Origin of the sequence: Mycobacterium sp. OTB74 (assembly GCF_029892685.1) — a bacterium.
Classification (GTDB): domain Bacteria; phylum Actinomycetota; class Actinomycetes; order Mycobacteriales; family Mycobacteriaceae; genus Mycobacterium.
In genome coordinates, this window is sequence record NZ_JARXVD010000002.1 from 168,604 (window position 1) to 283,946 (window position 115,343).

Below are 115,343 nucleotides of genomic sequence, written 5' to 3' on the forward strand. Positions count from 1 at the left end.
GCTGGAACATCGGCCCCAAGGAAGACGTGATGTGCATCGGCAAGGCCGAGATTCGCGACATCGCCTTGGGACTGGAGATGGAAGGCCTGGAAGGCTGGAAGTACCCGTACCAGAAGGTGATCATCGACGACAAGCAGGGCGAGGTCGTCGGCTTCTGGAAGCAGGTCGTCACCGACCCCGATGACGCCAGCGCACCCGAGCAGGAAATCTACGGTATCGGCGGCAGCTGGTTCCGGCTGGCGGATGTCGACGGGGAACCGAAGATCGCCTGGCAGCGGGACTTCTTCGACTTCGGTCACGTGCAGAAGCTCTACCTGGACCTGATGACCAACGGAAAGCTGTCCAAAGGCATGCAGGCGCGCATCGAGCGCAGCCTGGCCGGCGAGAAACTGCCGGGTTACTACCCGCTGGGCCAGGCACCGGTACCCATCTGGTGACTCGGACCCCAAGATGGTTCATTATGTGAGCTAGGTAACTTAGGTACCGACCTTCCATCCAAGCTAAGGATTCAACGATGAAGACAAAGGGCGCCCTGATCTGGGAGTTCAACCAGCCGTGGTCGATCGAGGAGATCGAGATCGGCGACCCCGTCAAGGACGAGGTCAAAATCCAGATGGAAGCCTCCGGTATGTGCCACTCCGATCACCACCTGGTGACCGGCGACATCCCGATGGCGGGCTTCCCGGTACTCGGTGGCCACGAGGGCGCCGGCATCGTCACCGAGGTCGGCCCCGGCGTCGACCACATCAAGCCCGGCGACCACGTGGTGCTGTCGTTCATCCCGTCCTGCGGTGAATGTCCGGCGTGTCAGGAGGGCCTGCGTAACCTGTGCGACCTGGGTGCGGGCCTACTCGGCGGCACCGCGGTGTCCGACGGCAGCTACCGCGTGCACGCCGTCAAGAACGGCCAGCCGGTCATCCCGATGACCCTGCTCGGCACCTTCAGCCCGTACATGGTGGTGCACAAGAGCTCGGTTGTGAAGATCGACCCGTCGATCCCGTTCGAGGTGGCCTGCCTCGTGGGTTGCGGTGTCACCACCGGCTACGGTTCGGCGGTTCGCAGCGCCGATGTGCGCCCCGGTGACGACGTCGTCATCGTGGGTGTCGGCGGTGTCGGCACCGGCGCGCTGCAGGGCGCGCTGAACGCCGGAGCCCGCAACGTCTTCGCGGTGGATCCCGTTGAGTTCAAACGCGACAACGCGCTCAAGTTCGGCGCCACGCACGCCTACCCCGACATCTTCAGCGCGATGGCCGGTGTCGCCGAGGTCACCCAGGGCCGGATGGCACACAAGACCATCGTCACCGTGGGCGAGCTCAAGGGCGAGGACATCGACCACTACATGAACATCACCGCCAAGGGCGGCACCGTGGTGGCCACCGCGGTCGCCAACATGGCCAGCAACGATGTCAAACTGAACCTGTCGATGCTGACGCTGCTGCAGAAGCGCCTGCAGGGCACCATCTTCGGTGGCGGCAACCCGCACCACGACATCCCGCAGCTGCTGTCGATGTACAAGGCCGGCCGGCTCAACCTGGACGACATGGTGACCCGGCAGTACAAGCTGGAGCAGATCAACGACGGCTACAAGGACATGCTGGAAGGACGCAACATCCGCGGCGTAATCCGCTACACCGACGCCGACCGCTAACCACTTGCCCGCGAAACGGTATTCCAGCAGGAAAAGGTCGAGTAACCACCTGCTGGAATACCGTTTCGGCGTATAGGAGAGGAAAACCCTTGTCCGACAATCCCGTTGTCATCGCATCGCAGACCTCGTGGCGCTGTGTGCAGACCCACGACCGCGAGGGCTGGCTGGCCCTGATGGCCGACGACATCGTCGTCGAGGACCCGATCGGCGAAGCCGTCACCAACCCCGACGGCACCGGTGTCAAAGGCAAAGAGGCACTGGCGGCCTTCTACGACAGCAACATTGGGCCCAACCAGCTGACGGTCACCTGTGAGGAGACCTTCCCGTCCAGCTCGCCCGACGAGATCGCCTACATCCTGGTGCTGTGCACCAAGTTCCCGAACGGGTTCACCGCCACGGTGCGCGGCGTGTTCACCTACAAGGTCAACGACGCCGGCCTGATCACCAACCTGCGCGGGTACTGGAACCTGGAGGCCATGAAGTTCGAAGAGGCCACAAATTAGCAGGTTGCTGTCCGGCCGCGGGGCCGTCGTTGTCGGCGGTTCCCGCGGCGTGGGCCTGGCAGTGGCCGAGTTGCTCGCCGCCCACGGCGCGGGAGTGGTGGTCAACGGACGCGATTCCGACGCGGTAAGTCAAGCCGCACAAGGAATTTCGAAGGCTGTCGGGTTCACCGGATCACCCGCCGACCCGGCCGTTGCCGATGCCTTGATCGATGCCTGCGTCACCGAGTTCGGGCAGATCGACATCCTGATCAACTGCGCGGGCACCGCCGAACCGCTCGGCTCATCGATCCTGAACGTGACCAGCGCACAGTTTCACGACTTGCTCGACGCGCACCTGAACACCACATTCGAGACCTGCCGCGCCGCGGCACCGAAGATGGTGGCCCAAGGTGGCGGATCCATCATCAACACAAGCTCTTTCGCGTTCCTCGGCGACTACGGCGGCACCGGATATCCCGCTGGCAAGGGCGCGGTCAACGGCCTCACCCTGGCCATCGCGGCCGAACTGAAAGAACACGGCGTGCGGGCCAACGTGGTGTGTCCGGGCGCCAAAACCCGGCTGTCGACGGGACCTGACTATGAGGCGCAGATCGCCGAGCTCAACCACCGTGGCCTGCTCGATGACGTCAGCATGGCCGGCGCGCTGGATGCCGCTCCCGCGGAGTATGTGGCACCGACCTACACCTACCTGGCCAGCTCACTGGCGTCCGACGTGACCGGCCGGATTTTCATCGCCGCGGGTGGGTTTGTCGGTGAATTCGCCAGGCAGACACCGGGATTCATCACCTACCGGGACCACAACCCGTCACCGCCGTGGACCGTCGAAGAACTGGCCGGACTGATCAAATAGATCGGCGCGAGTGCGCTTGGTGACATACAAGCGCAGTCTCGACGGGGCTACAAAGATTCCCTGTGCCGGTGCGCCCCGAAGACCCGGCGCAGCGCGACAAATCGGACCAGCGTGGCAACCAGGTTGGCCACCACCAGCACCGAGAGTTCGACGACGCGGTCCTTGGTCAGCCCGAAGTGGTGCAGCACCAGCAGCGATCCACTCGTGATGGCCAGGCCGAAGAAGAACACCACCAGACCTTGGATTTGATGCCGGGCCACGCCGCGTCTTCCCCGCACCCCGAAGGTGAACGCCCGGTTGGCCGTGGTGTTGGCGACCGCCGTCAGCAGCAGTGCCGACAGGTTCGCGGTCTGCGCACCCATCAGCGGGTGAAGCAGCAGGAACAGCAGCGCGTACGAGACGGTGCTGAGCACACCGACAATGGTGAACCGGACCATCTGGCCGACCATCCCGATCGGCACGCCCGGCACCAACGGTTCCCGGCCGAGGCTGGCCTGCAACTCGCGCACCGGCAACTCGCCGGTGGCCAGCGCCCGGCCCACCCGCCAGCAGCCCTTGAGATCGTCGACTGCGGTCTTGATGATGTCCACGCGGGAATCGGGATCGTCGACCCAGTCGACCGGCACCTCGTGGATGCGCAGACCGGCTCGCTCGGCGATCACCAGCAGTTCGGTGTCGAAAAACCAACCGGTATCGGCGACCAGCGGAAGCAGTCGGCGGGCAACTTCGGTACGCACCGCCTTGAACCCGCACTGAGCGTCGGAGAACTGCGCACCCATCAGCGTGCGGAGCATCAAATTGTATGAGCGCGAGATGAATTCGCGCTTCGGGCCACGCACCACCCGGGATGATGCGGCCAGCCTGGAGCCGATCGCGATGTCCGAGTGTCCGGAGATCAGCGGCGCCACCAATGGCATCAATGCGGCCAGGTCGGTGGACAGGTCGACATCCATGTAGGCCACCACTTCAGCCTGCGATGCCATCCATGCGGCGTACAACGCCCCGCCGCGGCCCTTGCGGTCCAGGTGCAGCACCTCGACGTTGTCGAATTCGGCCGCAACCTGCCGGGCTACCTCGAGGGTGCTGTCGATACTGGCGTTGTCGGCCACCGTGATTCGCGCCGGGTACGGCACTTCCGCGGCCAGGAAATCATGCAAGCGGCGAATGCAGCCAGGCAGCGCACGTTCCTCGTTGTACACGGGGATGACGATGTCGAGGACATATCCGGCGGTCAGACTCCCACCGGCTTCCGAAGTGCAATCGCGTGCAGCTACCCCTGCCGTACCAGCATCGGCGAGGTCGGTCACATCAACCACGGTGTCCGAGCAAGCTGCCACTGCTCTGCTGCGCGACTGGGAAGTTCCTGGGCGCCCTGACAGCGCACTGAGCGTGCAGCGGGCGTGGCATGCTCTTGCTCATGCCGTCCGTGTTTTCCATGATCATCAATCGAGAATTGCCGGGCCGATTCGTCTACGAGGACGACGACATTGTTGCCTTCTTGACCATCGAGCCTATGACACAGGGACATACGCTCGTCGTTCCGCGTGCCGAGGTCGACAACTGGCAGGACCTCGAACCAGAGCTCTTCAACAAGGTCATGGCGGTGTCCCAGCGCATCGGCCGAGCCGTCTGCACGGCCTTCGACGCGCCTCGGGCCGGGGTGATCATCGCCGGGCTGGAGGTGCCGCACTTGCACGTGCACGTGTTCCCGGCCCGCAATCTGTCCGACTTCGGGTTCATGCATGTCGACCGCAATCCGTCACCGGAATCACTCGACGAGGCTCAGGCCAAGATCATCGCTGCCCTCGGCTGATCCCGAGCCGCCGTCGATGATGCGCGGCAGCCTGACGGTGAACCGGCACCCGTCACCGGGTGCCGTCGTCACGGTGACGGTGCCACCGTGGGCACGCACCAGGGAGGCCACGATGGACAAGCCCAGGCCGCTGCCACCGCTGGTGCGGGCGCGAGACGAATCGGCGCGGTAGAACCGCTCGAAGATTCGCTGCGCATCTTCGCTCGACATGCCTGGCCCCTCGTCGGCCACCTCCAGCACGGCGTTGTTGCCTTCAGTGCCGACCCGCAAGGTAATGCCTGTGGCTTCTGGGGTGTGCTGCAGGGCGTTGGCCATGAGGTTGCTCAGCACCTGACGCAATCGGGCTTCGTCGCCGATGACCTCTGGGATGCCCGGCCCGTCGAACACCGTCATCGCGACTGTGCGCCGCGGCGCGATGGCCTGGGCGTCGTGGACCGCGTCGCTGGCCAGGGTCAGTAGATCGACCCGGCGCCGTTCCAGTGGCCGCTGCTGATCCATGCGGGCCAGCAGCAGCAGGTCCTCGACCAACAGGCCCATCCGACGGGCCTCGCTCTCGATCCGGCTCATCAGCATCTCGACGTCGCGTGCAGCTCCCTGCCGGTACAGCTCGGCGAACCCACGAATGGTGGTCAGCGGGGTTCGCAATTCATGGCTCGCGTCGGTGATGAAACGGCGCATCCGGTCTTCGGAGGTGCGCGCGGTGTCCGCCGACTGCTCCGAGGACGCCACCGCGTCCTGAATCTGCGCCAGCATTCCGTTGAGCGCCGACGACAATCGGCCCACCTCGGTGCGCGGGTCCCGTTCCGGAACACGACGATCGAGTTGGCCCGAGGCGATCGCCGCCGCGGTTTCCTCCACCTCTACCAGTGGACGCAGGCTCCGATGAACAACGAGATAGCCGGCGATGCCCAGCACCAGCAGCACTGCCGCTCCGATGCCGACCTGCGACCAGGCCAGCGCCCGCACGGTCGAGGACACATCCGAAAGGTCGATCGCGACGGTGGTCAGGTCGCCGCCCGGCCCGTAAACCGTCATGGCGCGCCACTTGACGTCGGAATTGTGAATGGAACCGACCGTGACCGGAACCGGTCCCACGTCGTTGCTGTCGGGCAGGGCGGGCTCGGCGTCCCGGTCGTTGACCGCCATCCAGACCCGGCCGTCAGGGTCGATGCCGCGGACGTAGAAATTCGAGGGCGGACGGGCGGGGTTCGGTCCCTCGATCGGGGCAACCGGCACCCGACGCGGGGCCTGCGCCCAACTACGCGAGGCGTCCAGCAGCGTCTGATCGACCCTGTTGATCAGGCTGTGCAGCATGATGGAGGTGACAGCAACGCCGGAAGCGAGCAGGCCACATGCGGCCAGCAGCAGCGTCGCTGCGACCAGACCCACCCGCAACGGGATGCCGCGGCTTCGCAGGCTTGTCATACCCCCATTGTTGGCGATGGTGTCCCGGATATGTCAGCTGACTCGTCTGCTCTTCGCGCAAGCGCTCAGCTCACGCTTGACTGTTCTTCGCGCAAGCGCTCAGCTCACGCTTGACTGTTCTTCGCGCAAGCGCTCATCACCGCGGCTCGCGCAGCACGTACCCGACGCCACGCAAGGTGTGCAGCAGCCGCTTCTCGCCGGTGTCGATCTTGCGACGCAGGTAGGACACGTAGGACTCGACAACGTTCACGTCACCGCCGAAGTCGTAGCGCCACACGTGGTCGAGAATCTTCGGCTTCGACAACACGGTGCCGGCATTGATGATGAAGTACCGCAGCAAGGTGAACTCGGTCGGCGAAAGGGAGACCGGTTCGCCGGCCTTCCATACCTCATGGGTGTCCTCGTCCAGTTCGATGTCGGCGAAGGTCAGTCGCGCGCTGCGCGGCTCCTCGACACCGCGCCCGGAACGCCGAAGGATGACACGCAGCCGGGCCACGACCTCTTCGAGGCTGAATGGCTTGGTGACGTAGTCGTCGCCGCCGAGTGTCAGCCCAGCAACCTTGTCCTGCAAGCTATCTCGTGCAGTGAGGAACAGGGCTGGGGCATCCACCCCGTCGGCACGCATACGGCGCAGCACGCCGAACCCGTCCATGCCGGGCATCATCACGTCCAGAATCACCGCATCGGGTTTGATCTCGCGTGCCTTGTCCAGCGCCGCCGGACCGTTGGACGCGGTGTGCACCTCGAAGCCCTGGAACTTCAGGCTCACCGAGAGCAGTTCGACGATGTTCGCCTCGTCATCAACAACCAGGACCCGCGCCTCGGGGGTCGCCTCAGGAATTGCAGCCATGGCCATATTCACATAGTCAGGGAAGGCCTTAAATTATCCCTGCCCAACCACTGTGAACATGCTGTGAGTCATTCAGCTACCTTCCAGCTTCGATTTTCCAGCGCCCGGCAGTTGATCAACGCACCATCTGAGACCGGCCATATAGGGCTGTCCACCGCCATAGACTGCTTCCATGAATCTCGGCAAAACCCTCAGCGACCTCGCTGCCGCGCCGGTCCGGATCGGAATGGCGGTCGCTGATATCGGGCTGAGCATTGCCGGTGACACCCTCAGCGCCATGGAGAAGGGCCTGGGCGGGGCCAGCTCGATGGGCGGTGGCAACTCCATGGCCCGCGCGCTCGGGATCGACGACGCCGTGGACCGGCTGAACCGACTGGTCCACCTGATCGACGACGACGCTCCCCTCGGCCGCGCCATCGCACCCGACGGCCCACTCAACCGGCTGCTGCAGCCCGGCGGGGTCGTCGACCAGCTGATGGCGGAAGGTGGCTTGCTGGACCGCCTGACCACCGAGAACGGACCGGTCACCCGGGCCCTGAAACCCGGCGGAATCATCGACAAGCTGAGCGCCGAGGGCGGTCTGCTGGACCGATTGACTTCCGAGACCGGACCCATCACCCAGGCCCTCAAACCGGGCGGGCTGGTCGATCAGGTGATTGCCGAAGACGGTCTGATCGACCGGATGACCGATGAGGACGGCGCGCTGTCGCGGGTTGTCGCACCGGGCGGACTCGTCGATCAGCTGCTCGCCGAGAACGGGCTGCTGGATGTCCTGGCCTCCGAGACCAGCCCGTTGCTCAAGCTCGCCGATGTCGCCGACACGCTCGCTTCGCTGGCGCCAACCGTCGATGCGTTGCACGACGCAGTGTTGGTGCTCAGCGATACGGTCAACCCGCTGAGCAACATCGCCGGCCGCATCCCACTGGGACGGCAACGGGCGCGGAGGACATCGCGCGTCGTCAGCTCCCAGCGGGTGATCGACGAGAACGGCCAGCCGAGCTGAGCCGGGGCCGGGAGGTCGGCACCGGCAGGTTAGGCTTTATGCGGTTTCACACCGCTTGAAACCCGCAGCGCCTCCCTAGCTCAGTGGTAGAGCACCGCTCTTGTAAAGCGAAGGTCGTCGGTTCAATCCCGACGGGGGGCTCGCTATGCGGCCTCGGATCCAGAGCTGGATTCGAGGCCGCTGCCGTCTTCGCCCGGCTTAACGACCGCGACGATTCAATCGGCGGGGCTTGCCACGCCGACTCACGCATAACTGATCAGTTCAGCGACTACTTGCCCGCGCCGGTGTGCGAAGTCGTTCCATTGGCCGTACGGGTGGCCTGTGAGTTGTTGGGTGTCAGCGCAGTCGACAGGCCCGTCATCGGGTTCGGCAACGCGACCTGTATCGGCGTGCCTACGTTGCCGCCGGTGCTGTTGGTATTGGTGGACACCCTGGTGCATGAGATGTCGTATTGCGAAACACCGTTGTTGTTGGCCTGCGCTGCGCTGTAAGCCGCGCCGCCCTTACCGCCACCGACGCTGTTGATGCCGGGTTCGTTGTGGACCGAACCAGGTGACGTGGCGGAATTGCCTGGACTGGCAGCACTGGCCTGACAGCTAGCGCCGTGGGAGTTGGGGTCGGCGAATGCGGGCGCCGCGCCCGTCAGTGCGATGGCAACCATGCAGCTTGCCGAAATCAGTTTGTGCCTCATTTTCGTTTCCTCCGTTTCCGGGCGCGCGGCACTGCGCGCCCACGACAAGTACACGATGCGGACGGGCCACCCGGTTCAATGCCACGTCGGATTCTTTGTACGGAGCTAAAGCAGCCGAATATTGTTGTGCAAAACTAACTTTCAGCGGCCCGACAGGTTTCCATGTGCGAGCCGCTTACCGATGCACTGGCGGGTCAGTACTGCCAAATACGGCCAGAGTCGCGTAAACATGGCACATGGGCAAAACCGCGATGCTCGTGGCTTATGCGTTGACGATGATCGCGCTCATCGTCAGTCTCGACGTCCTGCTGTTCCGTCACCAGTTCTGGCCGCGACTGCTGCTCAACGTCGGGATCGTGCTGGTTTTCGGAGCGTTCTATCTGCGATTCATGAACCGAACTTAAGCCGACAGTTCCGGCCGAGACGACACTCAACGCGATCCGGCGGCGACGCCCGAAAGCGCCGCCGCCGGATTGCACCACGTCAGAAGAGGGGCACCCACAGCCCGAAGAACCAGTAACCCCAACCCCCGTACTCCCAGTTGAAGACTGGAACGACGGTGAAGGTGTTGTACTGGAACGGGCCGAAGTCCTGGCGTCCATGGTCGATATCGCGGTCAGGCGGGCCCTCCCACCTGCGGTTCCAGCCCCCGGGAGGCGGCGGGCCGTCCCAGCCACCGGACGGCGGCGGACCTTCCCAGTGCGGCGGCGGTCCACCTGGCGCCGGGCCGTCACCCCAGCCGTACATGTGCTCGCGCGGTGGCGGCGGTGCACCCTTGCCGACGATCTCGAATCCACCCGAGAGGTCGGTCGGGCCACCAATCTGCGCATTGCCCCGTTCGACGATCTCGACTCTCGGTGGCATGTACGGCGGGTGCGGCGGCTGGCTGTCCCTCGCCCGCTCCTCGGTTAGGCGTCGGTCGTTGACGGCCGGGTTCGCCGGCGCCGTGGTCTTCGGACCGTTCGACTCGTGACCCTGATGGCTGTCCCCGCCAGGCTCAGTGCTCGGCGCAGGATTGTTCGGTGCGGATTCCGATGGAGCTCCGGGATGCGAACCCTGCGTCTCACCCGGATGCTCACCGCGCGTTGGCGAACCGCCCGGCTCTCCCGAAGGACCACCCTGCGGGCCTTCCGACGGCTGAGACTTGGGTGCCTCGCTGTGCTCGGGTGCCTGTGAGGCGGGCGGCTGCGATGCAGGGGCCTGGGTCTCCGGTGCCTGAGACTTCGGCGCCTGGGTCTCGGGAGCTTGTGTCTGCGGAGCTTGTGTCTGCGGAGCTTGCGTCTCAGGAGCTTGCGACTTAGGCGCTGGCGCTTCAGATTTGGGCGCCTCGGAATTCCCGCCGCCACCGCCGGAGCCACCTTGGCTACCGGAGCCACCCTGGCCACCGGATCCGCCGGGTCCCCCGGGACAGGTCTGGCCCGGCGGGCAGGGCGGCGGCGCGAGTGGGAAGGCGTTGGCCACCCCGCCGTTGAGCGTCAATGCCGAGATACCCACGTTGGCGATTACCGCCGCAGCGACACGTTTCATGGACATAGGTGTTGATTCCCTTCCGGGCGGCCGCCGACGGCAGCAGTGTTTGTCAGGGGCACGTCACGTCCACTTCGAATGGCTTGGTCACCGGCTGCGGCGCCTGCGGGTTGCTCATATCGGTGCCGCTGGCGGTGCCCTTGATCGTGTACGACTTGCTGCTCACCGCAGCACCGGCGTTGCTCGCCTGGTCGGGCGCGGCGTCTGAAAAGCCCAGTGCGACACCATTGACGGTGCCCAGGCCCACCGCGTGAACGATCGGCGGGTCATCCGTACTCACCACCGCGCCCAAGCCGTTGGCCGCGTCACCGATACCGATGGTGACGGTGTTGTCAACAGTCTTGCAGGTGACAGCGCCGGTGACGTTCTGTTGTTGACCGTCGACAGTTACCTGCGGGCCAGGCGGGGCCGGGGCCGCACTCGGCGAACTCGTAGTCGTGCTGGATTTATTGCTCGAACAGCCGGCGACTCCCGCCAGCACCATGGCTGCGGCCGCGACACCGACCACAACGCCACTCTTGACCACCGTTCTCCTCCTTAGCTGCGGGAACCGGAATCCAACGGGTACCCGAAACTTGGGATCACAAACCGTCGGACGCCCTGACAGTACAGGCCCACTAGTGGCCCCGGGTTCCGCTTTCCGACTTCGACAGGAGTCCGGATTGAAAGGGCTGGTCTGATGGCGGCCTTCGGTTCCAACGCCACAAACGGGCTCGCGAAGTGCTCACCCCGCGCCTCGAAATCTCCGATCGAACAACCGGCGCCGTTGGCCGAGAGGTGGCGATTTACGATTTTCCCGTCACGCCGTTACGGGCACTGAACGGTTGAACTGGCAACGTGGACAACACAATCCGAAGCAGCACCAGCTCCGAAGCAGGATTTGGGTCGCCACCGAGTTCGGCTGATCCTGCTGCGCCACAACCGAGATTCGACCTGACCCCCGGAAACCATGACACACCTCAGTCCTCACACGGCACGCCAGATCAGCCACTGACGTTCGAGGTACTCCTCAGCGCATATTCGCCAGAGCCCGGCGGCTACTGCGTATGGGCGCGGAGTCACAGACCGACGGTCCGGACAGGCCGCTTCACACAAACCACCGCTCCGGCCCGCGGGATGCGAGCCGGGCGGCAGTTTCGTGCTATTTAGGGACGCCTAGGCGCAGGCGGTGACGTAACCGAACGGACCGGTGACGCAAGGCGGGGTGATGTAGACGCTCGGGCCCCAACCGCCGCCCCAACCGCCGCCGTGCCAGCCGCCCCCGTGCCAGCCGCCGTGCCCGTGGCCATCCCAGTCGTCCCCGCCGCCCCAACCGTGATCCATCGAAATCATTCCCGGATCGATCGCCGGAGCGGCACTCGCAACACCTGAACCAAGACCGAAGACAGCGGCCCCCAGACCAACTGCCATTGCGGCTGTCGATGCAATCTTCTTCAACGTGGCCATGACCAACCTCCACAAGAACACAAAAATACAAATAACAACGCTAACGTTGCCCACTATACGACGCTGTCAGCCGGCTGGATATTCCCTGTCCGGCAAGTCAATTTGACTCGCGGCGCCAGCAACTTTCACTCTCGCGAGGCGTGGGTACCAAAGTCGACGTGAGCACTGACGGTGGCCGCGACGGTGCCCGAATCAGTAGTGACAGCGAACACTGTGAGGTGGCGCGCAACACGCCGCCTGATCAACTCGCTCGTCCGCCTCGACGCCGCGTCCCAGCCGCCTGACAGGAGACGCGCCGCCGTCAAGTCAAAGCCCGAATAGTGCAACCGCCTATGGTGCTCGCCATGGCACCGACGCTCCAGGCGGCAGCAACGGCGGTGGGGCTGTTCGCCGGCACCAATGTCGACGACATCGTGGTGTTGAGCGTGCTGAACGTATCCCGCGCCGCCGAGAACCGTCCACGGCACCGGGACATCTGGATCGGCCAGTACCTGGGCATCACGGTGCTGGTGCTGATCGCTCTGGCCGCATCGCGGGGCCTGAGTCTGATCCGACCCGGCTTGGTGGGGTTGTTGGGCATCATCCCACTGACGCTGGGCCTATACCGGCTGGCCATGGCGATCAGAGATCGGGACCGCGACGATCGGACGTCGACCCCGGTTGCGGCCGGCCTAGCTGGGGTGGTTGGCATCACCGTGGCCAACGGCGGCGACAACGTCGCCGCCTACACACCAGTTTTCGCCACCCAGTCGGCAGCTGAAATCGCACTAACAGTAATGGTTTTCGCATTGTGCGTGGCGGTGTGGTGCCTGGCAGGAGCGCTCCTGGTCACCCATGGGCGCGTGGTCGCGGCCATTCAGGCAGGCGGTCACTGGTTGGTGCCGCCGGTCTACATCACCATCGGACTGTGGGTGCTGTCCAAGACCGGCCAACTCGGATTGGTCTGATTACCAACGGTTCAGCGCTTGGCTTTCAGGTAAGCCATTGACATGTCGGTGATTTCGGTGGACCACTGCTCCCACGTCAAGCCGTCAGGCCACATCTGCAGCGATGCCGCCCGGTGCGCGCCATAGGAAATCGCATTGCGGAACACCACGAGCAGTGCGGTCTGCGGCTCAGGATGACGAATCTGCTTGGCGTACGGTGCCGCCGCTGCCACGAACCTCGCCTGCAGGAGACCGACCGTGCGCAGGCCCTGCACGGGGGCATCGGCGTTGTAGCCGCCGGCGATAATTGCGGGAATCACCCGACCGCTGTCCGACAGGGTCGCCCCCAAAGCACCGACGAACGCATCGACGACACTCTTGAGGGACGACCCGGCGCCGTCGAGTGCGGTCAGCACGGCGGCTTCCACGCGCGCCAGCAACTCCTGGCGGACTGCATCGAGTAGCTGTTCCTTGCCTTCAAAGCGCCGGTACACACCACCTACCGAAACGCCCGCGTGCTCGGCAACCCGCGCGATGGTGAACTCGTCAATCCCTTCATTGACCAGCACATACTCGGCCGACGCCAGCAACCGCTCCAGCGCCGCCCGACTGCGGGCCTGCTGCGGCGGACGCACCCCGGATTGCGCTGGCTTCACAACTGAAGAGCCTACTGCCCGAATATTCGAATCTCGGGTTAGCGATGACCCGGCCACCTCAGGCTGCCGCGATGTCGTGATCTTTGACGCGAGATGCCTTGCTGCCGTGCGCGATTCGTTCGAACAGTGGACGGGCCAGTTTCATCCCACGCAGCCGGGCCATGCCCTTGCGCAGGGTCAATTCGACCCAGTTGTCCGGACTGAAGAAGAACCGCTGCTTCACCCCGAAACGCTGATAAGCGTGCATGTACGGGCGCAGTTGCCGCTCCCATTCGATGAGCGCGCGGTTCAGGTCGCCCGGGTAGCGATCGATCATGGTGCCCAACAAATCCGGGCCGGCCAGCGCCGACGAAACACCCAGGCCCGAGTACAGCGTCTCGCACCAGGCAGCGTCGCCGACCAGCACCACGCGACGGTCGTGCCAGCTGTCCATGTGTACCTGCTCGACCGAGTCGAACAGATACTGGTCGGCCACCTCGAAGGCCTCGATCACCTCGGTGAGCAGCCGGCCCAGTGGCTTGCCGCCGAACACTTTTCGCAGCCGGACGGCGGGAGGTTCGGTGAACTCGGCGTCGACATCGTCAGTGCGGTAGGTCAGCAGCGCCGTAGGCGTGTGGTCCTTGAACGGGTAGACGATCATCGAGCGGCCCGCCTCCATCAGCCACGCGCCATCGCCGATGGCCAGATCGCTGAGCTTGTCCGGCAATTCGAAGGTAGCGATCATGTGATTCAGCCGGCGCAGGTAACGCTCGTGCGGCCCGAACTCCAGGCAACGGACGGTCGAACGCAGCCCGTCGGCTCCGATGACCAGGTCGAAGTCCTCGGTGACAACGGACCCGTCTGCGGTGTTGGACAACGTCACAGAGACACCGCCGCCGAACTGGTCGATCTTGGTCGGCACGGTCGAATATCTGATCTCCACATCGACCGGTAGGGCCTGGAACGCCGCATCCTCGACGTCACCACGCAATGCCGCCCAGGCCTCGCCTGGTAGATCGGCGAAACTCAGCCCGACACGCCGGTTCCCCCGGCGGTCATAGTCAAAGACGCTCCCGGTCGGCGTGCGGTCGTGCAGGTACTCGGCGACCCCAAGGCGGCGTGCTGCGGCACGCCCGGAGCCGAAGATGCCGACGAAGTAGCCACCCGTCCGGCGACCCGGTGAGCGTTCCACAACCACTGGCGTCCAACCGATTTGGCGCAGCCGGATAGCGCTGGCCATGCCGCTGATACCCAGCCCGACAATCAACGCACGACGGCCGGTGGGCGTGGCTGCCGATGCTTCGGCCATCCTCATATCCCCTCATGCGAATGCGAATATCGATTCCGATACTAAACGAGCTGACGAGATTGTTCAACACGTCCCCGAAGGCTTGCCATTCGCAGGGCGCAGCAGAAAGATAGGAATCCATATTCCGGTAAGCCGGTCCGAGCATCTGCCCCGGAGCGCCCCGGGATACTCCGACGAGAGGCAGGATCCCCATGTTGCGCAGAGTGCTGCGGTACTGGCTGCCGCTGCTCGTTCTGGTGTCAGTGGCGCTGGGCGGCTTCGTCGTCTACCGGCTCTACGGGGTGTTCGGATCGGACACCGAGATCACCCGTGAGGGATCAGGCATTCTCAATGATCCGCCACCGTTCAACCCCAAGCAGGTCACCTACGAGGTGTTCGGCCCGGCCGGTTCGGCCGCAACCATCAATTACCTTGACCTGGCGGCAAATCCGCAACACGCCGTCGATGTACCGCTGCCTTGGACCTTGACCTTGACCACCACCTCGCCATCGGCCAGCCCCAATCTGCTGGCCCAGGGCACCGCCCACAACATCAGCTGCCGGATCACCGTGGACGGAAAGGTCAAGGCCGAGAACAACTCCGAAGGCGTGGACGCGTTCACCTTCTGCATGGTGAAGTCGGCATGAGCGCCCAGCGGGTTGCGGACGCAGATCGCATCAGCGTCGCCGCAGACCAGAAGCCGCTGATCCCACGGGTAATCCACACCCTCGCCCTACCGATATTTCTGGGCTGGATCGCACTGGCGGTGGTGCTGTCCGTGGCGGTGCCCTCGCTCGAGGTCGTCGGCCAGGAACAGTCCGTATCGCTCAGTCCGTCATCGGCACCGTCGATGCAGGCCATGACGCACATCGGAAGGGTGTTCCAGGAGTCTAATTCGGATGCATCGGCCATGGTGGTACTCGAAGCCGACCACCGGCTCGGCGACGCCGAACACCGCTACTACGCCGACGTGATCGCGAAGTTCCGCGCCGACCCCGCCCACATCACCCACGTCGAGGACTTCTGGGGCGACCCGCTCACCGCGGCCAGCGCCCAGAGCGAAGACGGCAAAGCTACCTACGTCCAACTGAATCTCGCCGGCAATCAAGGTGAGCCGCTGGCCAACGACTCGATCGCGGCGGTCCGGCATCTCATCGACAGCACGCCGAAACCACCCGGTCTGCACGTCTACGTCACCGGTACCACTGCACTGATCGCCGATCAGCACGACGCTGGCGACAAGAGCCTCAAGATCGTCACCGCGCTGACCATGGTGGTGATCCTGGTCAGCCTGTTCATCGTGTACCGCAGCGTGGCAACGGTTTTTGTGGTGCTGTTCTTGGTCGGCCTCGAGGTCGCCGCGGGACGAGGCGTGGTTGCCGCGCTGGGCCATTACCAGCTGATCGGGTTGTCCACGTTCTCGGTGAACCTGCTGACCATGCTGGCCATTGCGGCGGGCACCGACTACGCTATCTTCGTCCTGGGGCGCTACCACGAAGCCCGTCACCACGGTGAGGACAAGGAAACCGCGTTCTACACCATGTATCGCGGGACTGCGCATGTCATTCTGGGCTCCGGCCTGACCATCGCCGGCGCGACCTTCTGTCTGCGCTTCACTCGGTTGCCCTACTTCCAGACGCTCGGAATCCCTTTGGCCATCGGCATTCTGGTAGCAGTACTGGCCGCGTTGACCATGGCACCGGCCGTTCTGGTACTACTCACCCGGTTCGGGATCCTGGAGTCCAAGCGCGCCCACCGCACCCGTGGCTGGCGCCGAGTCGGTACTGCAGTGGTTCGCTGGCCTGGACCCATCCTGGCTGCCTCGTGTGCCCTGGCCCTGGTCGGGCTGCTGGCCCTGCCCGGCTACAAGACGAGCTACAACGATCGAAAGTTCTTGCCGGACAACGTTTCGGCGATGCAGGGCTTCGCCGCTGCGGACCGGCACTTCTCCCAAGCCCGGATGAATCCCGAACTGTTGATGCTGGAGTCAACCCACGACCTGCGCAACTCGACCGACATGCTGATCATCGAACGGATAGCGCGCAACGTCTTTCACACGCCGGGCATCGCCCGGGTGCAGACCATCAGCCGACCGCTGGGCACGCCACTGGACCACAGCACCATCCCGTATCAAATGGGCATGCAGGCCGTCGGTCTGCAGATGACCCGCGACTACATGCAGCGCCAGATGGACACCATGACCGTGATGGCCAAACAGATGGACACCATGATCACCACCATGGACGCCATGATGGTGATCATGGACGAGATGTCCGGCGTCACCTCCGCCATGACTTCAGACATGAAAGCCATGGTGGCGCAGATGAACTCACTGTTCTACAACATTGCTGACTTCGACGATTTCATGCGCCCGATGCGCAACTACCTGTACTGGGAACCACACTGCTACGACATCCCGGTCTGCTGGTCCTTGCGTTCGGTCTTCGATGCGATGGACGGCGTCGACACGATGAGCGACTTGATCGCCCAGATCGTGCCGCAGATGGACAAGCTCAACGCCATCATGCCGAAGATGAAGAAGCTGATGCTGCCGATGGTCGCGATGATGCGGACCATGAAGAACATGATGCTGTCGATGCACAGCACCATGGCCGGCATGCAGGACCAGCAGGCTGCCGCGCAGTCCTCGGGCAACCAGATGGGCGCGGCGTTCGACGGTTCCAAGAACGACGACTCGTTCTACCTGCCGCCGGAGGTCTTCGACAATGCCGACTTCAAGCGGGGCATGAACATGTTCTTCTCCCCCGACGGAAAAGCGGTGCGGTTCATCATCTCTCACCAGGGTGACCCGGCCTCCGATGAGGGCATCTCGCACGTCAACGCCATCCGCAACGCGGCCTTCGAGGCGATCAAGGGCACCCCGCTGGAGAACTCGAAGATCTACATCGCCGGTACCGCAGCGATCGCCAAAGACATGAAGGAAGGCTCCACCTACGACCTGCTGATCGCCGGCGTATCGGCGCTGATTCTGATCTTCGTCATCATGCTGATCATCACCAGGGCCATCATCGCCTCGGCGATCATCGTCGGCACGGTGTTGCTGTCGCTCGGCACCTCGTTCGGATTGTCGGTGCTGATCTGGCAGTACATCCTTGGCATGCAACTACATTGGATGATACTGGCCATGTCTGTGATCATCCTTCTGGCGGTCGGGTCGGACTACAACCTGCTGCTGGTATCGCGCTTCAAAGAAGAGATCCACGCGGGAATCAAGACCGGCATCATCCGGTCCATGGCCGGCACCGGGGCCGTCGTCACCTCGGCGGGTCTGGTGTTCGCATTCACCATGCTGTCCTTCGGACTGAGCGCGCTGGTGATCCTGGGACAGGTGGGCAGCACCATCGGCATGGGCCTGCTGTTCGACACCCTGATCGTGCGGTCGTTCATGACACCGTCCATCGCGGCGTTGCTGGGCCGCTGGTTCTGGTGGCCGCAGCGCGTACGCAACCGGCCGCTACCTGCACCAGTCAAATCACATGAGCTGACGCGGGTTTGACCGGTTACGAGCTGTTCGACTCGTCGGTCTCGTCCTTGTCGGCTTCGGTCTCGATGGACTCTGGTTCGGCCGCTTCAGCGTCGGCGGACTCTGGTTCAGCAGCTTCTGGTTCAGCCGCCTGGTCGGCGGCGGGCTCAGCTTCCTCAGCGGGTTCGGCCTCGGGTTCGGCTTCAGCATCTGGCTCAGCGTCGGTTTCAGTGACGGTCGGTGCGGCGTCCGTGGGTTCGGCCTCAGCTTCAGCCTCGGCAGTCAACGTATACGCGGCCTCCATCAGCATCCACCCGGCCACCTGCACCGACAGATCTCGCTCCGGGAGCTGAGACGAATTCACCGCACCGTCAACGGTTTTCGCACTATCGGCACCAGCGGCCTTGGGCAGGTCGGCGTTGCGATCCCAGAACGGCCCGAACAGCGGCAGGCCGTCGACGGTCTGCCGGTAGTCCCACGCCGACTGCGCTGAGGTGATCACCAGGTCACGGGCTGTTTGCCGAGTATGTTCGGCCTCGTCCGAGTCGCCGGGCAGGGTGGTCGCCACGAAGGCCAGGTAGCGGGCGGTGATTGCGGCGAACAGTCCGCCGTCACCGCCACCGGCCCCCACGATCACACCCTCGGGGGCCATGTTGTCGCGTACCGCAGCCACCAACCGGTCAACCCGCTCGGCATGACGCGGTTCGCCGGTGCGCACTGCCAGTTCAGTCTCCAAACCCAGCACCACACCCTGGCAGTAGGTGTACTGAGCCCGCACCAGCGATCCGGCCTTGAGACCGTCGAACACCAGATGAGTCTCCGGGTCGATCAGCGTGTCATCTATCCAGTCGGCCATCTGCTGGGCCCGGCGCAACCGGTCATATCGGGCCAGAAAAATACCGGCCGGCCCGTTGGCCGGGGCGTTGAAGAACTGGTCCTGCTTGCGCCATGGGATGCCGCCACCGTCCTCGGGCACCCATGCGGTCAGCAACTGCTCGGACAATTTCGTCAGTGCTTTGGGCCGCTGCACCCCGGCCAATCGACCGGCCCGCTCCAGCGCCAACGCCAGCCACGCCATGTCGTCGTAGTAGTTGTTGGTCCAGGAACCGTTGTTGCGCAGCTGATGTCCACGGATCTGCCGTTGGATATCGGTAACGCGCTGCTCCTGGGGGTCCCGCACCTGCGCGTCGACCATGCAGTCCAACAGATGCGCCTGCCACCAGTAGTGCCAGTTCTTGAACATGCGCTCCGACCGGGTGGCCGGCCAGGCGACCACGCCCAGTTGTGTGCCCGGAACCTGACACAGTCTTCGGATGTGCCGATTCTTCACGGCCGTTTCAGCGCTGGCCGCACGGTTAGCCCATAGCTGATCCATGCTGACCATCCTGCCCTACCAGGCCCGCTCCAAGTCGGAATGTTGCGTGATCCAGCTATGCATGGCGATTCCCGCAGCAACTGCCGCGTTGATACTGCGGGTCGAGCCGAACTGCGCGATGGACACCGTCATCAGCGCGCCAGTTTTTGCGTCAGGGGTGATTCCGGGACCCTCTTGACCGAAGATGAACAGGCAATTCCGCGGCAACGTCGTCCGTTCCAGCCGGACCGAACCGGGCACATTGTCCACTGCAACCGGGGTCAGCTCGGCGTCCGCAGCAAAAGCCAACAGGTCGGCGGTGCTATCGTGGTGCATCAACCGTTGGTAACGGTCGGTCACCATGGCGCCCCGTCGATTCCACCGTCGGCGCCCGACGATATGCACGGTGTGCACCGCAAAAGCATTGGCGGTACGGACAACCGCACCGATGTTGGCGTCATTGCCGAAGTTCTCGATCGCCACGTGCAGGGAGTGCCTACGCGTATCGATATCGGCGATGATCGCCTCGCGGGTCCAATACCGGTATGCGTCAACCACATTGCGGGTATCCCCGTCGCGCAGCAACTCAGGGTCGTAGCGTGCGTTGGTCGGAGCCGGCCCCTGCCACGGACCGACGCCGGGCGTCTCGCCCCACTCCGTCGGTCCGGGCAGATCAGTCACGCGAAATCCACACCGCCGCATGTGTTCCCACCACAGAGATGGTGGCGTACAGCAGCGCCTGGTTGATGTCGCCCTGGGTGCACAACGACGCGCGGGTGGAAATGGCGCTCAACGACGAATCCGGCAGCACCAGCAGCGAGGCACCGTACACATCGCATGCGTGGGACAGCCCCGGCGGCGGCAACGTCGGGCCCGCCAGGATCATCAGCGGACCCCCTCGCTTGGCCGAGGCGTCACGGTATTTGCTTGCCACACCGGTGATTTCAAGGCCCAGCAACATGTAGCCCTGGCCGGAGAACGCGGTCGGGTCACCGAGCGCCATCTGATTCAGTTGTGCCCCGTCGGCCCGGAAGCCATCCACGCTGGTGGTTTTGAGCATCAGACCGGTGTCGGTCTCGTTGGTCGGCACCACACCGACCGGGAAAGCCGCCGGATAGGCGACGGTGCTGTCTTTGATCCGGTCATCTGGTGAATACAGGTACACCCCGCGCACCTGGGAGTGATCCCGCATGGGCCCCAGACACACTGTGCCCGTTACCTTGTCAGGATTCTGCGCGGTGGCCGGATTGATCTTCAGGTTGGGTACTCCGGTACAGCCGCCGATGACGTTCGACTCGATCGGGTGCGCCAGCGCGCCATACAGGCCGAATCGCAAAGACGTCGCTTTGACGTGCTCGCCACCGCTTTTGGCCGCGGCCATATCCACATCGACCAGCACGTAGTCGGCGTCGAACCGCAGGTTGGTGACCGCGACGTTCCAGCCGGACAGCTCCTGGGACTCCCCCAGCTTGGCGCTGACCGCACTGTATGAGTTCGGCGCGGCAGCGCCACCAGAGCAGGCGACCAAGACGCTGGTCAGCAAGGTTGCGAGCAGGCCGGCCAACCTCCTCACGTGCGCCCCCGGCCGCGGCCGACCACCTTGGTCGCGGCGCGCACCAGGCCGCGCGGAACCAACCGACTGGCGGTGGTCAGCACCTTGTACTGCAGGCCCGGCACGATGACGACCTCACCGCTGGCAACGGCAGCCATGGTGTCACGAACGACGTCGGGCACCTCAAGCCAGAACCAGGACGGCGTTCCGGCCATGTCGATACCGGCGCGTTCGTGGAACTCGGTGTGGACGAAGCCCGGGCACAGGGCGTGCACCCCGACACCGGTGCCTTCAAGCCCGTTGGCCAGCCCCTCGGAAAAGGCGATGACCCACGCCTTGGACGCGGAATAGGTCGAGCCACGGCCCGGCAGCAGGCCGGCCACACTGGCCACGTTGATGACGGTGCCCTTGCCAGCATCCAGCATCGACGGTAGGGCGGCGTGGGTCAGCTGCATCACGGCCGTGACGTTGACGTCCAACTGCGACTGCAGCAGCGAGTAGTGCGCGCTCCAGAATTCACCCGATGTGCCGAACCCGGCGTTGTTGACCAAGACCTGCACGCCGTCGGCCAGCCGCTTGGCGACCCGTTCCCGATCGGCGGCAACCGAGAGATCGGCCGGCAGCACATCGACGGCGACACCCGCCTCGGCGCGAAGTTCGCCGGCCAGTTGCTCCAGCCGCTCGGCGTCGCGGGCCACCAGCACCAGGTCATGACCGTCGGCGGCGTACCTGTGGGCGAAGCCGGCGCCGAGTCCGGAAGTCGGCCCGGTGATCAGAGCGACGGGTCGTGACATGCGGCCAAGGTTACTTGTCGGGCGCGGACAGCTCGTCGCGCCCTAGAGACGGCCAGCGCTAACGCTGGTAGTTCGGCGCCGGGCTGCCGTTACGTGCCTGGGCGAACTGGGTGTAGCGGCCGACGTCGTTGCGCCCCGGGGCCTGGTGGCTGCGGCCTGCAGGCAGCTCGGCCTGGCGCATGGGGCCGGCGTTGATCGGACGACTCGGCGAACCGCCGCGCCGGGCGACGGCCTGGCCGGTGACGCTGTTCTCGCCCCGCTGGGGAATGGGCGGCAGCACCCGCAGCAGATCGTTGAACTGCCGCACGGTACGCAGACCCTCGTCCCACTGCGCCCGGGTGCTGGTGATCGGCATGGATACCAGCGTCCAGTTGTGTTCGTTCCACATCACCTCTGCGCAATCGGGCGCGGTGTGGGCGAACGTGACCATGCGACGGTCACAGGCGCGGCGAGCGGCATCAAGGTTGGTGGAGTAGACCATGCGCGGGCCGATGGCACCGAGCAGCCAGATGTCGTTCTCGCGGGGTTCTGGGATGTCCTTCAGCCGCATGTCGACGGCGACGTTGGTGCCGACCTTGCGGTGCAGCGCGATCACCGTCGCGACCTCGTCGAGGTCGAAGATGAAGACCGCCTCGCCGCGAATCTGGCCGAGCACGACGTTGCGCGCGTGCACGTTCTCACCGACGTTCGACATGATGCCGCGACGCCAGCGCTTGGCCAGGTCGGCAGTCTCGTGTTCGTAGTCGAATCCGTGCGACTTCGCCCACGACTTACGACGCCGGCCCAGGCCGCGTTTGCGGTCAAGGTCGACGTACAGAAGCACCGCCGCACCCACGAAGCAGAGCGCGGAAAGCGTGAACCAAAGCGGGACCATCGGGCCAAGCCTACTTGCTTTGGAGCGAAATGCCCGAACTCGTTCAGGTCACAAGCTGATTAATTGGGTGGCCGGCTCCTGGGTGACCAAACACTCATGTCCCCGACACGCCGTGCGTGCGGGGACATAAGTGTTTGGTCGGCGGAAAACCGTCAGCCCAAGACCAGGCTTTCGCCGTCGGCCGACACGTTGACCGGCACGACGTCGCCGTCGTAAACCTCGCCGGCCAACAGCATCTTGGCCAACTGGTCGCCGATTGCCTGCTGCACCAGCCGGCGCAGCGGCCGGGCTCCGTACATCGGATCGAAGCCGCGCTCGCCCAGCCACTTCTTGGCCTCCAGCGACACCTCGAGGGTGAGCCGGCGCTGGTCCAGCCGCTTCTGCAGCTGAGCCAATTGGATGTCGACGATCTGCACCAGCTCGCTGGGGTCCAACGCGTCGAAAATCAGCACGTCGTCCAAGCGGTTGATGAACTCGGGCTTGAACTTGGCCCGGACCGCAGCCATCACCACTTCCTCATCGCCGCCCGCTCCGAGGTTGGACGTCAGGATGAGGATGGTGTTGCGGAAGTCGACCGTGCGGCCCTGACCATCGGTCAGCCGGCCTTCGTCGAGCACTTGCAGCAGCACGTCGAACACGTCCGGGTGAGCCTTCTCGACCTCGTCGAACAGCACCACCGTGTACGGGCGACGGCGCACCGCCTCAGTCAGCTGACCGCCCGCGTCGTAACCGACGTAGCCGGGAGGAGCACCGACCAGACGGGCCACCGAGTGCTTCTCGCCGTACTCGCTCATATCGATGCGGATCATGGCGCGCTCGTCGTCGAACAGGAAGTCCGCCAACGCTTTTGCCAGCTCAGTCTTGCCGACGCCGGTCGGGCCGAGGAACAGGAACGAGCCCGTCGGACGGTTCGGGTCGGCGACGCCCGCACGGGCGCGACGCACCGCGTCACTGACGGCCTGCACCGCCTTCTTTTGGCCGATGACCCTCTTGCCAAGCTCGTCCTCCATGCGCAGCAGCTTGGCGGTCTCGCCTTCCATCATCCGGCCGGCCGGGATGCCCGTCCACGCCGACACCACATCAGCGATGTCGTCGGGGCTGACCTCCTCTTTGAGCATGACGTTCTCGCGCGCTTCGGCTACTGGCAGCGCGGCGTCGAGTTGCTTCTCGACGGCCGGGATCCGGCCGTATCGCAGCTCGGCGGCCTTGGCCAGGTCACCGTCGCGTTCGGCCCGATCGGCCTCACCGCGCAACTGCTCCAGCTGCTCCTTGAGCTCGCGGACAGTGTCGATGGCGTTCTTCTCGTTCTGCCACCGGGTGGTCAGCTCAGCCAGCTTCTCCTTGTTGTCGGCCAACTCCGAGCGCAGCTTCTCCAGCCGATCTTTCGACGCCGCGTCCTCTTCCTTGGACAGCGCCATCTCTTCGATCTCGAGGCGACGGACCAGCCGCTCGACCTCATCGACCTCGACCGGGCGGGAGTCGATCTCCATGCGTAGCCGGGACGCGGCCTCGTCGACCAGGTCGATGGCCTTGTCCGGCAGGAAGCGGCTGGTGATGTAGCGGTCACTCAGCGTGGCCGCCGCGACCAGCGCGGAGTCCGTGATGCGGACACCGTGGTGCACCTCGTAGCGGTCTTTGAGTCCGCGCAGGATGCCGATGGTGTCGTCGACCGATGGTTCGCCGACCAGCACCTGCTGGAACCGGCGCTCCAGTGCGGCGTCCTTCTCGATGTACTTGCGGTACTCATCGAGCGTGGTGGCGCCCACCAGTCGCAGCTCGCCACGGGCCAGCATGGGCTTGATCATGTTGCCGGCGTCCATCGCGGATTCGCCGGTGGCCCCGGCGCCGACGATGGTGTGCAGCTCGTCGATGAAGGTGATGACCTGTCCGGCCGAGTTCTTGATGTCGTCGAGAACGGCCTTGAGGCGTTCCTCGAACTCACCGCGATACTTGGCACCGGCCACCATGGACCCGAGGTCCAAGCTGACAACGGTCTTGTCACGCAACGACTCTGGGACATCGCCGGCGACGATCCGCTGGGCCAGGCCCTCGACGATGGCGGTCTTGCCGACGCCGGGCTCACCGATCAGCACTGGGTTGTTCTTGGTGCGGCGGCTCAGCACCTGCACGACGCGGCGAATCTCGTTGTCGCGCCCAATGACTGGGTCGAGCTTGCCTTCGCGAGCCCGCGCGGTCAGGTCGGTCGAGTACTTCTCCAAAGCCTGGTAGGTGCCCTCGGGATCCGGGCTGGTGACCCGGGCGCTGCCGCGAACCTTCACAAAGGCCTCCCGCAGGGTCTGCGGGGAAGCGCCGTGGTTGGTCAGGATCTTGGCGGCATCGGAGTCGCCACTGGCCAGGCCGTACAACAGGTGCTCGGTGGAGACATACTCGTCGTCCATCTCGGTGGCCAGGTGTTGCGCGGCAGTCAACGCAGCGACCGACTCACGGGACAGTTGCGGTGTCGAGTTAGCACCGGTGGCGCTGGGCAGTTGGTCAACCAGCCGCTGAGCTTCAGCCCGGATGACGGCCGGGTCGACGCCGACCGCTTCCAGCAGTGGCGCGGCGATGCCGTCGTTCTGGGTCAGCAATGCCATCAACAGATGGGCCGGACGAATTTCCGGGTTTCCGGCGGCAGTAGCCGCCTGCAACGCCGAGGTCAGCGCCGCCTGAGTCTTCGTGGTCGGGTTGAACGAGTCCACGACACCTCCCTTTCTTGGGTGGGCAGCTCCCGGACGGGTCGCTGCATGAAAATGCTTGTCGCCTTTACTAACGCCGTCAAGGTTGAGTCTGTTCCGCTCAAGTCTAGAAATTTTTACCGGCCGACGCACGCACCGCCACGCCCGAAGGCTTAGATAAACAGCACAGCGCGTGACGGGTCAGGCGCCCGGCAGCGCTAGACGAAGGGCGCAGTGATGCCAGATTGGGCGTCGGTCCTCACCGAACTCATCCCCCTCGCGCTGGTGATCTCGCTATCGCCGTTGTCGATCATTCCCGCGGTAATCATTCTGCAGGCACCCCGGCCCCGGACCACCGCACTGGCCTATCTGATCAGCTGGCTGCTGGCCAGCGCCATTCTGACGGCCGTATTCCTCCAACTGGCCAGCCTGATACCGCATTTCGGCCAGCCCTCGACCCTCGCGTCCTGGATACGCATCGTGATCGGCGCACTGCTGATCGCCTTCGGCGGCTACCGCTGGATCACCCGAAAGCCCACCGCCCACGAACCGGAGTGGATGCGCCGGTTGAGCACTGCCACACCCAAACGGGCCTTCGCCACCGCCCAGGTGCTGGCAGTGGTGAATCCCAAGGTGATGCTCGTGTGCATCGCCGCGGGCCTGACCATCGACACTGACCAGTTGGCCCCGAAGGAAGCCGCGATGGCCATTCTGTTCTTCGCCATCGTGGCGGGTAGCTCGGTGGCCATCCCGGTGCTGACTTATGTCGCAGTCGGCAAGCACCTGGATCCGGCGGTCCAACGACTCGGAGTCTGGTTGCACCGTCAGCACAAGGCGCTGGTGGCCGCGATCGTGATCGCGATCGGACTACTGATGGTGTACAAGGGTATTCATCACCTGTAGCCGAATACGGCAGCGGAAAATCCGCGCAGCACCCACCGAGCCAGGTCAGGCGGACTACGGTCTACCCATGCCCGAATCCGGCTTCGGCGATTTCGAGTTCGAACGGAAATTCTTCGTCCGCGAACTGCCTGCTGTCACAGCCTCAGACCCGAGTCCCGCCCTGATCGTGCAGGCTTACCTGTTCGCAGCAGACGGATACGCGGTGCGCGTCCGCGTCCAGGGGCCCGCCCCCGCTGAACTGGATCGCCCGCCGGGCGAGCTCGTCGAGGCCCTCGGCGACGAATCGATCGGCACCATGACGGCCAAAGGCCCGGCCATCGGAAGCACCCGCTACGAAGCCGAACGCGAACTCGATCCGGTGGTCGCCGGGCAGATCGTGCAGCGAGCCGAACACGTGATCACCAAAGTCCGGTATTCGGTGTGGCTGGGCGAGGACGGCTGGATCATCGACAGATTTCTCGGCGGCAACGCCCCGCTGATGCTCGCCGAGGTGGAACGCGGTGGACCAGTGGTCGACCTATCGATACCGGCGTTCTGCGTCACCGAAGTGTCCGAGGACGACAGGTTCCGCAACGAATACCTGGCGCATCAACCGTACGGAACATGGGCTGACGCGCACCGACGCGAACTCGACGTGCAGGGCCCCACCTTCGTCGGCACCTTGGGACAAAACCGCTTCGAAGACTTCTGACCTGCGCACCGCGCCTCCCCTACACTCCGATGGCGTGGGACTCGATGACCGCGAAGCGCTGATGATCCTGCGCGCCGCGATCGACCCTCAGCACGGCGGCGACGAGGTGATCCGGCGCTTCTATGCAGAATGGTTCGCCGATGACCTGTCCGCACGCGACCTGTTCCCACCCGATCTCGAAGGCCAGCGCACCGCCTTCGGTCAAGCTCTGTGCTGGGTGGTGAACGAACTCATCGAGCAACGGGCCGAGCAACTCGTGACCTTCCTCGCCCAACTGGGCCGGGATCACCGCAAATACGGTGTGACGCCACAGCATTACGCCGGCATCCAAGCCGCGCTGGTGACAACGCTGCGCAGCAAGCTAGGCGATCAGTGGGACGACCGGGTGGCCGAGGCCACCATTCACACTGTGGACCTGATCGCCGGCATCATGCGCGGCTCGGCTGAAGCCGAACTGGGCCAGCCGTACCACGACGGCACCGTGCTCGAGCATTTGCGCGTCACCCGCGACGTATCGGTGGTGCGACTACAGCTCGACATACCACTGCCCTACCACCCCGGCCAATACGTCACGGTTCAGATTCCGCAATGGCCACGACGCTGGCGCCACCTGAGCCCGTCCATGCCCGCGGACCCAAGTGGCGCAATCGAATTCCACATCCGCTCGGTCAGTGGCGGAATGATCAGCACGACGATCGTCAACGAAACCCGGCCCGGCGACCGCTGGCGATTGTCGAATGCGCACGGCGGACTGCACCTCGACCGAGACGACGGTGACGTGCTCATGGTCGCGGGCAGCACGGGGCTGGCGCCACTGCGGACCCTGATCATGGACTTATGCCGGCAGGCGGTTAACCCGCGCGTGCACCTGTTCTTCGGCGGCCGCTACCCGTGCGATCTCTATGACCTGCGCACGCTGTGGGAGATCGCGGCCAGCAACCCCTGGCTTTCGGTGACGCCGGTATCCGAGTACTCGACCGATCCAGCGTGGGCGCGAGACTATCCCGATGTGCAACCACCGCGGGGCCTGCATGTCCGACAAATCGGAAAGCTCGCCGACGTGGTGACCCGCTACGGCAACTGGGGCGACCGACAGATTCTGCTGTGTGGCGGCCCCAAGATGGTCGAGGCGACCAAGGCCGCCTTGATCGACAAAGGTGCTCCGCCAGAACGCATTCAACACGACCCGCTGACACCCTGACGGAGAGGGAACGACGATGCCCAAGCTTGACGCGGTGGTACTGACCGATCCGTCGTCGACCTTGACCACCACTTTCATCCCCGCCGCGGGCATGATCGGCACCTCTCTGGCCGACGGAGATGCAGAGTTCCTGGGTCAGCGTCGCGGGCTGGACGCCTACCTGACCAACGCCAAGACCCTTGGCATACCGCTGCTGTATCCGTGGGCAAACCGCCTGAGCGCCAACAGCTACGACGTCAACGGAACGGTGGTGGCGGTGCACCCCGGCACCGGCGGCGTCCACGTGGACGAACATGGCTCACCAATCCACGGCACTCTGGCCGCCGACCCCGGCTGGCTGGTCACCGACCAGACCACCAATACCCTGACCGCCGAACTGGATTTCGCCGGCCGGCCGGACCTGATGGCGACATTCCCCTTCCCACACAAGCTGATTCAGTCCGTCACACTGGCCGACCGTACGCTGAGCATCGAAACAACCATCGAGCCGGCCACCTCCACGCCGGTGCCGTTGTGTTTCGGCTACCACCCGTATCTGACCATTCCCGGTGTGCCACGCCAGGACTGGATCATCGATACCCCGGCGATGCGGCACCTGCCGGTCGATGACCACGGTTTGCCCACCGGCGCGCATGCCCCGTGGCCCGGCGGCCGCTCTCAACTGGGAACTTCTTCCTACGACGACGGCTTCGACCAGGTGCCCGACGGCGCCGTGTTCGCGGTGACGGGCGGTGACCGTCGCCTCGAGGTCCGGTTTGAGGCCGGCTACCCGGCGGCTCAGATCTACGCGCCGCCCGCGGAGACTGTGGTCTGTTTTGAGCCGATGGCCGCGCCGACCGATGCACTGCGCCGCGGCGGCTACCGCGTCGCCTCAGGTCAACCGGCGGTGAGCCGGTTCAGCATCACAGTCGCTTAGCGTCGCTCGCAGGAAAAGAAATGTCCCCGACACGCCGAGCGTGCGGGGACATATCGGTTCTCGTCGAGAAAGCGAGCTACTGCTAACCGGTCCGTGGCTGCCAAAGCACCAGCGCGGTGCTGGGTTTGCGCACCCGATCCAGTTCAGCGCTCATCTCGGCCAACCGAGCCTGCAGCGCCTCGACCTGGTTGGTCAACTCGATGATCCGTTTGATGCCTGCGAGGTTGACGCCCTCGTCCTGGGACAGCCGCTGAACCTCGCGCAGCAGGTCGACATCGTGCTCCGAGTACCTCCGGCCACCGCCTGCCGTGCGCTGCGGAATGACCAGCCCAAGCCGGTCATAGGTCCGCAGCGTCTGGGCATGCATGCCGGACAACTCGGCAGCCACCGAGATCAGGAAGGTCCGGGCGTCATCGGCTTTACGTCGATTACTCACAAGGACCCTGCCCAACCGGCCCGCGGATCAAATCCACTGGCCCGCTCGGCCTTTGCGTACGCCTCCAACGCCTCAGCAGCCTCACCTTCCAGGTTCGGCGGCACCGCGACCTTCACCGTCACCAGCAGGTCACCATGCCCGTCGCTGCCACGCTTGGGCACACCGCGGCCACGTACCCGCAGGATGCGGCCGTCAGAGGTGCCTCGCGGCACCCGCACCCCGACCTTGCCTTCCAGAGTCGGCACTGAAAGCGTTGTGCCCAAAGCCAATTCGTGGAAGCTCACCGGAACGGTGACGGTCAGGTCGTCTCCGTCGCGGCCGAACACCTTGTCGGGTCGGACGTGGACGGTGACGTACAGGTCGCCCGAGGGGGCCCCGCGCAGCCCGGCTTCGCCCTGTCCGGCCAGCCGAATCCGCTGACCGTCAACAACTCCCGGTGGGATCCGGACGTTGATGGTGCGGGTCCGGGTGGTGACGCCGGTGCCCTTGCACTCATCACACGGCTGCTCGATGATCGAGCCGCTGCCGCGGCATTCGGTGCACGGCTCGGAGAATCCGAAGGCACCCTGGTTGCGGTTGACGACGCCGGCCCCATTGCAGTTGGGGCAGACCTTCGGGCTGGTACCCGGCCGGGCCCCACTGCCATGACAGTTGGTACACGGCGCCGGACTGGTGAGCCGCAGCGGCATCGCCACGCCCTTGGTGGCTTCCAGGAAGCTGAGTTCGGTCTCGGTCTCCAGGTCGTTGCCACGACGCGGACGACTGGGCCGAGGCTGCTGTGCACCCCGACCGAACAGCCCACCGAACAGGTCACCGATGTTGGCGCCGCCGGTCTGGCCGGCCTGGTCGAACAGGTCGCCCAGGTTGAATTCGGCAGTGTCCCCGCTGAATCCACCGAAACCACCGCCACCTCCGCCGCTACCGAACCTGCGACCAAACCCACCGTTGGCGAAAAGCCTTCGGGTTTCGTCGTATTCGGCACGCTTGGTGTCGTCGGTCAGAACTTCTTTGGCCTCGGTCGCGGCCTTGTAACGCTCCTCGGCTGCAGGATTGTTCGGATTGCGGTCCGGGTGATTGTCAGCGAGCACTTTGCGCGCGGCACGCTTGATCTCATCCTTGGTGGCGTCAGAGGTGACGCCGAGTTCCTTGTAGAAGTCCTTCTCGACCCATTCACGTTGAGCCATGTCGCGTCACCTCCTCAGCGTCGCTTGGTTACTCGTTTGATTCTGGTTTCTGTTCAGTCGCGGTGTCGGCATTGGCGGGCGTGTCGGGCCCATCTGTTGCCTCATCCGGATGAACTCCGGTCGGTGTCGCATCGATGACCCCGACCAGCGCATGGCGCAGCACCTGCTCACCCAGCCGGTAGCCCTGGCGCATCACGGTTCCGAGCACCGGGTTGGTGCCGTCGCCTTCATGCTGAACTGCCTCGTGAATCGCCGGATCGAACTCGTCGCCTTCGGCGCCGAACGCACTCAGACCGACCGCGCCGAGCGCGGCAGCAAGCTTGTCCGCCACCGACTTCAGTGGTCCTGACTCCAGGTCACCATGGGCCCGGGCCCGATCAAGGTCATCGAGAACCGGCAACAGATGATGCGCGACAAGGGCTTTGGCCCGTTCGGCCGCGGCCTGCTCTTGACGCACCGCACGCTTGCGGTAGTTGTCGTACTCGGCCTTGACCCGCTGCAACGTCGACTTCAGTTCGGCCGCCTCGTCGGCCGCCTCGTCGGACGCAGCGGCAGCCGGGGCCTCCGGCGCCGACCCCTCAGGGGCCGACGCCGAAACGCCCTCACGCTTTTCGCCGGTTTCCGGATCGATGCGCCGCTTGTCGGTGATGGTCACCGGCTCCTGCGGTTCCTCGCCGCCGTTTTCCGGACGTGTCACTTGTGCTCCTGATCGTCCTCGACGACCTCGGCGTCCACCACGTTGTCGTCAGCAGTACCGGTAGCACCGGGAGCACCCGCGGCCTGCTCGGCCTGCGTGGCCTCGTAGATCGCCTGACCAAGGGCCTGGCTCTCAACGCCCAGCTTCTCCATCGCGGTCTTGATGGCAGCAATGTCCGTGCCCGCGAGCGCGGTCTTGGCCTCGGCGATGGCACCGTCGACCTTGGTCAGCGTCTCTTCGGGAACCTTGGAGCCACCCTCAGCTTCGCGCTGGTCCTTGACGAATTTCTCCGTCTGGTACACCAGCGACTCGGCCTGATTGCGGACGTCAGCCTCTTCGCGACGCTTCTTGTCCTCTTCGGCGTGCGCCTCGGCGTCCTTGATCATCCGGTCGATCTCCTCCTGGGACAGGCCGGAGCCTTCCTGGATCTTGATCGTGTTCTCCTTGCCTGTGCCCTTGTCCTTGGCGGTCACGTGCACGATGCCGTTGACGTCGATGTCGAAGGTGACCTCGATCTGCGGCACGCCGCGCGAGGCCGGCGGGATACCGGTCAGCTCGAAGGAGCCGAGCAGCTTGTTGTGCGCCGCAATCTCACGCTCACCCTGGAAGACCTGAATTTGCACCGACGGCTGGTTGTCGTCGGCCGTGGTGAAGGTCTCGGACCGCTTGGTGGGGATGGTGGTGTTGCGCTCGATCAGCTTGGTCATCACGCCACCCTTGGTCTCGATACCGAGGGACAGCGGGGTGACGTCAAGCAGCAGAACGTCTTTCACCTCACCCTTGAGCACACCGGCTTGCAGCGCGGCACCGACGGCCACGACCTCGTCCGGGTTGACACCCTTGTTGGGCTCCTTGCCACCGGTCAGTTCCTTGACCAACTCGGTCACCGCGGGCATCCGGGTGGAACCACCGACGAGCACGACGTGGTCGATGTCGGAGACCGAGATACCGGCGTCGGAGATGACCGACTTGAATGGCTGCCGGGTGCGGTCGAGCAGATCCTGGGTGATGCGCTGGAACTCGGCGCGGGTCAGCTGCTCGTCGAGGAACAGCGGGTTCTTGTCCGCGTCGACGGTGATGTACGGCAGGTTGATCGAGGTGCTCTGGCTGGAGCTGAGTTCGATCTTGGCCTTCTCGGCGGCTTCCCGCAGCCGCTGCATGGCCATCTTGTCCTTCGTCAGGTCAATGCCGCTGGTGCCCTTGAACTTGTCGACCAGCCACTGCACGACCCGCTCGTCCCAGTCGTCGCCACCGAGGTGGTTGTCACCGGAGGTGGCCTTGACCTCGACGACGCCCTCACCGATTTCCAGCAGCGAGACGTCGAAGGTGCCGCCACCGAGGTCGAAGACCAGGATGGTCTGTTCCCTCTCGCCCTTGTCCAGACCGTAGGCCAGCGCAGCTGCGGTCGGCTCGTTGACGATACGCAGCACGTTCAGACCGGCGATCTGGCCGGCTTCCTTGGTGGCCTGACGCTGGGCGTCATTGAAGTACGCAGGGACCGTGATCACGGCGTCGGTGATGTCCTCACCGAGGTATGCCTCAGCGTCGCGCTTCAGCTTCTGTAGAACACGAGCGCTGATCTCCTGCGCGGTGTAGTGCTTGCCGTCGATGTCCACCGACCAGTCGGAGCCGATGTGGCGCTTGACCGAACGGATGGTCCGGTCGACATTGGTCACCGCCTGATTCTTGGCGGGCTGACCGACCAGCACCTCGCCGTTGCGGGCAAACGCGACGACCGACGGGGTGGTGCGGGAGCCCTCGGAGTTGGCGACGACGACAGGGTCGCCACCCTCCAGAACCGCGACGCAAGAGTTGGTGGTCCCGAGGTCGATACCGACCGCACGAGCCATAGTGATGCCTCCTGAATAGACATGGTTAAGTGATCTGAGCGAACTGCGCTCAAGCTTGCTCTCCGCGGCGGCTGCCTGTCAAGCGATACTTGAGTCTGGTCCACTCAACTTGGTGTCGATGCGTTCAACGGGGGTTGTGCCGGATTTGTTCCCGGGGCCACAATCGCCAGGCCGCTGCAGGTCCGACTGGCCTCGCCACACCTCAATTCGGCGATTTCACTTCCGTGAACGGCGCCCGGGCACAACAATTTCAGCAGGCCGGGCCCAACAGGAAAGAGGTTGGAAATGAAGAAATCTGCAGCAGCATTCCTGGTCTTCCTAGCCACCGCGGCAGCGCCGGTGGCCATCTCCCCGGCCGCCCATGCAGACGTGTGTGGCGACATGGGTGGACGGCACGTCAGCGTCGGCGGCTGCACGGACATCGCCCGTGACGCCGCAGTCGGCGCCGCGGCCGCCGGGATCGCAACCGCCGAGCCGATGGACGCCGAAGCGCAGGCTGCGGCCGGCCGACCACCGTGCTACACCCCGGCCGGAGTGCCTTACTACACACCGGGTGACCTGCCCTGCTAGAGCTCCTCGCTGGCTGGTTCGATGAGCAGGTGTGACAGCAGGCGCAGGTGGGCGTCGTGCGCGTCGACGGGCTTGTCATCCAACGAGGCGATGATGGTGTGCGCGATCTCGGTGCGCACACCGCGGTCGTCGTCGTGGCGGCGAGCGCCCCGGATCGGTTGACAGGGGACAGGGCCTTAGCAGCGCCCCCGGGTGACGGCATGGTGACGCCACCAACACGTCCCTAGCCGACCCTTGATCACATGGGCCCTCTACGCCCCAACCCGGAACTAGTCATCGCTGACGTTGGCGCCGGCGCGGGTTCCGTAGCGGATACGCTGCCAGCCGATTCGCGGATCCACGACGACCGGCACACATCATGAGGGTCCAGATCGACGGTGTCGACTACGTGCGCGGCGACATACCTGCAACCGGCGTGGATGTGGCAATCGCGATTACCACCCGTAATCGACATCAAGTCCTGGCTCAAACGCTTAAGCAGATCGAACTGGTAACACCACCCACGCTGCCCGTGTTCATAGTGGACGACGCGAGCGATCCACCGGTCGCCAACGAGACGCCCTACCGGGACAGGCACGACTGGTTCAGGTTCGAGGAGAACGTCGGCATACCACGAGCCAAGAACAAATGCATCGAACTGTGCATGCAGACGACGGCCAACCACTTCTTCCTGCTGGATGACGACTGCTACCCGATTATTGAAAACTGGTGGGCGCCATATGTTTGCGGCGACGAACAGCATTACAGCTACATCTTCACGCATTGGGAGACGGGCGGACCCGTCGGCGACTGCAATGAGATCTACCACGACGGCCGCATGCGCGCATTCAGTCACTCCCGCGGCTGCGCGATGTATCTGACTCGAGCCGTGGTGGAGAAGGTCGGCGGATTTGACCCGGTCTTCGGGCTCGGCATGGAGGAGCATCTGGAGTACAGCCGCCGCATCAACAACGCCGGCCTCACCACGTTCGCCTTTCAGGATGTCGTTGGCAGTGAGCGCATTTGGTACTCGATCGACCGCGCCCGGACAGGGACCGGGACCATTCCCCTAAGCACCCGCGCGCAGCTGCTGAAATGCAATCGTCCACTAGCCGAGGCACGCAAAGACAGTGCTTCCTACATCGAATACCGAGATCGACCGAATATTGTTGTAACACAGCTTCTTACCGCTACCACCGACCCCCAACGCGGTGTCAGGCTGACAGTCAATTCCCAACTCGTCCGCCGCTGGGCGGAGTCCATCGCAGGCGGCGACCCCGTGGTTCTGGTAGATGAGATGCCGCCTGACATCGCCCCTGGTGACCGGACACTTGAGTTTGTACTCACCGAAAAAGGCTGGAAAAACCCGTATTTCCAGCGGTGGCTGGTGTCCCTGCGGTACCTGCGCGAACATCCGGCGAACTGGGTATGGCTGACCGACGGCACGGACGTCGAGATGCTGCGGCAGCCGTGGGACGAGATGACGCCAGGCGTGCTGTATGCCGGATACGAACCCGACTCGATCGCCAACCCCTGGCTGGCACAACACCATCCCTATTACGCCAACTGGATTGCCACCCAACGCAATCTACAGCTGCTCAACTGCGGCGTCATCGGGGGCGACTACGCGACCGTCCTGGAGTTCCTCCAAGACATGGTCCGCGAACTATCCCGCGCGTACGACCAGGTCGACTACGAGATGGGAAGTTTCAATTACCTTCTTTACCAACCGAAATGGATTGACCGTCTCCGCACGGGACCGACGGTGGTGACCCTGTTCAGGGCCAACGAGCGCAGCGGCCGCTCGTGGTGGAAGCACAAATGAGAATGCCAGCGCGGCTAGAGCGACTGCGCGGCCCAGACCTCCCAGTCTGATCCCACCAACGCGGCAACCTCCTGCACCGGTGTCGGATGCCACCAGGCGTCGTTTATATCTTTGCGACAGGTGTTACTCGTGTGCACCCGTGCCACGTAGAACGACGAGTCCTCAAGCACTCCAACATTTTTGGGTTGGCCCTGCCAAAGGTAACTGTTGTCCTCCGCGAAGCTGGTGTCTGCGAACGGTGCCTGCTCCCAGAGTTGGCGCCGGTAGCAGAACGTGCCACCGGCAACCCACGGGCGCCGGCCACACGGGTATTCGTAGCGCCACGCGCGGCCGGCCGCCGGATCGCAGAAGTAGAGGGCCCTCAATCCGGAGATGTCGACGTCCTGGCTTTTGAACATGTCGACCTGATACTCAAGGCGCCACGGCGCTGACCAATCGTCGTCGTCCCAGTGCACGATCAACTCGCCGTTCGACTGCTCGCACGCGATGTTGCGCTTGTCGCCGATCGTGTGGCGGTCGGGAAGTCGCATGTAACGGATCCGCGAATCGGTCGGCACCAGATCGGCCACGCAATCCGCGCCGTCGTCGACGATAACGAGTTCGCGGTTGGCATAGCCCTGATTCAGGAAATAGCGGATGGCCCGAACCACAAAGCGCCGCCGGTCATATGTCGGCATGATGCACGACACCAGCGGCTGAGAATCCATCAGACAAGCCTGGGCCGGAGGCGTGAATGCGACGTCACCGCACCGTCACTGCCTCCGACCACACTGCGCCGTGACGCCACGGTGATGTTCTGGATGTATACCCAAGCTGTGACACACATGCCCGTGTCAGCGAAACGAGCAGCACTCCCAGCCCGAAACGCATATGCAGGGCCCGCATGGCCGCCGTCCGTGACACAGGTCTCGCGCGGGCGACGCACCATGGCTGCGGCCCGGCCCTCGCAGTTACCCGTTCGAGGGCCACAAAGACAGTGCGACAGGGACGGACCAGACCAGAATCTTTGCGTCGCGCCGCGCAGCCAGGCCAACACCATGGAGGGCGACGAACCAGAAGACGGGGCAGTCAGCCAAACTAGCCGGGTTGGTGCGGACCCAGTCGGCACGGCGATGAGCGACCTACACCAGGACCATGACTGCAACGTGCGGCAACCTGCACCCGCACCGACTCCAGCACCTGCTCCCTCTGCCTTAGACGCCATTGTTGGAGATTCGGTTGTCTCGTGGAATCTGGTGAAGGCCTGGAACGAATCGAACCCCAACGCTCGCGAGGTTCATCGGGGCCAGCCGGGGAGCACCAAGCACGAGCAGGGCGGGTGGATTCTCGTAGACCCGACTACCGGAAAACGCTCAGTCAAGCGGGTTCCGCGTGGTTCGAGAGACGGGCTAGGTCCAATCGTCGGCACCAGGCCGACAGACTCGGCCACCCAGCGCGTTGTTGCGTGGTTCCATACCCATCCGAATACCGACGCTGAGGGGTACGGCAGCGGACCGAGTCCCGCAGATATTGCATGGCAGAATGCCGAAGCCAAAGTGCCGGGGATTATCCTGACCCACGACGGTACTAAGTTCATTCCTTTCCCGTAAAGCAACGTGCTGACTGAAGGACCCATGAACACAACTTCTTCTAGGTCGTCAGGCGATTCCGACTGGGACGCAATTACACACGTAGCGACGGAGTATCTGCAAAAAGAAAAAGCATGGCAGCCGAGCGACTTTCGACTAGAAGACCACGGCGTGACCTCTGACGGCCGATTCGCCGTGGTGTACGCCATACATGCAGATGACGAAAGAAATCCTGTTCCAGGTGGCGGCCGGTCGCTCGAACTGCACATTGACCGCGCCACGCGGACGTTAATCCGTGAGTATGGCTTTCAGTAGTTAGGGAGCCGGGATCTCGCTTGCCGGCCATAACGATGGAATCAAAGCCACATCGGCGGGACTGCCGGCGGGACGATTTCGGGATCCGCAGTGGGCCTTGACCGTTGGTGACGCATTCTGGCGCGTGGTGTTCTGTCGGGTCCAGAGCGCCCGTCCACCGCAGTGACGTGCGGCAAACTCCATGTGCGACCTCGGACGTGAAAACTCCGGTGACGCCGCTGTGACGGTCGCTCAACGGCTCCCACACGGGAGAGTGACAGCCACCTCATAGCTTGGGCTTCCTACGGCCCGTTTCGGGCCGGCAGCTCAGGTAGGCCCAACGAGGAGGCCAAATGCCAATCACACCAACCTATCCGGGTGTGTACATCCAAGAGCTGCCGAGCAGCTCGCACACGATCACCCCGGCGCCGACGTCCATCGCCGCCTTCGTCGGCTATACGCACCCGCTCAAGACGGGACTGCCGTGGACCGCACCGCTGAGCCAGCAGTCCAGCGGCGATCCGCATACCGCTCCGGCAATCCAGCTGTTCAGCTTCGCCGACTACCAGGCGAACTTCGGCGGGTTCTTCGACAGCCCCTGGCTGCCTGACTACGTCGGCAACGCGGTTTACCAGTTCTTCCTCAACGGCGGATCGACCTGCTACGTCGTCGGGCTGACCGACCCGGGCTACGAGGCCGCGACAGCGACCATCGCAAGTACCCCGCCGATCACGCTGACCGCTCTGCAACCGGTCGGGACAGCTTCCGCCGGTACGCCGATGTCTCTGGACATCAGCAACGTATCAGCGGACGGCTCCACCGCCGACCTCGTCATCAGTTACGGAACAATGGTGGAGACCTACCGCAAGGTGCCCATCGACAACCTGTCGACGGCGCCAGCGACGGCATCGAAACCCGCTGGTGCGCTTGCAGGATCGGGTCTGGTGACGATCCAGCCTCTCGTGGCTTCGTCGCCGCCGAGCTCGCCGAAGTACCCGACGGCCGGCTCGCCACCAGCGGCGGTGTCACCAATCCCGTTCAAGTACCCGGCGAGCCTCCCTGCGCAGTACAGCTTGACCAGTCCGACGTCGATCCTCAACACCGCCACAGCGCTGCAGGACATCGGTGCGGTGTTCACCGACAGCTATCCCCTGGACAAGGTGTCCATCTTCAATCTGCTTGTGATTCCCGGTATTACCGATCCGGGAGTCCTCGCTGAAGGGGTGGCCTACTCCGAGCGCAAACGCGCGTTCTACATCATGGACTCGCCGCCCAACTGGGATGTCGATACGCCGTCGACGGGCGGATCGGCCAATTCGCCAGTGGATGGTCTGAGCGTGGTGCCGGTGCCGACCAGCACCAATGCCGCTATCTACTACCCGTGGCTGGTCACCACCGATCCGGTCACCGGTGCGAAAACCGACTCTCCCCCAAGCGGTTTCGTCGCCGGTATCTACGCGACGGAGGACGCATCGTACGGCGTCTGGAAGTCCCCGGCCGGACTGGAGACCACACTGAACGGCACGCTGGGCGTCGTCCCCACCGGTGTAATGACCGACAACCAGCAAGGCGTCCTCAACGGGCACGCGATCAACTGTCTGCGGGTGTTTCCACCGCTGACGCCCGTCGTGTACGGGGCGCGAACCCTGGCCCACAACAACCCGGCGCAGCGCGACCAGTGGGGCTACATCGCGGTGCGGCGGATGGCGCTGTTCCTGGAACAGTCGCTGTACAACAACCTCACCTGGGCAGTGTTCCAGCCCAACGACACCCCGCTGTGGCACGCCATCACCCAGGAAGTCAGCGCTTTCATGCTCAGTCTGTTCCGGCAGGGAGCGTTCGCCGGAACCAAACCGAGTGAGGCATTCCTGGTGGTGTGCGACAACACGACCACCACCCAGAGCGACATCGACAACGGCATCGTCAATGTCCTCGTCGGCTTCGCCCCGCTCAAACCCGCGGAGTTCGTCGTCGTGCAGATCGCGCAGCTCGCCGGACAGACCAGCAGCTAAGGAGAATCTCAATGACCGCGCCGTCAAAACCTGTGTTCCCCGCCAACATCAGCCGATACGACCCCTACAAGACCTACCGCTTCCTGGTCTTCTTCGGAACCAGCACCATCCCGGTGGCCGCGATGTCGAAAGTGACTGGCCTGAAACGATCTTCGGACGTCATCGACTACAAGGAGGCGGGCAACGCAGTCATCCTCAAGGGCCTGGGCCGGACCAAGTACGAGCCCGTGACCCTGGAGCGGGGCGTCACCCAGGACCACGACTTCGAGACGTGGGCCAACGCCGCGCAGGTTCTGGACCACGGCGCGGCCTCCACGTCCCTGGCCAACCTACGCCGCGAAGTGACGATCACGCTCCTCAACGAAGAAGCACAACCAGTACTTCGGTGGGTTCTGCACCGCTGCTGGGTGTCGGAATACCAGGCGATCTCGGACCTGGACGCCGGCGCCAACGCCGTGGCGATCGAGCACATCAAGCTTGAGAACGAAGGCTGGGAGCGCGACCTCACCCTGACCGAACCCACCCAGAAGTAATCCATGCTGGCGCATGGCCCGGCGATCGAAGTGCGGGAACCGACCGGGCTGGATGAGCTGTTTCTGCTCGAGACCCGACTCCCGCCGGCCGCTGCGATGGCTGCCCTCGCCGACCGGGTGGCGACCTTCGATAGCCGCCCACCCGATTGGCAGGAGATAGCGGCGACCCAGCTCGGGGCCCTCGCACTGGCCATCCGGCGCGCCTGGATCGGCGACCGGGTGCTCAGTGAAGGACGCTGCCCCGACCCGGAATGCGGCGAGCGGGTTGACGTCAGCTTCAGCGCGCAGACCTACCTCGCACACCACCAACCGAGCCGGCCGCGCAATGTCCGCGCCGAGGACGACGGCTGGTTCCGATTTGCCAACTCGCCGGTACGTTTTCGCGTTCCCACCGTCGCCGACCTGTTGGCCGCTGAGGCCGGAACAGAACCGGCGACCGCGTTGGCGTCCCGCTGTCTGGACCCGGCCCGGCTACCGGCACGGACCGCCCGGGCCGTCGACCGGGCACTGGCCACCCTGGCCCCCAGCCTGCAAAGCCTCATCGGCGGGCAGTGCCCGGCGTGCGGCGCGGACGTCGCGATGCGCTTCGACCCGCTGGCCTACACCGTGTTGGAGCTCAAGGACAGCTTCGCCGGCATCTTCCGCGAGACGCATGCGCTGGCCTCCGCGTACGGCTGGTTGGAGGAGACCATCCTGGCCCAGCCGCGCAGCCGCCGTCGCCGATATGCCGAGTTGGTTTACGAGAGCCGCAGTGCCGCCTCGCAAGGGAGGGCAGCGTGGTGAGGGCGACGAAGCCAGCGATACCGGTCTACCTGTCCCAGCTGGCCGGGGCCGCGACGCACCGCGGGCCGCAACTCCATCCGGTACGCCCGTTGTTCGGGCCGACCGTAGCTGAGTTTGGCGAAACGCCCGATGCACCCGCGTGGTCGAATCCGATATCTGTTGTTGCCCAACCAGATTCGGCCCCCAGCGCGCCGGTCGCCAAGACCCCGCAGAGCCTGCCGCCCGAACCATTCCGTTCGTCGTTCCCCGCCATGCCCGCCGCCAAAGTTGTTGATATTCCTGCAGCACAGCCTTTTTCACAGAGTCAAACACCAGTGCCGCCGGCCACTCCCGCCCCGGGCTTCGATGACGTACCCCCGACTAGGACAGCACCCGTGAGCCCCGCTCCCGCGATCCCGATGCCCACCCCGCCACTGGCATCGGCCCCGCGCGCCGTAGCTCCGTACACCCCAGACCTGACGCCGCACACCCGCCCGGTGGCACTGACTGACCCCACACTGTCACCGCCCGTGTCGCCGGCCGCGCCGCAGCCCGACATGCGCCCACCGACACCCACCGGCGAGCAACACGAATTAGTTTCATTCACAACACGATTCACCGAGCCGCGGACCGTGGCACCCGAACTGGTGCCCGTGCGACGGGAGCCGCCACGTCCCTGCGTCACGCCTGCTCCTCCTGTCGCTCAGGTCAGCATCGGCACCATCGAGGTCGTCGTCACTCCGCCGCAGCCCGTGCAATCCCCGGCACCGACCGTGCACCAGCCAGTGCGTCCGATGGCGCCCACCCTGCCCGGGCGCGCCGGCACCGACGTCGCCCGGCGCCAGGCCCGGCGCTGGTACGGCGCAGGCCAGAGCTGAGCGGGGTGGGGCATGACCTTCGATCTCTCGGCAATCACCGACAAAATGATCCAGCTGGTAAAGGACTCCTGGGCCAGCTCACCGCTGTGGGCAGAACTGGAAGCCAGCAGCCCGCCGGGGCCGCCGACACCGACCTTCACCCCGAACATCAGCGGGCTGGCGCCTGACGTGCTGGAGACCGAAGCCGGGCCGCAGCTGAGCCTGTTTCTGTATCACGTGGAAGCCAATAACGCTGTGGAGTCACTGTTCTGGGCGCCGCAGAGCGCAGCCGGGACAGGCCAACCGGTGCGGTTCATTCCGTTCGCGCTGAACCTCTACTACCTGATGTCGGCGTTCTCGGAAGACAACTACCACCAGGAACAGCAGGCAATGAGCGTGGCGCTGCGGCTATTCCACGCCAACCCCGTCGTGCGGGACACGACCGCCTCGCCGCCCTGGGAGCTGACGCTCACCATGGAGCACCGCTCGTACGACGAGATGAGCCAACTGTGGCAGGCCACCACCGCCCCCTTGCGGATGTCAGTGGTCTACCGGGCCGCGGTAGTCTTCCTCGATCCGGACACCATGCCGACAGCGGCCGCCGAGAACAAGTCCATCAACGTGATCGTCGAACGGAGCAGTGGCGGTCTGTCTGCCGACACAGAACTGTTCGGGACCTTCCGTCGGTCCAGCTACGTATCACCAAGCGGGACAGTCCCGTTCACACAGGCACCGGCGACGGTGGCACCCGGGCAACAGGTCTGGCTGATGGGCGAGAACCTTGCCGGCGCATCGATCGGACTGGTCCCCGAAGGCGGCGTCAGCACCGACATCTCCAGCTGGCTGGTGGCCGCCGATTCCACCCCGACCCGGGTGGTGCTGAAGGTACCCACCGGTGCCGGGGCACCGGCGACGGGCCGGTACCAGGTGCAAATCGGGGCGAACTCGGTACCGCTCAGCGTCGCCGCCTTCGTCAACCCGACGGGCGGGCCCGTGCTGCCGCACGCGGCCTCGGTCAATATCGCCGGCGCCGGCTTCGTGGACGGTGCGACGGACGTGGTGGTCGGCGCAAACATGTTGCCCGCCAACCAGATTGTCGTCGGCGCCGGCGGGACGTCACTGAGCTTCCCCACCCCGGCCGGCACCTCCGGGGATGTAGTGCCGGTCGTCGTACGGGTGCGTGGCGTCGAATCCGATCCGGCCTTGTGGGTGACGCTATGAGCTGCGCTGCCATGGCTGATACCGGCCGACTCGACGCAAAGTTTGAGCCGGCCTGGCTCGCCGAGATCCGCCTGCGGGCAGCGCGCCGGGTGCGCTGGCTACGGCATCTGTGGTCCAGCCACCGCTACGAGGGTGAGCACGTTCTGGCCATCAGCCACAGCGAGGTCGACCGGGCACTGCTGCCGTGGGATGAACTGCGCTCCGCCGAATGCGATTACTACCGCGAGGACGAGCCGTCCGCCGCTCTGTCCGAAGCCATCGACGCCCTGACTACAGCCCCGCCCGACCCGCGCTGGGACCACCTCACCAACGCCCTCGACCTGACCCCACCCGAAGCCCACCTGGCCTCGCTATGCCTGACCGCCGCACTTGACCCGGCGCTGTGCCGAGTCTTCGGGTATCTGCTTGATTTGCAGGAACCTTCAGGGCCGACACCCGGTTTGGTGGCGCAACTGTTCGAGCAGTCACCGTTCTGGTGCCCCGGCCCGGATTCTGCGCTGGTGCGCTGGCAGATCGCCCGCCCGTTGAGCGACGGCCGCGACCCGTACACGACGTCCACCAACTGGGAAGCCGACGCCCTGCTGCTGCCCGGGCTGATGGCACTGCCCTCGGCAGGATGGGAAAGCGGTACTACCGGCACCCGCGTCGCCGCGCCCCGCCCGCCGCTGCTGCGTCCCGAGGTCGTCGACGCCATCACGGACTTCGTCACGTCCCTCGCGGGCCTGCCCATCGAAATCGAGCTCGTCGGCCCGGCTGGATCAGGACACACGTCCCTGGCCGCGGCGACCGCAGCCCGATTCGGCTTGGGCCTGATCAGCGTCGACGCCCGGTCGCTCGCCGAAGCGCCTGATCCGCGGGTCGCTGCAGTCCGGGAGGTTCGTCGCGCCCTTCTGGAGGACTGCGCGGTGGAGTGGCAGCGTGCCGAAACCCTGCCTGCGGCAGCCTGGTCCGCCGTACCGCTGAACCCGCTCACCTTCCTGGCCGCCGAGGAACCGCTGCCGACGCGCACGACTGCAATCCGGAGATCGTTTGCGCTACAACCGATCACGCGCGCAGAACGGGTCCAACTGTGGTCGTCGCTGTCCGATGAACCGGCGCCGGTGCCCGTCACCGAATGGGCGCTGCGTCCCGCGGAGGTTGCGGTGGCCAGCCAGGTTACGCCGGCCGGTGAGACCGCGGTGACCGACGTGTGCCGCCGATTGCTGCTCGCCGGAACACCGGAGCTGCTCACGCACATGCCGCTGCCGCACACCTGGGACGACCTCGTGGTCTCGTACCGCACCTACCAACACCTGCAAGAGGTCGACGCCCAGGCCCGCAACCGCAGCGAGGTGCTCGACGAGTGGGGACTGCGGCGGCTGACCTCGATGGGTTCCGGCCTCACCACGCTGTTCGCCGGGCCCAGCGGCACCGGCAAGACCATGGCCGCCCAGGTGCTGGCCCGATCGCTGGGCCTGGATCTGTACCGCGTCGACCTGGCGGGGATGGTCAGCAAGTACATCGGCGAGACCGAAAAGCACCTCAAGGTGGTGTTCGACGCCTGCGAACGCGCACCCGTCCTGCTGCTGTTCGACGAGGCCGACGCCCTGTTCGGCAAGCGCACCGAGGTCAAGGACGCCCACGACCGGTACGCGAACATCGAGGTGGACTACATCCTGCAGCGCATGGAGGCATTTGACGGCGTGGCCGTGCTGTCCACCAACCGCAAGGGCGACCTGGACTCGGCGTTCGTCCGGCGCATCGCCTTCATCGTCGACTTCGCCGCACCCAATGTCGACGAGCGAGAGCGGTTGTGGCGATTAGCCTTTGCCGGTGCTTCGCACCCGTCCGGAGCCGAGCTACTGGGCTCCCTCGACTGGCGGGGACTGGCCCAGGAATTCGACCTGACCGGCGCGGGCATCAAGTCGGCCGCACTGGCCGCCGCGTTCCTGGCCCGCACCGACGGGACCCCGATCGAGATGCGGCACGTACTGGCCGCCACCCGTCGCGAACTCGAAAAGCAAGGCGAGATCATGCGACCCGGTCGGAGGTCAGCGTCATGAACCAGCCCGCCACCCCGACTGGCGCAGCCTCGCACCTGACCATCGACCGACTTCGGTTGCGCGCCAACGGGCTTGATGAAGGCGCCGCCCGACGCCTGGCCACCCTGGTAGGTGAGGGGTTGGCGCCGTCGCTGCAGCTGCCCACCGCAACCGCAGCTATCGACACCCTGCGGATCGAGCTGGCATCCAAGCCAGGCGAGAACCCGGAAGCGTTGTCCCAACGCATCATTGACGCACTCAGCCGAGCCCTCAACGGCGGGGAGGTGGCACTTTGAACGTGCTGCTCAAGGGAGCGCTGGTCTCATTCAATCCGTCGTTCCTGATACCACTTCCGAATATCATTGTCTTCCAGTACAACCCGGAGACAATGACCCACGCCTGGACCCAGCCGGAGGCGGCCGGCGGGTCGTCGTCATCGTCCGACGCCAGCACCACCAACAACCCGATGGCAGTCAAAGGGATGCCGGGCGAGTCGTTCTCGTTCACCATTGCCGTCGACGCCAACGACGAAATCGCCGACGGCAGTGCGCCCACTGCGGCCATCGCTGAAGTCAGCGGTGTGTACAGCCGACTGGCGGCGATCGAGATGCTGCTGTACCCGACGATGCCCGGCGGCGGCGGACTGCTGGGTGCGGTGTCCGCGGCAGCCGCCAGCCTGACCAGCGGTACGTCATCCGGGCCGACCACCCAGGTGCCGGCCTCGACCATGCCGATCGTGCTGTTCATCTGGGGCCCCGGACGGATCGTCCCCGTCCGGGTCACCGGCCTGACCATCACCGAAAAGCTCTACAACGGCACACTCAGCCCCACCCACGCCGAAGCGCAACTATCGCTGCGGGTGCTGACCCCGACCGAGCTGGCCTGGGCCGGCAAGGACGAAGACCCGCTGGCGACGCTGGCCAGCGTTGCCTACACCTACACCCAAGGCCTGCGCGAAGCCCTGGCCTTGGCGAACTTGGCCAACGCCGCCGAATCGATCATCGGGATGATCCCCCACTAACGCCAGGAGAGCCATGTTTACCGCCGACAGCCGCTACACCAATGCGGCCACCTACACCGTCACCCTGCCGAGTGGCCGGGTGACGGCCGCGGTCAAGATCCCGGCGCCCCGCACCGCGCCCGTGGTCGGTTACTACCCGCGCCCCGACAGCGAGCGCCTCGACTTGGTTGCGACGCGATTCCTCAACGCCCCCACCGGTTTCTGGCAACTGTGCGACGCCAACAACGTCCCGCTGGCCGGGGCCCTGGGCGCCCGCACCCTGATCGGCATCCCCGCCAACGCACCGGGGGTGACGACATGACGGTCACTGTCCAACTGGCATTCAACGGCGTGCCCGTACCGCAGCCGTTCTACTCCGCGATCGAAACCCTGGAGGTCGAGGAAAGCTGCGACGGGCCGGACCTGCTGGTGCTGCGGGTGCCGGTCAACCGCACCTCCGCCGGCGACCTGCAGTACGTCGGCGACGGCACCTTCGAGCCGTACACCGGCATCACCATGACCGCCACCCAATCGGACCAGAGCACACAGTGCGTGTTCGACGGCTATGTGCTGTCCTGGCAGCTACACCTGGACCGGACGACGTCGTCGTCGAAGCTCGATGTCGCCGCGCAGGACGCCTCCTGGCTGATGAACATCGACGACACCGGCAAGGAATGGCCCGGCCTGACCGACGGCCAGGTGGCCAACGCGATCTTCGAGACCTACGGCTTCACCACCGCCGACGCCAACACCGACGACGACTCCCCACCCCATGATCCGGACGGCCACAGTTTGTTCCAGCGAGGGACCGATCTGCAGTTCCTACAGGGCCTGGCCCGCCGGGCCGGCAAAATCTGCCGCGTCGCGTGCACCGACAAGCCTGGAGAACGCACCGGCTACTTCATTCGCCCGTCGGTCGACGGGGACCCGACCGCCACCATTTCCCTCGTCGACCCTGACAAGTGGACTGTCGAGAAGCTGGACTTCGACTGGGATGTCATGCGCCCCAGTCAGATTGCGGCCAGCCAGGTCGACCTGACCCAGGCTTCCGACGAAGGCACCAAGACCGACACCGACACCAGCGGACTGACCACCCTGGCCGACCGCGACCTGTCCACCTACAGCGGCCGCTCGTCGACCCTGATGCTCACCACGCCAGGTGACGTCACCGAACTGGCCCAGCGCACCGGAGCCGTCCTGACCGAGTCCGGCTTCTTCACCCGCTGCACCGGCGAAGCCGACGCCGACCGACTCGGTGCAGTACTGCGCGCAGGCGACGTGGTCACCATCGAGGGCGCCGGGGCCATCCACTCCGGCAACTGGCTGGTGTGGACGGTGCGGCACAAGTTCGGCCTCAACTCCTTCAAGATGCAATTCACCTTGGTACGCAACGGAGTTGGCGCAGCACCTGCAGCGGCCGGCGGCCTCGCTTCGGCGATCGGCGGTGCACTGTGACGGCCGTCGACGATCGCGCGCTCGAGGACCTGCTCGAGCGGCTCCGCGGCAGGTTCTACGGCAAGTACCGCGGGATCGTCGTCGATGTCGACCCGACGACCTGCCGCATCAAGGCCACGGTCCCCGCAGTCCTTGGCATCGCCGTGACCGGCTGGTGCCTGCCATGTGTGCCGTACGCCGGCCCGAAGGTGGGCATCGCATTTCTGCCTGAGATTGGCAGCGGAGTGTGGATCGAATTCGAGGGCGGCGACGTGTCCTACCCAATCTGGGTGGGTGGCTACTGGCGCGACGGCGAGGTGCCCGCCGATGTCGGAGCCGCGGTCAAGGTGATCGCCACCGCGGGGCCCACCGAGCTGAAGTTCGACGACAACGCCGGCTCGCTGACCATCACCGACCCCAACGGCAACACCGTGACGATGGACGGATCGGGCATCACTCTGAGCCGAGGCGGCTGCACCGTGGTGGTCAGCGACTCCAGCGTTTCGGTCAACGGCTCGGCACTGGAGGTGCAGGCATGAGCGACGCTTGCGGAGCGAATCAACGGCAGGCATGCGGCCCCCGAACCCGCGAGGGTGTCGCATGAGTGCGCCCCTCCTGCCGCGGCAGGACTTCGCCTACCCCATGCGGGTGGACAGCAACTCGCAGCAGACCGCCCAGGCCGCCTACCTCGCGCACGTCCAGCAGATGGTGCGGCAGCTGCTGCTCACTTCGCCCGGCGAGCGGGTCGACCTGCCGCATTTCGGTTGCAGCCTAAGGGCTTTGGTGTTCGCCCCGATGACCGATGCGCTTTCGGCCACCGTGCAACTGCGGGTGCTGCAAGCGGTCAATCAGTGGCTGGCGGGCATCGTCACGGCCGCCCAGGTAGCCGTCGTGACAAGCGCCGATAACGCCGCCCTGCAGCCGGGGACGCTGCAGGTCAGCCTCACGTACACGGTGGTCGAAACGCAATCGTCGGCCGTGACCACGGTGGTGCTGCCATGACGCGCGGCGGCGAGAACCTGGACCGGCGCCAGCACCTGCTGGGCCTGGCTCACACGTGGAACGGCATCGACTACGTCGAGGTGGCGTCCCCGGATCAGAAGACGCTGCGGGTGCATTTCCTCAACGAAGTGCCGGTCACGCTGGGCGGCGCATCAGGCTCGCCGCCGTCGGGCACCACACCGACAGTCACCATCACCGGCGGCGAGGTGATCACGTCGGTGGCGGCGCTTCCGATCGACGAGGCAACCGACTGGAGTGTCGACGACCAGGCCCGGCCAGTGCTCACCGTGCGGGTGAAGGCGCCGGGTGACTTCTCGACGTACCAACTGGCCCTGGTCAGCCAGAACCTGGACCCGTATTTCGCCAAGGCGTCGTTCTCCTTCAAAGCCAACTGCCCCAGCGACTTTGACTGCCAGCAGCCCACGACGCACTGCCCGCCGCCCGATGCCCTGGACTTGCCGATTGACTACCTGGCCAAAGACTTCAAGAGCTTTGTGCAGGCCCTGTCGGAGTTCTCCACGCAGCGTTACCCCGCCTGGCTGGAGCGCAGTGAAGCGGACATCGGCATGGTCGTCATGGAACTCATCGCGGCGATGGGCGACGAACTCAGCTACTACCAGGACCGGATCGCCGGTGAATCGGTGCTGGGCACCGCGACGCAGCCGCGCTCGCTGCTGCACGCGGCCAGACTGGTCGACTACGAACCTGCCCCGGCCACAACGGCTTCCGTACAGCTGCAACTCGACGTCGACACCACCACGACCGCGATCACCACACCCGTGCACTGTCAGGCGCCGGCCGCTGTGGGCGGCCTGATCGACTTCGAGGTCGGCCACGGGTTGGCGAACCCGAACACCGGCAAACTGGCGCCCATCAACTATCAGGTGGCGGCGACGTGGAACCGGAAACGCGCCGACGGCACGGCCAACCTGCAGCCGTACTGGTGGGACGAGTCGCAGCAGTGCCTGCCGGCAGGCTCGACCAGCTTCGACATTTTCGGCCAGGGGTTCGGGTTGATCGCCGGCCAGCAGTTGCTGATCGACACCGCCGGACCCACCACCGCCGATCCGCCGGTGCGCGAGATCGTCACCACCGGCAAGGCCGCCACCGAAATCACGGACCCGGTCTTCAACGTGGGCCTGACTCGGGTATGGCTGGCGGCACCCACCACCGTCGCCCATGACCTGACCCGCACCGTCTACGCCGGCAACCTGGTGCCGGCCACCCAGGGCCTGCGAACCACCGAAACCTTCACCATCCCCGCCGACAGCGGCGGGCCCCAGACCGCGCTGGTGCGCCTCGGCCCGAACTGGACGCCGAAAGACCCCACGCCCGAATACTTCTACTGCCTGAGCAGCGGCCCGCTGGCCTGGCTCGGCAGCACCGTCAACGACGCCGACACCGCCGAACCAGCCAGGCCGGAGATGGTCCTGACACGTCAGGACACCGCTTGGACGTGGGCGCGCTGGCTGCTCGACGCCGACGCGGGTGCGCCCTCATTCACGCTTACACCGGAGCAGTACTCGCCGGTGCTGACGGCGTCGCGCTACACGGGTCCAGGCCAGACGGCACGTCACACCTGGTTCGACTACGACGGCGGCAACGGCACCACAATCCGGTTCGGCAACGGAACCTTCGGCGCACTGCCAACCCCCGGCGAAACGTTCCAGGCGCTCTACCGGGTGGGCGGCGGGAGCGTCGGGAACGTCGCGGCGGACGCCATCACGATCGTGGTCCCCGGCACCTCCAGCAAGGGCGTCCTCAGCTGCACCAACCCCTTCCCCGCGAGCGGCGGTACCGACGCCGAGACCCCACAACAGGTCCGGGACCGGGCGCCACAAGCGTTCGCCGCCAAGCCATTACGAGTGGTGCGGCCCGCCGACTACGTGGCCGCCGCCGAATCACTGCCCTGGGTGCAGCAGGCCGGCACCACCTTCCGGTGGACCGGCAGTTGGCTGACGGTGATGAACGCGGCCGACCCGATCGCCACCGAACAACCGACACCCGACGAGGTCGGCGGGCTCACCGATCTGCTCAACCGGCGCCGCCTGGCCGGCTACGAAAGTTACGTCCTGGCACCGCGATACGTGTCTGTGGACCTGCACATTACGTTGTGTGCCAAGCCGACGTACTTCGCCTCCGACGTCGAAGCTGCGGTCCTCACCGCGCTGCGCCCGGGAAAGCTACCCGGCGGCGCGGTCGGGTTCTTCGACCACAGCCGCTGGGGTTTCGGTGCGCCACTTGAATCGTCGGCTCTGCTGGCGGCGGTGCAGGACTGCACCGGTGTCGCCGGCGTGAGTCAGGTGCTCTTCCGTCAGCGCGGAGTACAGATCACCTGGACTGCCCTGCCGGACACCATGACCGTCGGCACCGACCAGATCCTGCGGGTCGATGACGATCCCAGCCGTCCCGAAGCCGGGTCGCTGAAGGTGACAGTGAAGGGGGGCAAAGCATGACCAGCCCAGCGTCTAGCCCGTCGACCTCGCCCGCCTCACCCTGCCCGTGCGGCAACCCGCAGGACCCGCAGGTGGTCACAAACCAGCCGGGCCTGACCACGATCAGCGACCGCGTCGACGACTTCACCGGCTTCCGCCGAGCGCTGCTGCGGTCCCTGCCCGAAGAGCAGGCACTGGGGCCGTGGCGTCCGGTCGCCGGTGATCTCGGCCTGCAGTTCCTGGAGTGGTGGGCCTACGTAGCCGACATCCTGACCTTCTACAACGAACGTATCGCCATCGAATCATATTTGCGCACAGCGCAATTCCCCGAAAGCATCGCCGGGCTGGTGGCGCTGCTGGGCTACGTCCCCGCCCCCGGCCTGGCCGCCACCGGCGTGGTCGGAGCGATCCGCACCACCAAGCATCCGGCCGAACCCGTGGTGATTCCGGACGGCATGCAACTGTCCAGCACTCCGACCCCGGGCGTCACGGCCCAGACCTTCGAGGCCGCCGCGGCAACCTTCCCCGGACCTTCCGACGTGTCCGCCACCACGCTGCCCAACCCCAACCTCGATGTGCGCGCCAACGATGCGGGCCCGGCGTCGGTGCTGCTGGCCGGCAAGGTCAACGGGGTGAAAGCCGGCGATCAGCTGCTACTGGTCGAAAAGGGTTGGGGCGGTGGCAATGACAACTGGGCTGCGGTCACCATCGCATCGACCGCCCCCGAGACCGATCTCAACACCGGGGCCGTCAACACCCGGGTGAAGTTCACCGACGCCGCAGTGTGGGGCACGGTGAAGCAGTCGTCCATTCTGGAGCAGGCGGTGTCGGGGTCGATCGGCGGCGCCATCTTCACAAAGGTCGATCCCCTCTTCATGAAGATGTCTTCTGCACCGTCGCACGCGGTGTCGTTGGCCTCCGGGTCGTTGTCCTCCAAGTCGCTGGCCATGCACAGTCTGGCCCAGTCCCAAATCTTTTCGCAGACTGTGTTTTCCAACCTCTCTGACGTGTGGTGGCGCGGTTTGGTGGACTTCTCGGTCGGGCAACCGGAATCCAGCGGGCCCAAGCAGGCGACCGACTACCGCCTGCTCAAGCCCACCGCCGCGACGTCAATGTGGAGCCTGACGGGCGGCTCCAAGGTGAACCCGTCCAAGCCGGTGGAAAACGCGGCAAATCCGGTGCAGGTGAACCTTTCGACGACCGTGCGGTCCATCCAGTCCGGCGATCTGGTCTTCTTCGACGGTCGAAGCCAGCCCGGTTCGGTGCTGGGCCACGTCAATAAGACAGTCGACAAACAGGGGCAGACCGACTTCCCCGAGAAAGTCAGCCCACCTGCCCCCGACATCATCGTCATCCCCTACACGCAACTCACCGTCGAGACATTCGATCCAGGGACCCTGGGCGGCTACGCGTCGGGTGACCCAGTCACAGTCAGGTACGGCTACCGCGACGTCGGAACCGTGCTGCCCAACGCACCACTTCCCTTGACGGCCTTGCCAACTGCGGTGCAGGTGCCCGACGGCTTCACCCTGCCACTCGGAGTGTCGCAGGCCCTGCTGGAAGACGCGACCGGCGTCGGCACCATCGTTCAGGTGGCCCCGAACCCGACTCAGGACGGCACCACGCAACTGACGCTCAGCCCGCTGCCGCCGGCCCAGTCGACGTTCAACCCGGCGCTGCAGGTGCCGCTGCGGCTGCTGTTCGACGTGGTGTCCGTGTCTCGGGGCATCACCGTCAGCCACGAGGTGCTCGGCAACGGCAACGCGGCGGTACCCAACCAGCGGTTCACCCTGCAGAAGTCACCGCTGACCTACCTCGCCGGTGGGGCGGGATGGGCACCGGCACTGTGGGTTTACGTCGACGGCATCCTGTGGACCGAAGTACCGACCCTCTACAACCAGCCGCCGCGGGCGCAGGTGTATGTCGTGGAACGCTCGCCCGACCAGAAGGCCACCATCCGCTTCGGCGACGGGGTCAACGGGTCGCGCCTGACCTCAGGTACCGGCAATGTCGCCGCCAAATACCGGTACGGGTCAGGCGCGGCCAGCCCGCCCGCCGGCCGACTGACCACCATGCTGTCACGCCAGCCCAACCTGGCGTCTATCCACAACCCGGTGCCGGTCAGCGGCGGCAAGGACCCGCAGCGGCCTGAAGACGTCAAAGCAAACGCACCGGCCAGCGTCTTCACCTTCGGCCGGGCGATCTCGGCGATCGATTACGAGGTGGTGGCCGCGCAAGCTGCGGGCGTCTCGCGGGTCAAGGCCTACTGGACGTTTGACGCTGCGGCACAACGCACTTTGGTCAAGCTCTACATCAACGATGACGCCGGCGGGGTGGCCAACGCCGCCAGCGCGCTCGCCGGTTCCGACGACCCCAACCGCCCAGTGGCCGTTGCGCCCGCGGCGCAGATCGACGTGTCGGTGTCAGCGACGCTGGTGGTGGCTGCCGACCGCGTGGTCGACGACGTCGTCGCTGCCGCCACTGCCGCATTCACCGATCCGGACACCGGCGCCTTCAGCCCCGGCGCGATGGGCATCGGCCAGTGGCTGTACCGCAGTCACGTGGACGCGGCGCTGAGCGTGCCCGGCGTGGTGGCCGTGCATCAGCTCTCCGTGACCTGGGGCAATGACAGCTCCCTCGACGAGATTGCCGACCCGGGCGAAGGCGCCTACTTCTCGCTGCCCGCCGCCAACCTCAAGTTGACCGGGGTGTCCCATGGCTGAGTTCGACGACGGCTACGCCGCCTACTACGCACAACGGCTGTGGGCCTTGCTGCCCGAGGTGTATCGCACCGACGACACCGATGCCTCCGGGGCGCCCGGGCCGCTGCAGGAACTGTTGAACCGGGTGGGCACGCAGACCGCCGTCGTGCGCCGCAGCCTCGACCGCTTGTGGGCCGACCAGTCGATCGAAACGTGTGACGACTGGGTGATCCCCTACATCGGGGATCTGTTGGGCACCAACCTGATCAACGGGCTCGATGCCCGCGGCCAGCGGCTGGACGTCGCCAAGACCATCTACTACCGACGACGCAAGGGCACCCTGGCAGTCCTTGAAGAGCTGGCGCACGACGTGACCGGATGGACCGCGCAGCTGGTCGAATCCTTCCGCCGACTCAGCCGCACCCGCCACGGTTTGGACCCCATGGTCGGCGCGGCAGCGTTCCCGAATCTGGACGGCTCGCAGGTGGCCGCGCTGCTCCGGACGGAGGGCCTGCACGGCGTGCTGACCGGCACCCCGGCCGGCGGCATCGTCGACCTGCGCAACGCCCACGGCGCCGCCCTCACCGGATCAGCGTTCGACGAGGCATTCCACTCCGTCGACGTTCGCGCGGGCCGAGGGGCGTTGGGCCACTTCGGCATTCCCAAGCTGCTGGTGTTCCTGTGGCGGCTGACGTCGTTTGAGATCACCGCTGGGACCCCGGTGTCTATCGCAGGTTGCCCGGACCAGTTCGTGTTCGACCCGACCGGCAGGGAAATCCCCCTGTTCCTGCCTCAGCCCGCGACGCCCGACGACTACGCCGACAACTGGACCGCAGCCTCGGAATGGCAAGTGCCAGGACCGATTACGACCAGCCTGGAATCCGCGCTAGCGGACGCCGGGCCGACGGCTCCGCCTACCCCGTTCGGCTACGGGGTCACCGGCTCGTCCCTGAAGAAGGCGTGGCCGGAGTTGGGCCGCTTCGAGGTCGGCGCCAGTCCGCCGGCGTCAGCCACTGCACTGACCGTCGACTACCACTACGGGTTCTCGGCCTCCGCGGGCAAGCTGTACCTGGGCGCCGGACCCTACGACCGGCTGGTGTTCGCCGACCCGCCCAAGCAGGTCGGTCACGTCACCACGATCAGCGCCAGTACGGGGCTGCCGGTGCTGGCGCCATCGTCGACGCTGGTCATCGACAGTTCAAAGACCTACACCGACGCGCTGCCTCCCGTGGGTACCGATGCTTCGCCGATCACCGCCGTGCTGGTGCAGGCCGCCAACGAACAGCGGCCCGTGCTGCGGCCCAAGCCGGCCTCCCCACCCGTTGACACCCCACCCGCCTGGGTGTTCACCGGCGCCGGCGACGCGGAACTGACGCTCGATGGACTGCTGATCAGCGGCTGCGACATTGTGCTGCGCGGCGCCTTCGATACCGTCCGGATCACCGCCTGCACTCTGGACCCGGGCACCCTGTACCGCGGCGCCCCGCAGTCCCCGCCCGCCGCCACCCCGCTGGCTTCGGCGGTCGACGCCCAGCTGCTCAGGCCGACGACCATCTGGATCGAGGGCGATACCAAGGCGGGGTCGCCGCCCGGATCAGGCACCGGCGCCATCCGTCAGCTGCTGATCGACAACAGCATCACCGGCCCGATCCGCACGCGCTACGACGGCGCCGTCGAGACTCTCACCATCACCGACAGCATCGTCCAGGCCATTCCCGCGACCATCGGCCCGCAGTACTCAACAGCCGACGTCTACGACCCGGCGATGCTCGCCAGAATTCACAAAGCGACCGACCCGCTGTCGCAGGCCCTGCTGGGAGCCCTGCCCGCCGCGGCCAAGGCGGGGCTGGACAGCTACAAGGCCCCGGCAGTAGTGCCGCCAGCAGTTGTCTCTGGCCTGAACGACCTGGTGAGCGGCCCGTCCCTATGGAGCCCGACGCGCTTCGTCGACGTACCGCTCGACCCGGATCTGCGGGCCCTGGTAACGCAGTCGCAGTCACCGCCGAGTGCCGCCACGCATCAGGAGAACCGCGGCCTACTGGACGCCGCGTTCCCGGTTGCGCTGGGTCTGGGCGCCATCGCGGTCAGTGATGCCACCGTGAACCTGTCGCGGGTCAGCGTGCTGGGATCACTTGCGGTGCACCGGCTTTACGCCAGCGACAGCATCCTCGCCGGTTTCGCCGACGTCGACGACACGCAGGACGGGTGCGTCCGGTTCAGCGCCTACGTCGGCGGCAGCCGGCTGCCCCGCCAGTTCGAGTCGGTGCCGATCGGATTGCACGCACCGCTGTTCACTTCCACCGACTACGGCAACCCCGGCTACGCCCAACTGCTGGAGGCCGTCGACCAGGCCACCACCAGCGGAACCATCGCCGCCGGGGCCGACAACGGCTCAGAGATGGGCGCCTTCTGCTCGTGTCTGGCGCCGATCAAGGAGCAGGGCCTCCTGACCAAATACACCGAGTACATGCCACTCGGTCTGACACCGGTGATCATCCATGTCACCTGAACGCAGCCCGGATACGGGCGAAGGAGGGCAGTTCTGATGGGCAGCGACCGCGCACGCATCAGCTACGACCCAACCCGAAAATGGCGTGGGTTGGTGGCCCAACAGGGCCGCGTCACCGTCGAGGCGGATTGGAACGAGGCCGCGGCCATCGACGCTGCCAACGACCGACACGTCACCTTCGACGTGGTGGGCCCTGTCGGCAGCCCCGACGGCGGTTACCTCGTCACGCCGGGCTCGCCCGGCAGCCCGCCATCGTCGAGTCCGCCCGCGTCGAGTGCCGACCTGACCGTCGGCAAGGGCACGCTGTACCTGGGCGGGGAGCGCCTCGATCTCAAGGCCGACGTCGACGTCGACAACCAGGCCGACTGGCTGGACCCGGTCACCGGAACCCTTTGGGTGGCACCGGAAGCCAAGCAGTCCAGCCCACCTGGCTCGGGTAATGAACTGGTGTATCTGCTGGCCATCGAACAGGAAGTCTCCGCCCGCGAAGACCCGGCGCTGGCCGACGTCGCGCTCGGCGGGCCGGACACCATGCAGCGGCTTCGCGTGCTGCAACGGTTCGTGCGCTGGCCCACCCAGGCCACCAGTTGCACGCAGGCCTGGAGTGAAGTGCAGGCCGCGTGGGGCACCGTCGGGCTCAGCGTCGACCCGTCGATGCAGCTGAAGTCCAGTGCCCGACTGAAAGTCGGCTTCGTCACCGACGCCACCCCGCCCAGTCCGTGCCAGCCGGTGGCCACCGGCGGATACCTGGGTGCCGAGAATCAGCTGATCCGGGTGCAGATCGCCAGTGTCGATGCCAAAGGCGTACCGACGATCGTCTGGGGATACGACGACGCCACGTTCCTCTACGAGTTGAACCAGACCGCACCCGACAACAGCGGCAATGTGATCCTCACGCTGGCCAACGCTCCGGTGGACAGCTACCACAACCCGGTCGCCGGGCAGACCGTCGAACTGCTGCGCGACGCGGCGAGCCTGACACCCGACCATCCCAGCGCGAGCAGTGACTACATCGCCGCCGCATCTGGCGCGATCTTCACCCTCAGCCAGGGCTACAACACGTCTGCGGGCACCGTCGCGATCAGCGGTAATCTGCCGGCCGGCTACCAGACCGCGAGGCAGCTCTACCTGCGGATCTGGCAGGCCTCGACGGCTGCGCCGGCGGGCACGCCCGTGACGCTGTCCGGCACGGGGGTCACCGTGACTCTGACTCCCGCCCAAGGGAAGTTCCACGCGGGCGACTACTGGTGCTTCGCCTTGCGCCCCAGTGTGCCCAGCCTGATCTATCCCGCCCGTTACGGCGAGGAGCCGCAGCCGCCCGAAGGGGCGCGCGTGCTCACCTGTCCCATCGCCATGGTGACCCAGCCGGCGGGCGGAACTCCGACCGTCAGCTCGTGCATCCCGCCTTTCGACAACCTCGTCGATCTGACGGGCCGCGGGTCCGGGTGCTGCACGCTGCGGGTGACACCCGGCATGCTGGCCAACACGTCGCTGAACACCCTGCTGGCCCGCTATGTCGGACTGGGACCCATCAAGGTCTGCTTCGCCCCGGGCGTCTACACGCTGACCGCACCGCTGGTCTTGGACAAGCGCTTCGACAACATCACGCTCGAAGGCTGCGGTGGTCCGGTGACGCTGCAGGCACCGGCAGAGCCCGGACCCCAGTTCATGCTGGGCCTGATCGTTCTCCAGGGCACTAGCGGTGCGACGATCAGCGGGATCGATTTGGTGACGCCCTTGGTGTCGTTCGGCTCGACGGATCCGTTGACCATTCTGTCGAAACCACTTGGCCCCGGAAGCCAGCGGCTGCTGCAACAGTTCGCAGTCAATCTCAAAGTGGCAGTGGGTATTTCCGCCGCAGGCACCTCGGGGCTGACCATCGACGACTGCCATTTCAGCCTCGATTTCACCGGATTGAAGATCGCCGCAAGCATTTTCGCGGCTGGCATCGTGGCCAACGGCTCACTATCGGCTACCACCGTCACCGATTGCGTCTTCGACTCCGCACCGGTTCCTGATACGGTGCCGTACTTCAACTTGGGCATCGTCGAACCGACCAGCGACGCCAGACCAATGCCGCCCTACCGCCTGACCTTCGGGTATCTGCAGGTCCCCGTGGCGCCATGGCCGCGTACCAAGGACCCCGACTCGGGCACATCTCTGGGCGCGTTGCACGACGCCACCATCGAGGACTGCCGGTTCCGTGGAATCACAGTGCCCGCGTTGGTGATTGGCCAACTGGGTGCAGTCCGGCTGGAGAACAACATAGTGCGGAAATGCTTCGCCGGCTTCTGGTTGTTCTCCATTGCCGACGTAAGTGCGGCAACGTTCTTTGAGATGATCCCCACGGGTGGCCTGGCCACCAACAACGAGCTCGCGGCAGTCGGCCTCAGCGTGCTTGCCGAAGGCATTGTGCTTCTGGCGCTGGCAATGGCTCGAGCGTTGCCGACCACTCCACCGTCACCGACCCAGGTGTCCGGACTCAAGATCGAGCCGCTGGATCAAGCTGGACCGTTACTGGCCGCCCAGAGCCTGCGCGGCTTCCTCAATGCTGTGCTCACCCCGCTCGCACCGGCGGCTGCTGCAGCAGTGACTGCTGCAGCCGGAACCCCACCGCCGCCGGCGACCAAGCTCGTCGGCAACGTCATCGCCGACACGCAGAAGTTGGTCTCCCGTCAGGACCTGACGACAGCGGCACAGGCCGTCGCTCTGCCGACGCAGACTCCAGCCGCCCCGGCAGCTCCTGCTGCTGGTCTTGCTGCTGCTCCTGGTATTGCTGCTGCCGTCGTCTCTCCTGCTGCCGGTGCCTCTCCTGCGGCTGCTGCCATCTCCCCTGCCGTCGCCGCGGCCGCCGCGGCCGCTGCCACTCCGGCAGCTCCTGCTGCGCCGGCCGCGCCTGCAGCTCCAGCGCCTTCGTCCGATCTGGTCAGCAAGTTATTGCCAACCTTCGACAATCTATTGAGCACTGCCGGGGTCACGGCGGCACTGGCGCAGCCTGCCGCCGACACCAGCACCACCCTCGCATTGCGACTGGCCTTGAGCGACAACGAGATTGATGCCATTGTCACCAACTCCAACTCAGGTCCAGGCTTACTTGTCGTCGATCTGTCATCAACGCCCGGGTCAATCCTGTTCACCAGCAATCGCATTAACAACCAGTTCCCGAACGGCCAGGCTGCGGTGGTGTTGACGGCTGCCAATGCGGTCGTTGCCAACAGCAACATCGTGACCAACGCAAAGCCCACGGCTACTCAGCCGCAGGCCACTCTGGCCGTTGCCGCAATGGCCATCAACAACAACACAACCTGCAGCCTGTTCTGCATGGAGGCCACGGCTACGTCCGGCGACAGCAAGAACGTGCCGGTGACCGTCGTCGGAAACGTGTTCGTGTCGACGCCGATCCTGCTGCCCAGCACGGCGCTGAACCGCTGGCTGCCGTTCAACTCGGTGATGGTTTAGGGGGTCCCGCAGCCGCCGGAACTGAACTGCGGCGCGCAGTTGGCCCCGATGTACTCGGGGTGGTCGACGCCCGAAACTGACACCTTGTTGTTGGCATCGAGGGTGATCTTGCCTTCGGCGCAGTCCAGGGCCCGTTGGGCCTGTCCGATCTGGCACTCCAGGGTCTCGACCCGGGCGCTGGCATCGCTGTCCGCCGACCCGACGAACGTCCTCAGGAATGCCTCGCGCCGCTGCTTCTCTATCGCAGCGTGTTTGTCCTCATGCTGCTTGAGGCGGTCCGCCAGGTCGCGGCATGCGGCCAGCTCATTCGCCGCGACGGTGGCACCCGGCCCCGTCATCACCGAGGGGTAGTTTTCGGCGATCGCCCAGGTCGAGGTGATACTCGTGACCCTGCCATCGGTGCTGTTCCAGGCGAGGTCGTTCTTCACCTGCGTATGCCCGCCGTCGGAGCCATATTTCGCCGCGATGTTGTTGACGAAATCCTGGGCATTCTGTCGTACCGCAACGGGATCCGCCTTCGGCGAGATGACGACGGTGGTCGGGGATGGCGGAGGTGGTGCTGCGGCTCCGCCTTTGCCTTGGCGGGCGATGGCCCGAGGCTGACGCGACAGCGGTGACACCGCCCCGCCCGTCGCGACGATCCTCGCCGCACCGTCGGCTTCGTGCTCGGCGGCTGGCGTCGCCCGCTCAGCTGCCAAGTGTGCGGCCCGTTCCAAACCATCGGTGGGGCCACCGTCGAGGGGCCGCCGAACCAGACCCTGCGACTGCTGCACGACGTGCGCGAGTTCATGGGCCAGCAGCCGGTCACCGCCAGCCGTACCCGGTGCGAACTCACCGGCGCCGAAGACGATGTCGGTGCCGGTCGTCATCGCTCGCGCATCGAGAGCATCAGCAGCCTGGCTCGCCGCCGCCCCGGTATGGACCCGCACGGCATCGAAGTTGAACGAAAAGGCTTGCTGCATTTTGCGTTTCGAGGCCGACGGCAGCGGTTTGCCGCCCGTCAACGTGGCCCGCTGCAGGTGGCGCTCAGCGCCTTCCATCTGCTCGTGCGGGGAGCATCCACACGACGTGTCGGTCCCGCAGCGCTGGATGGTCGGCAAGCTGGACGGTCGCATTCCCGTGTTTGCAGCCGGGCGGCGCGTTGGGTTCTGCACAGCGATTTCCGCGCCGGCCCGGTCGCCAGCGGCCCGAATCTGACTGGCGTACATGGTCACTACTGTACCGAGACCGACGTCTGCCCAGCGTCGGTAACCGAAATGGTCCCGGCCCAGGCGCAGGTGCACTGTGACGCGTCGTCAAGGGCTGGCACCCCGCCCACGGACACCTGGGCAGCACCAGGCGTCCACGGGGTCAGAACCGGCTGACAGGGCTGGGGCGTGAGGGTGCCTCCGGCTGCACTCGTGGCCGCGGCGACCTGGGGGTTGGCCGGTGACTGGCACAGTCCGAAAGGCGGAATATTGCCAGCAGCGGTGTCGGTGATGACCCCGGCCGGCGTGGTCGCCGACACTTGAGTGCCCGAAGCCGCGAAGGTCGACGGCGCGGCGCCCATCGAGCATTGCAGCGTTGCACCGGTGACGACCTGGCTACCCACTTGTGACTCCGGTGGTCGGCGGGTTCTGCAGGAATCGTTCTACCGAGACGCGAACGGCCTGCAGGACACCCTCGACCGTGGCCGCGGCACTGGGCGTGCCGGCGATAGATCCGTTGACGGTGGTGGTGAGGCGGGCTCGCATTGCGACTTCGTCGGCACTCGTCTTTTCCCACCACAAACGCACGATGATCACCCAATCGTCGGCGACGGGATTATCAGCCACACCCACAGCTTCTAGCTAATGCGCCACCGCGGCGTCTCCGATTCGTCACAAGGGCACATCCGGCGAAATTAGCAACGCCCGGGTGAGTGGCGACGGATCGATTCCGAGTTCGCGGCGCAGGACCGACTGGCACGCCTCGTACTGCCGAATCGCCTCGCCCCGGTTTCCTTCCGCGAGATAGGCCCGGATCAGAACCCGGTGGGCACTCTCCCGCAGTGGCTCACTGGAAACTGCGGCCAGGCCAGCCTCCACGGCGGGGCCGAAGCGTCCCTCATCGGTGAGTTGCTCACACAACTTTTCCAGCGCGTGCAGCCGCAATTGTCGGAAGTGTTCCCGCTCAGTGACCACCCAGTCGTCGTACCATCCCGGTAGCAAATCACCGGCTGCCAGATCGTCTACCCGCGCGGCGGCGCTGGCCGCGTCCCCACGGAGGACCTCCCGGGCGCTTCGCTCGCACTCCCGCAAGTCGACGACGACGTCAGGCATCAGCCGCAGTGATCGTGAATCAGCCGCCACCAGCGGGTGGCCGCTGCGATTGATGCGCCACAGCGCCGAACGCAGGCTGGCCCCGGCGCGCGCTTCATCGAAATTCATCCACAACGTGGCGGCCACGTGCGACCTGCTCTGCGCCCGCAACTGCAACGCCAAAAACGCCAGCACCCGCTGAGAACTCAGCGGCAGGTCCACCTCAGACGCACCGCACTCCAACTGGAATCCCTGAAGCAGACCAAGCCTGACGGTCCGAATCGGAGCAGCCGCTGCCCCCGGACTGCCTCCACGCTCAATAACGCTATTCGTCATCGATATCGGATACCGATGTTGCTGCTGCTGCATCACGATCTCGTCACCGCAGCGTCACCGCAGTGACGCATCTTGACCGCGTTGCACTGCGCGGCAGTCTCCCGGCATGGGTACACGACTCGAAAACTCTTCGAACACAGCGCCATTTGACATGTTCCTGGTTCTTGAAAATGTGTCGAGAGTGTGAACGTATCCCGCCATCGCCAAAAAAACGCGAGTAGTCGGCTACTCGAAAATCAGCCTTCCCGCTGTACGCCCTGCTGCAGGCGATCCGTAAGGTGAAACCCCCACTCAGCCAAGGAGGTACCTGTGAAGAAGTCCCTGCAGCGCGTCGGCGTGATCGCCGCAACGGCGCTGGCGCCCATGGCATTTGTCGCCGCAGTCAGCCCGGCGATCAGCCATGCTGACTGCGAAGGGGGCACCTGGTGGGACCCGGTCAACAACCGGTGCCAGGCCCCGCTGGTGCAGAACTGCCCGGGCGGCTGGTGGGACCCGAACATCAACAGCTGCCGCCCACCCCTGGCGACCGTTCCGCTCAACTGCACCAACGGCTCATGGTGGGACCCGATCAACAACGTGTGCCAGCCGCCGGTACTTCCTCCGCAGTAGCCTCCAGCGCGTCATTGCCTGGTCGTCGCATCAATCGTGCGTAGCGTGAGCCTCGATGAATGCGAAACAGTTGACCATGGGCGTCCTCGTGGTCGGCATGAGCCTGGCCGGCTGCGGGGACACCACCGGCGGACAGCCGAAATCCGCCGTCCCGACAACCGGGTCGGCAACCTCCCAGTCGGCAACCCCGACGACCAGCCCAGCTCGCACCATACCCAGCTCACCGACTTCGTCGCCCAGCGGCGCTAGCCCTACGGCGGCCTCGCCCGGCAATGCGCAGCCGCTGGAGCCTAACAACGGCTATGTGTTCATCGAGACCAAGTCGGGCAAAACCCGTTGCCAGCTGAGCACCAAGACGGTTGATTGCGAGGCGCAGTTCACCAATGCCCCCAAGGTCGAGGGCGAGCAGGCCAACGGGGTCAGCGTCAACGCCACCGGCAAATTGTCGTGGGTGGTCGGCAATCTGGGTGCCATCCCGACTGTCCCCATCGACTATCGGACGTATTCGGCCCAGGGGTGGACCATCGTCGCCAACACTGATGGCACCCGCTTCACCAACGACGCCACCGGGCACGGGATGTTCGTCAGCATCGACCACGTCGATTCGTTCTGACTCGTGCTGTTCTGACTGGCGGAAGCCACGCAACTACGCTGACCCATATGGACTTCCGGGTATTCGTCGAACCGCAGCAGGGCGCCACCTACTCCGATCAGCTCGCCGTGGCCCAGGCGGCCGAAGCGCTCGGTTACTCGGCGTTTTTCCGGTCCGACCACTACCTCGCCATGAGTGGCGACGGGTTACCCGGGCCGACCGATTCCTGGGTGACGCTGGGTGCCATCGCCCGCGAAACTTCCACCATCCGCCTGGGCACCATGGTCACTGCGGCCACCTTCCGACATCCCGGGCCGCTGGCGATCACCGTTGCTCAGGTTGACGAAATGAGTAACGGCCGTGTCGAATTCGGCTTCGGGGCCGGCTGGTTCGTCGAGGAACACGAGGCCTATGCCATCCCGTTCCCAGCACTCGGCGAGCGCTTCGACCGCCTCGACGAGCAACTGCAGATCATCACCGGACTCTGGAACACCCCAGTCGGCGAAACCTTCGACTTCACCGGCAAGCACTACGCGATCAGAAACTCCCCGGCCCTGCCCAAGCCTGCCCAGTGCAACCCGCCGATCATCATCGGCGGTGGTGGCGCCAAGCGGACGCCGGCCCTGGCCGCGCGGTTCGCCTCGGAGTTCAACATCCCGTTCGTCGACCTGGCTACTCTGACGGCCCAGTACGACCGGGTCCGTGCCGCAGTCGACGCGGCTGATCGGGCACCGGAGAGCATGACGTACTCCGCGGCGTTCGTGCTATGCGCCGGGCGGGACGACGCAGAGATCGCGCGCCGGGCCGGTGCCATCGGCCGCGAGGTCGACGAGATGTACAGCAACTCTCCGGCAGTGGGCACTCCAGCACAGATCGCGGAGAAGCTGGCGCCCTTCCTGGCCGCCGGTGTTCAGCGGATCTACCTGCAGGTTTTGGACATGTCGGACCTTGACCACCTCGAGTTCTTCGCCCACGAGGTCATCCCGCATTTGTCGTGACCCGCAGAAACAGCGAAAACGGCACGGCTAGTATCGGACGCCGTGGCCAGGACTGAATACCGCGAGCGCGAGCGGGAGCGGGAGCGCGAACCCGAGCGTCCCTGGCACGAGCGCACCCCGCTGGTGCTCGGTGCCAGCATCGCCGCACTGGCCGCAATCGCGCTGATCTACTTCGCGGTGTCCTACCTATCGCGGCAATACGAGCAGCCCAAGCCGCCCCCACCGGTCATCAGCGACAACGCGCCTTGGGCCCCGGCCACCATCCGCACCACCACCACGCAGTCCACCAGCCAGACGAACACGTCCGTCATTGCACCGTCGACCAGCGAGATCGAAAATCCGATCTCCGGCACGCCCTCTGACACGGACACCGGCGAGTCCACCACCAGTGGCTCGACCACAACGACAACGACGACCTCTACGTCGGTCACCGAATCCCGGCCCAACCACAGCGGCCCGGCGCCCGGGTCCCGGCCGCCGCGCTACAACCAGACCCGCACGATCTATCCGCAGCCGATCTCTCCGCAGCAGTGACGTCAGTGGTGGGTGAACAGCTCGATCATCTGCACCTGTAACTCGCCGACACACCCACCCAGGATGGCGCCGATCGCGATCATCAACGGCTCGTCGTCCTTGAACACGGGCCGCAAGATCGACTCGTACTCCTCGGGCGTCAGCTGGTTCATCTTGTCGGCGATGGTGTTTTCCAGGTCGATCCGGCTCATGGTGTAGTCCTGAGCCTCGCGCAGCGTGGTCGGCAGCTGCTCCAGCACCTGCGCCACCACGTGATCCTTCAGCGCGCGGTACTTGGTGGTGCCCACCGCGAACTTGACCACCGTGCCGGCGATGCCGGTCTCCTGATCGATCGCCGACTCGACCTCCTTGGCCACCATCGCGAACAGCTTGTCCGCACCCGGCCCCTTGAGAATTCCGTCGAACAAGATTTCCGGTGAGAACAGATCGTCAGCCAGAATCCGGGCGTAGTCGGCGGTGATCTTCGCGCGCTGAGCGTGCAGCAGGCCCTGAAACTGAATGAAACCAAGGTATTTCGTCGGCCTGACGGGTCGGAACAACATGTTCAGTGCGATGTAGTCGCTGACCAGACCGATACCGAAACCGAAGGCCGGCATGATCCAGGGGTTCTTGAAGATCGCCCAGACGAACATCTGCAGAGTGCCGATGGCCAGCCCGAAATAGATGCCACTGCGACGGACGAATGCCATGGCATCGTCGCTGAGTCCGCGCATCAGCTTGTTGAGCTTCTCTTTGTTGCGCACCAACGTGGTGACAGCCAGGAACTGCAGGTCGACGAAACGCCCTAGGTCAGAACGCATCTCGTCGAGCATCTTCTCGGTGATCCGCGGCGCCTGGGCGTGGATTCGGTTCAACACAGCGTGCCGGCCGGCGGCGGGCAACGAATCCCACAACCCCGGACGGATCTGCTCGGCGACATCGCGGGCGATTTCGTCGATGGCTTCCGAGAGGGGTTCGCGTAGTACCTCCACCGCCTCGTTGGCATCGATCCTGTCCAGCAGTTCCTCGGGTTTGAGCAGGTTTTGGGTAAGCAGCTCAATGGTTTTCGAGCCGACCTTGCCCGCGCGCCGCGGAATGATGCCTTGCCAGCCGATGGGCCCGACACCGATGAACTCCACCGGCCGGTAGATCATCTCCATCGCGACGATCTTTGTGCTCCAGCCGACAAACGCGGCCACCAGTGGCATGGAGAAGTAGATGGGCCAGTACCGGCCGAAATCAGCGAAAATTTCGGGCAACGACATCATGGCGACGATGGTGTGCGACATCTGAGACGTCACTGCCAGTCGTCCCGCGCGTCCTGCGCGGCGGCGGCCCACAGCGAACGTCCCAGGGCGGACAGCATCAACGTCAGCTTCTCCACTTTTGCCGGCAACGGTCCCTTGGTTGCGGCCTTGACCGCAGCCAGCACGATCATTTCGGCCATCAGCACCTCATAGTCCATCTTCAGCGCGGGGTCCTCCGGGCCGATCTCGACCAGCCCGAGCGCCAGAAGATGGCTGACGTACTGCGGGGTCATCTGGGGCAGAGCGACATTCGCGGTCCGGCCGATCAGCGACGCATTCTCCAGCATTACCTTGCGGGTCCGGTCAGACACATTGACCAGAGGCGAGACGGAACCGTCCGAGAGGGCGCCGACGATCCGGGCCTCATCGGCCACCAATTGATCCAACAGGTGATGGTAGAGCTCGGCCTGGCCGCCGGCGGTGTTCTGGTCCAGTGCACGATCTAGCAATTGATTCATCTTGGTATTAAGCGAGCCGGCCCGCGTGCTCGGTTGCGAACCGGCCTGCGAGTCCCGCTGAGGTTCGGAGTCTGCCGGCGCCGGCTCGACATCAATGTCCGCCGGTTCTGGATCAAGTTCGCTGAGCCCCTTCCGAAGGGCCCCGACGACTTGCTGCTCGGTCCAGCTGTAGACGTCCAGGCCCAGCCGGGCAGCATCGACCGCACGTCCTACCAGCCCAAAAGGGTCAAACGATTGCGTCACCCGCAAACGGTAGCTGCGACGGGTCCCAAATTGCCAATGTTCACCTTTGCGCCACTCGCCCCCGGGCTGCGTACTCGGCCACCAGCGCCTCGGCGCTGCGCACCGCCGCCCGGCAGGCCCGAGCGGTGAAGGGGTCGTTGAGCGGGTGCTCAGCCCGGCGGCGCCAACGCTGGACCGCTGCGAATGCCGCCCGCGGGCCGTCATAGGGAGCGTCATGCCCGAGCCCCAGACGGCTGGCGGCGTCGGTACCCGATCCGCCGATGATCCGGCGCAACGAGGCCATTTCGTCGTCATTGAATGACGTTGTCCGCGAACGTAGTTGGCTGATCAGCCGCAGTTCCTCGAAGGCGTGCGTGTCAGCGAGCAGCGGTTCGATATCGGCCAGCATGTAGGGCGTCGCATAGATCGGGTTGGTCTGCACAAAACGGCGAACCGACAGCAGCGCGGTGTGCGCCTTGAGCATGTCGGCACGTTGGGCGAACTGCTGATCGATCACCTCCCGCAGCGCAACCAGACCACTTCGCTCCAATAACTCGTCGGCCAGCCCCATCGAATCGGTGACACCGGCTCGCAGCACTGCGATGGAGATTCGGATGCCGAACATGCCGAACCGGTCCAGCAAAGCGCTGCGGGTTGCCGCGTCGACCGGCAGCGCGGCATCCTCGCGGGCGAAGCGATCCACCGACAGCATGGCCTTGCTCAGGGCCGCCGCGCCGTCGCCGTCGAGCGCGGCGAGCTTCTGCAGTGCGGCAAACTCGCTCTGCCGCAACGTCCGCGCCGTCAACGCCAACAATCCGGACACCGGCACCACCGCTTGGCACACACCGGTGCGGTCTAATTCGGTGGTGAAGCGCGTTGCCACTTCACGGGCCGACAGCATGGCGTCGATTCGGCCGGCACCGATCTCATCGGCGCGGGAGGCCACCCCGATGACGCCAAGTGCCCCAGCCGATCCGCCGACGAGTTCACCGATCTGTTTGAGCAGGGCAATATCCGCGGCGTTGAGGGTGCGCAGCAGAAAGACCACCGCGTCGACCCGCGGGATGCCGTCTGGCGGGACCAGTAGTTGCAGCGTGCGGTCGGAGACGTCCCGTGACAGCGACGAGGTGCCCGGGGTGTCGATGATGACGCAGCGTTCCAATTCCGCTGACGGCCACTGCACATCGAGGTCGACGATGTCGGCAACCTGGGTCGCGCCCTGGGCGCCCGAGTACCTTGCGAGTTCGAAGGTGAGGCCGCCATCGCGGGTGATCGGGACGTCGGAGCGGTGGCCGTCACGATGATTCGCGGTGACCCGCGGCGTCGGGCCATAGTGGAACCACGTGACCAGACGGGTCGCCTCAGCGGCATCGGTGGGTGCAATCTCTTCTCCCACAAGCGCATTGACCAGAGTCGACTTACCGGCCTTGAGGGTGCCGGCCAACGCTATCCGGATCGGCTGGTCCAGCCGGTACCCGATCCGGTCCAGCTCACCCAGCAGCCGCGGCTGGTTCCGGTACATCGGATCCGAGCGGTACGCCGCGACGATGTCCGCTAGGATCGCACGGACTCGCTGGCTGGTGCTCATCGTTCCCCGGCGGAGCCGGGTGCGGCTGAAACCGCTAGCTCCGGAGTCAATTTCACCGCGTTGTCGACCACCTGACGCAAGATGTTGAGCTGACGCTCCAGCTCCCGCACCCGGGTATCTCGTTCGCCTGCCTCGATCTGGGCGGCAGCCATGGTGGCTTGCAGTGATTCGTTCAGCGATCGGGTGGTCTGATTGGCGATGCCGCGGTAGTGGTCACGCAACTGGCGCTGGATGTTGCGCAGCCGGTCACGCGACTCCTTGCCCACGGCGAACGACACGTCGTCGACAAACCGGCGTACGTTCATCTTCGCCTCACCGCGCACCCGCAGCATGCGGTTCTCCATGTCCTCCTTGTAGGCCTTGCGGCCCAACAGGAGTCCGGCTCCGACCGAGAGTGGGTTGAACATGCCGAGGCCTGCCAAGGACGTCATCATGCCGAACATCACCACGCCTCCGTACGAGCCGCGCAGGCCGGTGACCATCTTGTGCCCGGCTTTGACCGGCTTGGCCTCCAACCGGGCCAGCGAGTTGAATTCGCCTAGCCCAGCACCCATTTCCCGGGCACTCACTTCAGGCAGCTCGACGGCGTCCAGCCCGGCCTCGACGAAGTTGCGGGCCACCTCGGCGGCCAGTGCCTCGGCTCGCTGGTAGGCCCAGACGAAGTTGTCACCGACTGCGGTGGCCACCACGTTCTCCAACTCGGCGCCGATCTCGGCCCAGTGCTGGGTCGGATCGCAACCGTCGATCACCCGCTCGGTGTGAGCAGTGATCTGCCGGAAGCGGTTTCGCAAGTCGTGGTCGACGTCCGCAGTCAGATCGGCGATGCCGTCGTTGAGCACCTGTTGCCACAGCGCGGTCTGAGTCAGCGCATCCTGCGCTTCTTCCTTGCGACGTTCCAAGTCCTGTTTGATCCGCTCGACCTGTTCCGGGTCGTTGATCGCCGCCAGTTCCGCACTGACGGTCAACGTGAGATGCTCTGCCGCCGCATGGATTTCGGTGACCACCTGGTCCTTGATCCGGTCGTTCTCCCGGCTCAGCACCCTGTCGGTGAGGAATTTGATGATCGACGGGAAATTGGATTCGTCGTTGAGTTCCTTGTCGTTCAGTGCCAGCGCATGGGTGCGCAATGTCGATGACACCGGCGTGATAGGGAGCGTCAACCCTGCACGCTGCAGGTGCGCGACGTTGGCCGAGACAATCTCGCGCCAGTGCGGGTACAAGTCGGACTTGGTGGCGACAATTGTTGCCACCGGGCAGATTTCGACGGCCTGCCGAACAAAGGTCAGCTCCGGCGCGGTGAATTCCTGGCTGGTGTCGCTGACCATCAGCACCGCGTCGGCGTCAGGCAGCAGGCCCAGCGTCGCAGACAGGTGGGGCTGACCTAACCCGCCCACACCCGGGGTGTCGATGAAGGTCAACCCACTCTTGAGCATCGGGCTCGGGGCGGAGACCTCGACGCGCAGCACTTGACGGCCTGCGGCCTGCGGGGCGCGGCGCAGATCGGTGGACAGCTCGTTGGGAGGAATGCCCACCACGCTCGGTTCCAGTCCACCGTCGGGCGGTGCCAGCACCAACTGTGCGGCGGCGGCATCGCCATATCGGACGACGGTGGTGAGCACCGTGCTTTCGTCATCGCCGACGCGCGCCACCGGCATATTCAGCAGCGAGTTCAACAACTGGCTCTTGCCCTGTTTGAGCTGCCCTGCGATGACCACCCGGATCTGCGGGTCGCTGATCCGCTCTTTGGCGGCCAGTAGCCGCTGGGCCAGGTCGTCGCGGTCGTTGAGTTCTGCGATCCGGCTGGTGTGATCGATCAACTCGACGATCACGGCGACCGGGCGTGGATTCGCCGGCTGCGGCTCGTTGGGTTGCGTCACGTCATCTCCTCTCAGCGATTTGTGCACGATATCGGGCGGAGAGCGCCCCGAAACATGCACAAATCGCTGCCTAACGGTAGGCGCAAACGACCGGCGGGAACCTTAACTGGTCCCGCCGGCCAATTTGTTGCGATCGATCAGTGCATCGCGGTGTGCGGATCGATGTGGGTGGTGTGGCTGATGTCGGTGGTGCTGTGCAGGTCGGTCGGGGCATAGGTGTTCAGCCCGGCCTGGTGCACCGAGGAGTCGGTGACCGAGCTGTGCACCGAGTTGTCCGCATGAACATCGGTATGCGTGGTGTTGCCGCTGTTCAAGCTGGTGTTGGCAGTGTTGTTGCTGTTCAGGCTCGTGTTGACGTGGTTGGACACCGAGGAGGTGTTCGACACCGAGTGCGACGAGTCGTCGATGACGCTGCTGTTTCCGCTGCCCAGGTCGTGGCCGACCGTGGTCTGGTTGCCGCCGACGTGGGTGGACGAGGTGTTGCCTTCGTTGATGACGATGTTCCCGCCGCTACCTCCGCTACCGGCGCTGGCATGCCCGCCACCGATGAGGCCGCCGCCGGCGCTGGCGCTGCCGCCGTTGCCGCCGCCGGTGTTCACGTCGCTGATCACCGGACCGCTGTTGCCCGAGATGATGTGCCCACCCGCGGTCTGCGAGTTGTCAGCCACATGGTTGCCGGCACCGACGATCACCGGGGAGTGGCTGCCGGCGTGAATGTCGCCGTTGTTGACGCTGTTGCCGTCACCGAGCACCGCACCCTTTCCGCTGACGATAGGGCCGCTGTTGTTGCCCGCGACGTTCACGCCGCCATCGCCCTGCTGAACATGGCTGCCGCCCAACGTGATATCGCCGAAGCCCAGGTTGAACGCACCCTGCTGTGCGTTGGCGCCGGCGTCCTGGTTGGGGCTCATCACCGGGACATTGTTGCCGCTCGCGATGGGCACGTTGTTGCCGCTGGCGAAGTCGGTGTTGGTGTTGGGCGCGAAGGTCGGCTGCGAGACGAAGCCGGTGTGCGGCGAGAACGGCGAGGACATGTTGTAGTAGTCCGACACTGCGTTCTGCAGGCCGACGACCGGGTCGCCGCCACCCAGCACGACACCGGCCGGTGCGGCGCTGGCGGCCACTGAAGCCAGCTGTGCGGCGGTGACGTTGGTCAGGCCCGCATCGCGCATGGTGCCCTCCGGATCCTGGACGAACGAGGAAGCGACGGACGGGAAGCGGAACAGGTCGATGATGAACTCGATCAGGCTGGTCATGGGAGTCCCTTTCCTATGGAGCTTGTGGAGGTTTCGGGTCGCCAGTCCTTCCGGCGAACTGACAACTACGTTAGGGGCCGCCATGAGCCGTGCACACGGGGTGGCCACCCCTACCCCCAACGAGCTTTAGTGGGGTACCGCGACTCCCCCAATTAGGGGATTAGGGGATCGCTAGGGTGTTTGCTGAGTAAGAGGTGGGAAACGTCAAACGCCGGCGGCCATCAGGCCACCGGCGTTAATTTCTGGCGGGTACCGCCTCACCCGGTCAGGTGAGGTGGGGTCAGCTGAAGAAGTCGAACCCCTGGTGCTGGTCGGGTCCGGTCCCAGCGCTCGGGTCTGCGGTATCGACGGGATGGTGCCAATCGAGCGAATCTGCCGAATCCAGGTGTCCGCTGTCGACAACCGGCACGTCCGGGTGCAGGGCCGGGTCGTCGGCCGTCGCCAGATCAGGCAGGCTGCTGTGTAGCGGCAGTCCGGTATCGCCGGTCCCGCCATAGGCACCGACCGCCCCTGGATCGGAAATGACCTGGTGAACACCGGTATCGGGCAGAGGTCCGAAGGCTGTGTCCGAGACCGTCGTCGGCACCTGGGCGCCGAACGAATCGAATGCGTCGAATGCCGCGGTCCCCGCGCTACCTGCCCAGACGTTCGCGCCCGGATCCTCGGCACCGAAGGCCGGCACACCACCCGCAGGGGACGACATCGATCCCATCGACTCGGTGACCACCGGGATAAGATGTGCCACGTCCGCGGTGGTGACGCCGGTCAGGTTGGCCTCGGCGATGGCCCCGGCCGGATCAGCGGCGTAGTGGGCCGCCACGTCGGGATCACGCACCACCGACATGACGAAATCCAGAAGTGGATTTGCCACGACACCTGCTCCTTCCGATCATTCGGGGACATGCCCGCCCCACATGCGACAGGGCGCGGCTAACCCTTTTGATGCTAATCCCGATAACGCGTCAGGAGATCGGTGCCGACCCCAGTACCGAACACCCGCCATTAGGGGTATCTCCATTAGGGATTACCAATCGTTAGGGGATTGTGTCTCACCCCTAGGCCGCCACCGCATAGGGTGACCTCAGTCCGACACAGCGCCAAAGGAGTGGACTACATGAGCAACGGGCTCGGTTTGTCGATCGGCCAGACCAATCTGGCGGCCGTGCCCGCCGGACGAGCGCCGGTGAGCCGACGGGCAATCCTGACGCTGTTCCCGGATCGCCCCGCCGAGGTCGGCGTTCCGACGCAACCCTCCGGCCTGGTGCTGACGGGATTCGTCGAGCGGGTCGGCGACCCTATTCCCCTGATCGCCCCTGACGGGTCGGCACATCGCGGTGAAGCGGTGCTGGCCGAGGCCCTCGATGTGCTGGCACGTACTGCAGGCGGCGGCAGCCCGATCGTCATAGCCGCCCCGGCCCATTGGGGAATGTCGACCATCGGCGCGCTCGGCGTGGCATTGCGTGGCAAGCCGGGTTTGGCTTCTGCGCCACTGGTTTCCGACGCGGCCGCCGCGCTGGCCGGGTTGAAAGCCGGGCCGGGTCTGCCCGCTCGGGGGGTAGTGGCGTTGTGTGACTTCGGCGGTAGCGGGACCAGCGTCACCATCGCCGACGCCGCAGACCTGAGCCCCATCGGCGAGACCGTGCGCTACCCGGAGTTCTCCGGTGATCTGGTAGACCAAGCGCTGCTGAACCATGTCATCGCAGGCATCTCCGAGTCCTCTTCCGACGCAGACCCCGCCGGCACCGCCGCAGTGGGCTCGCTGACGCAGCTGCGCGACCAGTGCCGACAGGCCAAAGAACGGTTGTCCTCGGAGACTGCGACATCGGTCAACGCCAACCTTCCGGGGTTCGCCTCCGCCCTGCGTATCACCCGACCGGAACTGGAACGGCTGCTCGAACCCGCCCTGGCGGGACTGCTTGGCGTCGTTCAAGAATGCTTGCAGCGCAACCAGATTCCGCCGAGCGCCCTGGCCGCACTGGCCACCGCAGGCGGGGGCGCGTCGATACCGATTGTCACCCAACGGCTTTCGGAATATTTCCGGGTGCCGGTGGTGACGTCGCCGCAGCCCGCATTGGCCGCGGCCGCCGGCGCACCGATGGTGGACCAGCGCACCATGAGTGCCGACGCGCCCACAGGCCTTGCCCCCACCATGGGCTGGGTAGCCGGTCCCCCGCCCATGCCGCCTGCCGCCGACCCGAACCCGGCGTCCTCGACCTTCCGGTCGCTGGCCTGGTCCGACGACGAGCAGGACGACGCAGCCGCAGTACCCAGCTCCGGCGACTACCCGGCGGACTATCCGACCGGCTACGCCGATGCAGCCGGCGAGGGGACCACTGCGCGGCCGGTGATGGGGTTCGCCCACGAAGAAGAGGACAACCTCCCCGACGTCGCGCCACTGCCCTGGTACAAGCGCCCGCCCCTATTGTTCGGCGCGGCCGCAGCGGCATTCCTGGTCGCCGGCGGCGGCCTTGCGGCGGTGAACCTGACCAGTAACGACACTCCGTCGGGTCCGGTGACCGTCGATCTGACCACCACCATCACGGGGTCAGACGGGTCGCTGACCACCACCAAGATTCCGGCCACCACATCCGTTGTCACACAGACCAATCCGAATGGCGACGTGACCACGTCCGTGGTCACCAACCCGGTCACCACCACGCCGAGCACCACCGATGCTCCCACCACGACGACAACAACCAACACGACAACCACCACCACCACGACCACTAGCGACACCACAACTACAACCACCACGACAACGACAACCCCGCCGACGACTACCACCACGACGACGCAGCCGCCGACCACCACGCAACCACCGACGACGACCCAGCCACCCACCACCACGCAACCGCCCACGACGACCCAGCCACCCACAACGACACAGCCACAGACCACCCAGCCGCCCATCACGCGCACGCCCACCGCCGAGCAGACCACCGATGCGCCCAGTGGGCGAACGCCGACGGCTCAATCGGCCACCAAGGCGGCAGCATCGGAACCGTCGACGGGACAAGCGTCCGTACCGACCACCGCGCCGACCGGCCACTGACACCGACCACGCCATTGACCACCCACCCGCTAGCCGCCCAGGCCACCGCACCAGGGGCCAAGTCACTGGTGCTGGGCGGCATCGGCAGCGGTAAGACAACTGCACTGGAAGCGGTGCGAAATGCCTTGCGAGCAAACGGGACAACGATATTTGCCCGGGTGCCCCGCAACGGTGATACGCCGGGCGCGGCCATCGTGATCGATGACGCGCACCTGCTGTCGTCCACCGAGTTGGATGTGCTGACCGAGCTGGCCGGCGAGCCGGATCTCACCGTGGTGGCCAGCGCCGAACCACTCGCACATGACCATGCTCTGAACGCCCTCACCACGACTCTGACCCGTCAGCATCCACCGATCCAGCTGGCGCCGATGACTCCCAGGGAGATCAGCGACGCCGCGGCCCGCGCCGGGATCACCGGTTCACACCTGCCGGGGCTGATCACGGCCACCGGCGGCATCCCGTTGCTGTTGTACTCGGCGCTGGCCGCGCAGGCGTCAGGCGGTGATCCCATCCGCGCCGCTGCGGTCGCGATGGCCGAGCGGTTGCGCAGGCTGGACGAACACCTGCTGGACACGCTGTTGCTGTGTTCGCTGAGCCTGGAGCTGGGCCCCGACGACATCGCCGCGGCCCTGCGACTGGCCAGTGGTGAGGCCGCAGTAGTGGTGGACCAAGCTCGGGCCAGCGGCCTACTGTCCGCGGCGCTGGACCCAGTCTTCACCGATTCTCTGCACGCCTGCCTCGCCCAGCTGGTCGGCGCCGCCCGGCATCGCGAAACCGAGGCCAGGCTGCTGCAATCACAAATCGACCTATCAACTCTTTCAACGGATTTGGCGCTGAAACTAGCTGAACACGGCACAGTCGACGACCTGCTCGCAGCCGAGCTGATCCGACGTGCCACACCGGGCGACCCCCGCCAATCGGCCCGCCTCTACCGGGCCGCCGCCCGGGCCGGCAGCACATCGCCGGATTCCCACTTGGCCGACGCGCTGGCGCTCACCGGCGACTGCAGCACCGCCGGAACCCTCGCCGACCAGCTGTTGAATGACCCAGACCCGGTCGTGCGCGCACAGGCAGTGCGCATCGCGGCCAGCGTGGCCATGCACGACGGCGCCGCCACTCATGGCGCCGAGTTGTTCCGCTGGCTGGGCCCTTGCGCCGATCCGTTCGTCGCGGCGGCGGGTGCCGTGGTCGGTGTCGCCACCGCCGACGCCGAGCTGGCCAGAGCCTGCCTGCAAGCCGAAAACTCAATGCCGCCAACATCATCCGCGCGTGCCGCCGCGGGGATGGCCGAAGGGTTGCTGCTGACCCTCGACCAGCCGTTCTCGGTGGCCATGGCCCGGCTGACCCAGGCCGTCGGCGCTGCATCAGCCACACCCGTCGTCGCGCCGGACAGTCCTGCAGCGCTGTTGACCCTGGTCGCGCTGCACGGCGGCGACGCCGTACGCGCGCGCAGCGTGATCGGTCGAACGGTCCGCACAGGGGCGGGCGACGGTCAGACGGGTTTCGCCGAAAAGCGCCACCGACTACTGCTCGGCTGGATCAGGATGCTCGACGGACAGCTGGACTCCGCGGTGCCCACCCTCGACAGCAGCGAACTGCACCGCCGCGACGCTCTATGGTTCAGCGCCCTGCAGACGGCGGTCGCTCGCCGCAGCGGCGACGCCGGTGCCCTGCAGAAGCATTGGTACGTGGCCATGGAGGTGCTGGCCGAGTACTCGATAGATCTGTTCACGCTGCTGCCACTCGGTGAGCTGTGGGTGGCCGCGGCCCGGTTGCGGCAGGTCGACCAGTTGCGCCAGCCGCTCACCGAGGCATTCGGCCTACTGCGGTCGGCTGGAAGCCCGGCGTTGTGGTCGGTTCCGCTGCACTGGGCGGGCGTGCATGCAGGCATTCTGGCCAACTCCCCCGAGTCGGTGGCCCCGCACGGACAGGCGCTCGCCGCGGCCAGCCGGGCCGAGGGCTCGCACGGCGCCTACGCCACGGCACTGGCCAGTGCGGGTCGGGCCTGGTTGCGCGTGCTGGCCGACGGTGTCGATGCCGCCGAGGTCACGATGGCCGCCCGCGGGCTGGCCCGGTTCGGGTTGACCTGGGATGCCACCCGCCTGGCAAGCCAGGCGGCACTGCATTCAGCCGACGGCCGCGTGTCGGGCGCCATGCTGCAGCTGGCGCGGGACCTCAAGCAGGATGCGGCCCTGGAGGCCGCCACCGACCCCGTCGACGTCCTTGTCCCTACCTCCGACGGACCGACGCCGACCGATGTGCGCAACACCACACCGTCAGCGCCCGCAGCTGATGGACAGTCCACTCCGACACCGACCTGGACCCGGCTGTCCGACCGGGAACGCGAGGTCGCCGAACTGGTGCTGCAAGGCATGCCCTACCGCGACATCGGGGCCCGGCTGCTGATTTCGGCGAAGACCGTCGAACACCACGTGGCACGTATTCGCCGCAGGCTGGGCGCCGAATCGCGCTCAGAGATGCTGTCCATGTTGCGTGCGCTCCTCGCCGACAAAGCTTGAAATCAGCGAGCTAGCGCGCCCCAACCCGAGGGCCCGGCAGCCGCGCTGACGCCCACAGTCGGGAACGCCTGGTGGGATGCAGGAAATACGGCGCTCGCGTGTCCATTTAGTTAGGACAGCCTTGCTAGCGACGCTTCTGCCCAGGATGCGACTATGAGCACGCATCCAGCTCAAGTTACCGTTCAGTAACATGCACAAAGTTACCAACTGGTAGCTACGTATCGGAAGAGGCACGGTGGAGAATCTCGAACACATGCTCAACTCGGGCAGGTTGTGGATCACGGTGGTGGCAACCGTCATCGTCGGGTATTTCGCCGTCAAGCGCATCCTGTGGCTGACCAAACTGATCAGTTCAGGCCAGAAGCTCGGCGACGAACGTGGCCGCAAGGACGATCTGGTCCGCCGCTTCCTGAATCAAAACAAGGAAGTCTTCGCCCAGTCGAAGCTGCTGAAGTGGTCGATCCCCGGTATCGCGCACTTCTTCACCATGTGGGGCTTCTTCGTCCTGGCGACGGTGTATCTGGAGGCCTTCGGCGTTCTGTTCAAGCCGGACTTCGCCATCCCGTTTGTCGGGCACTCGCCGGTCTTGGGCGCCCTGCAGGACTTCTTCGCACTGGCCGTGCTGGCCGGCATCATCGTCTTCGCGATCATCCGCCTGAACAAGAACCCGGAGAACATCGGCCGCGAATCGCGCTTCTACGGATCGCACAACGGCGGCGCCTGGGAGATCCTGATCATGATCTTCCTGGTCATCGCGACCTACGCGGTGTTCCGCGGGGCCTCGGTCAATGTGCTGGGCGAGCGCTTCCCCTACCAGAGCGGCGCCTTCTTCTCCGACGCCATGGGCGCACTGCTCAAGCCCCTGGGCCTGACCGCCAACGTCTGGATCGAGAGCATCGCGCTGCTGGGCCACCTCGGCGTCATGCTGGTCTTCCTGCTGATCGTGCTGCACTCCAAGCACCTGCACATCGGCCTGGCGCCGATCAACGTCACCTTCAAGCGCCTGCCCGACGGCCTCGGCCCGCTGCTGCCCATGGAGTACAAGGGCGAGAAGATCGACTTCGACGATCCCGCCGAGGACGCGGTGTTCGGTCGCGGCCGCATCGAGGACTTCACCTGGAAGGCCAACCTCGACATGGCGACCTGCACCGAGTGCGGTCGTTGTCAGTCGCAGTGTCCCGCGTGGAACACCGGAAAGCCGTTGTCCCCCAAGCTCGTCATGATGAACCTCCGCGACCACCTGTTCGCCAAGGCGCCGTACATCATCGAGGGCAAGCCGATGCCCGAGGAAGGCTCGGTTGATTTCGCCAAACTGGGCGACAGCCTGCACGGGCACGGCGTGCCCGAAGACGGTTTCGCACGCATCGAGGGTTCCGGCCCCGAGCAGGCGCTGCGCCCGCTGGTCGGCACCGCTGAGCAGGGCGGCGTCATCGACCCCGACGTGCTGTGGTCCTGCACCAACTGCGGCGCCTGCGTCGAGCAGTGCCCGGTGGACATCGAGCACATCGACCACATTGTCGACATGCGCCGCTACCAGGTCATGGTCGAGTCGGAGTTCCCCGGCGAGTTGGGAGTGCTGTTCAAGAACCTGGAGACCAAGGGCAACCCCTGGGGCCAGAACGCCAAGGACCGCACCAACTGGATCGACGAGCTGGACTTCGACATCCCGGTCTACGGCCAGGACGTCGAGAGCTTCGACGGCTTCGAGTACCTGTTCTGGGTCGGCTGCGCCGGCGCCTACGAGGACCGCGCCAAGAAGACCACCAAGGCCGTCGCTGAGCTGCTCGCCACCGCGGGCGTGAAGTTCCTGGTGCTGGGCACCGGCGAGACCTGCACCGGCGACTCGGCTCGCCGCGGCGGTAACGAGTTCCTGTTCCAGCAGTTGGCCGCACAGAACGTCGAGACCATCAACGAGCTCTTCGAGGGCGTCGAGACGGTCGATCGCAAGATCATCGTCACCTGCCCGCACTGCTTCAACACCATCGGTCGCGAGTACCCGCAGCTGGGCGCCAACTACACCGTGCTGCACCACACCCAGCTGCTGAACCGCCTGGTCCGGGACAAGAAGCTGGTCCCGCTGTCCGGCATGGGCGCCGCCGGTCAGGACGTCACCTACCACGACCCGTGCTTCCTTGGCCGACACAACAAGGAGTACGAGGCTCCGCGTGAGCTGGTCGGCGCAGCCGGCGCAGTGCTCACCGAGATGCCGCGGCACGCCGATCGCGGCCTGTGCTGTGGTGCCGGTGGCGCCCGCATGTGGATGGAAGAGCACATCGGCAAGCGCATCAACACCGAGCGCGCCGAAGAGGCCGTCGACACCGGCGCCTCGGCCATTGCGACCGGCTGCCCGTTCTGCCGCGTGATGATGAGCGACGGCGTCGACGACGTCGCCGCGGCCCGCAACGTGGACAAGACCGAGGTGCTGGACGTTGCACAGCTGCTGCTGAACTCGCTGGACACCAGCAAGGTGACGCTGCCGGCCAAGGGCACCGCCGCTGCTGCGTCGGCCGCTCTGGCCGAGAAGCGGGTCAAGGAAGCTCCGGCACCGGCTTCCGCGCCGGTCGCTGAAGCCGCCCCGGCCGCTACGGCTCCCGCAACTCCGGCCGCACCTGTCGCCACCGCGGTCAAACCCGTGACTGGCCTGGGTATGGCCGCCAAACGCCCAGGTGCGAAGAAGGCCGCAGCGCCTGCTGCTGCTCCTGCTCCGGCTGCTGAGGCACCTGCTGCCGCTGCGGCTCCGGCCAAAGGTCTGGGTCTGGCTGCCGGCGCCAAGCGTCCGGGTGCCAAGAAGGCAGCAGCTCCGGCTCCGGCGGCCGAGGCTGCTTCGGCAGCAGCCCCAGCTCCCGCTGCTGAGGCTGCTCCGGCGGCTGAGGCTCCTGCGGCTCCGGCTGCAGCTGCCGCACCGGTCAAGGGGCTGGGCTTGGCCGCGGGTGCACGTCGCCCGGGCGCCAAGAAGGCCGCTCCGGCTGCTGCCCCCGCAGCACCGGCACCTGAGGCACCGGCTGCTGAAGCTCCGGCAGAGCCCGCCGCGCCGACCGCTCCGGCCACTGAGGCTCCTGCCGAGCCCGCGGCACCGGTTGTCGGACTGGGCCTGCGACCCGGCGCCCGCCGACCCGGAAAGCGCTAAGCAACACCGTCCAGTGGTCAGTTACGACACACATTTCCGCGGATTGTGTGTCCTAACTGGCCATTGGCGTATTGAAGGCTCCAAAAAAGATTGGACGGCAATGGGAGCATGGACATCGTGAGCACGCACCAGGTATCCGGCGACCGCACATGGCAGAGCGGCCATCATCGGCCGCCGCGGATCTTCGCTCAGTCGACCAAGCTGCAGGACGTCCTGTACGAGATCCGCGGCCCGGTACACGAGCAAGCCTCCCGACTGGAGGCCGAGGGCCACCGGATCCTCAAACTGAACATCGGCAACCCGGCACCGTTCGGCTTCGAGGCGCCCGACGTGATCATGCGCGACATGATCGCCGCGCTGCCTTACGCCCAGGGCTACTCCGACTCCAAGGGCATCGTGTCGGCCCGCCGCGCCGTGTTCACCCGCTACGAACTGGTCGACGGATTCCCGAAGTTCGATATCGATGACGTGTTCCTGGGAAACGGTGTCTCCGAGCTCATCACCATGACCCTGCAGGCGCTGCTGGACAACGGCGACCAGGTGCTGATCCCGGCGCCCGACTACCCGCTGTGGACGGCATCGACCGCGCTGGCCGGCGGAACGCCCGTGCACTACCTGTGCGACGAGACCCAGGGCTGGAACCCCGACATCGCCGACCTGGAATCCAAGATCACCGACCGCACCAAGGCGATCGTGGTGATCAACCCCAACAACCCGACCGGCGCGGTGTACAGCCGGGAGACCCTGGAGCAGATAGTCGAACTGGCCCGCAAGCACCAACTGCTGCTGCTGGCTGACGAGATCTACGACAAGATCCTCTATGACGATGCCGAGCACGTCTCCCTGGCGACCCTCGCGCCCGACGTGCTCTGTTTGACCTTCAACGGGCTGTCCAAGGCCTACCGGGTGGCCGGTTACCGTTCCGGCTGGCTGGTCATCACCGGGCCCAAAGAGCATGCGACCAGCTTCATCGAAGGGATCAGCCTGCTGTCGAATATGCGGTTGTGCCCGAATGTGCCTGCGCAGCATGCGATTCAGGTGGCACTCGGTGGCCATCAGAGCATCGAGGATCTGGTGCTGCCGGGCGGTCGTCTGCTCGAGCAGCGCGACATCGCGTGGAGCAAGCTGAACGAGATCCCCGGGGTGTCCTGCGTCAAGCCGGCCGGTGCGCTGTACGCGTTCCCGCGCCTGGACCCCGAGGTGCACGAGATTCGCGACGACGAGCAACTGGTGCTCGACCTGCTGCTGCAGGAGAAGATCCTGCTGACCCAAGGCACCGGATTCAATTGGCCCACACCGGATCACCTGCGGATCGTGACGCTGCCGTGGGCGCGGGATCTGTCCAAGGCCATCGAACGACTGGGCAACTTCCTGGCCAGCTATCGGCAGTAGGGCGGCTGGGCGTGCGCATCCGCTCCACGTCTGGCAGGTCTGTCACATCGACCACTCCAGTCACCGGCAACCACGGCACATGGTTTTGCCCGCCTCTTTGCATCAACTTCGGTGCGCCTGGCCTGTACGTGGATTTGTCGCATAGACGCGGGCACAACGACGTTCGTTTACGTTCAGGTGCCGAAGTGGCCGCTGTGACACGTCAGGACGATGCACCGCGCCGGCCCCACAGCGAGACACCGCCACAGCCCGAACAGACCCACAGGCTGACCCCCTACGCTGATTCGCCGTGGCGCACTCGCACTCGCACTCCCATAGCACCGGCCCCGCACCGCTGGGCCCAATCGCGGCGAAGATCGTCGTCGGCGCACTCGCGGTCATAGGTCTGGCCACACTGATCGGCGCGGTGCTTCTCTGGCCGCACGGCAAGGCCGTCGATATTCCACTGCCGTTCCAGAATGCCAACGGCGGCGCGGTCACCACTGAGGCCGGGCATGTCGTCTCGACCGAGATGGCCAACTGCGGCGGACCGTCAGTAGGCGCGGTACTGACGTCGGCACCGGTCGAGGCCCCACCCGGTGCCGGCAGCTGCGTACATTCGCTGATCGGCATCGACTCCGGACCGAACGCCGGCGCCAACACGCTCCTGGAATTCAGCACTGGCCCTGGCCAGCCGCACCTGGCCGTCGGCGATCACATCAGGATCACGCGGCAGGTCGACAATTCCGGCACCACCACGTACGCCTTCTTCGACTTCGAGCGCACCTGGCCGCTGATCACCTTGGCAGCGATTTTCGCCGTCGTCGTCGTCGCGGTGGCCCGCTGGCGTGGGCTGCGGGCGCTGGTCGGCATCGCCGTGGCGTTCGTGGTGCTGACGGTGTTCCTGCTGCCCGCTCTGCGCGACGGCGGTGCCGCGATCCCCGTCTCGCTGGTGGCGTCGTCGGCAATTCTGTATGCCGTGATCTACCTGGCGCACGGGGTCAGTCTGCGCACCAGCGCGGCGCTGCTCGGCACCCTCAGCTCGCTGCTGCTCGCCGCGTTCCTGTCCTGTGGCGCAATCGAATTAGCTCACCTCACCGGTCTGTCCGAGGACCAGAACAACGACATCGCGGCCTACATGGGGTCGGTGTCGATCACCGGACTACTGCTGGCCGGGTTCATCATCGGCTCGCTCGGCGTGCTCAACGACGTGACCGTCACCCAAGCGTCGACGGCTTTCGAACTGGCCGAACACGGCGCCTCGCGGCGGGCCATCTTCACCGGTGCCATGCGGGTCGGGCGTGACCACATCGCCAGCACCGTCTACACCCTGGTGCTGGCGTACGCCGGTAGCGCACTGCCGCTGCTGTTGCTGTTCAGCGTCGCCAACCGGTCCCTGGGCGACGTACTGACCAGTGAGAACGTGGCCATCGAAATCGCTCGATCAGCGGTCGGCGGTATTGCCCTGGCGTTGTCGGTTCCGCTGACCACCGCGATCGCCGCGGTGCTGGCGACCCCCGCCGCTTCCCCGGTCCCGGCTACCGATTCTCCAGCAGCCCAAGCAGATACGCGCCGTAGCCGGACTTGAGCAGCGCATGGCCGCGGTCGGCCAATTGCTCGTCGTCGATGAGGCCGACCCGCCAAGCCACCTCTTCAGGCACCCCGATCTTCAGACCCTGCCTGCGCTCGATGGTGCGTACGAAATCGCTTGCGTCCAAGAGCGAGTCGAAGGTGCCTGTGTCCAGCCAAGCGGTGCCACGCTCCAGCATCTGGACACTGAGTCGCCCCTGCTCCAGATAGGTCTGGTTGACCTCGGTGATCTCGTATTCTCCACGCGCAGAGGGCTTCAACGATCGGGCAATCTCGATCACATCGTTGTCGTAGAAGTACAGACCGGGTACGGCGTAGCGCGATTTCGGCTCCGCCGGCTTCTCCTCGAGCGACAGGGCCCTACCGTCCGCGGCGAACTCGATCACCCCGTAATCCGACGGGTTGGCCACCTGGTAGGCGAAAACCGCTCCGCCCGTGACGCTTTGGAAGCGCTGCAGGCTGGTACCCAAACCAGGGCCGTAGAAGATGTTGTCGCCCAACACCAATGCCACTGAGCCCGACCCGATGTGGTCGGCGCCGATGACGAATGCCTGTGCCAGTCCGTTCGGCTGCGTCTGGACGGCGTAACTGATATTGATACCCAAATTGGTTCCGTCACCAAGCAATCTGTGAAAGCTCGGCGCGTCATGTGGGGTGGTGATCAGCTGAATGTCGCGGATGCCGGCCATGATCAACGTGGTCAGCGGGTAGTAGATCATCGGCTTGTCGTACACCGGCAACAGCTGCTTGCTGGTGCCCAGCGTGATCGGGTTGAGCCTGGTTCCTGAGCCGCCGGCCAGGATGATTCCCCGCATGGCGTTCAAGGTACTTGATCAGCGCCGCCGACGTCAGAACGCGGAATGGTCCAGCCAGCGATGCCACACCGACTCGTCACCGATGACGTCCAGTCCCGCTGCGGCGGTGGACAACCGCCGGTTGAGAGCCAGCAGCAGACCCGTCACCGGTCCTCGCACCGCGGCGTCGCCCTTGCCGTGCGTATGCGACCAACCCAGCCCGTCCTCGTCGTTGACCAGCATCCACTCGCCGGTCGGCCCGAGTTCGGCTTCGGCGGCGTGCAGGTGCAAGGACGCGCCCGGCACCAGCGGCGGATCCTGGCGCGAAGAAGTCAGGATGACGCGCTCGATGGTCTCGGTCACCCCGTCTGCGGCGAGCTCGGGGTCGAGCTCGAACGGAATCCCGAGCGCCAGTGCCGCGTCGGCGCGGTGCACGATCACCTCGTGCACCCGGCGGCGAATCCACCAGCCCGCCGGTTTTGTTCCGAGGAATGTCCACACCCGCGCATCTGATCCGACCCTGTCGACGGCGTCGATGACGGCCTGTGCCCCAGCATTGAGCCAGTCGATGGCGGCGTCCGGATCCTCCGGCGGCTTCCCGTCGCGCACGTCACGCGGGTCCAGCGGCTCCTGCTGTCGGTAGGCGATGATCTGCGCGGACCACCGGGTACCCCGCCCCACATGGCGGAACAATTGTTTGAAGGTCCAGCCCGGACAGGTCGGAACCTCAGTAGACGGATCGGCGTTCCGGATGAGCTCGCCGAAGGCCGCGGTTTCGCTGATCAGTGCGGTACGAAAGTCCACCCTATGAACGTACCGCTGTGCGGGCTTGGCCGAGTGCGATCGGCAATGCTGCCCAGCCCCGAAGTACGCGGGTGTCGCGTCGCGTTCCGGCACCGGCCAATCGGGCCTGCGGATACCGTTCGAAGAACGTCCGAAGGCCCACCTCGCCCTCTGCTCGGGCCAGCGCCGCTCCGAGACAGAAGTGCCGACCGCCCGAAAACGACAGGTGCTTGCCAGCATTGGCCCGGGTGACGTCAAAGCGGTGTGGATCGGGGAACACCGCGGGGTCACGATTGGCGCCGGCCAGGTACGCGATCACCGGCTCGCCTGCGCGCACCGGGCGTCCAGCCAGCTCGAGGTCGAACCGAGCGATCCGACCGGTCAGTTGCACTGGCGATTCCAGCCGCAGGATCTCTTCGACCGCGTTGGGCCACAACTCGGGCCGGTCGAACAGGATGGCCAACTGATCGGGGTGCGCCAGCAGCATCCGGATGCCACTGCCCAACAGGTTCACTGTGGTCTCGAACCCGGCGACCAGCACCAGCCCCGCGGTGGCCCGCAGTTCCTCGTCGTTGAGCCGCTCATCGCCTTCGCCACTGACGATCAGCTGGCTCATCAAGTCGTCACCGGGGTTGGCGCGCAGCTGCCGCAGGTGATCGGACAGCCAGTCGTTGAAGCCGTTCAGACCGCTTTCCACCCGCAGGTACTGCTCCCAGGACAACCCGATGTCCAGGCTGGGCGCGACCAGCTCACCGAATTCCAGGATGTGCGAGCGTTCGTCGTCGGGCACCCCCAGCATGCCGCCGATGACGGTGACCGGCAGCAGCGAGCAATAGCGCTTCACGATGTCGATCGGAACGTCAACCGAGCCCTTGTCCGCCTGCAGGCCGTCGATCAGCTCAGTGGCGGTCAACTGCACCCGATCTCGCAGCGCCGCGACCGCACGGGTGGTGAAGACCGAGGAGACGGCCTTGCGGTACCGCGTGTGGTCGGGCGGGTCGACGGACAGCAGCGATGGCGGCAGCAGCGGGTGCAGCCTGCCCGGCACCGCGGTCTTGCCTTGTAGCCAGGCCAGCGGCGGAGTCAGCGCACCGCCGATCTGGGTGACGGTGAAGTCATCCGAGCGCAGCAACTGGTGAATCAAGGCGTGATCGGCGGTCAGCCAGGCGACGCGACCGCGCACCAAGCGACCACGACTGCGCACTTCGTCGGCGAAGGCTGCCAGGTCGGCGCGGACCGCAGGGTCGGACATCAACCGGCCCTGCAGATCCCCGCGTCGCGCGGAATAACGCGATAGCCCGCGGATGACAGCGTGCAGCGCGAACCAATTGAGCCGTCGTCGCATCCGGGCCTTCATGGGCCCGAGCTTAGGAGCCCGGCAAGGGGGGTGGCTACCTACTCCGGTAGGAAATCAGGCGGCGTTGAGGTTGCGGCCCAGCGCGTGCACCCGCCAGCCAGCCGTCTGCCAACGCTGCACGTCGAGGCAATTGCGACCGTCTACAACCACTTTCGCACGCACAGTGGCTGTTAGCTGCTCGGGGTCCAGGTCCAGGAATTCCTGCCACTCGGTGAGCACCAGCACCGCGTCGGCACGATCACAGGCCTCAAGTGCCGATGTGGAGTAGTTCAGCGTCGGAAAGACGCGCTGCGAGTTTTCCATGGCCTTCGGGTCATAGACGTTGACCGTGGCGCCGTTGAGCTGCAGCATGCCTGCGACGTTCAAGGCCGGAGAGTCCCGCACATCATCGGATTCGGGTTTGAAGGCCGCACCGAGCACCGCGATGTTGACGCCCAAGAGCGAACCGCCGCAGGCCTTGGTGGTCAGTTCCACCATGCGGGTACGACGGCGCATGTTGATGCTGTCCACCTCACGCAGGAAGGTCAGCGCCGGGTTGGCACCCAACTCCCCCGCCCGCGCCATGAACGCCCGGATGTCCTTGGGCAGGCAGCCTCCACCAAAACCCAAGCCCGCGTTGAGGAAGCGTCGTCCGATCCGGGAGTCGTAGCCAAGCGCATCGGCCAGCAGAGTTACGTCGGCGTCGACTGCCTCACACACTTCGGAGATGGCATTGATGAACGAAATCTTGGTTGCCAGAAAAGCATTCGCGGATACCTTGACCAGCTCGGCGGTCTGCAGGTCGGTCAGCAGGAACGGCACGCCCTCGTCCAGCAACGGAGCGTACAGCTCGCGCAGCGCAGACTCGGCGCGCTGTGAACCTTTTTGCACGCCAAGCACAATGCGGTCCGGGTGCAAGGTGTCCTGCACCGCAAAGCCTTCCCGCAGGAACTCCGGGTTCCAGGCAACTTCGACGTCTATACCCTCGGGCGCCAGTTCGCGGGCCCGAACACCGAGTTCTGCTGCAGTGCCGACCGGAACGGTGGACTTGCCGATGATCACCGCGGACCGGCGCAGCCGCGGCACCAGGGTGTCGATAACCGAGTGCACGTGCCGTAGATCGGCGCCGTATTCGCCCTTCTTTTGCGGGGTACCCACACCGAGAAAGTGGATATCGCCGAATTCGGCGGCCTCGTCATAGTCGGTGGTGAAGCGCAGCCGCCCGCCCTCGATGTTGTCGCGCAGCATCTTTCGCAGCCCGGGCTCGTAGAACGGGATGTCACCGCCGGCCAGTTTGGCGATCTTGCCGGGGTCGATGTCGACACCGACGACGTCATGGCCCAGCTCGGCCATACCTGCGGCGTGGGTTGCTCCCAGGTAGCCGGTCCCGAACACGGTGCATCGCATATGTCCTTGCTAAGCGGCCGCGATGAGCACGGTGCTACATGACACTTAGCGGCAAGCCAACGGAAGGTGACAAGGTTGTCGGCCTACCGCTGCGAACTGGGCGAGTTCAGTCGCCCTTGCAGAAGATCAGGAAGCAAGCCTTGGGCCCATGTCCACCCGGGTACGGGTTACCTGGGTATCCACCACCGGGGTACTGGCCGCCGGGGTAGCGCCCGTTCGGATAACCGTTGTTGCCTTGGTAGCCATCGCCATAACGACCGGGGTAGCGGTTGCCGGGGTAGCCCTCATCCGAATCGCCCTGCTGCCAAGCAGACTGCGGCGGCCCTTGGCTCCAGCCCGGCCCATAGCGCTGCGAAGGCGGAGGCACCGCGGTCAGCCCCGGTGGGAGGACCAGTGGGGGCGCCAACACCGGCGCGACCGGCGCCGGAGCCACAGGCCCTGGCATGGACACCGGAACGGGTGCCTGAACCGGGGCAGGCGCTTCAGGTGCGGGTGCGGGCGGCGGCGCTTCGGGAGCCGGCGCTTTCGCTTCCGGCGGTGCCACGTACACGGTGTGCGGCGCAACCTCGGGTGCCGGCGCTTCGTGCGCCGCAGGCGGCGGAGCGTTGAGGGTTTCGACCGCGGCCGGCGGCGGTGCCGCCGGCGCAGGTGCCGGGACAACCGCTGCTGGCGGTGGAGCGGGCGCAGCCAGTGGCGCACTGGGCACGATGGCGGCCTGAGCTGGTGCGGGTCGTTCGTCGACCGTCGGGCGGATGCTCACCGCAAGCGAAATGGCAAGGGCCACAACACCCACGACGAAGATCGACGTCAGCGCGCTACCGACCAGCAGGAAGGGTTTGCGGTCCTGATCGGTGCCCACCGGGGCGTCGCCGAGTTCATCGAAGCCGAACTCGTCGGCGGTCAGCATCGGATCAGCCAGTGGACCATCAGCGGAGCCGTAGGCGGCGGCGCCGAATGCAGCGGCGGCGCCGGCGGGTGCCATCGAGTACGCCAGCCCTGCAGTGGCCGCGTCGAAGATCGGGGCGCTCGCCGAAGCCAGCGCGGCTCCTCGAGCCAAAGCCAGCTCGGCATCGTCGGGTGCGCTCACCGGAATGTCGACAAGGTGGGCGAGGTGCTCCTGCACGGCCGTCACGTCGACACCGGAACCGACGACGAACATGCCGCCCGGCGGCGTCTCCCGCTGGGCGATCGCTGAAGCCATCTCGCTGAAAACCGCCATGGCATCGGCGCTGTGCAGACTCCGACTCAGCACCTTGGAAATTGCACCGTCCGCTTCGACCACCGAGGCCGTGGCGGTGTCGCGGTCGACGAACAGCAATCCGGTGCTGTTGTAGCCGACAGACTGGCCCGCGGCCTGCGCCAGCGCACTGGCAGCGTGCAGCTCGGAGACCATCATGACGTCCTTGACGCCTGCGGCATCCAGCGCGTCGCGCAGTTGTGCAGCCTCGTCGTGGTCGCTCCAGGCGACGCCGATCGAGGCGAGTTTGTGCCCGCCTTCCTCGGCGCTTTCCCGAGTACCCAAAATCGCGCCGACTACCTGATCCACCGGTGTTGCTGCAGCCGGATCCGAAGAGGTTTCAAAAATATCGTGGTCGACGATCGCACCGTCGGCCTTATCACCTTCAACCAGTGCCATGCGCACTGTATTCGGCGTCATAGACACACCAAGAACGATGTCCACTAGCCCTCCAATAGTGTTTGCTACGCTATCTAGGCCGGGATCGGGAACCCTTGCCGAACAAGCCCACAACTAGAAGCTTCATCGCCTCGACGAGCTGTCTTGTTACAGCGCCGAGCCTGACGAAGTTCTGGCCGCGGCGGCACGGTAACCGTCACGCCGGTAAACCCACCCTACCCGGCTCAGCTCTGGACCAAACACCTAGATTCAGACGCTTTCGTCGTCGAGGGGACGCGGCCGGTTCAGCAGCTCGGTCAGTGAGCTGGACGGGCGCCGGGTACCCAGATGGCCGTGCACGCCCTCGGCGTAGGCGGTCTCAGCGTGCTGGGTGAAATCGACGCCCGCGGTCTCGTCTTCAGCGCTGACCCGGAAGCCCATGACCTTGTCAATGGCCTTGCCCAGCACAAACGTCGCGCTGAACGCATAGAGCGCAACGACGACCACGGCCAGTAATTGCTTGCCCAGCTGGGCGAAGCCGCCGCCGTAGAACAGGCCGCGAGCGCCACCCGTCATGACGTCGGTGGCCAGCAGGCCGATCAGCAGCACACCGACCACGCCGCCGACGAAGTGGACGCCGACCACGTCGAGTGAGTCGTCGTAGTTGAGCTTGAATTTCAGGCCTACGGCAAACGAACAGACCAGACCGGCGGACAGGCCGACGAGCAGCGCACCGAGGGCGTTGACGGTGCCGCAGGACGGGGTGATCGCGACCAGGCCCGCCACCACGCCCGAGGCGGCACCGAAGGTGGTGGGCTTGCCGTCTCGGATTTGCTCGACCGAGAGCCAGCCCAGCATGCCCAGGCACCCTGCGACCAGAGTGTTCAGGAAGATCGCCGCGGCTGTGCCGTCGGCGGCGAACGCCGAGCCGGCGTTGAAACCGAACCAGCCGAACCACAACAGACCCACACCGAGCAACACGAACGGCAGGTTGTGCGGGCGCATCGCGTCTTGTTTGAACCCGATCCGTGGTCCCAGCACTATTGCCAGCGCCAGCGCCGAGGCGCCCGAAGCGATTTCGACCACCAGACCGCCCGCGTAGTCCAGCGCACCGAATTTGGCCAGCCAGCCACTGGGGCTCCACACCCAGTGCGCGATGACGCTGTAGACCACGATGGCCCAGATCGGGACGAAGACCATCCAGGCCGAGAACTTGGCCCGGTCGGCGATGGCGCCGCTGATCAGGGCGGCGGTGATGATGGCGAAGGTCAGCTCGAAGGTGACGAACAGCAGCTCGGGCACGGTGCCGTGGTTGGTGCGCGGGCCGAGGCCCGCCAGGCCGAAGTGCTCGAGGCTGCCGATGAAGCCCCCGCCGCCCGAGAACGACAGGGTGTACCCGAGCAGCAGCCACGCGACCGTGACCAACGGGATCGAGATGAAGCTCATCATGATCATGTTCAGTACGCCGGTGGTGCGGACCATGCCGCCGTAGAAGATGGCGAGCCCCGGGGTCATCAGCAGGACCAGGGCGGTGCTGGCGAGCAGCCAGGCGGTAGCGGCGGGATCGATGCCTTGCACGTGCAAACTCCTTTAACGATCCCGACGAGGATGTCGGGACCGCGTTTCGGTCGCGCGGCGAAGGTGTTTCGGACGTGTTACGCAGGACTGACTGTTTGCTTGGCGTTAGCGTAATTTGTGTTGACCCTGCGGCTATGGCGCAGATGTGCGGGTAACCGGCGCCAATTTGGCAGGCTCAACTCCGCGCCGATGTTCTTACAGTCGCGCATAAATCATCGCCGTTCGGGGTATCCGGATTTGATGTTGACCCGCACAATCGCAGCCGCCGCGCTGCTGGCAGCACCCATCGCTGCTTTGGCAGGCTGCAATTCCAATCAGAGCGCCACGCAGCGGACGACCGCATCGCCGACCAGCTCGCCCCCGGCTGGTGCACAGGCCATGAAAGTCGAGTTGAAAGGGGCCGACGGCAAGCCCGTAGCCAACGCCACCATCGACTTCGCCAACGGGTACGCGACAGTCACCGTGGAGACCATCGGCAGCGGGATCCTGTCCCCCGGCAGCCACGGCATGCACATCCACTCGGTGGGTAGGTGCGAGCCCCAGTCCATGGCTCCGACCGGTGGACCACCCGCAGACTTCGCCTCTGCCGGCGGCCACTTGCAAGTCCCTGGGCACACCGGACACCCGGCCAGCGGCGATCTGACACCCCTGAATATCCGCAGGGACGGCACCGGGAAGGTGGTCGCCACCACCGACGCGTTCGCCGCGGCGGACCTGAAGGGTCCGAAGGGAAGCGCGCTGATCATCCACCAGGGCCCGGACAATTTCGCCAACATCCCGCAGCGGTACACCCACAACGGCGTGCCGGGTCCGGATGCCGAGACGATGGCTACCGGCGATGCCGGCGGCCGTGTGGCGTGCGCGGTCCTGGGTCCGGCGGCACACCCGTAGATCGACCCCGTCAGGGCTAAGTCAAGGCTTGGTGAAGTTGAGGTAGGACCGCGACGGCGTCGGCCCGCGCTGGCCCTGGTACTTGGAGCCGACCTTGCTGCTGCCGTACGGGTGTTCGGCGGGGCTGGTCAGCCGCAGTAGACACAGCTGGCCGATCTTCATCCCCGGCCACAGCGTGATCGGCAGGTTCGCGACGTTCGACAGCTCCAGCGTGATGTGCCCCGAAAAGCCTGGGTCTATGAACCCCGCGGTGGAGTGCGTCAGCAGGCCGAGGCGCCCAAGTGACGACTTACCTTCCAGCCGGCCCGCCAAATCGTCTGGCAGCGTGCAGGTTTCGAGCGTCGAGCCCAGCACGAACTCGCCGGGGTGCAGGACGAACGGTTCGCCTTCGGCTGGTTCGACCAGCGACGTCAGCTCGTCCTGTTGTTTGGCCGGGTCGATATGCGTGTAGCGGGTGTTGTTGAAAACCCGGAAGAGGCTGTCCAGCCGGACGTCGACGCTGGAGGGCTGGACCAGGGAGTCGTCGAACGGGTCGATGCCGAGGCGGCCGGCGGCGATTGAGGCCCGGATGTCGCGGTCGGAGAGGAGCACCCGACGAGCGTATAGGCTACGGATGCTAATCTTCCTAGCCACACACGCCGATGTAGTTCAATGGCAGAACATCAGCTTCCCAAGCTGAATACGCGGGTTCGATTCCCGTCATCGGCTCCATATTTACCAGCGGAAACGCTGTTCGAGCCCTTCGAAAATCCGCCTGGTTGTCACCACCCGCTCGAAAGTGTCACCAGCAGCCTTCAGCGAGTCGCTCGACCAACTGCCGCTTTCTCGCCGCCCGCAGCACCGAGACCAAACGATCAGGCAGCGGCAGCGTGCGCCCGGACATGGCCGACTTCGGGTCATTTTCGACGGTCGTGCCGCCTGCCGATACGCGGTTGTTGGTGATCGAGGCTAGTCTCGCTTCCATGCGCATCGCCATCGTGGCGCTCGGGGTTGTGGTGACACTGTTCGGACTGCTGTTTGCACTACAGGGCTTGGGCGCTGTCCATGGAAGCCCAATGACCAACACCACGACGTGGTCGGTGCTCGGTCCGATCATCGCCCTGGTCGGCATCGGCATCGCGTTCACGGCATGGCGTTGGCGCAAGCCGTGATGACGATGATCCACGCCTTTACGGCACCAAGCCTGCGCGGGTCACGGTGGCGGACACAAATGTGGACGTGCCGAACGGGCGACCTTCCGCTTTAGGTCGACGATCCTCGACACGCCGGGTTGATTACCAAACGGTCTGAATCTCAACGGGATGGCCGGGCCAAGACGACCGCGGCGAAGAAAACAGCTACACGGGCAAATCTACCCGCAGCGCCAGGTGCTCATCGAGTATCCGGCGCAGCGCGACGTCCACCGGATACGCAGATGCCATGCTGCTTCATCCTGACGTCCCCCTCCTCAGTCAATAAGACCACGGTCTCGCGGGTCGAGGTGCTTGGCGAGGGCCGAGACGGGGGTCCAAGCCCGGAGTGCCACCAGCGTCGCCAAGCACGCGGGTGTCCGGCGACCTTCGACAGCAAGACCGTCGGGTCCAAGTAAGACACCCGGCCTATGACCAGGCCGTCCTGCAACCAGAACCTGTCGCAGGCATCCCAGGTCACTGGCCGCCCACACAGGCAGCCGCTCAGGCGCACCTCGACGTACACCCCGCCATCGAAGACTTTGGCGTGCAGGACTTCCCCGCGCAGGTCCGGGACTAGTGCGTACACCCGCGCGAAGAAGTCGAGCAGACTGGCAGGACCGACGGCATCGGGGGTTCGTGGTTGCACGCCCCGGTACTCGGGGTGGGTGTACTCGGCCAAACCGGCAACACTGTCGTACTGGCCGGCGCCGAAGGCTGCCGTGAACAGTTCGACCCAGTGCTCGGGACTATCAACGCGTGGCCCCTGCGGACCGATGTCAGCTGTTGGTGATGTCATTGTGACTCCTAGATGTGTGGGCAACGAGTCGCTCGCCCGAGCGGGCGACACGCGACCTGCTACGTCGAAGCGTTTAGGCAGCGCTGCAGGTCGGGTTTCATCAACTGAAGTTGTTGCCCCCAGTAGTTCCAGCTGTGGGTGCCATCGGCTGGGAAGTTGAAGACACCGTTCTTGCCACCGGCGGCAAGGTATTTGTCTTGGAAGGTTCTGCTGGTTCGGGCCAGGAATTTTTCGAGGAATTCGGCCGCGGCCAGGTTGCCGGCACCGGTGCCTGTATCGAAATCCGAGGGCACGCCAGTCCCGGCGTAGATCCAGATGCGGGTGTTGTTGGCGACAAGTTTGGCGATGTTGACGGTGGGGTCGTTGCGCTGCCACGCGGGGTCGCTGGACGGGCCCCACATGTCGTCCGGACTGAACCCGCCGGCGTCGCCCATGGCCAGGCCGATCAGAGTGGGCCACCACCCTTCCGATGGGTTCAGCGCTCCGGATAGCGCTGCGGCATAGACGAATTGATCCGGGTGCCAGATCGCCAGGTTCAGAGAGGACGAGCCGGCCATGGACAGGCCGACTGCGGCGTGGCCGGTGCGTGAGACGCCTCTGTTGGCCTCCAGCCAAGCGGGCAGTTCTTGGGTGAGGAATGTTTCCCACCGATAGGTGAACGTGCCCTCTTTGCCTTTGGCCGGCTTGTACCAGTCTGTGTAGAAGCTCGATTGTCCGCCGACGGGCATGATCACCGACAGGCCGGAGTTGTTGTACCACTCGAACGCCGAGGTGTTGATATCCCAACCATTGAAGTCGTCTTGTGCGCGCTGTCCGTCGAGGAGGTAGATCGCGTGCGGCCCGCCGTATTGGAACTGGATGCGGATGACGCGACCCATCGATGCAGAGGGCACGTCGAGATACTCGACCGGCAAGCCAGGACGTGAAAAGGCCTGCGCGGGAACGGGAGCCGTACCAAAAACAATGGCCGGCGCGAGAACTGCGCTTGCCACGACAAGAACGAGACGTCGCCGGAAGGCACGAACTGCAGAACTGAACTCGGACACGGTGATTCTCCATTCAGGGCGGATCCGCCCGACTTGATGGCCAGGTTTACGAACAGGCGATGCTGGTCGGCGTTCTAGAACGAATGCGGCTCACATGCCGGCCGGCAGTAGAAAAAGTCTTACGACAGTGTGGAATTCGTCAGGCGCTCAGCCGGCGGGTGAGCGCTGCGACGGCGCCGGGGGCGAGTGCATTGGCGGTGACCAGCGCCGACCAGGGCCGCGGAACCGCGAGGTTGGCTTTGCGGCGTTCCACCAGATCGGTGACGGCTCGAGCGACCCGGTCGGGTTTACTGACCAGCCAGCGGGTGGACGAGCGGGCCAGCAGCTCACTCTGGGGAATGCCCTCGGTGTCGATGAATCCAGGCAGGACGCAGCCTACGTGTACGCGGGTGTCGCGTTCCTCGGCGCGCAGCGCGTCACTCCAACCGATCAGCGCGAACTTCGAGGCGCTGTAGGCGCTGCGACCCGGTGTCGCGATGCGTCCGGCGATCGAAGACATGTTCACCACCGTGGCTGGAGCACCTCGCCGCAAGGCGGGCAACAATCGCTCCGTGAGTCGGACGGTGGCGTCGAAGTTGAGGCTCATGGTTCGCTGTACCGCGGGCCATCCGCCGTCGGGATTACCGAATCGCACGGGTCCGCCCATGCCGGCGTTGTTGACGAGCAGACCGAGATACCCGTGCCAGAGCTTGTCGACCTCGGCGGCGACTCGAACCGGTGCGTCATCGTCGATGAGATCCAGGGCGAGCCAGGGTGTTTGGTCGAGTTCACCGGATAGTTGATCGAGCCGGTCTGCCCGGCGCGCAACCAGCAGTACCTCCCACCCGTCGGCGATCAGCCGGCGCGCAGTTGCCTTCCCGATCCCGCTGGAAGCGCCCGTCACTACCGCTGTGCGGGTAGCAGTCATTCAGGCCACCGCCGCGTGGACAGACCGCACAAAGGGTTCAACGAACTGCAGGAACTCGTCGGGCTGCGAGGAGAACGGCGCGTGCCCAGTGTTGAACACTTCAAGTTGCGAGCCCGGGATGAGCCGGTGTGCGACGTTTCCGAAGCGCAGCGGGATGATGGGATCGCGCTTCCCCCATACGATCTGCGTCGGTGCGGTGATTGCAGCGGCGCTCCCGGTCAGATCAAAGGCGGGTTCGGTGAAGCTGTGCCACAGAGACGAATACATCGCTCGGCCGGTCGGCGTCTTTGCGGCCCGAACCGCCTGCGTGACCACCGCATCGTCGTTCGCGGTCATCGGCTTCATGTAGTAGGGGACGATGTGGGGCAGCAATCGCCTTGCCACCAAAGAGGATCCGAACGCTCGGCAGTAGACGCGGCTGATGATGGAGCGCCGGACGAACCCGCCCGACTGAACCAAGATGAGACCGGCGACCCGGTCGGGATGGTCCAGAGCCAATCGGGCGGCAGCGAACCCACCGATCGAGTTGCCGATGAACACCGCGGGCCCGAGGTGCAACGTCTCGACGATCTCGGCGAGGACATCGGCGAGCGCGGGAGCGGTGATTGTCGGATTGGGGTCCGATTCGCCGTGTCCGGGCCAGTCGACCGCGATCACCCGATAGTTGGCTGCCAGCGGTCCTGCGATCGCATCGAAGTCGTGGTGGTCGTGCAACGTGGCGTGCAGCAGGACGATCGGTGGGCCGTCACCGGTTTCCTGGTAGGCCACCATTCCCGCTGCCGTAGGTAGTTTCTGCATGGTCGCTCCTCAACGCGGTCGCACACCACGTAAGTTTCATTGACCGGTCGGTCGGTCAATCCTGATGCTACAAGGCAGTGATCTACCGTGCAAGACCAAACGACCGCCCGGCCAACCACCGCATCTTGGAACGCGGCCGAGATAGCCGAACCGGGGTTGCTGAATGAAATTCGTTTGAATCGTGCGCATTTCACCGCGGAATCGCGAGATGGACAAGACGGCCGCAAGCAGACTCCGGTGCCGAACGGCATCGCCGAGGTACTTCCTCGTCAGTTGCCGCCCGGCTATTCAGTCATGCACCCGGGCGACATCGACGAACCGGGTGCGGGGACCGAAGCACTAAGTGCCGTAGCGAGAAATCTGATCTATGGGCCAATACCGGGGTGCGTCGAAGCGGACGCAGCGGATGCTGGGGCTGCTGGCGCGCTGAGGTGGCGCCGCTACGACAACTTCGCCTGTAATCCCGAAATGATGGCATTCAAGCTGAATTCCAGATGCTGTTCGTCGTCGCCGTCAGAATCTCGGGCGGCCACCACTTGGCGGAGCACTGGAAAGTCTTCAGCCGCAGCGGTACTCAACACAATCGCCACGTCTGAAACATAGGGGTGCTCTCGGCTCTGGGACAGGAAGACCGCTTCGCGGCCCGCGGCATGGCCCAGCTCACTGACGAGACGAAGGACGTGACTTGCATCGTCCACCGAAAATCCCGCGTCGACCAATGACTGAAGAACACACTCGACAGGTTCGAGCGCTCCGAGGCTGCCTGCGGGCAACCGGAAGTACGTCGCCAGCACGCCCAGGGTGACCGTGGCCTCCCGAAGTGCGGCGGCATAACTGCGCAAGACGTCGCACCAGTCGCCGCCGGTCGGTATCTCCATTCGGCTCAGTTCGACGGCGAATGCGTCCACTGCCACCAGTTCACGAAGAGCTTCGCGGTCTCCGACGTGGTAGTTGAGAGCCTTGGGGTCCACGCCAAGTATGTCGGCGACTGCTTGCATCGTCAGCTCTTCTGGAGCCAGCGTGCGGGCCGTCGACACTATCCGCTCGCGTGTTATCTGCCGGGGTCGCCCTCGCTGCCGGGGCTTCGTCGCGTCATCCGCTGCACCCTGCACATCAAGCCTTTCGATTCCGAACATCGTCAACGCATGATATTTTCCCGGTCAGGATAAATTCGCGAAAGCGACTGCATACCTATGAACAATGAGGACAGCGTAGGACCCGTGCCGATCACTACCCGACCGGGAATCTGCGGCGACTGCTCGGCTCCTCTCGGAAAGGTGTCCGTATGACCAATGTCGCTGCACCCGAGCCGAATCTGGCCAGTCCATGGGCACCTCATCGCGTGCGAATGTACTTGGCGACTGCACTCTTCACGGGCCTGGTGTTTGTGGGAATGACAATCGGCGTCGGAGTCGGCGCGATCGACCCCACCTTCACCTCAGACGTCAGGGCCAACCTGCTGTTCGGAATTCCGGCTATCTTGGTCCCCCTCATACTTCTCTGGGATGCCCCGGGCGAGAACCGCACGCGAGTCGAAAGGGCCGCGGAACTAACGCTGTTCTATCTGCCTTACACGGCCTTCAGCCAGATCTGCTACGAACTGGTTTTCCTGATCGGCCACCCGCTGGGGTGGTGGACACCCACATCTGACCCGGGGATCAAATGGTTGTGGTGGCAATACGGACTCGCCGATACGCGCTACGCCAGCGGGAATCCATGGACCTTCGGTCTCGAGGTTGTCGGGGTCAGTACCGGGATCGTCGTGATCACCATGTGGACCCGCCTCATCCGGCAATCTCTGCCGATCGAACGGCGAATTCGCGCGCTCTGGATTTCGTTCGCCGGGATCGCGGTGCTGATGAGCAGTACGGCCGTCTACTTCATTTCGGAGGTCGGTGCCGGCTTCAAGGACATCGGACAGGGCGCGTTCGGTCTCTGGTTCAAGTTCCTTGGTGAGAACATCCCCTTCATCGTGCTGCCCGCACTAGTGCTGTACGCGATCCATATCCAGATCGACTATTTGATCCGGAAAGTCGCCATCGAACAAGCTTTAGCCGGGTCCGAGGCCTCTCCGACCCCGAGTTGACGCTGCGACAAAAAGGCGGCGCGCTCAGCGGCGGTAGGCGTCGATCACTGACTGACCGAAGTCCGAGATTGACTCAACAGGCGCCGAATCGGCGAACCACACGTAGAACCGTTGAGCACCTTGACGTTCCAGACCTCGGAAGTATTCGATCAACTCGCCGGCGTTCCCGCAGACCAGACCGGGGCCGAGGTGGCCGAAACGCCGGCGGCTCTTCTCGATGACGGTGTCGCGGTCGGTGTCGTCGCGGATGAACGCGACCATCTGCTGCACCGACACCCGCGCCGAGCCGATCGAGGGTAGGTATTCGCGCAGTCTGTCGACTTTGGTGGCGGGCAGGTTCCACCAGTCGGCGTGCTCGCGCACCAGGTTGAGCATTCGAGGACCCGTGCCGCCCAACAGGATCGGGATCGGCCGAGTGGGTGTGGGAGCCTGCGCCATGCCGTTTTCACCATCACCCCAGTAATTCGTCAGCAAACGCAGGGTTTCACCGAGTGCCTCGATGCGCGCCTGTGGACCGTCAGTCGTGATGTCGAACTTCGCCAGTTCGTCGGCCATCGAGCCTGACCCCAGCCCCAGCTCGAAGCGGCCCCCGCTGGCCTCGGCCAGTGTCACCGCCTGTTTGGCAAGCACGGCCGGATGACGAAATGCATCGCAGAGCACAACATGACCGATGCGCAGCCGTGCGGTATGCGCAGCGACCCACGTGGCGACGGTCATCGCCTCCCAGATCGGCTGCTCGGGCGCCATCGGGGTTTCCACGTGATCGAGGAACGCCACCCCGTCGAATCCGCTGACCTCGGCCGCTTGGGAGCGCTCGACGAGATCACCGATACCGATCCGACTCTGCGGGAGATACAGAAACCATTCGACCATCAGGCGCCCCCTTTCCGAATGCCTTGATACGCTGATCCCTAATATACGTAACCGGCGAATAGGACTGCGACCAGGTCTGGACACGACGGTGGCCGAACGGCGACTCAGGACCAAGGAGGCAAAGCCGTTGACAACAAGCTGCGAGGGAAAGGTGGCGCTGGTTACCGGCACAAGCCGGGGCCTAGGCAAGGCGATCGCCCAGCGTTTGGCGGCGTCCGGCGCCACCGTGGCGCTCACGGCGCGCACGATGGAACCTGACGCGAAGTACGAAGGCTCGTTACGGCAGACACTGACCGAGATCACCGATCAGGGCGGTTCAGCCATCGCGGTGCAGGCCGACTTGTCACGGCCCGAGGACCGCGAAACCCTCTTCGCCGAGGTCGTCGAACGTGTCGGGGCGCCAGACATCCTCGTCAACAACGCTGCGGTGACGTTCCTGCGACCGCTGGACAACTTCCCTGACAAACGGGTGCGCCTGATGTTCGAGATGCACGTGATGGCGCCACTGCACCTGGCCCAGTTGGCGATCCCCGGAATGCGAGAACGCGGACAGGGCTGGATCCTGAACGTCACCTCTGTTGGAGGCGATCTACCCGACGGTCCCCCGTTCTCCGAGTTCGACACCACCGCCGGCTTCGGCATCTACGGCACCGTCAAGGCCGCGTTGAACCGGCTCACGAAAAGCCTTGCCGCTGAGCTATACAACGATCGGATCGCAGTCAACGCGGCGGCCCCGTCCAACCCAGTGGCCACGCCCGGCGCGGGCACGCTGGACCTGGCCAAAACCGACACCGAGGACATCGAACTGATCACCCAAACGGCACTGACCCTGTGCACCGGTGATCCCCAGACGCTGACCGGTCGCATCGCGCACACCCAACCGTTCTTGCGGGAGATCGGTTGGCTGAGCTGACCGACTCGGACCTGACCCGGCGGCTGGCACCGGTCGGCATATCCGCCCTGCAACCACTGCCGGGTGGTGCATCGAGCCTGACATATATCGGCCGTCGCGACGGACAACGCGTCGTCGTGAAAGTCGCCCCAGCGGGTGTGGAACCCATCGCGCACCGCGACGTCCTCCGACAGGCGAGGGTGATTCGGGCGCTGGCTGCCACAGATGTCCCGGTACCGCGGGTGCTGCACGAGGACGCTGGCGCCCCTCCAGCGGTTCCGCCCCTATTCGTGATGTCATTTCTCGAGGGGAGTTCTATTGAGCCATTGTTCGATGCGCCCGGAGACAAGCTGACCGACGCAACAGTCAGCGGTCGGTTTCGTAGCGCAGCAGTAACACTTGCCCGGCTGCACCGTCTACATCCCGCTTCGGTCGGACTCGGTGACCAACCTGTGCTCGGCCCCATCGCTGAAATCGACCGCTGGTCAAGCACTTTGCGGACTGTCGACCAGACCCTGGTGCCCGGTTGGCTCGAGGTGGGTGCGTCGCTGAAGGCCGCGCTACCAGCACCCGTGCGCCCGACGATCGTGCACGGCGACTTCCGACTGGGCAATCTACTGGCGGAAGGCGAACACATCATCGCGGTGATCGACTGGGAGATCTGGTCGATCAGCGATCCACGCATCGACCTTGGCTGGTTCCTCATCAATAGTGATCCCGAGACGTACCGCCGTGACACGGATTATCGCGACGCGGTTCCGTCTGCGGAGCAACTGTGCGCTGCCTACAGCGAAGCATTGGGCGCCGACGTCACAGACGTGCAGTGGTTTCAGGCGCTTGCATGCTTCAAGTCCGCGGCTACGTGGTCGCTGATCGTAAAACATAACCGTCGTCGGCAGGATCCAGACCCGGAGCTGGAAGCAATGGCGCCGAAGCTCGTCGGATTGCTGCAGCGTGCACGACATCTGCTGGAAGAATTGCACGGCTAGAGCATCGGTACGTGTGACTCCCACGCTGCGACGCTATTAAACGCAAACGTCTAATAGCGTCAGGTCCGCATGCGGCCGCAGCGGCGGGTCGGCCAGTCGTGTGGCGACGACGACGGCATCAGCGCCGCGACACACCGTGCAGGAAGAGATCGACCGCCTCAGTGATGCGGCGAAGCTGGGTGTTTCGGCTGCGGTAGATCCCGAACTCGGCGAGCCGAGCCGGGAACGCCTCGACCATTGCCAGGAAATGCTCCGCGGCGATTTCGATGTTGCCGATCTCGATCGAGCCGGCCTCGACATGAGCTTCAAGCAGTTCCATCACTTGGCGCTGTCGAGGTGCCCAGCTCAAAGATTCTGCACTGAGCGAGAATTCGGGGAATCGGTGTGCCTCGCTGCGCGCAATCCTATGCAGCTGCACGACATCTGGGTCCAGCGCACGTTTGAGCGCACCGCGTCCTATAGCGATCAACGCGCCACGCAAATCGTCGCTGTTGACCCGCCGAATGGTGTCGTTTTCGACCGCGCGCGTGAACGCCCATGGGATCACATCGAGGAAGACCGCCCGCTTATCCGGATAACGGGCATACAACGAGCGCTTGGTGGTTCCCGCCGCTTGCGCGATCGCCTCCATTGTCGTTCCGTCGTAGCCCTTTTCGAGAAACGTGGCCACCGCTGCCTCGCGCAATCGTTGCCGAAGCGCGGCTGTCTGGGCCTGTGTCGGGTGGCCTGGTCGCGCCTTCACCATCCGCGCAAGCCTACGTGGCTCGATTGCGGCCGCCACCCGCGACTCTGCGGATGGCACAACAGGCCAGCAATGACGCCGATGTCGACATATGAAAACGATTTGCCTGACGACTCATTGAGCACGTTGGCGAACGCGAGCTTCATGATCGCTCCGTGGCATCCTCTAACCGCGGGGAATGCCGGCCAGCTTGTCAGCGAACTTGGCTTCCGCGGCCTCGCGGAGCCGAAGCAGGTGCTCCGACGGAAACATGTCTGGTGCCGCCTGGCAGTCCTTGAGTAGCAGGCGAGCCAGGGTGACCTTGTGGACTTCGGTGGGTCCGTCGGCCAGGCCGAGCACGAACGATTCGGTCAGGTACTGCACGAAGGGCATTTCGTGTGTGGTTCCCAGCGAGCCGTGAATTTGCAGCGCGCGTGCGGACACGTCGTGCAGAACCTTCTGCATCATCGCCTTGACCGCGGAAATATCTGCGCGCACGGCCTTGTAGTCGTTATGCTGGTCGATCTTCCACGCGGTCTGCAGGGTGAGCAGGCGGAAAGCCTCGATCTCCATCCACGAATCGGCGACCATCTCCTGGACCAGCTGCTTGTCAGACAGCATGCCGCCCTGGGTGTATCGCGACACCGCCCGTTCGCAGATCATGTCGTAAATGCGCCGGACCAGACCGACCGTCCGCATGGCGTGGTGGATTCGGCCGCCGCCCAACCGCGTCTGCGCGACCACGAATGCTCCACCGCGCGGGCCGAGCATGTGATCAGCGGGAACCCGGACGTTCTCGTAGCGCACATAACCCTCGCGCCCACCGCCCCGCGGTTGATAGCCCAGCCCGACGTCACGCAGCACGTTGATTCCTGGAGTCTCGGCCGGCACGACGAACATCGAATGTCGTTCATACGGCGCGGCGTCCGGGTCGGTAACCGCCATGACGATCAAGAACGACGCCATCGACGCGAACGACGAGAACCACTTCTCGCCGTTGATAACCCAGTAATCGCCGTCTTGGGTCGCGGTGGTGGTGAACACCTTGGGGTCCGCGCCGCCCTGTGGCTCGGTCATCGAGAAGCAGGAGATGATGCGGTTGTCCAGCAGTGGCTCCAGGTAGCGCTCTTTCAACTCAGGTGTGCCGTAGTGCGCGAGGATTTCGCTGTTGCCTGAATCGGGGGCGTGTGAGCCGAAGACGATAGGCGCGCATTCCGAGCGACCGAGAATCTCGTTCAGCAGTGCGAGTTTCACCTGGCCATAGCCGGGACCGCCGAGGTGCGGGCCTAGGTGGGTGGCCCACAAACCGCGATCCTTGACGACCTTCTGTAGCGGCGGGATGAGCGCCTGCCGCACCGGATCATTGAGATCGTGGGACTCCTTGACGATCAGATCGATCGGCTCGCACTCCGAGCGCACAAATTCCTCAACCCACTTCAGTTGCTCCGCCCACTCGGGCTCGGTCGAGAAGTCCCACATTATCGGGTCATCCTTTGTCGTCGTGTCTTATGTTTGTGCGGCCGAAGCACTTTGGCGCGCCACGCCGCCAGCGAAGAGTAGCGGTGCGCTCACCGGGACCACTTCTGCCGGCGACCGGCTGCGTCGTCTGTGGCGTGGCTGAGGACCTGGTTGCGGTTCTCCAGCTCCAGTGCGGCCGCGAGGCTGGCGGCGTCGGTGTTGATCTGCAACGTACGTTTGGTCAGCTGAACTCCCAGCGGTGCCAATTGCGCTATTCCACAAGCCAATTCAATGGCCTTGTCGAGTAGCTCCTCGGGAGCCGTCAGCTGGCTGACCAGGCCGCGGCGGTCTGCTTCCTCGGCGGCGACGGTACGTCCGGTGAGCATCCAGTCGGCGGCCACGCTGGTGCCTACGATGCGGGGTAGGTGGTAGCTCATTCCCATCTCTGCCCCTGAGAGGCCGAGCAGGATCGCCGCGTTGCCGAATGACGCTGCCGTCGAGGCTATCCGGATGTCGGCGGCCAGGCACAGCGCCAGCCCGCCGCCTACACAGGGCCCGTTGATCGCGGCGATCACCGGTTGGGGCAGCGCTTCGATGGCTTGCGGCAGCGCAGCCATGGCTTCCTGAAAGCGCATCCGGTCTATGGCGGGGTCGCTGGCATCCAGCATTCCGGGACCGAAGTCGCGCATGTCGATACCGGAGCAGAAGCCCCGTCCGCTGCCGGTCAGCACCACGGCGTTGACCGAGGTGTCGGCGGTCAATGCCGCGCACGTCTGGCGCAGCTCGGCGGCCATGGTCTCGTTGATCGCATTCAGGCGCTGCGGCCGGTTCAGCCGCAGCACGCGGACGCCTGGGTGGGGCGTCTCCAAGGACAGTGTCTCGGTCATGTCAGACCCGCTCGATGATGGTCGCGGTGCCCATGCCACCGCCGGTGCACATACTCACCAGGGCTGTCTCCAGGTCCTGGCGCTCGAGTTCGTCGAGCACGGTGCCGATCAAAATCGCGCCGGTTGCCCCGATCGGATGGCCCAATGCGATCGCACCACCGTTGACGTTGACCCGTGTGGGGTCCAGGTCCAAGTCGCGCATAGCTTTGAGGACGACGGCCGCGAACGCTTCGTTGATCTCCCAGAGATCGATATCTGCGACCGACATACCGGCCTTGGACAGGCAGCGCTGCGCAGCCGGTCCGGGGGCGGTCAACATGATGATCGGTTCGCTGCCGATGGCGGCGGTGGCCCGGATGCGGGCTCGCGGGGTCAGGCCGTGCGCTTTGACGTAGCCCGGCGAGGCGAGAAGCGCCGCCGCTGCTCCGTCGACCACGCCCGACGAGTTGCCCGCATGATGGACGTGCTCGACGCGGTCGATTTGGGGATAGCGCTGCATGCAGATCTCGTCGAAGCTGCGAGGTTCGCCTTCGACCCGCAGCGCACCCATCTCAGCGAACGCCGGCCTTAACTTGGCCAGCGTCGCGGCCGTCGTGCCGGGCCGAGGATGCTCGTCGTTATCCAACACGACCGCGCCGTTGGTGTCGGTGACCGCGATGACCGAGCGCTTGAACCGGCCCATGGAGATCGCGTCGGCGGCACGGCGCTGGCTCTCAGCGGCGAACAGGTCGACGTCTTCTCGAGTGAACCCCTCCAGTGTCGCAATGAGGTCTGCAGAGATCCCCTGCGGCACTGTGGGATAGCGCTGGCGCAGCGTTGGGTTGTGGCCGTCGATAGTCGGTACACCGACCGCGACATCCCAGCGCGACATCGATTCGACCCCGCCGGCAACCACAACATCCTGTGCGCCGCTGCCGATTCCGGCCGCGGCGACGGTGATGGCCTGCTGTCCCGAGCCGCAGAACCGGCTGAGTGTCATACCGGGAACGGTCTCCGGCCACCCGGCAACTAGCACCGACAGTCGGGCGATATCGTCGCCGTGATCTCCCGAGAGAATCCCGTTGCCGGCGATAACGTCCTCGACGTCAGCGGGATTGATGCCGCTGCGAGAGACCAGGGCTTGCAGGCATTGAGCCAACAGATCTTGCGGATGACAGTTGTGCAGGCCGCCGTCGGAGCGGCCTTTGCCTCGTGGTGTGCGTACGACATCGACGATGAAGGCGTCGTTGACGGGTGCGGCTGTGTTCATGGTCATAGCGACCCGGGCCGAGTGAACAACATCCGGTCCACGCCGAGAAGATCGATCAAGTCCATCACTCCGTCCTCGCAGAAGGGGCTGATGTGGATGCGGTCCGTCGTCTCCTCCACCGCGTCCCCGCCCAGGCTCTCCGGGGCGTTCTTCGACCAGATTACGTCCGGGTAGCACTTGGGCAGATAGCTGGTCAGGGATTCCACGGTCTCATACATATGGTCGTCCGCATCGACAACCGATAGGACGGGACCCCTCGCCATATGGGTCCTCCTCACCTGGCTGGCGACGTATCTGGCCAATCGCCGGATCGAAGGCAGCCCCACCCCGACACCGGCTGCCGTAGCGTAACCCACGGTATACGGACTCGTATATTTGGATGGCATCCATGCGGATCTGTGGCGCTGGCATACCGCCGCTGCCAATAGTCTGTTCGGGCACCACTGCACGGATTTTCGCTGGGATATCGTCGAGCTGACAACCAATAGCCTGCCAGCTTCTATGCCACGTTTACGTATATTTCGATGTCGATCCCTAGTTCGCTGCATGCCTGCGTGCGGCAAGCATGAGCCTGTCGACGGGACGTCGAATCTTGTTGACTGCGAACGGAATAGGCCCTCGCGGCCCCGGGCCGCAGGAGGACTTAGATGCGCGTATGACGCGTTGGTCAGTTGTGTTCAGCCGATACGTCAACAAACCGCGCCAGGGCCGTACGCAGCCGAGGCAGTTTGCGGCCGGCGTCGAATTCGATCAGAGCCGCCTCGGCGACCATGCCGACCCACAGCTGCGCGCACTGGTGGGAATGTGGCCATCCCATAGCCCGGAAGTCCGGCTCGCACAGGGCCGCGACGGCTGCGTTGCGCTGGCGAACCTCGTCGGCGATCACCGGCTCGGCGCGGGCCTCAAGGAGTAGCGCCCGCACCCCCTTTTCGCGCAGGCAGGCATCAAGGTATGTGCGACTGCCCAGGAGTAATCGCTCCCCACCCGGCGCGCAACCAGCGACGGCGGCGAGCGCTCGGGTCTGAATTCGGTCATGAAAACCGCGGTGGATGGCCAACAGGTAGCTGGCCCGGTCGCCGAAATGATGGAAGAACGTACCCTTCGACACGCCCGCTTCTTCCACCACGCGGTTGACGCTCAGGTCCGACAGGCCCGTGCGCTCGGCCAGGCGTAGTCCGGCATCGACAAGCGACATCCGGGTCCGCTCGGCGGCCTCTTGACGCAGTGTCATCGGCGCGACATTACCGGTTCCGCACACCCGTGGCCGCCAAGTCCCCGACAGCGCTCCGCTGCCGCGCCGCTCGTCGTTGGCTACGTCTGGCCAGCATTTCGCCGTACATCTCAGACACGTGGATCAAGCCGGTCAACTGGTAGGTGAGCCACCCTTTCGGGGTGGACGGCAGATTCTTCTCAAACGCGACATGTCCCACGATGTTGAGCGCCCAGCCGCCGACAAACATCGGTAACCCGACCTTGGGCTTGGCGAACACCAGCGGCATGCCAAACAAGATCACCGGAGCACCGATCAGGTGGGTGGCCCGCACTCCCCTTGAGGTGTGCTGCGTCCGGTAGAACGCGAGCTTTTCGGCGAACGGTGCTTCTGACGGCGGCGCGTACATGGAATCCTCCTCGGTCATTTGGTTCTACCGAGAGAATAACTATGACTGACCGGTCGGTCAATGACCTGTCTCGTAGACGACAACGCACCTGTGGCGGCTAAATGCATTGGAGCCCAAATTATTCCGGCGCACAACCACAACTACGCAACCATCACCTCTACCGAGAGTCGCGCCCCGAGCGCGTAAACAGTCGGCCAGTCCTTGCATTGCACAGCCGATGCCAGCGCGTCGATCAATGGGCTGTCCGCACCCAGTTCCGCCAACCACGACGACACGGTGGCGGCGATCCGTTCGCCGGTCACCGCGACCGCACGTCGGCCATGCAGGCGGTCGACCACGACAAAGGTCGGTGCATCGGGGCGCCTGCGGCGGAACTGCTTGATGCTCATGCCAATAACACGGTGTAGCGGCCAAAAAGGTTGAGCCCGCACTCCCGCAAGTTCAACCCGCGTCTCCCATTCATTGAGAACCCTCATTGACAATTGGCCCGCTGTAGTCGAAAGTGCTAAGCGTCCCGCTCGGAAAAGCTGGCCGTAGCTCGTAAACGTGCCGGCGGCACTGCACGGCTGAACCCCGACAACCACGGCCTCAGGTGGGCCCGGAAGGTACGTAATGAGCACTGCTGTGCAGGTCACAGAGCCGTTGAGCGCGGGCCAGGCCGATGACCAGCTCAACGAGCTCGGCTACTACGCCGTGACCAGGCACCCTGCGGATGTCAGGGTGACCCTGCCGGAAGCCCGCGCGGCGGAGGCGCTCGGTTTGGGCTCTTGCCACATCGGTGAACGCTCCACGGTGAAGGATGCAGCGGTTCTCTCGGGCGCGCTGGCGGGCAGCAGCTCAAGTCTCGGCATCGCCCCGTCCACCAACCACCACACCCGCCATCCCACCATCACCGCCACCGTCGGATCGACGATGCACGCGCTCACCGAAGGCCGCTTCGCCATGGCGTTCGGACGCGGCATGGCCGCGTACTGGAACGCGATTGGTCTTCCGGTGGTGACCGAGGCCCGGCTACGCGACTTCTTCAGCATCCTGCGCCGACTCTGGGCCGGCGATCTGATCCTCGACCACGACGGCCCCGCCGGGAAGTGGCCGATGCTGCGCCACGCGAACGGCCTAGACGACGCGCCACCCATCGGTTTGGTTGCCGTCGGGCCCAAGACCATGGAACTCGCCGGCGAGATCTCCGATTTTGTGGTGCTGCATACGTTTTTCTCCGACGAGGCGACAGAGAAGTCGGTCGCGGCTGTGCGTCGGGGCGCTGAACACGCGGGCCGCGATCCCGACAGTGTCCGGATTTGGGCCTGCTTGGCGACGGTCCCCGACGCGTTGTCACCGGAGGATCAGTTGCGCCGCGGAGTCGGGCGGCTGGCCACCTACTTGCAGGCGTACGCGGACGTGCTGGTCTCGGCCAACGGCTGGGATCCGGTCGTGTGGGAGCGAATCAAGCAGAGCGAACTGTTCACCACCGCAGCCGCCGCCGGACCAATCGACGCCAGTGCGTCGTACGAGACGTTGCAGCGGATCGCCGAGTTGATTCCCGCCGACTGGTTGAACTCGGTGGCATCGGGGTCGCCGCAGAACTGCGCGAGGACCATCACCCGGCAGTACGACCTCGGCACACACTCGGTGATCATGCATGGCGCAAGTCCGCAGGAACTCGAACCCATCGTGCGGGCATACCGGGCCGAGCGGCCAACGCTGCGCAGAGCCGTTGCGGCCAATCCTGGCCTATTCGCCTGACCAGATCCGGCACACTGGAGGCCATGTCTCCCGAGCACGTCGCCCGCGAGTTCCCGCAGGCCGCACGCGCTCGGGCACACTGGCGCGCCGCCGTCACCTCTGCCGCAGTCACAGAATCGGCCGCGGGTACCCGGCTGAACAAGAAGGGCCTTGAGACCCGGGCGCGTCTGCTCGACGTCGCCATCCGATGTCTGGCCGACAGCGGCGGCGAGCCGGTGTCGGCCAATCACATCGCCAAAGACGCAGGCGTAACCTGGGGCACACTGCAGCACCAGTTCGGCGACCTGGACGGCCTCTGGGTGGCGGTGATCACCGAAATTCATTCTCGCAGTTGGCTATCCGATCCAGACACCTGGCCGGTTCGCAGCGGCACTCTGCGGGAGCAGGTGGCCACGGCCATCGACGCCATCTGGAATTACCTGGCCACCACCGAGGGCCGGGCGCTCACCGCACTACGTATCTCGCTGCCGCCGCGCCGGTCCGACGTCATCGACGAGTATCCGCTGACCGCAGCCGCTCTCGCCGCTCGCGAGCTCGACTGGGTTCAAGGCTTCGACTACCTGATGGACGGGCTCGACCTGGACCCGGACAAGCTGCACCGGGTGCAGTGCCTGCTTCCCGCCGCCATCCGGGGCCTCAGTAACGAACGGGACATCGGCTTCACCTCGGATCTCGAGGTCGCCCGGGCAGCCTTGACCGACGCAGTGGTTGCTTTGTTGACCTAGCCGCGGCCCATAGAACCGCTGCCGTGCAGGGTCCCGCGCCCTATGCTGCTGAACTGGGACCTCAGGGGCCAGAACCCACGGAGGGTCGGATGACTGCAAGGGCCACGTGCCCGATGTGTACCACGGAATTGCGCGAAGGTGCGCGATTTTGTGACGGCTGCGGGGCGCCCGTGGCGGGACGCGATGCCCATGCGGAGTACAAGCAAGTCACCGTCCTGTTCGCCGATGTGGTCCAGTCGATGGACATCGCCTCGGCAGTCGGCGCAGAGCGGTTGCGCGAGATCATCACCAACCTTGCCAACCGATGCGCCGTAGTGATCACGCGCTACAACGGCACGCTGGACAAGTTCACCGGTAACGGGATCATGGCGACCTTCGGCGCCCCGGTGGCGCAGGAGGATCACGCTTTGCGCGCTTGTCTGGCCGCTCTGGCAATTCAGGATGCGAGCTTGCCACTGGCTGCCGAGGTGCGCCGCCGTGACGGCGTCGAGTTGAGATTGAGGATCGGCCTGAATTCAGGACGGGTTGTCGCCGGCGAAATCGGCTCACTCGCGGGCGTTTACACTCCGGTCGGCCACGCGGTTGGCATGGCCCAGCGGATGGAGTCGGTCGCACCTCCGGGCGGGGTGATGGTCAGTGAATCCACCGCTCACCTGGTACAGGGTCGCGCGGCGTTGAGCGACCCACAATTGGTGCACATCAAGGGTTTCGAAGATCCGGTGACTGCGCAACTACTGCTGGATGTACGTCGCGAGGCGCCCGACATGCCCCTGGAGCAATCGACATTGGTCGGTCGCAGCCGCGAATTGGCTGCCCTGACCGGTGAACTCGAGCGGGCGATCGGCGGCCGTGGCCGGGTTGTAGACATTGTCGGGTCGCCAGGCATCGGTAAGAGCAGGCTCGTCGCGGAGATGGCCAGGATCGCCAATGAGCGCGGGGTGGAAGTGATCTCCGCAGCCTGCGAATCGCACGACACCGATGTCCCACTGGGCGTGGCAGTGCGCCTGTTGCGGGAGACGTTCGGGGTAGCCGGCACCGAACCCGGCGTCGCTCGGACGAAGCTTCGGGCACTGTTCGCAGACAGTGACGCTGACGACGTACTGTTGCTGGACGACCTGCTCGGCATCAGAGACATTGCTGAGCCGATGCCCGACATCGCACCTCAGGCAGGCAAGCGGCGAGTGGACCGGTTGATCAATACCGTTCTGCTGGAACGAAAGTCACCTGCGCTCTACATCATCGAAGACGTGCACTGGATCGACGCGGCTAGCGATGCCGTGCTCGCCGAGTTGATCTGCGTGCTATCGCAGACCCCTTCACTGGTGCTGATCACCCATCGGCCACAACTGCCCGGCGCACTCCTACGGACGGCGAAGTCAACAACGATAGTGCCTGCGCCACTTACCGATATCGACACCGCTGCTCTGGTCGGCGAACTGCTCGGCCCAGACGCAACGACCGCGGGACTGGTTAGCCAGATCTGCGAGCACGCGGACGGCAATCCGTTCTTCGCGGAGGAGATCGTCCGTGACCTCGCCGCACGCGGTGTCCTGACCGGCAGCCGGGGCTCCTTTGCGTGTCCCGCTCATCCGGCCCAGGTGACGGTACCGGCGACCCTCGAAGCCGCTATCACAGCGCGCATCGATCGTCTTGATTCCACCGTCAAACGGGCACTCAACACTGCCGCCGTCGCCGGTACATCGTTTGATGCCGCTCTGATCGCTCATGCGATTGGGTGCGACGCCGACGCCTCGTTGGCAGCCTTGGTCGAGGCCGAGCTGATCGGCCACACCGGGCATGCTCCGCACGTTCAGTACGCTTTCCGGCATCCGCTGATTCGAACCGTTGCCTATCAATCGCAACTCAAATCTGTTCGAACCGAACAACATCGGCGGCTTGCTGTGGCGATCCAACAGCGCGAGGCTCAGGCCCTTGACCAGAGCGCTGCGGTGATCGCGGGTCATCTGGAGGTCGCTGGGGATCTTCGTGAGGCGTACCTGTGGCACATGCGAGCCGCAACGTGGTTGTCCCAACGCAATATTCGCGCCGCCCGCACCAGTTGGCAACACGCCCGCGATATCGCTGACAGCCTGCCGACCACCGACGGCGACCGGGCCGCGATGCAGACGACGACTCGAATAATGCTGTGCGCGACGGCATGGCGAGTGGGCATCGCGACTGCAGACACGGGTTTCGATGAGCTTCAACAGCTGTGCGGCGCATCTGGTGACGCGCTGTCACAGACGATCACCACGGCATTGCTGGTGTCGGCCCGCCACCGCGACGGCGACGTCGCGGGGGCCTTCCTCCTTGCCAAGGAGGTTGTCGCGTGGGCTGATTCGTTCGGTGACGACGACACGGCGATTCGCCTCATGGCTAATGTGACCGTGGTCATCCTCAGTGTTGGAGAGACGAACGAGGTGCTGCGGATCGCGCAGCGAATCATCGACCTGGCCGATGGCGACCCCGCCAAAGGGCATCTCCCACACAGCAGTATCGGTTCGCCGCTGGCGTTGGCCACAATGACCAGGGGCGCTGCGCGCGCCGCGTTCGGCACCGACGGATGGAAGGACGACTTGCAACGCGCCGTGACCATGGCACGTGGGTTCGATCTGACGTCTAGGGCCATGGTCACGTCGTTCGTGCACCTGGTCACCACATTGCAGGGCTGGCTGACACCGGATGCCTCAGCTGCCGACGAATCCGAGGAGATTCTCCGGTTGGCCGAGCAGCGCGGCGACGACTTGACACTTGCAGCGGCCTGCATGCTCCGCGGAGCAGTGCTGCGGCACCGCACCGATTCCGACGCAACGGCGGGACTGCAAATGTTGGCGCGGGCGCGAGAACTCGCCGCGAATGTCGGTGTGCGGGCGTGGAATCCACCCATCGACATCGAAACCGCGAAGGCCAAGGTCGATGCCGGCGAGCTCGACGAAGCCATTGCCATGTTGCGCGGCCTTGTCGATGACCTCAAAAACGGCGAGCTGGGTTGGTACGGCGTCGCAACCACCGCGTTGGTGCAGGCGCTGCTCGCTCGTGGCCGTGACAACGACGCACAAGCCGCCGAGACTGCCATCGATCGACTCGACCAGGTACCGATCGATGCCGGTGTCGTAGCGCACGAACTGATCGGCCTGAGGCTCCGTGCCCTTCTGGCGCAGGCTCGCGGCAATGATGTCCGTTACGTCCAGTATCGGGACCGTTACCGCGACGAGGCGAGAACACTTGGCTTCGAAGGGCATATCGCCTGGGCTGAAGCGATGCCATGACGAGGCGCCGTCCGCCGGATACAGAAGGGTAGAAAATGGAGCAGGCAAACCTCTTTGAGTTCACGGACGGACATGTGGGCGGCGACCAGGTGTTCTACTCGAATACAAGTGACCTCGGACCACCGCAGTTCATCCATGTGTCTTCCGACGGAACACGCACGGTGTTCACCCCGGACCAGATCGATACGCGCACAACCGCACTCGGCATCGAGGTCACGGTTACCCTGGAGAATGTGGTCAACGATCACACCAAAACACTTACGGTGCTGATCCCGGTCACCATGTTGGCGACGGGCGACCGAGTGCTGGTCAATACGCTGGGTGTGGTGACAACCACCACGACGACGTCAGCCGGCCCACCGCCCGGTGTAAGTCAGACGCATCTCGCGCTGGACCTCCACGGCATGGCCAAGCAGGTCGTCTTCCCGACGGGCACTTAGCAAGATAACCGTTGTTTCACAACATGTTTCATTGGGTCATCGACGCTCGCAGGCCCATACCGCGATGCAGCGATCTCTGACGTACCACGTCTGGGCGACTTTGAGATCCAGTGCGCTCGCGAGCCGCGGGCCGTCGTCTGCCGTGCGGGCAACGAAGCGCCAGTTGTAAAGCCAGTCGGCGGGCAGTGAATCGAAATGCCGCCGGTCCTTCAGACAGAAGATCAGCTGGCCGCCTTCGGCGAGGAGCGGAAGGAAGTTTCGCACGGTGTGCAGGAGCAGGTCATCACTCAGATAATCGAAGAGGCCGAACGAGTAGATGATGTCGAACGGACCGTCCGAGCCGACCGCGTCGACCACATCACCGCCTGCAATGGCGTCACCGATCACTGTGCGCACGCGGTGATCCGGCGCGGCGGCGTCGAGTGAAACACGAGCGAACTCGAGGGGACGCGGGTCGCGATCAACGAGAGTGGCTTCCACATTCTGCAGCGCCACAGGACTCATTTCCCGAAGCTCCCGCGCGGCACCGGCAGCGATGGACAGAATCCGCAGCGGGCGGGTGGCAGCTAGGGCGCGCTCCTCAAGCACGCTTGACAGCAGGTCTTTTCGTGCCGTTACCGCCTGGGCGAGAGGAGCGGAAGCAAACCAGGCGTCGGAGTACCGGCCGGCCGCGGTGCGCGAGGTGGCGTGCGGTCGTTGGTCATAGGCGAGCTCCAGGATCGCGTAGTCGCCCGGATATCCGAATGGCCGGGTCAGCGCATGGCGGGCCGTGCCGCAGACTTCGTAAAAGCGCTCAAAGCCTCGCCTCGCCGCTGCGCCCAGCGATCGGAACGCCTCGACATCGTCCACGAACATGCGTGCGGTCTGAACGGCGCGCGAACCGATGAAATCGGCGTGCGCGACCTCGATCGCGGCAACCGACGAAGCCCGAATCACCCGCTCAGAGAACGCGGCCGCTGCCGCCGTGACCGCCGGCTCGAGCGCGGCTATCGCCGGACCATCCGGTGCGACTTGGGGTTCCGTCATTATGAACGTGTCAACCATGCCATCGACTCCTCAGTCGCCAAGGGTTTGTTGTGGACCCGGCCACAATCGCACCGCAACAGCCGAGCGGGCTCAGTAGTCGACTACGCGAATTTCCAAGGTGGGCCGGGTGGGCTGCACAGTCCTTCGGAAGGGATTTCACAGCCTTCCTCGCGGCCTGCAGTGGACGAGTGGCTTCGTGCCGATGTCCGCTGTGGCGGCTGCTCCTTGGCGACCACTGCTACCGTCGCTTCGTGGACCTGACCGACTCGTACATCCGGGTGCTGCCCCTGCACATCCGGGACCGCTACGAGTTCATCGAAACCCGCAATGCCGCCGCCGTGCTGGCCGCCACCAACCCGCAGCGGTTCGACGAGCTGCTCTCCACTCTTGACGAATTCCATTTGCGGACAGAAGATTTGGTTCTGCCCGGCGGGCAAGAGACCGAACTTGCCGCCCGTCTCAACGCGTCATTCCGCAACAGAGGGTGGCGCGAGGCTCGGGTCGACACCCGAATCCGCCTGGAACTGCGCAAGATGCCATACAAGCCGGCCGGCGAAACGCACCCCAGCGTCGATGAGACCGAGGTGTTCAACGAGGGCTACAAAGTGGACAATTTCGTCGACCGGCTGGCACTCGACGTGGAATGGAATGCCAAGGACGGCAACCTGGATCGCGATCTGAGCGCCTACCGCGCACTGTATGACGCGGCGCTGATCGACGTCGCCGTGATGATCACCCGCACCCAGACGGACCTGCGCACACTGGGCTATCGGCTGGGCATCGAGGCGGGCATGGACGACGAGCGGGCCCGCAAGATTCTGGGCACCACGACCACCACCAACACCGAGAAGCTGCGGCCCCGGATGCAGCGTGGCGACAGCGCCGGCTGCCCCCTGCTGGCGGTGGCGATCTGCGCCCACACCTGGCGCGAAGGCACCTCGGAACCGGAAGGCACCGACGACACCGGACTCGCTGGTCTTTGGGAGCCGTGAACTGTCGGTCCCATCGCCTACGATGCCGATAAAGATCTTCTTTGTTCGATGAAGATCTAGTTCGGATACCCATAGGAGTGGACAACGTGGCGAAGGTTCGCGACCAGGCAGGCGAGCAACCCAAGTCCGCTGCCCTGCGTGACATCGCCGCGCCGCCG

General features: G+C 65.1%; 104 protein-coding genes, 2 tRNA genes and 2 pseudogenes (2 of these 108 only partly in view). 54 read left to right on the forward strand and 54 right to left on the reverse strand.

Features of this window, described 5'->3' with window-relative positions; translation table 11 throughout:
- The 4 genes from M2432_RS03975 to M2432_RS03990 all read left to right on the forward strand — a co-directional run.
- Positions 1-437, forward strand: partial view of a nuclear transport factor 2 family protein gene (locus M2432_RS03975; protein ID WP_280825460.1) — the 3' portion only. Its footprint begins 127 nt before the window's first position; only the last 437 of its 564 coding nucleotides appear in the window; its start codon lies off the left edge, out of view; it ends in the stop codon at positions 435-437.
- Between the two features lie 77 nt (positions 438-514).
- The gene (locus M2432_RS03980; protein ID WP_280825461.1) at positions 515-1,648 is read left to right on the forward strand and encodes an NDMA-dependent alcohol dehydrogenase; all 1,134 of its coding nucleotides are present in this window, start codon (positions 515-517) and stop codon (positions 1,646-1,648) included.
- A gap of 89 nt (positions 1,649-1,737) precedes the next feature.
- Positions 1,738-2,151 carry a ketosteroid isomerase family protein gene (locus tag M2432_RS03985; protein ID WP_280825462.1) on the forward strand — a complete coding sequence of 138 codons (414 nt, stop codon included), beginning with the start codon at positions 1,738-1,740 and terminating at the stop codon, positions 2,149-2,151.
- Between the two features lie 4 nt (positions 2,152-2,155).
- Positions 2,156-3,001, forward strand: a complete 846-nt coding sequence (locus M2432_RS03990) for an SDR family oxidoreductase (protein WP_280825463.1) — start codon at positions 2,156-2,158, stop codon at positions 2,999-3,001.
- Between the two features lie 47 nt (positions 3,002-3,048).
- On the opposite strand, the gene M2432_RS03995 is transcribed toward M2432_RS03990, so the two are convergent.
- Positions 3,049-4,236, reverse strand: coding sequence for a bifunctional glycosyltransferase family 2/GtrA family protein (locus M2432_RS03995; RefSeq protein ID WP_280825738.1), 1,188 nt, complete (start codon positions 4,234-4,236; stop codon positions 3,049-3,051).
- A 182-nt stretch (positions 4,237-4,418) separates the two neighbouring features.
- Between M2432_RS03995 and M2432_RS04000 the strand changes: the two genes are divergently transcribed.
- Positions 4,419-4,814: an HIT family protein gene (locus M2432_RS04000; protein WP_280825464.1), complete on the forward strand. Its 396-nt coding sequence runs from the start codon at positions 4,419-4,421 to the stop codon at positions 4,812-4,814.
- On the opposite strand, the gene M2432_RS04005 is transcribed toward M2432_RS04000, so the two are convergent.
- Both M2432_RS04005 and M2432_RS04010 read right to left on the reverse strand, forming a co-directional pair.
- Complete coding sequence (locus M2432_RS04005; RefSeq protein ID WP_280825465.1) at positions 4,770-6,239, reverse strand: HAMP domain-containing sensor histidine kinase; 1,470 nt, start codon at positions 6,237-6,239, stop codon at positions 4,770-4,772. The two genes, M2432_RS04000 and M2432_RS04005, sit on opposite strands and share 45 nt — an antisense overlap.
- Positions 6,240-6,375: 136 nt before the next feature.
- Entirely contained in the window at positions 6,376-7,095 is a 720-nt protein-coding gene (locus M2432_RS04010) for a response regulator transcription factor (RefSeq protein ID WP_280825466.1), read from the reverse strand.
- Between the two features lie 166 nt (positions 7,096-7,261).
- Here M2432_RS04010 and M2432_RS04015 point away from each other — a divergent pair, with 166 nt between their 5' ends.
- Together M2432_RS04015 and M2432_RS04020 are read left to right on the forward strand one after the other, a co-directional pair.
- Positions 7,262-8,092: a hypothetical protein gene (locus tag M2432_RS04015; protein ID WP_280825467.1), complete on the forward strand. Its 831-nt coding sequence runs from the start codon at positions 7,262-7,264 to the stop codon at positions 8,090-8,092.
- A gap of 69 nt (positions 8,093-8,161) precedes the next feature.
- A tRNA-Thr gene (locus M2432_RS04020) sits at positions 8,162-8,233 on the forward strand.
- Between the two features lie 127 nt (positions 8,234-8,360).
- On the opposite strand, the gene M2432_RS04025 is transcribed toward M2432_RS04020, so the two are convergent.
- Entirely contained in the window at positions 8,361-8,783 is a 423-nt protein-coding gene (locus M2432_RS04025; protein ID WP_280825468.1) for a hypothetical protein, read from the reverse strand.
- A gap of 236 nt (positions 8,784-9,019) precedes the next feature.
- On the opposite strand from M2432_RS04025, the gene M2432_RS04030 reads away from it, so the two are divergent.
- Positions 9,020-9,187 (forward strand): hypothetical protein, encoded by a 168-nt coding sequence (locus M2432_RS04030; RefSeq protein ID WP_280825469.1) that lies wholly within the window; start codon positions 9,020-9,022, stop codon positions 9,185-9,187.
- Positions 9,188-9,266: 79 nt separating this feature from the next.
- On the opposite strand, the gene M2432_RS04035 is transcribed toward M2432_RS04030, so the two are convergent.
- The 3 genes from M2432_RS04035 to M2432_RS04045 form a co-directional block, all read right to left on the reverse strand.
- Positions 9,267-10,316 (reverse strand): MAP_0585 family protein, encoded by a 1,050-nt coding sequence (locus M2432_RS04035; RefSeq protein WP_348536292.1) that lies wholly within the window; start codon positions 10,314-10,316, stop codon positions 9,267-9,269.
- Between the two features lie 46 nt (positions 10,317-10,362).
- Positions 10,363-10,794: a lipoprotein LpqH gene (locus M2432_RS04040; protein ID WP_280825740.1), complete on the reverse strand. Its 432-nt coding sequence runs from the start codon at positions 10,792-10,794 to the stop codon at positions 10,363-10,365.
- A 671-nt stretch (positions 10,795-11,465) separates the two neighbouring features.
- Complete coding sequence (locus M2432_RS04045) at positions 11,466-11,756, reverse strand: hypothetical protein (RefSeq protein ID WP_280825470.1); 291 nt, start codon at positions 11,754-11,756, stop codon at positions 11,466-11,468.
- Between the two features lie 344 nt (positions 11,757-12,100).
- Here M2432_RS04045 and M2432_RS04050 point away from each other — a divergent pair, with 344 nt between their 5' ends.
- Complete coding sequence (locus M2432_RS04050; RefSeq protein ID WP_280825471.1) at positions 12,101-12,703, forward strand: cadmium resistance transporter; 603 nt, start codon at positions 12,101-12,103, stop codon at positions 12,701-12,703.
- A gap of 11 nt (positions 12,704-12,714) precedes the next feature.
- Here the strand turns inward: M2432_RS04050 and M2432_RS04055 are convergent, their stop codons facing one another.
- Positions 12,715-13,338, reverse strand: coding sequence for a TetR/AcrR family transcriptional regulator (locus tag M2432_RS04055; protein ID WP_280825472.1), 624 nt, complete (start codon positions 13,336-13,338; stop codon positions 12,715-12,717).
- 58 nt (positions 13,339-13,396) lie between these two features.
- Complete coding sequence (locus M2432_RS04060) at positions 13,397-14,626, reverse strand: FAD-dependent monooxygenase (RefSeq protein WP_280825473.1); 1,230 nt, start codon at positions 14,624-14,626, stop codon at positions 13,397-13,399.
- Between the two features lie 191 nt (positions 14,627-14,817).
- Between M2432_RS04060 and M2432_RS04065 the strand changes: the two genes are divergently transcribed.
- Entirely contained in the window at positions 14,818-15,252 is a 435-nt protein-coding gene (locus M2432_RS04065) for an MmpS family transport accessory protein (RefSeq protein ID WP_280825474.1), read from the forward strand.
- Positions 15,249-18,122, forward strand: coding sequence for an RND family transporter (locus M2432_RS04070; protein WP_280825475.1), 2,874 nt, complete (start codon positions 15,249-15,251; stop codon positions 18,120-18,122). The genes M2432_RS04065 and M2432_RS04070 overlap by 4 nt, the downstream gene beginning before the upstream one ends.
- Positions 18,123-18,372: 250 nt before the next feature.
- On the opposite strand, the pseudogene M2432_RS04075 reads toward M2432_RS04070, so the two are convergent.
- The 6 genes and pseudogenes from M2432_RS04075 to clpB all read right to left on the reverse strand — a co-directional run.
- A pseudogene (locus M2432_RS04075) lies at positions 18,373-19,464 on the reverse strand (glycoside hydrolase family 76 protein); the annotation flags it as partial.
- 15 nt (positions 19,465-19,479) lie between these two features.
- Positions 19,480-20,124 (reverse strand): TrmH family RNA methyltransferase, encoded by a 645-nt coding sequence (locus M2432_RS04080; RefSeq protein ID WP_280825476.1) that lies wholly within the window; start codon positions 20,122-20,124, stop codon positions 19,480-19,482.
- Entirely contained in the window at positions 20,117-21,016 is a 900-nt protein-coding gene (locus M2432_RS04085; RefSeq protein WP_280825477.1) for a hypothetical protein, read from the reverse strand. The genes M2432_RS04080 and M2432_RS04085 overlap by 8 nt, the downstream gene beginning before the upstream one ends.
- Positions 21,013-21,789, reverse strand: coding sequence for an SDR family oxidoreductase (locus M2432_RS04090; RefSeq protein WP_280825478.1), 777 nt, complete (start codon positions 21,787-21,789; stop codon positions 21,013-21,015). The genes M2432_RS04085 and M2432_RS04090 overlap by 4 nt, the downstream gene beginning before the upstream one ends.
- A 58-nt stretch (positions 21,790-21,847) precedes the next feature.
- Entirely contained in the window at positions 21,848-22,663 is an 816-nt protein-coding gene (gene ttfA, locus M2432_RS04095) for a trehalose monomycolate transport factor TtfA (protein WP_280825479.1), read from the reverse strand.
- A gap of 152 nt (positions 22,664-22,815) precedes the next feature.
- Positions 22,816-25,362: an ATP-dependent chaperone ClpB gene (gene clpB, locus M2432_RS04100; RefSeq protein WP_280825480.1), complete on the reverse strand. Its 2,547-nt coding sequence runs from the start codon at positions 25,360-25,362 to the stop codon at positions 22,816-22,818.
- A 213-nt stretch (positions 25,363-25,575) separates the two neighbouring features.
- Here clpB and M2432_RS04105 point away from each other — a divergent pair, with 213 nt between their 5' ends.
- The 4 genes from M2432_RS04105 to M2432_RS04120 all read left to right on the forward strand — a co-directional run bounded on the left by M2432_RS04105 (position 25,576) and on the right by M2432_RS04120 (position 29,049).
- Entirely contained in the window at positions 25,576-26,241 is a 666-nt protein-coding gene (locus M2432_RS04105; protein ID WP_280825481.1) for a GAP family protein, read from the forward strand.
- Between the two features lie 67 nt (positions 26,242-26,308).
- The gene (locus M2432_RS04110; protein WP_280825482.1) at positions 26,309-26,932 is read left to right on the forward strand and encodes a hypothetical protein; all 624 of its coding nucleotides are present in this window, start codon (positions 26,309-26,311) and stop codon (positions 26,930-26,932) included.
- Positions 26,933-26,966: 34 nt separating this feature from the next.
- Positions 26,967-28,133, forward strand: a complete 1,167-nt coding sequence (locus M2432_RS04115) for an FAD-binding oxidoreductase (RefSeq protein WP_280825483.1) — start codon at positions 26,967-26,969, stop codon at positions 28,131-28,133.
- Positions 28,134-28,149: 16 nt separating this feature from the next.
- Positions 28,150-29,049 carry an aldose 1-epimerase gene (locus tag M2432_RS04120; protein ID WP_280825484.1) on the forward strand — a complete coding sequence of 300 codons (900 nt, stop codon included), beginning with the start codon at positions 28,150-28,152 and terminating at the stop codon, positions 29,047-29,049.
- 82 nt (positions 29,050-29,131) lie between these two features.
- Here the strand turns inward: M2432_RS04120 and M2432_RS04125 are convergent, their stop codons facing one another.
- The 4 genes from M2432_RS04125 to dnaK are packed head-to-tail and all read right to left on the reverse strand — an operon-like array spanning position 29,132 to position 33,216.
- Positions 29,132-29,485: a helix-turn-helix domain-containing protein gene (locus M2432_RS04125; RefSeq protein WP_280825485.1), complete on the reverse strand. Its 354-nt coding sequence runs from the start codon at positions 29,483-29,485 to the stop codon at positions 29,132-29,134.
- On the reverse strand, positions 29,482-30,669 hold the full coding sequence (dnaJ, locus tag M2432_RS04130; protein WP_280825486.1) for a molecular chaperone DnaJ: 1,188 nt from the start codon (positions 30,667-30,669) through the stop codon (positions 29,482-29,484). Before dnaJ ends, M2432_RS04125 begins: the two co-directional genes overlap by 4 nt.
- Positions 30,670-30,697: 28 nt before the next feature.
- Positions 30,698-31,366 carry a nucleotide exchange factor GrpE gene (gene grpE / locus M2432_RS04135; protein WP_280825487.1) on the reverse strand — a complete coding sequence of 223 codons (669 nt, stop codon included), beginning with the start codon at positions 31,364-31,366 and terminating at the stop codon, positions 30,698-30,700.
- Positions 31,363-33,216, reverse strand: a complete 1,854-nt coding sequence (dnaK, locus tag M2432_RS04140; protein WP_280825488.1) for a molecular chaperone DnaK — start codon at positions 33,214-33,216, stop codon at positions 31,363-31,365. Before dnaK ends, grpE begins: the two co-directional genes overlap by 4 nt.
- 285 nt (positions 33,217-33,501) lie before the next feature.
- Between dnaK and M2432_RS04145 the strand changes: the two genes are divergently transcribed.
- On the forward strand, positions 33,502-33,786 hold the full coding sequence (locus tag M2432_RS04145; protein WP_280825489.1) for a hypothetical protein: 285 nt from the start codon (positions 33,502-33,504) through the stop codon (positions 33,784-33,786).
- Between the two features lie 14 nt (positions 33,787-33,800).
- Here the strand turns inward: M2432_RS04145 and M2432_RS04150 are convergent.
- Positions 33,801-33,920 (reverse strand): annotated as a pseudogene (locus M2432_RS04150) (2,3,4,5-tetrahydropyridine-2,6-dicarboxylate N-succinyltransferase); the annotation flags it as partial.
- Between the two features lie 224 nt (positions 33,921-34,144).
- Here M2432_RS04150 and M2432_RS04155 point away from each other — a divergent pair.
- Positions 34,145-35,590, forward strand: coding sequence for a glycosyltransferase (locus M2432_RS04155; protein WP_280825490.1), 1,446 nt, complete (start codon positions 34,145-34,147; stop codon positions 35,588-35,590).
- A gap of 14 nt (positions 35,591-35,604) precedes the next feature.
- Here M2432_RS04155 and M2432_RS04160 read toward each other — a convergent pair whose 3' ends face one another.
- Entirely contained in the window at positions 35,605-36,297 is a 693-nt protein-coding gene (locus tag M2432_RS04160; protein WP_280825491.1) for a glycosyltransferase family A protein, read from the reverse strand.
- A 1,508-nt stretch (positions 36,298-37,805) separates the two neighbouring features.
- Here M2432_RS04160 and M2432_RS04165 point away from each other — a divergent pair.
- The 16 genes from M2432_RS04165 (at position 37,806) to M2432_RS04240 (ending at position 59,399) form a co-directional block, all read left to right on the forward strand.
- Positions 37,806-39,464 (forward strand): phage tail sheath C-terminal domain-containing protein, encoded by a 1,659-nt coding sequence (locus tag M2432_RS04165; protein WP_280825492.1) that lies wholly within the window; start codon positions 37,806-37,808, stop codon positions 39,462-39,464.
- A gap of 11 nt (positions 39,465-39,475) precedes the next feature.
- Positions 39,476-39,997, forward strand: coding sequence for a phage tail protein (locus M2432_RS04170; RefSeq protein WP_280825493.1), 522 nt, complete (start codon positions 39,476-39,478; stop codon positions 39,995-39,997).
- Between the two features lie 3 nt (positions 39,998-40,000).
- Complete coding sequence (locus M2432_RS04175; protein WP_280825494.1) at positions 40,001-40,780, forward strand: hypothetical protein; 780 nt, start codon at positions 40,001-40,003, stop codon at positions 40,778-40,780.
- Positions 40,781-41,154: 374 nt separating this feature from the next.
- On the forward strand, positions 41,155-41,637 hold the full coding sequence (locus M2432_RS04180) for a hypothetical protein (RefSeq protein ID WP_280825495.1): 483 nt from the start codon (positions 41,155-41,157) through the stop codon (positions 41,635-41,637).
- 12 nt (positions 41,638-41,649) lie between these two features.
- Positions 41,650-42,837, forward strand: a complete 1,188-nt coding sequence (locus M2432_RS04185; RefSeq protein ID WP_280825496.1) for a DUF4255 domain-containing protein — start codon at positions 41,650-41,652, stop codon at positions 42,835-42,837.
- Entirely contained in the window at positions 42,834-44,879 is a 2,046-nt protein-coding gene (locus M2432_RS04190) for an AAA family ATPase (RefSeq protein WP_280825497.1), read from the forward strand. Before M2432_RS04185 ends, M2432_RS04190 begins: the two co-directional genes overlap by 4 nt.
- The gene (locus M2432_RS04195) at positions 44,876-45,154 is read left to right on the forward strand and encodes a hypothetical protein (RefSeq protein ID WP_280825498.1); all 279 of its coding nucleotides are present in this window, start codon (positions 44,876-44,878) and stop codon (positions 45,152-45,154) included. The genes M2432_RS04190 and M2432_RS04195 overlap by 4 nt, the downstream gene beginning before the upstream one ends.
- A 2-nt stretch (positions 45,155-45,156) precedes the next feature.
- Positions 45,157-45,879, forward strand: a complete 723-nt coding sequence (locus M2432_RS04200) for a hypothetical protein (protein WP_280825499.1) — start codon at positions 45,157-45,159, stop codon at positions 45,877-45,879.
- A gap of 13 nt (positions 45,880-45,892) precedes the next feature.
- Entirely contained in the window at positions 45,893-46,180 is a 288-nt protein-coding gene (locus tag M2432_RS04205; protein ID WP_280825500.1) for a hypothetical protein, read from the forward strand.
- Entirely contained in the window at positions 46,177-47,313 is a 1,137-nt protein-coding gene (locus M2432_RS04210; protein ID WP_280825501.1) for a hypothetical protein, read from the forward strand. Before M2432_RS04205 ends, M2432_RS04210 begins: the two co-directional genes overlap by 4 nt.
- Entirely contained in the window at positions 47,310-47,831 is a 522-nt protein-coding gene (locus tag M2432_RS04215) for a phage baseplate assembly protein V (RefSeq protein WP_280825502.1), read from the forward strand. Before M2432_RS04210 ends, M2432_RS04215 begins: the two co-directional genes overlap by 4 nt.
- 61 nt (positions 47,832-47,892) lie before the next feature.
- Positions 47,893-48,294 carry a GPW/gp25 family protein gene (locus M2432_RS04220; protein WP_280825503.1) on the forward strand — a complete coding sequence of 134 codons (402 nt, stop codon included), beginning with the start codon at positions 47,893-47,895 and terminating at the stop codon, positions 48,292-48,294.
- Positions 48,291-50,750 (forward strand): baseplate J/gp47 family protein, encoded by a 2,460-nt coding sequence (locus tag M2432_RS04225; protein ID WP_280825504.1) that lies wholly within the window; start codon positions 48,291-48,293, stop codon positions 50,748-50,750. Before M2432_RS04220 ends, M2432_RS04225 begins: the two co-directional genes overlap by 4 nt.
- Positions 50,747-53,452: a hypothetical protein gene (locus tag M2432_RS04230; protein ID WP_280825505.1), complete on the forward strand. Its 2,706-nt coding sequence runs from the start codon at positions 50,747-50,749 to the stop codon at positions 53,450-53,452. The genes M2432_RS04225 and M2432_RS04230 overlap by 4 nt, the downstream gene beginning before the upstream one ends.
- On the forward strand, positions 53,445-55,940 hold the full coding sequence (locus M2432_RS04235) for a hypothetical protein (RefSeq protein WP_280825506.1): 2,496 nt from the start codon (positions 53,445-53,447) through the stop codon (positions 55,938-55,940). The genes M2432_RS04230 and M2432_RS04235 overlap by 8 nt, the downstream gene beginning before the upstream one ends.
- 36 nt (positions 55,941-55,976) lie before the next feature.
- Entirely contained in the window at positions 55,977-59,399 is a 3,423-nt protein-coding gene (locus tag M2432_RS04240; RefSeq protein ID WP_280825507.1) for a DUF6519 domain-containing protein, read from the forward strand.
- On the opposite strand, the gene M2432_RS04245 is transcribed toward M2432_RS04240, so the two are convergent.
- From M2432_RS04245 to M2432_RS04260, 4 genes are read right to left on the reverse strand one after another with little or no spacing between them, the layout of a single operon-like run.
- Positions 59,396-60,607: a DUF4157 domain-containing protein gene (locus M2432_RS04245; protein ID WP_280825508.1), complete on the reverse strand. Its 1,212-nt coding sequence runs from the start codon at positions 60,605-60,607 to the stop codon at positions 59,396-59,398. The genes M2432_RS04240 and M2432_RS04245 overlap by 4 nt on opposite strands.
- 5 nt (positions 60,608-60,612) lie before the next feature.
- The gene (locus M2432_RS04250; protein WP_280825509.1) at positions 60,613-60,990 is read right to left on the reverse strand and encodes a DUF4280 domain-containing protein; all 378 of its coding nucleotides are present in this window, start codon (positions 60,988-60,990) and stop codon (positions 60,613-60,615) included.
- Entirely contained in the window at positions 60,983-61,213 is a 231-nt protein-coding gene (locus M2432_RS04255) for a hypothetical protein (protein ID WP_280825510.1), read from the reverse strand. Before M2432_RS04255 ends, M2432_RS04250 begins: the two co-directional genes overlap by 8 nt.
- Before the next feature lie 45 nt (positions 61,214-61,258).
- Complete coding sequence (locus tag M2432_RS04260; protein ID WP_280825511.1) at positions 61,259-62,014, reverse strand: BTAD domain-containing putative transcriptional regulator; 756 nt, start codon at positions 62,012-62,014, stop codon at positions 61,259-61,261.
- 363 nt (positions 62,015-62,377) lie between these two features.
- Here M2432_RS04260 and M2432_RS04265 point away from each other — a divergent pair, with 363 nt between their 5' ends.
- The 4 genes from M2432_RS04265 (at position 62,378) to M2432_RS04280 (ending at position 64,747) form a co-directional block, all read left to right on the forward strand.
- Positions 62,378-62,623, forward strand: coding sequence for a hypothetical protein (locus tag M2432_RS04265; RefSeq protein ID WP_280825741.1), 246 nt, complete (start codon positions 62,378-62,380; stop codon positions 62,621-62,623).
- 76 nt (positions 62,624-62,699) lie between these two features.
- Positions 62,700-63,236: a hypothetical protein gene (locus M2432_RS04270; protein ID WP_280825742.1), complete on the forward strand. Its 537-nt coding sequence runs from the start codon at positions 62,700-62,702 to the stop codon at positions 63,234-63,236.
- A gap of 47 nt (positions 63,237-63,283) precedes the next feature.
- Positions 63,284-64,213: an LLM class F420-dependent oxidoreductase gene (locus M2432_RS04275; RefSeq protein WP_280825512.1), complete on the forward strand. Its 930-nt coding sequence runs from the start codon at positions 63,284-63,286 to the stop codon at positions 64,211-64,213.
- Positions 64,214-64,255: 42 nt separating this feature from the next.
- A complete protein-coding gene (locus M2432_RS04280; protein ID WP_280825513.1) occupies positions 64,256-64,747 on the forward strand; it encodes a hypothetical protein in 492 nt (163 codons plus the stop codon).
- 2 nt (positions 64,748-64,749) lie between these two features.
- On the opposite strand, the gene M2432_RS04285 is transcribed toward M2432_RS04280, so the two are convergent.
- From M2432_RS04285 to M2432_RS04310, 6 genes are all read right to left on the reverse strand, one after another.
- Positions 64,750-66,015 (reverse strand): DUF445 domain-containing protein, encoded by a 1,266-nt coding sequence (locus M2432_RS04285; RefSeq protein WP_280825743.1) that lies wholly within the window; start codon positions 66,013-66,015, stop codon positions 64,750-64,752.
- Between the two features lie 8 nt (positions 66,016-66,023).
- The gene (locus M2432_RS04290) at positions 66,024-66,734 is read right to left on the reverse strand and encodes an Abi-alpha family protein (RefSeq protein ID WP_280825514.1); all 711 of its coding nucleotides are present in this window, start codon (positions 66,732-66,734) and stop codon (positions 66,024-66,026) included.
- Positions 66,735-66,774: 40 nt separating this feature from the next.
- Entirely contained in the window at positions 66,775-68,301 is a 1,527-nt protein-coding gene (locus M2432_RS04295) for a dynamin-like GTPase family protein (RefSeq protein ID WP_280825515.1), read from the reverse strand.
- Entirely contained in the window at positions 68,298-70,178 is a 1,881-nt protein-coding gene (locus tag M2432_RS04300) for a dynamin-like GTPase family protein (RefSeq protein ID WP_280825516.1), read from the reverse strand. Before M2432_RS04300 ends, M2432_RS04295 begins: the two co-directional genes overlap by 4 nt.
- A 137-nt stretch (positions 70,179-70,315) precedes the next feature.
- Positions 70,316-71,434, reverse strand: coding sequence for an IniB N-terminal domain-containing protein (locus M2432_RS04305; protein ID WP_280825517.1), 1,119 nt, complete (start codon positions 71,432-71,434; stop codon positions 70,316-70,318).
- A gap of 280 nt (positions 71,435-71,714) precedes the next feature.
- Positions 71,715-72,305 carry an Rv0340 family IniB-related protein gene (locus M2432_RS04310; protein ID WP_280825518.1) on the reverse strand — a complete coding sequence of 197 codons (591 nt, stop codon included), beginning with the start codon at positions 72,303-72,305 and terminating at the stop codon, positions 71,715-71,717.
- Between the two features lie 243 nt (positions 72,306-72,548).
- On the opposite strand from M2432_RS04310, the gene M2432_RS04315 reads away from it, so the two are divergent.
- The 5 genes from M2432_RS04315 to M2432_RS04335 all read left to right on the forward strand — a co-directional run bounded on the left by M2432_RS04315 (position 72,549) and on the right by M2432_RS04335 (position 83,091).
- Entirely contained in the window at positions 72,549-74,486 is a 1,938-nt protein-coding gene (locus M2432_RS04315; protein WP_280825519.1) for an Hsp70 family protein, read from the forward strand.
- A gap of 14 nt (positions 74,487-74,500) precedes the next feature.
- The gene (iniR, locus tag M2432_RS04320) at positions 74,501-77,005 is read left to right on the forward strand and encodes an isoniazid response ATPase/transcriptional regulator IniR (protein WP_280825520.1); all 2,505 of its coding nucleotides are present in this window, start codon (positions 74,501-74,503) and stop codon (positions 77,003-77,005) included.
- 253 nt (positions 77,006-77,258) lie between these two features.
- Positions 77,259-80,132: a (Fe-S)-binding protein gene (locus M2432_RS04325; protein WP_280825744.1), complete on the forward strand. Its 2,874-nt coding sequence runs from the start codon at positions 77,259-77,261 to the stop codon at positions 80,130-80,132.
- Between the two features lie 90 nt (positions 80,133-80,222).
- Positions 80,223-81,524 (forward strand): pyridoxal phosphate-dependent aminotransferase, encoded by a 1,302-nt coding sequence (locus M2432_RS04330; protein WP_280825521.1) that lies wholly within the window; start codon positions 80,223-80,225, stop codon positions 81,522-81,524.
- 289 nt (positions 81,525-81,813) lie between these two features.
- Entirely contained in the window at positions 81,814-83,091 is a 1,278-nt protein-coding gene (locus tag M2432_RS04335; RefSeq protein WP_280825522.1) for a YibE/F family protein, read from the forward strand.
- On the opposite strand, the gene rfbA is transcribed toward M2432_RS04335, so the two are convergent.
- The 6 genes from rfbA to M2432_RS04365 all read right to left on the reverse strand — a co-directional run bounded on the left by rfbA (position 83,042) and on the right by M2432_RS04365 (position 90,606).
- Positions 83,042-83,908, reverse strand: a complete 867-nt coding sequence (gene rfbA / locus M2432_RS04340) for a glucose-1-phosphate thymidylyltransferase RfbA (protein ID WP_280825523.1) — start codon at positions 83,906-83,908, stop codon at positions 83,042-83,044. The two genes, M2432_RS04335 and rfbA, sit on opposite strands and share 50 nt — an antisense overlap.
- Positions 83,909-83,941: 33 nt before the next feature.
- Positions 83,942-84,691 carry a maleylpyruvate isomerase family mycothiol-dependent enzyme gene (locus M2432_RS04345; protein ID WP_280825524.1) on the reverse strand — a complete coding sequence of 250 codons (750 nt, stop codon included), beginning with the start codon at positions 84,689-84,691 and terminating at the stop codon, positions 83,942-83,944.
- 1 nt (position 84,692) lies between these two features.
- Positions 84,693-86,027, reverse strand: coding sequence for a cytochrome P450 (locus M2432_RS04350; RefSeq protein ID WP_280825525.1), 1,335 nt, complete (start codon positions 86,025-86,027; stop codon positions 84,693-84,695).
- Between the two features lie 54 nt (positions 86,028-86,081).
- Entirely contained in the window at positions 86,082-87,413 is a 1,332-nt protein-coding gene (locus tag M2432_RS04355; protein ID WP_280825526.1) for a UDP-glucose/GDP-mannose dehydrogenase family protein, read from the reverse strand.
- 106 nt (positions 87,414-87,519) lie between these two features.
- Positions 87,520-89,070, reverse strand: a complete 1,551-nt coding sequence (locus tag M2432_RS04360) for a hypothetical protein (protein WP_280825527.1) — start codon at positions 89,068-89,070, stop codon at positions 87,520-87,522.
- 228 nt (positions 89,071-89,298) lie between these two features.
- The gene (locus tag M2432_RS04365; RefSeq protein ID WP_280825528.1) at positions 89,299-90,606 is read right to left on the reverse strand and encodes an ammonium transporter; all 1,308 of its coding nucleotides are present in this window, start codon (positions 90,604-90,606) and stop codon (positions 89,299-89,301) included.
- Between the two features lie 240 nt (positions 90,607-90,846).
- Here M2432_RS04365 and M2432_RS04370 point away from each other — a divergent pair, with 240 nt between their 5' ends.
- A complete protein-coding gene (locus M2432_RS04370; RefSeq protein WP_280825529.1) occupies positions 90,847-91,497 on the forward strand; it encodes a superoxide dismutase family protein in 651 nt (216 codons plus the stop codon).
- Positions 91,498-91,518: 21 nt separating this feature from the next.
- Here the strand turns inward: M2432_RS04370 and dcd are convergent, their stop codons facing one another.
- Positions 91,519-92,088 (reverse strand): dCTP deaminase, encoded by a 570-nt coding sequence (gene dcd, locus M2432_RS04375; protein ID WP_280825530.1) that lies wholly within the window; start codon positions 92,086-92,088, stop codon positions 91,519-91,521.
- Positions 92,089-92,134: 46 nt separating this feature from the next.
- Between dcd and M2432_RS04380 the strand changes: the two genes are divergently transcribed.
- Positions 92,135-92,208 (forward strand) — tRNA-Gly (locus tag M2432_RS04380).
- A 70-nt stretch (positions 92,209-92,278) separates the two neighbouring features.
- On the opposite strand, the gene M2432_RS04385 is transcribed toward M2432_RS04380, so the two are convergent.
- Positions 92,279-92,461 (reverse strand): hypothetical protein, encoded by a 183-nt coding sequence (locus M2432_RS04385; protein WP_280825531.1) that lies wholly within the window; start codon positions 92,459-92,461, stop codon positions 92,279-92,281.
- On the opposite strand from M2432_RS04385, the gene M2432_RS04390 reads away from it, so the two are divergent.
- On the forward strand, positions 92,460-92,648 hold the full coding sequence (locus tag M2432_RS04390) for a hypothetical protein (RefSeq protein WP_280825532.1): 189 nt from the start codon (positions 92,460-92,462) through the stop codon (positions 92,646-92,648). The genes M2432_RS04385 and M2432_RS04390 overlap by 2 nt on opposite strands.
- Positions 92,649-92,868: 220 nt before the next feature.
- On the opposite strand, the gene M2432_RS04395 is transcribed toward M2432_RS04390, so the two are convergent.
- The 5 genes from M2432_RS04395 to M2432_RS04415 form a co-directional block, all read right to left on the reverse strand.
- Positions 92,869-93,465, reverse strand: a complete 597-nt coding sequence (locus tag M2432_RS04395; protein WP_280825533.1) for a nuclear transport factor 2 family protein — start codon at positions 93,463-93,465, stop codon at positions 92,869-92,871.
- Positions 93,466-93,524: 59 nt separating this feature from the next.
- Complete coding sequence (locus M2432_RS04400; RefSeq protein ID WP_280825534.1) at positions 93,525-94,457, reverse strand: alpha/beta hydrolase family protein; 933 nt, start codon at positions 94,455-94,457, stop codon at positions 93,525-93,527.
- A gap of 193 nt (positions 94,458-94,650) precedes the next feature.
- Positions 94,651-95,418, reverse strand: coding sequence for an SDR family NAD(P)-dependent oxidoreductase (locus tag M2432_RS04405; RefSeq protein ID WP_280825535.1), 768 nt, complete (start codon positions 95,416-95,418; stop codon positions 94,651-94,653).
- Complete coding sequence (locus M2432_RS04410; protein WP_280825536.1) at positions 95,419-96,216, reverse strand: alpha/beta hydrolase; 798 nt, start codon at positions 96,214-96,216, stop codon at positions 95,419-95,421.
- Between the two features lie 440 nt (positions 96,217-96,656).
- Positions 96,657-97,214, reverse strand: a complete 558-nt coding sequence (locus tag M2432_RS04415) for a TetR/AcrR family transcriptional regulator C-terminal domain-containing protein (protein WP_280825537.1) — start codon at positions 97,212-97,214, stop codon at positions 96,657-96,659.
- 287 nt (positions 97,215-97,501) lie between these two features.
- On the opposite strand from M2432_RS04415, the gene M2432_RS04420 reads away from it, so the two are divergent.
- Positions 97,502-98,302, forward strand: coding sequence for an emopamil-binding protein (locus M2432_RS04420; RefSeq protein WP_280825538.1), 801 nt, complete (start codon positions 97,502-97,504; stop codon positions 98,300-98,302).
- Positions 98,303-98,326: 24 nt separating this feature from the next.
- On the opposite strand, the gene M2432_RS04425 is transcribed toward M2432_RS04420, so the two are convergent.
- Positions 98,327-99,175, reverse strand: coding sequence for an LLM class flavin-dependent oxidoreductase (locus tag M2432_RS04425; RefSeq protein ID WP_280825539.1), 849 nt, complete (start codon positions 99,173-99,175; stop codon positions 98,327-98,329).
- 127 nt (positions 99,176-99,302) lie between these two features.
- Here M2432_RS04425 and M2432_RS04430 point away from each other — a divergent pair, with 127 nt between their 5' ends.
- Together M2432_RS04430 and M2432_RS04435 are read left to right on the forward strand one after the other, a co-directional pair.
- Entirely contained in the window at positions 99,303-100,088 is a 786-nt protein-coding gene (locus M2432_RS04430) for an SDR family NAD(P)-dependent oxidoreductase (protein WP_280825540.1), read from the forward strand.
- The gene (locus tag M2432_RS04435; protein WP_280825541.1) at positions 100,076-101,056 is read left to right on the forward strand and encodes a phosphotransferase family protein; all 981 of its coding nucleotides are present in this window, start codon (positions 100,076-100,078) and stop codon (positions 101,054-101,056) included. Before M2432_RS04430 ends, M2432_RS04435 begins: the two co-directional genes overlap by 13 nt.
- Before the next feature lie 118 nt (positions 101,057-101,174).
- On the opposite strand, the gene M2432_RS04440 is transcribed toward M2432_RS04435, so the two are convergent.
- The 8 genes from M2432_RS04440 to M2432_RS04475 form a co-directional block, all read right to left on the reverse strand.
- Positions 101,175-101,801, reverse strand: coding sequence for a TetR/AcrR family transcriptional regulator (locus M2432_RS04440; protein ID WP_280825542.1), 627 nt, complete (start codon positions 101,799-101,801; stop codon positions 101,175-101,177).
- A gap of 162 nt (positions 101,802-101,963) precedes the next feature.
- Positions 101,964-103,259, reverse strand: coding sequence for an acyl-CoA dehydrogenase family protein (locus M2432_RS04445; protein WP_280825745.1), 1,296 nt, complete (start codon positions 103,257-103,259; stop codon positions 101,964-101,966).
- 86 nt (positions 103,260-103,345) lie between these two features.
- The gene (locus M2432_RS04450) at positions 103,346-104,122 is read right to left on the reverse strand and encodes an enoyl-CoA hydratase/isomerase family protein (RefSeq protein ID WP_280825543.1); all 777 of its coding nucleotides are present in this window, start codon (positions 104,120-104,122) and stop codon (positions 103,346-103,348) included.
- Position 104,123: 1 nt separating this feature from the next.
- Positions 104,124-105,377, reverse strand: coding sequence for an acetyl-CoA C-acetyltransferase (locus M2432_RS04455; RefSeq protein ID WP_280825544.1), 1,254 nt, complete (start codon positions 105,375-105,377; stop codon positions 104,124-104,126).
- The gene (locus M2432_RS04460) at positions 105,374-105,634 is read right to left on the reverse strand and encodes a hypothetical protein (RefSeq protein WP_280825545.1); all 261 of its coding nucleotides are present in this window, start codon (positions 105,632-105,634) and stop codon (positions 105,374-105,376) included. Before M2432_RS04460 ends, M2432_RS04455 begins: the two co-directional genes overlap by 4 nt.
- A 404-nt stretch (positions 105,635-106,038) precedes the next feature.
- Positions 106,039-106,602: a TetR/AcrR family transcriptional regulator gene (locus tag M2432_RS04465; RefSeq protein ID WP_280825546.1), complete on the reverse strand. Its 564-nt coding sequence runs from the start codon at positions 106,600-106,602 to the stop codon at positions 106,039-106,041.
- Positions 106,603-106,612: 10 nt separating this feature from the next.
- The gene (locus tag M2432_RS04470; RefSeq protein ID WP_280825547.1) at positions 106,613-107,008 is read right to left on the reverse strand and encodes a DUF962 domain-containing protein; all 396 of its coding nucleotides are present in this window, start codon (positions 107,006-107,008) and stop codon (positions 106,613-106,615) included.
- Between the two features lie 122 nt (positions 107,009-107,130).
- On the reverse strand, positions 107,131-107,379 hold the full coding sequence (locus tag M2432_RS04475) for a hypothetical protein (protein ID WP_280825548.1): 249 nt from the start codon (positions 107,377-107,379) through the stop codon (positions 107,131-107,133).
- 223 nt (positions 107,380-107,602) lie between these two features.
- Between M2432_RS04475 and M2432_RS04480 the strand changes: the two genes are divergently transcribed.
- From M2432_RS04480 to M2432_RS04495, 4 genes are all read left to right on the forward strand, one after another.
- Complete coding sequence (locus M2432_RS04480) at positions 107,603-108,733, forward strand: TIGR03857 family LLM class F420-dependent oxidoreductase (RefSeq protein WP_280825549.1); 1,131 nt, start codon at positions 107,603-107,605, stop codon at positions 108,731-108,733.
- A gap of 23 nt (positions 108,734-108,756) precedes the next feature.
- The gene (locus M2432_RS04485) at positions 108,757-109,458 is read left to right on the forward strand and encodes a TetR/AcrR family transcriptional regulator (protein ID WP_280825550.1); all 702 of its coding nucleotides are present in this window, start codon (positions 108,757-108,759) and stop codon (positions 109,456-109,458) included.
- A gap of 170 nt (positions 109,459-109,628) precedes the next feature.
- A complete protein-coding gene (locus tag M2432_RS04490) occupies positions 109,629-112,727 on the forward strand; it encodes an adenylate/guanylate cyclase domain-containing protein (RefSeq protein ID WP_280825551.1) in 3,099 nt (1,032 codons plus the stop codon).
- Positions 112,728-112,762: 35 nt separating this feature from the next.
- Positions 112,763-113,167: a hypothetical protein gene (locus M2432_RS04495; protein ID WP_280825552.1), complete on the forward strand. Its 405-nt coding sequence runs from the start codon at positions 112,763-112,765 to the stop codon at positions 113,165-113,167.
- 36 nt (positions 113,168-113,203) lie between these two features.
- Here the strand turns inward: M2432_RS04495 and M2432_RS04500 are convergent, their stop codons facing one another.
- Entirely contained in the window at positions 113,204-114,211 is a 1,008-nt protein-coding gene (locus M2432_RS04500) for a class I SAM-dependent methyltransferase (protein ID WP_280825553.1), read from the reverse strand.
- Positions 114,212-114,444: 233 nt separating this feature from the next.
- Between M2432_RS04500 and M2432_RS04505 the strand changes: the two genes are divergently transcribed.
- Complete coding sequence (locus tag M2432_RS04505) at positions 114,445-115,185, forward strand: BglII/BstYI family type II restriction endonuclease (RefSeq protein WP_280825554.1); 741 nt, start codon at positions 114,445-114,447, stop codon at positions 115,183-115,185.
- Positions 115,186-115,271: 86 nt separating this feature from the next.
- A protein-coding gene (locus M2432_RS04510) for an MT-A70 family methyltransferase (protein ID WP_280825555.1) crosses the window boundary here: on the forward strand, positions 115,272-115,343 show its beginning. It continues 792 nt past the right edge of the window; only the first 72 of its 864 coding nucleotides appear in the window; the start codon lies at positions 115,272-115,274; its stop codon lies off the right edge, out of view.

Coding starts and splice junctions, on each gene's coding strand:
- M2432_RS04455 (WP_280825544.1), bottom strand. CDS start 105,377: ATGACCATGAACACAGCCGCACCCGTCAACGACGCCTTCATCGTCGAT.
- M2432_RS04305 (WP_280825517.1), bottom strand. CDS start 71,434: ATGACCAGCCTGATCGAGTTCATCATCGACCTGTTCCGCTTCCCGTCC.
- M2432_RS04190 (WP_280825497.1), top strand. CDS start 42,834: ATGAGCTGCGCTGCCATGGCTGATACCGGCCGACTCGACGCAAAGTTT.
- M2432_RS04360 (WP_280825527.1), bottom strand. CDS start 89,070: ATGACGCCGAATACAGTGCGCATGGCACTGGTTGAAGGTGATAAGGCC.
- M2432_RS04045 (WP_280825470.1), bottom strand. CDS start 11,756: ATGGCCACGTTGAAGAAGATTGCATCGACAGCCGCAATGGCAGTTGGT.
- M2432_RS04325 (WP_280825744.1), top strand. CDS start 77,259: ATGCTCAACTCGGGCAGGTTGTGGATCACGGTGGTGGCAACCGTCATC.
- M2432_RS04390 (WP_280825532.1), top strand. CDS start 92,460: ATGCGCATCGCCATCGTGGCGCTCGGGGTTGTGGTGACACTGTTCGGA.
- M2432_RS03980 (WP_280825461.1), top strand. CDS start 515: ATGAAGACAAAGGGCGCCCTGATCTGGGAGTTCAACCAGCCGTGGTCG.
- M2432_RS04015 (WP_280825467.1), top strand. CDS start 7,262: ATGAATCTCGGCAAAACCCTCAGCGACCTCGCTGCCGCGCCGGTCCGG.
- M2432_RS04235 (WP_280825506.1), top strand. CDS start 53,445: ATGGCTGAGTTCGACGACGGCTACGCCGCCTACTACGCACAACGGCTG.
- M2432_RS04385 (WP_280825531.1), bottom strand. CDS start 92,461: ATGGAAGCGAGACTAGCCTCGATCACCAACAACCGCGTATCGGCAGGC.
- M2432_RS04005 (WP_280825465.1), bottom strand. CDS start 6,239: ATGACAAGCCTGCGAAGCCGCGGCATCCCGTTGCGGGTGGGTCTGGTC.
- M2432_RS04420 (WP_280825538.1), top strand. CDS start 97,502: ATGACCAATGTCGCTGCACCCGAGCCGAATCTGGCCAGTCCATGGGCA.
- dnaJ (WP_280825486.1), bottom strand. CDS start 30,669: ATGGCTCAACGTGAATGGGTCGAGAAGGACTTCTACAAGGAACTCGGC.
- M2432_RS04315 (WP_280825519.1), top strand. CDS start 72,549: ATGAGCAACGGGCTCGGTTTGTCGATCGGCCAGACCAATCTGGCGGCC.
- dnaK (WP_280825488.1), bottom strand. CDS start 33,216: ATGGCTCGTGCGGTCGGTATCGACCTCGGGACCACCAACTCTTGCGTC.
- M2432_RS04195 (WP_280825498.1), top strand. CDS start 44,876: ATGAACCAGCCCGCCACCCCGACTGGCGCAGCCTCGCACCTGACCATC.
- M2432_RS04295 (WP_280825515.1), bottom strand. CDS start 68,301: ATGAGCACCAGCCAGCGAGTCCGTGCGATCCTAGCGGACATCGTCGCG.
- M2432_RS04395 (WP_280825533.1), bottom strand. CDS start 93,465: ATGACATCACCAACAGCTGACATCGGTCCGCAGGGGCCACGCGTTGAT.
- M2432_RS04225 (WP_280825504.1), top strand. CDS start 48,291: ATGACGCGCGGCGGCGAGAACCTGGACCGGCGCCAGCACCTGCTGGGC.
- M2432_RS04035 (WP_348536292.1), bottom strand. CDS start 10,316: ATGTCCATGAAACGTGTCGCTGCGGCGGTAATCGCCAACGTGGGTATC.
- M2432_RS04275 (WP_280825512.1), top strand. CDS start 63,284: ATGGACTTCCGGGTATTCGTCGAACCGCAGCAGGGCGCCACCTACTCC.
- rfbA (WP_280825523.1), bottom strand. CDS start 83,908: ATGCGGGGAATCATCCTGGCCGGCGGCTCAGGAACCAGGCTCAACCCG.
- M2432_RS04495 (WP_280825552.1), top strand. CDS start 112,763: ATGGAGCAGGCAAACCTCTTTGAGTTCACGGACGGACATGTGGGCGGC.
- M2432_RS04170 (WP_280825493.1), top strand. CDS start 39,476: ATGACCGCGCCGTCAAAACCTGTGTTCCCCGCCAACATCAGCCGATAC.
- M2432_RS04500 (WP_280825553.1), bottom strand. CDS start 114,211: ATGGTTGACACGTTCATAATGACGGAACCCCAAGTCGCACCGGATGGT.
- M2432_RS04025 (WP_280825468.1), bottom strand. CDS start 8,783: ATGAGGCACAAACTGATTTCGGCAAGCTGCATGGTTGCCATCGCACTG.
- M2432_RS04405 (WP_280825535.1), bottom strand. CDS start 95,418: ATGACTGCTACCCGCACAGCGGTAGTGACGGGCGCTTCCAGCGGGATC.
- M2432_RS04465 (WP_280825546.1), bottom strand. CDS start 106,602: ATGACACTGCGTCAAGAGGCCGCCGAGCGGACCCGGATGTCGCTTGTC.
- M2432_RS04440 (WP_280825542.1), bottom strand. CDS start 101,801: ATGGTGAAGGCGCGACCAGGCCACCCGACACAGGCCCAGACAGCCGCG.
- M2432_RS04175 (WP_280825494.1), top strand. CDS start 40,001: ATGCTGGCGCATGGCCCGGCGATCGAAGTGCGGGAACCGACCGGGCTG.
- M2432_RS04105 (WP_280825481.1), top strand. CDS start 25,576: ATGCCAGATTGGGCGTCGGTCCTCACCGAACTCATCCCCCTCGCGCTG.
- M2432_RS04030 (WP_280825469.1), top strand. CDS start 9,020: ATGGGCAAAACCGCGATGCTCGTGGCTTATGCGTTGACGATGATCGCG.
- M2432_RS04050 (WP_280825471.1), top strand. CDS start 12,101: ATGGCACCGACGCTCCAGGCGGCAGCAACGGCGGTGGGGCTGTTCGCC.
- M2432_RS04475 (WP_280825548.1), bottom strand. CDS start 107,379: ATGAGCATCAAGCAGTTCCGCCGCAGGCGCCCCGATGCACCGACCTTT.
- M2432_RS04460 (WP_280825545.1), bottom strand. CDS start 105,634: ATGGCGAGGGGTCCCGTCCTATCGGTTGTCGATGCGGACGACCATATG.
- M2432_RS04120 (WP_280825484.1), top strand. CDS start 28,150: ATGCCCAAGCTTGACGCGGTGGTACTGACCGATCCGTCGTCGACCTTG.
- M2432_RS04220 (WP_280825503.1), top strand. CDS start 47,893: ATGAGTGCGCCCCTCCTGCCGCGGCAGGACTTCGCCTACCCCATGCGG.
- M2432_RS04350 (WP_280825525.1), bottom strand. CDS start 86,027: ATGAAGGCCCGGATGCGACGACGGCTCAATTGGTTCGCGCTGCACGCT.
- M2432_RS04240 (WP_280825507.1), top strand. CDS start 55,977: ATGGGCAGCGACCGCGCACGCATCAGCTACGACCCAACCCGAAAATGG.
- M2432_RS04165 (WP_280825492.1), top strand. CDS start 37,806: ATGCCAATCACACCAACCTATCCGGGTGTGTACATCCAAGAGCTGCCG.
- M2432_RS04090 (WP_280825478.1), bottom strand. CDS start 21,789: ATGTCACGACCCGTCGCTCTGATCACCGGGCCGACTTCCGGACTCGGC.
- M2432_RS04450 (WP_280825543.1), bottom strand. CDS start 104,122: ATGACCGAGACACTGTCCTTGGAGACGCCCCACCCAGGCGTCCGCGTG.
- M2432_RS04245 (WP_280825508.1), bottom strand. CDS start 60,607: ATGTACGCCAGTCAGATTCGGGCCGCTGGCGACCGGGCCGGCGCGGAA.
- M2432_RS04205 (WP_280825500.1), top strand. CDS start 45,893: ATGTTTACCGCCGACAGCCGCTACACCAATGCGGCCACCTACACCGTC.
- ttfA (WP_280825479.1), bottom strand. CDS start 22,663: ATGGTCCCGCTTTGGTTCACGCTTTCCGCGCTCTGCTTCGTGGGTGCG.
- M2432_RS04145 (WP_280825489.1), top strand. CDS start 33,502: ATGAAGAAATCTGCAGCAGCATTCCTGGTCTTCCTAGCCACCGCGGCA.
- M2432_RS04480 (WP_280825549.1), top strand. CDS start 107,603: ATGAGCACTGCTGTGCAGGTCACAGAGCCGTTGAGCGCGGGCCAGGCC.
- M2432_RS04155 (WP_280825490.1), top strand. CDS start 34,145: ATGAGGGTCCAGATCGACGGTGTCGACTACGTGCGCGGCGACATACCT.
- M2432_RS04265 (WP_280825741.1), top strand. CDS start 62,378: ATGGCATTTGTCGCCGCAGTCAGCCCGGCGATCAGCCATGCTGACTGC.
- M2432_RS04010 (WP_280825466.1), bottom strand. CDS start 7,095: ATGGCCATGGCTGCAATTCCTGAGGCGACCCCCGAGGCGCGGGTCCTG.
- M2432_RS04485 (WP_280825550.1), top strand. CDS start 108,757: ATGTCTCCCGAGCACGTCGCCCGCGAGTTCCCGCAGGCCGCACGCGCT.
- M2432_RS04060 (WP_280825473.1), bottom strand. CDS start 14,626: ATGGCCGAAGCATCGGCAGCCACGCCCACCGGCCGTCGTGCGTTGATT.
- M2432_RS04410 (WP_280825536.1), bottom strand. CDS start 96,216: ATGCAGAAACTACCTACGGCAGCGGGAATGGTGGCCTACCAGGAAACC.
- M2432_RS04260 (WP_280825511.1), bottom strand. CDS start 62,014: ATGACGAATAGCGTTATTGAGCGTGGAGGCAGTCCGGGGGCAGCGGCT.
- M2432_RS04425 (WP_280825539.1), bottom strand. CDS start 99,175: ATGGTCGAATGGTTTCTGTATCTCCCGCAGAGTCGGATCGGTATCGGT.
- M2432_RS04470 (WP_280825547.1), bottom strand. CDS start 107,008: ATGACCGAGGAGGATTCCATGTACGCGCCGCCGTCAGAAGCACCGTTC.
- M2432_RS04065 (WP_280825474.1), top strand. CDS start 14,818: ATGTTGCGCAGAGTGCTGCGGTACTGGCTGCCGCTGCTCGTTCTGGTG.
- M2432_RS04370 (WP_280825529.1), top strand. CDS start 90,847: ATGTTGACCCGCACAATCGCAGCCGCCGCGCTGCTGGCAGCACCCATC.
- M2432_RS04070 (WP_280825475.1), top strand. CDS start 15,249: ATGAGCGCCCAGCGGGTTGCGGACGCAGATCGCATCAGCGTCGCCGCA.
- M2432_RS04000 (WP_280825464.1), top strand. CDS start 4,419: ATGCCGTCCGTGTTTTCCATGATCATCAATCGAGAATTGCCGGGCCGA.
- M2432_RS04040 (WP_280825740.1), bottom strand. CDS start 10,794: ATGGTGCTGGCGGGAGTCGCCGGCTGTTCGAGCAATAAATCCAGCACG.
- M2432_RS04270 (WP_280825742.1), top strand. CDS start 62,700: ATGGGCGTCCTCGTGGTCGGCATGAGCCTGGCCGGCTGCGGGGACACC.
- M2432_RS04415 (WP_280825537.1), bottom strand. CDS start 97,214: ATGCAAGCAGTCGCCGACATACTTGGCGTGGACCCCAAGGCTCTCAAC.
- M2432_RS04110 (WP_280825482.1), top strand. CDS start 26,309: ATGCCCGAATCCGGCTTCGGCGATTTCGAGTTCGAACGGAAATTCTTC.
- M2432_RS04185 (WP_280825496.1), top strand. CDS start 41,650: ATGACCTTCGATCTCTCGGCAATCACCGACAAAATGATCCAGCTGGTA.
- M2432_RS04230 (WP_280825505.1), top strand. CDS start 50,747: ATGACCAGCCCAGCGTCTAGCCCGTCGACCTCGCCCGCCTCACCCTGC.
- M2432_RS04210 (WP_280825501.1), top strand. CDS start 46,177: ATGACGGTCACTGTCCAACTGGCATTCAACGGCGTGCCCGTACCGCAG.
- M2432_RS04355 (WP_280825526.1), bottom strand. CDS start 87,413: ATGCGATGCACCGTGTTCGGGACCGGCTACCTGGGAGCAACCCACGCC.
- M2432_RS04160 (WP_280825491.1), bottom strand. CDS start 36,297: ATGGATTCTCAGCCGCTGGTGTCGTGCATCATGCCGACATATGACCGG.
- M2432_RS04285 (WP_280825743.1), bottom strand. CDS start 66,015: ATGTCGCACACCATCGTCGCCATGATGTCGTTGCCCGAAATTTTCGCT.